General features: G+C 37.8%; 114 protein-coding genes (2 of these 114 running past the window's edge). 62 read left to right on the forward strand and 52 right to left on the reverse strand.

The features are described 5' to 3' along the window. Positions 1-20 carry the final stretch of a peptidylprolyl isomerase gene (locus tag CGC63_RS00920; protein WP_009247536.1) on the forward strand. The gene continues 1,090 nt to the left of window position 1, outside the view, so only the last 20 of its 1,110 coding nucleotides appear in the window; its start codon lies beyond the left edge, outside the window; it ends in the stop codon at positions 18-20. Between the two features lie 156 nt (positions 21-176). Here CGC63_RS00920 and CGC63_RS00925 read toward each other — a convergent pair whose 3' ends face one another. Further along, positions 177-1,538, reverse strand: coding sequence for an MATE family efflux transporter (locus CGC63_RS00925; protein ID WP_004223888.1), 1,362 nt, complete (start codon positions 1,536-1,538; stop codon positions 177-179). Positions 1,539-1,633: 95 nt separating this feature from the next. On the opposite strand from CGC63_RS00925, the gene CGC63_RS00930 reads away from it, so the two are divergent. After that, on the forward strand, positions 1,634-2,863 hold the full coding sequence (locus tag CGC63_RS00930; RefSeq protein ID WP_004223884.1) for an endonuclease Q family protein: 1,230 nt from the start codon (positions 1,634-1,636) through the stop codon (positions 2,861-2,863). A gap of 1 nt (position 2,864) precedes the next feature. Next, complete coding sequence (locus tag CGC63_RS00935; protein ID WP_004223881.1) at positions 2,865-3,596, forward strand: hypothetical protein; 732 nt, start codon at positions 2,865-2,867, stop codon at positions 3,594-3,596. Between the two features lie 66 nt (positions 3,597-3,662). Here the strand turns inward: CGC63_RS00935 and CGC63_RS00940 are convergent, their stop codons facing one another. Beyond that, positions 3,663-3,905 carry a TIGR03905 family TSCPD domain-containing protein gene (locus CGC63_RS00940; protein WP_004223878.1) on the reverse strand — a complete coding sequence of 81 codons (243 nt, stop codon included), beginning with the start codon at positions 3,903-3,905 and terminating at the stop codon, positions 3,663-3,665. Between the two features lie 155 nt (positions 3,906-4,060). Here CGC63_RS00940 and CGC63_RS00945 point away from each other — a divergent pair, with 155 nt between their 5' ends. The 5 genes from CGC63_RS00945 (at position 4,061) to guaA (ending at position 9,874) form a co-directional block, all read left to right on the forward strand. After that, positions 4,061-4,753 (forward strand): 5'-methylthioadenosine/adenosylhomocysteine nucleosidase, encoded by a 693-nt coding sequence (locus CGC63_RS00945; protein ID WP_039925366.1) that lies wholly within the window; start codon positions 4,061-4,063, stop codon positions 4,751-4,753. A gap of 148 nt (positions 4,754-4,901) precedes the next feature. After that, complete coding sequence (locus CGC63_RS00950) at positions 4,902-5,621, forward strand: hypothetical protein (protein WP_009247533.1); 720 nt, start codon at positions 4,902-4,904, stop codon at positions 5,619-5,621. Between the two features lie 151 nt (positions 5,622-5,772). After that, positions 5,773-6,645, forward strand: coding sequence for a cation diffusion facilitator family transporter (locus tag CGC63_RS00955; RefSeq protein ID WP_004223866.1), 873 nt, complete (start codon positions 5,773-5,775; stop codon positions 6,643-6,645). A 13-nt stretch (positions 6,646-6,658) separates the two neighbouring features. Then, positions 6,659-8,236, forward strand: coding sequence for an IS1096 element passenger TnpR family protein (locus tag CGC63_RS00960; protein WP_004223863.1), 1,578 nt, complete (start codon positions 6,659-6,661; stop codon positions 8,234-8,236). 93 nt (positions 8,237-8,329) lie between these two features. After that, positions 8,330-9,874, forward strand: a complete 1,545-nt coding sequence (guaA, locus tag CGC63_RS00965; protein ID WP_040351286.1) for a glutamine-hydrolyzing GMP synthase — start codon at positions 8,330-8,332, stop codon at positions 9,872-9,874. A gap of 77 nt (positions 9,875-9,951) precedes the next feature. Here the strand turns inward: guaA and CGC63_RS00970 are convergent, their stop codons facing one another. Both CGC63_RS00970 and CGC63_RS00975 read right to left on the reverse strand, forming a co-directional pair. Further along, entirely contained in the window at positions 9,952-11,133 is a 1,182-nt protein-coding gene (locus CGC63_RS00970; protein WP_004223860.1) for a site-specific integrase, read from the reverse strand. 35 nt (positions 11,134-11,168) lie between these two features. Further along, positions 11,169-11,366: a DUF3173 domain-containing protein gene (locus CGC63_RS00975; protein WP_005342226.1), complete on the reverse strand. Its 198-nt coding sequence runs from the start codon at positions 11,364-11,366 to the stop codon at positions 11,169-11,171. Between the two features lie 801 nt (positions 11,367-12,167). On the opposite strand from CGC63_RS00975, the gene CGC63_RS00980 reads away from it, so the two are divergent. From CGC63_RS00980 to CGC63_RS01025, 10 genes are all read left to right on the forward strand, one after another. Beyond that, positions 12,168-13,310 (forward strand): hypothetical protein, encoded by a 1,143-nt coding sequence (locus CGC63_RS00980; protein WP_005342227.1) that lies wholly within the window; start codon positions 12,168-12,170, stop codon positions 13,308-13,310. A 12-nt stretch (positions 13,311-13,322) separates the two neighbouring features. Next, complete coding sequence (locus tag CGC63_RS00985; protein ID WP_004223854.1) at positions 13,323-14,360, forward strand: YqaJ viral recombinase family nuclease; 1,038 nt, start codon at positions 13,323-13,325, stop codon at positions 14,358-14,360. Next, positions 14,360-14,761 (forward strand): DUF7768 domain-containing protein, encoded by a 402-nt coding sequence (locus CGC63_RS00990; protein ID WP_004223852.1) that lies wholly within the window; start codon positions 14,360-14,362, stop codon positions 14,759-14,761. Before CGC63_RS00985 ends, CGC63_RS00990 begins: the two co-directional genes overlap by 1 nt. Continuing rightward, a complete protein-coding gene (gene recD2 / locus CGC63_RS00995; protein WP_004223849.1) occupies positions 14,739-16,982 on the forward strand; it encodes an SF1B family DNA helicase RecD2 in 2,244 nt (747 codons plus the stop codon). Before CGC63_RS00990 ends, recD2 begins: the two co-directional genes overlap by 23 nt. An 89-nt stretch (positions 16,983-17,071) precedes the next feature. Then, positions 17,072-18,004 (forward strand): hypothetical protein, encoded by a 933-nt coding sequence (locus tag CGC63_RS01000; RefSeq protein ID WP_172620975.1) that lies wholly within the window; start codon positions 17,072-17,074, stop codon positions 18,002-18,004. 75 nt (positions 18,005-18,079) lie between these two features. Then, positions 18,080-19,261, forward strand: coding sequence for a CHC2 zinc finger domain-containing protein (locus tag CGC63_RS01005; RefSeq protein WP_330368584.1), 1,182 nt, complete (start codon positions 18,080-18,082; stop codon positions 19,259-19,261). Between the two features lie 46 nt (positions 19,262-19,307). Beyond that, positions 19,308-20,096 carry a class B sortase gene (srtB, locus tag CGC63_RS01010; RefSeq protein ID WP_233447356.1) on the forward strand — a complete coding sequence of 263 codons (789 nt, stop codon included), beginning with the start codon at positions 19,308-19,310 and terminating at the stop codon, positions 20,094-20,096. A 3-nt stretch (positions 20,097-20,099) separates the two neighbouring features. Continuing rightward, on the forward strand, positions 20,100-20,516 hold the full coding sequence (locus tag CGC63_RS01015) for a hypothetical protein (RefSeq protein ID WP_004223840.1): 417 nt from the start codon (positions 20,100-20,102) through the stop codon (positions 20,514-20,516). A gap of 189 nt (positions 20,517-20,705) precedes the next feature. Then, positions 20,706-21,626, forward strand: a complete 921-nt coding sequence (locus CGC63_RS01020; RefSeq protein WP_233447355.1) for a ParM/StbA family protein — start codon at positions 20,706-20,708, stop codon at positions 21,624-21,626. Positions 21,627-21,641: 15 nt separating this feature from the next. Then, positions 21,642-22,007 carry a stage III sporulation protein AF gene (locus tag CGC63_RS01025; protein ID WP_227219350.1) on the forward strand — a complete coding sequence of 122 codons (366 nt, stop codon included), beginning with the start codon at positions 21,642-21,644 and terminating at the stop codon, positions 22,005-22,007. 143 nt (positions 22,008-22,150) lie between these two features. On the opposite strand, the gene CGC63_RS01030 is transcribed toward CGC63_RS01025, so the two are convergent. After that, positions 22,151-22,501, reverse strand: coding sequence for a helix-turn-helix domain-containing protein (locus CGC63_RS01030; protein ID WP_004223831.1), 351 nt, complete (start codon positions 22,499-22,501; stop codon positions 22,151-22,153). A 395-nt stretch (positions 22,502-22,896) separates the two neighbouring features. Here CGC63_RS01030 and CGC63_RS01040 point away from each other — a divergent pair, with 395 nt between their 5' ends. The 20 genes from CGC63_RS01040 to CGC63_RS01130 all read left to right on the forward strand — a co-directional run bounded on the left by CGC63_RS01040 (position 22,897) and on the right by CGC63_RS01130 (position 39,826). Further along, a complete protein-coding gene (locus CGC63_RS01040; RefSeq protein WP_004223827.1) occupies positions 22,897-23,343 on the forward strand; it encodes a sigma-70 RNA polymerase sigma factor region 4 domain-containing protein in 447 nt (148 codons plus the stop codon). Next, positions 23,340-23,528 carry a helix-turn-helix domain-containing protein gene (locus CGC63_RS01045; RefSeq protein WP_004223825.1) on the forward strand — a complete coding sequence of 63 codons (189 nt, stop codon included), beginning with the start codon at positions 23,340-23,342 and terminating at the stop codon, positions 23,526-23,528. Before CGC63_RS01040 ends, CGC63_RS01045 begins: the two co-directional genes overlap by 4 nt. A 186-nt stretch (positions 23,529-23,714) precedes the next feature. Further along, positions 23,715-23,897 (forward strand): hypothetical protein, encoded by a 183-nt coding sequence (locus tag CGC63_RS01050; RefSeq protein WP_004223822.1) that lies wholly within the window; start codon positions 23,715-23,717, stop codon positions 23,895-23,897. A 1-nt stretch (position 23,898) separates the two neighbouring features. Next, positions 23,899-24,627 (forward strand): LytR/AlgR family response regulator transcription factor, encoded by a 729-nt coding sequence (locus CGC63_RS01055; RefSeq protein ID WP_004223821.1) that lies wholly within the window; start codon positions 23,899-23,901, stop codon positions 24,625-24,627. A gap of 112 nt (positions 24,628-24,739) precedes the next feature. Then, positions 24,740-24,895: a hypothetical protein gene (locus CGC63_RS01060; RefSeq protein ID WP_004223818.1), complete on the forward strand. Its 156-nt coding sequence runs from the start codon at positions 24,740-24,742 to the stop codon at positions 24,893-24,895. Between the two features lie 66 nt (positions 24,896-24,961). Then, complete coding sequence (locus CGC63_RS01065; protein WP_004223812.1) at positions 24,962-26,020, forward strand: radical SAM protein; 1,059 nt, start codon at positions 24,962-24,964, stop codon at positions 26,018-26,020. A 40-nt stretch (positions 26,021-26,060) separates the two neighbouring features. Continuing rightward, positions 26,061-26,489 (forward strand): helix-turn-helix domain-containing protein, encoded by a 429-nt coding sequence (locus CGC63_RS01070; protein WP_242970503.1) that lies wholly within the window; start codon positions 26,061-26,063, stop codon positions 26,487-26,489. Continuing rightward, the gene (locus CGC63_RS01075; RefSeq protein ID WP_004223809.1) at positions 26,461-27,177 is read left to right on the forward strand and encodes a LytR/AlgR family response regulator transcription factor; all 717 of its coding nucleotides are present in this window, start codon (positions 26,461-26,463) and stop codon (positions 27,175-27,177) included. The genes CGC63_RS01070 and CGC63_RS01075 overlap by 29 nt, the downstream gene beginning before the upstream one ends. 1 nt (position 27,178) lies before the next feature. Beyond that, on the forward strand, positions 27,179-28,519 hold the full coding sequence (locus CGC63_RS01080; protein WP_052530473.1) for a sensor histidine kinase: 1,341 nt from the start codon (positions 27,179-27,181) through the stop codon (positions 28,517-28,519). Between the two features lie 138 nt (positions 28,520-28,657). Further along, positions 28,658-29,503, forward strand: coding sequence for a zinc dependent phospholipase C family protein (locus CGC63_RS01085; RefSeq protein WP_227218293.1), 846 nt, complete (start codon positions 28,658-28,660; stop codon positions 29,501-29,503). Between the two features lie 146 nt (positions 29,504-29,649). After that, complete coding sequence (locus tag CGC63_RS01090) at positions 29,650-30,813, forward strand: radical SAM/SPASM domain-containing protein (protein WP_004223800.1); 1,164 nt, start codon at positions 29,650-29,652, stop codon at positions 30,811-30,813. Next, positions 30,803-32,485 (forward strand): ABC transporter ATP-binding protein, encoded by a 1,683-nt coding sequence (locus CGC63_RS01095; protein WP_004223797.1) that lies wholly within the window; start codon positions 30,803-30,805, stop codon positions 32,483-32,485. Before CGC63_RS01090 ends, CGC63_RS01095 begins: the two co-directional genes overlap by 11 nt. 8 nt (positions 32,486-32,493) lie before the next feature. Next, entirely contained in the window at positions 32,494-33,483 is a 990-nt protein-coding gene (locus CGC63_RS01100) for a S8 family serine peptidase (RefSeq protein ID WP_235812408.1), read from the forward strand. Between the two features lie 11 nt (positions 33,484-33,494). Continuing rightward, a complete protein-coding gene (locus CGC63_RS01105; protein ID WP_081445610.1) occupies positions 33,495-34,601 on the forward strand; it encodes a radical SAM/SPASM domain-containing protein in 1,107 nt (368 codons plus the stop codon). Further along, positions 34,591-35,850: a radical SAM/SPASM domain-containing protein gene (locus CGC63_RS01110; RefSeq protein ID WP_233447353.1), complete on the forward strand. Its 1,260-nt coding sequence runs from the start codon at positions 34,591-34,593 to the stop codon at positions 35,848-35,850. The genes CGC63_RS01105 and CGC63_RS01110 overlap by 11 nt, the downstream gene beginning before the upstream one ends. Before the next feature lie 113 nt (positions 35,851-35,963). Beyond that, on the forward strand, positions 35,964-36,089 hold the full coding sequence (locus tag CGC63_RS15790; RefSeq protein ID WP_004223787.1) for a hypothetical protein: 126 nt from the start codon (positions 35,964-35,966) through the stop codon (positions 36,087-36,089). A gap of 108 nt (positions 36,090-36,197) precedes the next feature. Beyond that, the gene (locus tag CGC63_RS01115; RefSeq protein ID WP_004223784.1) at positions 36,198-37,505 is read left to right on the forward strand and encodes a Cys-every-fifth radical SAM/SPASM peptide maturase CefB; all 1,308 of its coding nucleotides are present in this window, start codon (positions 36,198-36,200) and stop codon (positions 37,503-37,505) included. 17 nt (positions 37,506-37,522) lie between these two features. Next, complete coding sequence (locus CGC63_RS01120; protein WP_004223781.1) at positions 37,523-37,780, forward strand: hypothetical protein; 258 nt, start codon at positions 37,523-37,525, stop codon at positions 37,778-37,780. A gap of 22 nt (positions 37,781-37,802) precedes the next feature. Further along, positions 37,803-39,449 (forward strand): ABC transporter ATP-binding protein, encoded by a 1,647-nt coding sequence (locus CGC63_RS01125; protein ID WP_004223778.1) that lies wholly within the window; start codon positions 37,803-37,805, stop codon positions 39,447-39,449. Between the two features lie 116 nt (positions 39,450-39,565). Continuing rightward, positions 39,566-39,826, forward strand: a complete 261-nt coding sequence (locus CGC63_RS01130; protein ID WP_004223774.1) for a Cys-every-fifth RiPP peptide CefA — start codon at positions 39,566-39,568, stop codon at positions 39,824-39,826. 101 nt (positions 39,827-39,927) lie between these two features. On the opposite strand, the gene CGC63_RS01135 is transcribed toward CGC63_RS01130, so the two are convergent. The 6 genes from CGC63_RS01135 to ligA all read right to left on the reverse strand — a co-directional run bounded on the left by CGC63_RS01135 (position 39,928) and on the right by ligA (position 45,356). Then, complete coding sequence (locus CGC63_RS01135; protein ID WP_004223772.1) at positions 39,928-41,235, reverse strand: ATP-binding protein; 1,308 nt, start codon at positions 41,233-41,235, stop codon at positions 39,928-39,930. A gap of 86 nt (positions 41,236-41,321) precedes the next feature. Next, a complete protein-coding gene (locus CGC63_RS01140; protein WP_004223769.1) occupies positions 41,322-41,783 on the reverse strand; it encodes a riboflavin biosynthesis intermediates N-glycosidase in 462 nt (153 codons plus the stop codon). Between the two features lie 76 nt (positions 41,784-41,859). After that, on the reverse strand, positions 41,860-42,105 hold the full coding sequence (locus tag CGC63_RS01145; protein ID WP_004223767.1) for a hypothetical protein: 246 nt from the start codon (positions 42,103-42,105) through the stop codon (positions 41,860-41,862). 3 nt (positions 42,106-42,108) lie between these two features. Beyond that, positions 42,109-42,795: a DUF3990 domain-containing protein gene (locus tag CGC63_RS01150; RefSeq protein ID WP_015526830.1), complete on the reverse strand. Its 687-nt coding sequence runs from the start codon at positions 42,793-42,795 to the stop codon at positions 42,109-42,111. A gap of 118 nt (positions 42,796-42,913) precedes the next feature. After that, the gene (locus CGC63_RS01155; protein ID WP_004223763.1) at positions 42,914-43,330 is read right to left on the reverse strand and encodes a hypothetical protein; all 417 of its coding nucleotides are present in this window, start codon (positions 43,328-43,330) and stop codon (positions 42,914-42,916) included. 10 nt (positions 43,331-43,340) lie between these two features. After that, positions 43,341-45,356 (reverse strand): NAD-dependent DNA ligase LigA, encoded by a 2,016-nt coding sequence (ligA, locus tag CGC63_RS01160; RefSeq protein WP_004223761.1) that lies wholly within the window; start codon positions 45,354-45,356, stop codon positions 43,341-43,343. Between the two features lie 411 nt (positions 45,357-45,767). Here ligA and CGC63_RS01170 point away from each other — a divergent pair, with 411 nt between their 5' ends. The 3 genes from CGC63_RS01170 to CGC63_RS01180 are packed head-to-tail and all read left to right on the forward strand — an operon-like array spanning position 45,768 to position 47,995. Further along, positions 45,768-47,036, forward strand: a complete 1,269-nt coding sequence (locus CGC63_RS01170; protein ID WP_004223756.1) for a Y-family DNA polymerase — start codon at positions 45,768-45,770, stop codon at positions 47,034-47,036. 19 nt (positions 47,037-47,055) lie between these two features. Next, a complete protein-coding gene (locus CGC63_RS01175) occupies positions 47,056-47,364 on the forward strand; it encodes a hypothetical protein (protein WP_004223751.1) in 309 nt (102 codons plus the stop codon). A gap of 43 nt (positions 47,365-47,407) precedes the next feature. Beyond that, entirely contained in the window at positions 47,408-47,995 is a 588-nt protein-coding gene (locus CGC63_RS01180; RefSeq protein ID WP_039959616.1) for an SOS response-associated peptidase, read from the forward strand. Between the two features lie 49 nt (positions 47,996-48,044). Here the strand turns inward: CGC63_RS01180 and CGC63_RS01185 are convergent, their stop codons facing one another. From CGC63_RS01185 to mgtA (CGC63_RS01260), 16 genes are all read right to left on the reverse strand, one after another. Then, the gene (locus tag CGC63_RS01185; protein WP_004223745.1) at positions 48,045-48,605 is read right to left on the reverse strand and encodes a hypothetical protein; all 561 of its coding nucleotides are present in this window, start codon (positions 48,603-48,605) and stop codon (positions 48,045-48,047) included. Beyond that, complete coding sequence (locus CGC63_RS01190; protein WP_004223743.1) at positions 48,602-48,844, reverse strand: hypothetical protein; 243 nt, start codon at positions 48,842-48,844, stop codon at positions 48,602-48,604. Before CGC63_RS01190 ends, CGC63_RS01185 begins: the two co-directional genes overlap by 4 nt. A 55-nt stretch (positions 48,845-48,899) precedes the next feature. Continuing rightward, the gene (locus CGC63_RS01195) at positions 48,900-49,955 is read right to left on the reverse strand and encodes a TRM11 family methyltransferase (RefSeq protein ID WP_004223742.1); all 1,056 of its coding nucleotides are present in this window, start codon (positions 49,953-49,955) and stop codon (positions 48,900-48,902) included. Position 49,956: 1 nt separating this feature from the next. After that, positions 49,957-50,505, reverse strand: a complete 549-nt coding sequence (locus CGC63_RS01200; RefSeq protein WP_004223741.1) for an AbrB/MazE/SpoVT family DNA-binding domain-containing protein — start codon at positions 50,503-50,505, stop codon at positions 49,957-49,959. 62 nt (positions 50,506-50,567) lie between these two features. Next, entirely contained in the window at positions 50,568-51,311 is a 744-nt protein-coding gene (locus CGC63_RS01205) for a hypothetical protein (protein ID WP_004223740.1), read from the reverse strand. Positions 51,312-51,328: 17 nt separating this feature from the next. Continuing rightward, positions 51,329-53,458, reverse strand: a complete 2,130-nt coding sequence (locus CGC63_RS01210) for a vWA domain-containing protein (protein WP_004223739.1) — start codon at positions 53,456-53,458, stop codon at positions 51,329-51,331. Beyond that, on the reverse strand, positions 53,455-53,832 hold the full coding sequence (locus tag CGC63_RS01215) for a helix-turn-helix domain-containing protein (protein WP_233447351.1): 378 nt from the start codon (positions 53,830-53,832) through the stop codon (positions 53,455-53,457). Before CGC63_RS01215 ends, CGC63_RS01210 begins: the two co-directional genes overlap by 4 nt. After that, positions 53,720-55,537, reverse strand: a complete 1,818-nt coding sequence (locus tag CGC63_RS01220) for an AAA family ATPase (RefSeq protein WP_004223737.1) — start codon at positions 55,535-55,537, stop codon at positions 53,720-53,722. Before CGC63_RS01220 ends, CGC63_RS01215 begins: the two co-directional genes overlap by 113 nt. 11 nt (positions 55,538-55,548) lie before the next feature. Further along, positions 55,549-56,334, reverse strand: coding sequence for a hypothetical protein (locus CGC63_RS01225; RefSeq protein ID WP_004223736.1), 786 nt, complete (start codon positions 56,332-56,334; stop codon positions 55,549-55,551). 99 nt (positions 56,335-56,433) lie between these two features. Next, positions 56,434-57,078, reverse strand: a complete 645-nt coding sequence (locus tag CGC63_RS01230) for a single-stranded DNA-binding protein (protein ID WP_004223735.1) — start codon at positions 57,076-57,078, stop codon at positions 56,434-56,436. Between the two features lie 294 nt (positions 57,079-57,372). Next, positions 57,373-57,552: a hypothetical protein gene (locus CGC63_RS01235; protein ID WP_004223734.1), complete on the reverse strand. Its 180-nt coding sequence runs from the start codon at positions 57,550-57,552 to the stop codon at positions 57,373-57,375. Positions 57,553-57,564: 12 nt separating this feature from the next. Continuing rightward, on the reverse strand, positions 57,565-60,330 hold the full coding sequence (gene mgtA / locus CGC63_RS01240) for a magnesium-translocating P-type ATPase (protein ID WP_004223732.1): 2,766 nt from the start codon (positions 60,328-60,330) through the stop codon (positions 57,565-57,567). Between the two features lie 165 nt (positions 60,331-60,495). Continuing rightward, on the reverse strand, positions 60,496-60,807 hold the full coding sequence (locus CGC63_RS01245; protein ID WP_004223729.1) for a DUF3784 domain-containing protein: 312 nt from the start codon (positions 60,805-60,807) through the stop codon (positions 60,496-60,498). Between the two features lie 15 nt (positions 60,808-60,822). After that, entirely contained in the window at positions 60,823-61,062 is a 240-nt protein-coding gene (locus CGC63_RS01250) for a conjugal transfer protein (protein ID WP_237963416.1), read from the reverse strand. 166 nt (positions 61,063-61,228) lie between these two features. Next, entirely contained in the window at positions 61,229-61,732 is a 504-nt protein-coding gene (locus tag CGC63_RS01255) for a winged helix-turn-helix domain-containing protein (protein WP_004223723.1), read from the reverse strand. Positions 61,733-61,746: 14 nt separating this feature from the next. Next, on the reverse strand, positions 61,747-64,410 hold the full coding sequence (gene mgtA, locus CGC63_RS01260; RefSeq protein ID WP_004223720.1) for a magnesium-translocating P-type ATPase: 2,664 nt from the start codon (positions 64,408-64,410) through the stop codon (positions 61,747-61,749). 182 nt (positions 64,411-64,592) lie between these two features. Between mgtA (CGC63_RS01260) and CGC63_RS01265 the strand changes: the two genes are divergently transcribed. Next, positions 64,593-64,832, forward strand: a complete 240-nt coding sequence (locus tag CGC63_RS01265; RefSeq protein WP_004223710.1) for a hypothetical protein — start codon at positions 64,593-64,595, stop codon at positions 64,830-64,832. Positions 64,833-65,205: 373 nt separating this feature from the next. Here the strand turns inward: CGC63_RS01265 and CGC63_RS01275 are convergent, their stop codons facing one another. Then, a complete protein-coding gene (locus CGC63_RS01275; protein ID WP_040351284.1) occupies positions 65,206-65,880 on the reverse strand; it encodes a response regulator transcription factor in 675 nt (224 codons plus the stop codon). Between the two features lie 221 nt (positions 65,881-66,101). Here CGC63_RS01275 and CGC63_RS01280 point away from each other — a divergent pair, with 221 nt between their 5' ends. The 5 genes from CGC63_RS01280 to CGC63_RS01300 all read left to right on the forward strand — a co-directional run bounded on the left by CGC63_RS01280 (position 66,102) and on the right by CGC63_RS01300 (position 71,874). Continuing rightward, the gene (locus tag CGC63_RS01280; RefSeq protein ID WP_004223706.1) at positions 66,102-67,031 is read left to right on the forward strand and encodes an ABC transporter ATP-binding protein; all 930 of its coding nucleotides are present in this window, start codon (positions 66,102-66,104) and stop codon (positions 67,029-67,031) included. Beyond that, a complete protein-coding gene (locus CGC63_RS01285; protein WP_004223704.1) occupies positions 67,018-67,827 on the forward strand; it encodes an ABC transporter permease in 810 nt (269 codons plus the stop codon). Before CGC63_RS01280 ends, CGC63_RS01285 begins: the two co-directional genes overlap by 14 nt. A gap of 280 nt (positions 67,828-68,107) precedes the next feature. Further along, positions 68,108-69,358, forward strand: a complete 1,251-nt coding sequence (locus CGC63_RS01290; RefSeq protein ID WP_004223703.1) for a radical SAM/SPASM domain-containing protein — start codon at positions 68,108-68,110, stop codon at positions 69,356-69,358. Positions 69,359-69,377: 19 nt separating this feature from the next. Next, positions 69,378-70,979 carry an ATP-binding cassette domain-containing protein gene (locus tag CGC63_RS01295; RefSeq protein ID WP_004223701.1) on the forward strand — a complete coding sequence of 534 codons (1,602 nt, stop codon included), beginning with the start codon at positions 69,378-69,380 and terminating at the stop codon, positions 70,977-70,979. 13 nt (positions 70,980-70,992) lie between these two features. Then, entirely contained in the window at positions 70,993-71,874 is an 882-nt protein-coding gene (locus CGC63_RS01300) for a sensor histidine kinase (protein ID WP_154965435.1), read from the forward strand. 277 nt (positions 71,875-72,151) lie between these two features. Here the strand turns inward: CGC63_RS01300 and CGC63_RS01305 are convergent, their stop codons facing one another. The 12 genes from CGC63_RS01305 to CGC63_RS01365 form a co-directional block, all read right to left on the reverse strand. Next, the gene (locus CGC63_RS01305; protein WP_040351283.1) at positions 72,152-72,595 is read right to left on the reverse strand and encodes a hypothetical protein; all 444 of its coding nucleotides are present in this window, start codon (positions 72,593-72,595) and stop codon (positions 72,152-72,154) included. A 13-nt stretch (positions 72,596-72,608) separates the two neighbouring features. Next, the gene (locus CGC63_RS01310; protein WP_004223695.1) at positions 72,609-73,295 is read right to left on the reverse strand and encodes a hypothetical protein; all 687 of its coding nucleotides are present in this window, start codon (positions 73,293-73,295) and stop codon (positions 72,609-72,611) included. 13 nt (positions 73,296-73,308) lie between these two features. After that, complete coding sequence (locus CGC63_RS01315; RefSeq protein ID WP_004223694.1) at positions 73,309-73,878, reverse strand: sigma-70 family RNA polymerase sigma factor; 570 nt, start codon at positions 73,876-73,878, stop codon at positions 73,309-73,311. A gap of 14 nt (positions 73,879-73,892) precedes the next feature. Then, positions 73,893-74,303, reverse strand: a complete 411-nt coding sequence (locus CGC63_RS01320) for a zinc-finger-containing protein (protein WP_004223692.1) — start codon at positions 74,301-74,303, stop codon at positions 73,893-73,895. 446 nt (positions 74,304-74,749) lie between these two features. Then, positions 74,750-75,112 (reverse strand): hypothetical protein, encoded by a 363-nt coding sequence (locus tag CGC63_RS01330; protein WP_040351282.1) that lies wholly within the window; start codon positions 75,110-75,112, stop codon positions 74,750-74,752. Positions 75,113-75,172: 60 nt separating this feature from the next. Next, on the reverse strand, positions 75,173-79,156 hold the full coding sequence (locus tag CGC63_RS01335) for a VaFE repeat-containing surface-anchored protein (protein WP_004223687.1): 3,984 nt from the start codon (positions 79,154-79,156) through the stop codon (positions 75,173-75,175). A 54-nt stretch (positions 79,157-79,210) separates the two neighbouring features. Next, positions 79,211-82,393 (reverse strand): TraG/VirB4 family ATPase, encoded by a 3,183-nt coding sequence (locus tag CGC63_RS01340; protein WP_004842212.1) that lies wholly within the window; start codon positions 82,391-82,393, stop codon positions 79,211-79,213. Then, entirely contained in the window at positions 82,390-83,013 is a 624-nt protein-coding gene (locus CGC63_RS01345; protein ID WP_004223661.1) for a DUF5038 domain-containing protein, read from the reverse strand. Before CGC63_RS01345 ends, CGC63_RS01340 begins: the two co-directional genes overlap by 4 nt. A gap of 11 nt (positions 83,014-83,024) precedes the next feature. Continuing rightward, complete coding sequence (locus CGC63_RS01350; protein WP_004223658.1) at positions 83,025-84,848, reverse strand: lysozyme family protein; 1,824 nt, start codon at positions 84,846-84,848, stop codon at positions 83,025-83,027. Positions 84,849-84,850: 2 nt separating this feature from the next. Further along, complete coding sequence (locus CGC63_RS01355) at positions 84,851-85,774, reverse strand: hypothetical protein (RefSeq protein WP_040351281.1); 924 nt, start codon at positions 85,772-85,774, stop codon at positions 84,851-84,853. A 13-nt stretch (positions 85,775-85,787) separates the two neighbouring features. Further along, positions 85,788-86,498 (reverse strand): conjugal transfer protein TrbL family protein, encoded by a 711-nt coding sequence (locus CGC63_RS01360; protein WP_004223652.1) that lies wholly within the window; start codon positions 86,496-86,498, stop codon positions 85,788-85,790. Positions 86,499-86,522: 24 nt separating this feature from the next. Further along, positions 86,523-86,903 carry a hypothetical protein gene (locus tag CGC63_RS01365; RefSeq protein ID WP_005340361.1) on the reverse strand — a complete coding sequence of 127 codons (381 nt, stop codon included), beginning with the start codon at positions 86,901-86,903 and terminating at the stop codon, positions 86,523-86,525. A 668-nt stretch (positions 86,904-87,571) separates the two neighbouring features. Here CGC63_RS01365 and papB point away from each other — a divergent pair. The 5 genes from papB to CGC63_RS01390 are packed head-to-tail and all read left to right on the forward strand — an operon-like array spanning position 87,572 to position 94,445. Further along, positions 87,572-88,963, forward strand: a complete 1,392-nt coding sequence (papB, locus tag CGC63_RS01370) for a PapB family radical SAM/SPASM ranthipeptide maturase (RefSeq protein ID WP_004223636.1) — start codon at positions 87,572-87,574, stop codon at positions 88,961-88,963. Beyond that, entirely contained in the window at positions 88,947-89,960 is a 1,014-nt protein-coding gene (locus CGC63_RS01375; protein WP_004223634.1) for a S41 family peptidase, read from the forward strand. The genes papB and CGC63_RS01375 overlap by 17 nt, the downstream gene beginning before the upstream one ends. After that, the gene (locus CGC63_RS01380; RefSeq protein WP_004223632.1) at positions 89,957-91,720 is read left to right on the forward strand and encodes an ABC transporter ATP-binding protein; all 1,764 of its coding nucleotides are present in this window, start codon (positions 89,957-89,959) and stop codon (positions 91,718-91,720) included. Before CGC63_RS01375 ends, CGC63_RS01380 begins: the two co-directional genes overlap by 4 nt. Positions 91,721-91,738: 18 nt before the next feature. After that, on the forward strand, positions 91,739-92,485 hold the full coding sequence (locus CGC63_RS01385) for an ABC transporter ATP-binding protein (protein WP_004223630.1): 747 nt from the start codon (positions 91,739-91,741) through the stop codon (positions 92,483-92,485). A 19-nt stretch (positions 92,486-92,504) separates the two neighbouring features. Next, positions 92,505-94,445 carry an ABC transporter permease gene (locus CGC63_RS01390; protein ID WP_233447350.1) on the forward strand — a complete coding sequence of 647 codons (1,941 nt, stop codon included), beginning with the start codon at positions 92,505-92,507 and terminating at the stop codon, positions 94,443-94,445. Between the two features lie 138 nt (positions 94,446-94,583). Here CGC63_RS01390 and CGC63_RS01395 read toward each other — a convergent pair whose 3' ends face one another. The 5 genes from CGC63_RS01395 to CGC63_RS01415 form a co-directional block, all read right to left on the reverse strand. Then, complete coding sequence (locus CGC63_RS01395; protein WP_004223626.1) at positions 94,584-95,513, reverse strand: S1 RNA-binding domain protein; 930 nt, start codon at positions 95,511-95,513, stop codon at positions 94,584-94,586. Positions 95,514-95,538: 25 nt separating this feature from the next. Further along, positions 95,539-97,545, reverse strand: a complete 2,007-nt coding sequence (locus tag CGC63_RS01400) for a VirD4-like conjugal transfer protein, CD1115 family (protein ID WP_004223624.1) — start codon at positions 97,543-97,545, stop codon at positions 95,539-95,541. After that, positions 97,535-98,641 carry a hypothetical protein gene (locus CGC63_RS01405; RefSeq protein ID WP_004223623.1) on the reverse strand — a complete coding sequence of 369 codons (1,107 nt, stop codon included), beginning with the start codon at positions 98,639-98,641 and terminating at the stop codon, positions 97,535-97,537. The genes CGC63_RS01400 and CGC63_RS01405 overlap by 11 nt, the downstream gene beginning before the upstream one ends. 139 nt (positions 98,642-98,780) lie before the next feature. Next, positions 98,781-99,446 carry a DUF6100 family protein gene (locus CGC63_RS01410; protein WP_039959582.1) on the reverse strand — a complete coding sequence of 222 codons (666 nt, stop codon included), beginning with the start codon at positions 99,444-99,446 and terminating at the stop codon, positions 98,781-98,783. 7 nt (positions 99,447-99,453) lie between these two features. Continuing rightward, complete coding sequence (locus CGC63_RS01415) at positions 99,454-99,984, reverse strand: DUF5697 family protein (protein ID WP_004223618.1); 531 nt, start codon at positions 99,982-99,984, stop codon at positions 99,454-99,456. 398 nt (positions 99,985-100,382) lie between these two features. On the opposite strand from CGC63_RS01415, the gene CGC63_RS01420 reads away from it, so the two are divergent. From CGC63_RS01420 to CGC63_RS01435, 4 genes are all read left to right on the forward strand, one after another. Beyond that, positions 100,383-100,556: a plantaricin C family lantibiotic gene (locus CGC63_RS01420; protein WP_004223616.1), complete on the forward strand. Its 174-nt coding sequence runs from the start codon at positions 100,383-100,385 to the stop codon at positions 100,554-100,556. 54 nt (positions 100,557-100,610) lie between these two features. After that, complete coding sequence (locus tag CGC63_RS01425; protein ID WP_004223613.1) at positions 100,611-103,721, forward strand: type 2 lanthipeptide synthetase LanM family protein; 3,111 nt, start codon at positions 100,611-100,613, stop codon at positions 103,719-103,721. After that, on the forward strand, positions 103,702-104,235 hold the full coding sequence (locus tag CGC63_RS01430; RefSeq protein ID WP_004223609.1) for a hypothetical protein: 534 nt from the start codon (positions 103,702-103,704) through the stop codon (positions 104,233-104,235). The genes CGC63_RS01425 and CGC63_RS01430 overlap by 20 nt, the downstream gene beginning before the upstream one ends. Positions 104,236-104,683: 448 nt before the next feature. Further along, positions 104,684-105,454: a hypothetical protein gene (locus CGC63_RS01435; protein ID WP_004223606.1), complete on the forward strand. Its 771-nt coding sequence runs from the start codon at positions 104,684-104,686 to the stop codon at positions 105,452-105,454. Between the two features lie 161 nt (positions 105,455-105,615). Here CGC63_RS01435 and CGC63_RS01440 read toward each other — a convergent pair whose 3' ends face one another. The 6 genes from CGC63_RS01440 to CGC63_RS01465 all read right to left on the reverse strand — a co-directional run bounded on the left by CGC63_RS01440 (position 105,616) and on the right by CGC63_RS01465 (position 109,857). Next, positions 105,616-105,927 carry a hypothetical protein gene (locus tag CGC63_RS01440; RefSeq protein WP_004223602.1) on the reverse strand — a complete coding sequence of 104 codons (312 nt, stop codon included), beginning with the start codon at positions 105,925-105,927 and terminating at the stop codon, positions 105,616-105,618. Positions 105,928-105,931: 4 nt separating this feature from the next. Continuing rightward, positions 105,932-106,384: a hypothetical protein gene (locus CGC63_RS01445; protein ID WP_233447349.1), complete on the reverse strand. Its 453-nt coding sequence runs from the start codon at positions 106,382-106,384 to the stop codon at positions 105,932-105,934. A 197-nt stretch (positions 106,385-106,581) separates the two neighbouring features. Further along, on the reverse strand, positions 106,582-107,151 hold the full coding sequence (locus CGC63_RS01450; protein WP_004223597.1) for a hypothetical protein: 570 nt from the start codon (positions 107,149-107,151) through the stop codon (positions 106,582-106,584). Positions 107,152-107,328: 177 nt separating this feature from the next. Further along, on the reverse strand, positions 107,329-107,862 hold the full coding sequence (locus CGC63_RS01455) for a hypothetical protein (protein WP_004223594.1): 534 nt from the start codon (positions 107,860-107,862) through the stop codon (positions 107,329-107,331). Then, positions 107,862-109,079, reverse strand: a complete 1,218-nt coding sequence (locus tag CGC63_RS01460) for a MarR family transcriptional regulator (protein ID WP_004223591.1) — start codon at positions 109,077-109,079, stop codon at positions 107,862-107,864. The genes CGC63_RS01455 and CGC63_RS01460 overlap by 1 nt, the downstream gene beginning before the upstream one ends. 346 nt (positions 109,080-109,425) lie before the next feature. Next, on the reverse strand, positions 109,426-109,857 hold the full coding sequence (locus CGC63_RS01465; RefSeq protein WP_004223586.1) for a helix-turn-helix domain-containing protein: 432 nt from the start codon (positions 109,855-109,857) through the stop codon (positions 109,426-109,428). A 176-nt stretch (positions 109,858-110,033) separates the two neighbouring features. On the opposite strand from CGC63_RS01465, the gene CGC63_RS01470 reads away from it, so the two are divergent. The 6 genes from CGC63_RS01470 (at position 110,034) to CGC63_RS01495 (ending at position 114,630) form a co-directional block, all read left to right on the forward strand. Further along, positions 110,034-110,222 (forward strand): hypothetical protein, encoded by a 189-nt coding sequence (locus CGC63_RS01470; RefSeq protein WP_003019365.1) that lies wholly within the window; start codon positions 110,034-110,036, stop codon positions 110,220-110,222. A 14-nt stretch (positions 110,223-110,236) separates the two neighbouring features. Then, positions 110,237-111,322, forward strand: coding sequence for a site-specific integrase (locus CGC63_RS01475; RefSeq protein WP_089438657.1), 1,086 nt, complete (start codon positions 110,237-110,239; stop codon positions 111,320-111,322). Continuing rightward, a complete protein-coding gene (locus tag CGC63_RS01480) occupies positions 111,315-111,677 on the forward strand; it encodes a plasmid mobilization protein (RefSeq protein ID WP_003019358.1) in 363 nt (120 codons plus the stop codon). The genes CGC63_RS01475 and CGC63_RS01480 overlap by 8 nt, the downstream gene beginning before the upstream one ends. 133 nt (positions 111,678-111,810) lie before the next feature. After that, entirely contained in the window at positions 111,811-112,821 is a 1,011-nt protein-coding gene (locus tag CGC63_RS01485) for an AAA family ATPase (RefSeq protein WP_003019357.1), read from the forward strand. A gap of 72 nt (positions 112,822-112,893) precedes the next feature. After that, the gene (locus CGC63_RS01490; RefSeq protein ID WP_003019356.1) at positions 112,894-113,127 is read left to right on the forward strand and encodes a hypothetical protein; all 234 of its coding nucleotides are present in this window, start codon (positions 112,894-112,896) and stop codon (positions 113,125-113,127) included. Positions 113,128-113,385: 258 nt separating this feature from the next. Continuing rightward, complete coding sequence (locus CGC63_RS01495) at positions 113,386-114,630, forward strand: plasmid recombination protein (protein WP_083429833.1); 1,245 nt, start codon at positions 113,386-113,388, stop codon at positions 114,628-114,630. Between the two features lie 555 nt (positions 114,631-115,185). Here the strand turns inward: CGC63_RS01495 and CGC63_RS01500 are convergent. Then, positions 115,186-115,343 carry the 3' end of a helix-turn-helix domain-containing protein gene (locus CGC63_RS01500; RefSeq protein ID WP_052530472.1) on the reverse strand. 895 nt of this gene lie beyond the right edge of the window, so 158 of the gene's 1,053 nt are visible here — the last part of the coding sequence; the start codon falls outside the window, past its right edge — the gene reads right to left on this strand; the stop codon is at positions 115,186-115,188.

The following is a 115,343-nucleotide window of genomic DNA, read 5'->3' on the forward strand; positions in this document are numbered from 1 at the left end:
CGGAAGGTACACAGGAATAAAAAGAAGGAGTTGTCACTCTAAGTAATTATCCGGAATGTCGGTAAATTTTTAGCGAATTTGTCGAGCACGTTTTGAGATTATAAGCTCAAAGTGAGCGCAGACTGAGCGTAAAATATATCGACATTCTGAATATATACTTGAAGTGCAACTCCTTTTTAATTTATCCTCTGTTTCTCCAATCCATGTATCCAATCGGACTTTAAGAAGTAGATAAGGAAAGTAATAGAACTTAACGTCCATGTCAGTGGATAAGCCCAGAAGATAACGTGAATATCAGGGATAAAGTGTACCGCTGCAGTGATATAGCTTACGCGGATAATACACCAGCATATCAGCATGACGAACATAGGAACTGTGGATTTTCCCGCACCACGCAAAATTCCTGCCATACAGTGTGAGAAGGCAAGAAGAAAATAAAACAGGGCGTCAATACGTGCCTGGTCTGTTCCATAGGCAATAACCTGAGGGGTGTCGTTAAAAGCTGCCAGAAATTGGGGTGCAAAGAAGTAAATAACAACTCCAATCAATTCAGCTATGGAAAGAGAACAGATAACACCGAATACAGCCCCTTTTTTTGCTCTTTGATATTCCTTTGCACCTAGATTTTGGCTGATAAAGGTAGTTAGCGCCATGGCAAAGCAGGTGATAGGGAGAAACGCAAAGCCCTCTACTTTGGAATAGGAACCGCAGCCTGCCATTGCCATTTGTCCGAACTTGTTAATATTGGACTGAACAACTACATTTGCCAGTGAAATAATGGAGTTTTGCAGTCCTGCCGGCAGACCATTGGAAATAATCTGGCGGAGCATCAGCCAGTCCATACGAATACGGGACGGATGTATTTTGTATTCTTCCGGGCTTTTTAAAAGTTGAAGCAAGCATAAGAGCGCACTGATAAACTGAGAAACTACAGTAGCAAAAGCAGCAGCGCCTACACCCATGCCTAATCCTGCTACGAGAATTAAATCCAGCACAATGTTAATAATAGAAGATATAATTAAATAAATTAAAGGGTGCTTGCTGTCACCTACAGACTGAAGAATTCCCACAAGGAAGTTATACATAACAAAAGCCAGAGAACCGCAGAAATAAATGCGGAAATAGGTGACTGAGTTTGGCAGAACTTCAGCAGGAGTTCCCATCATCACCAAAATCTGAGGCGCTGCGGCCACACCCACAACAGTCAGTAAAATTCCTGACACAATACCGAGAGCTACGATGGTATGAATAGCTCTTTGCACTAAATCAAATTTCTTTGCACCGAAATATTTTGCAACGACAACACCTGCACCAATGGCAATACCATTGAAAAATCCAACCATAAGGAAAATCAGATTTCCGGACGAGCTTACGGCTGCCAGAGCGCTGCTTCCCAGATAATTTCCTACGATTAAGGAGTCAGCAGTATTGTAAAGCTGTTGAAATAAATTACCGAAAAACAGTGGGACAGCAAATGCGATGATTTTCTTCCAGATAGGACCGCTGGTCATAAGAGTTGCTGAAGAACGATTGTCCATAGTTGTAATGCCTCCGTTTTGATACTATAATTAGATAATCATACTATTAAGTATAAGGTCACTGTAAGGGAAAAGCAAGTATTGAGGAGAAAATTATGTTTATATCAGATTTGCATATACATTCTAAATTTTCCAGAGCAACCAGTAAAGACTGCGATTTGGAGCATCTGGAAATGTGGGCACGAAAAAAGGGAATACAGATTTTAGGCACAGGAGATTTCACCCATCCTGTATGGCAGGAGGAAATAAGAGAAAAGCTGGAGTCTGCCGAGGACGGTCTTTATCGGCTGAAAAAAGAATATCGGATTTCAGACGGATTTGTGCCGGATACCATAACACCTAGATTTGCAGTTACAGGGGAAATCAGCTCTATTTATAAAAAAGGCGGAAAGACAAGGCGAGTTCACAGCCTGCTGATACTTCCCAGTTTAGAGAAAGCACAGAAATTATCGGAAAAATTAGAAAAAATCGGAAATCTTCATTCTGACGGACGTCCGATTTTAGGGTTGCCCTGTAAGGACTTGCTGGAAATGCTCCTTGAGACCACGGAAAAAGGAATTTATGTACCGGCACATATCTGGACACCGCATTTTTCTATGATGGGAGCATTTTCTGCATTTTCATCTCCTGAAGAATGTTTTGAGGAATTAACACATTATATTCATGCCGTGGAGACAGGCTTGTCCTCTGACCCTGCCATGAATTGGAGAGTTCCTGCCATTGAAAAGATGCAGCTTATTTCCAATTCTGATGCACATTCTCCGTCAAAACTGGGAAGAGAAGCTAATTTAATGGAAATAGAAATGTCTTATAATGGTTTGGAAAAAGCCATTCAGACGGGAGAAGGGCTTTCGGGAACCATAGAATTTTATCCTGAGGAGGGAAAATACCACCTTGACGGACACAGAAAGTGTCAGGTTTGTCTTACGCCAAAACAGACAAAGGAGCAGGGAGGAATATGCCCTGTATGCGGGAAAAAGCTGACCGTAGGCGTACTGCACAGAATAGAAGAGCTGGCTGACAAGGAAGAAGGATATATAAAAGAAGGAGCAAAGCCTTTTGAAAAGCTGGTTCCGTTAATGGAAATTATTGCAGAAGACATGGGATATTCCACTGCTTCTAAAAAAGTTTTTGAGAAATATCAGCAGGCTCTGTTAAAGCTGGGTACAGAATTTGAGATTTTAAGAGAAATTCCTTTGGAGGATATTAAGAGGCAGATGGGAGAAACGATTGCAGAGGGGATTTCTCATATTCGAAAAGGTGAGGTACAGTGTATTTCCGGTTTTGACGGAGAATACGGAAAGATAAAGGTTATGGAACCTTGAGGTGAAGAGATTGAAAAAACGAAAATGGTCTAAAATTTTTCTTATCTTGTATGTAATATGTGTATTATCTTACACAGCAGCCAGAATTATTTTAAAGGAATACGGATATTTTTATTATGACTTTTTTGAAAAGGGTAAAATGCTGTTATTATTGATAGGCGCTGTTTATATTTGGTGCATTGGCGTAGGAAATCTGAAACGATATAAAATGCGATATCCTGGCAGGAGCATTACAGGAGGCTGTATTTTACTGGGAATATTTACCGTAGTATCCGTAGGATTTTTCGGAAATTATTTTGTCAGGACTATGTCAATGTGGGAAACTTCGGCATATCAGCCTGTCGAGGAACGGGAAGAAAAAGCGGAGGAAACGGAGGAAAGCAAGACGCAGGAGCAAAGGGGAGTTTATGAAACCGTCGAGGATGCGTATCAATATCTCTATGATGAGGTTCTTTCTCTCTCCTATTCCTCCAGCAGCTCTCAATATAATGCAAAAGGAAATTTCTATGCTGTTTTGGAAACCGGTATGGGTACTTATGAAGGACAGGAAAATGTTCCGTATACCATAGAGGTGGTTTACGATAGAATTTCGGACGACGGGGAGTCTTATATGTTTAATTTTTATAAGATATATGAAACAGCGGAGGGTGACATCACAGATTTCGGATTGCGTTATCTTGTGAATAAATATACGGGAAAGATTACGGCAGAAGAAGTATCGTGGGGAAATTAAAAAAAATGGAGCATTGCTTAAAGTGACCGCTCCATTTTTTATGTTTAATTTTATTAAGGAAAATGATTAAGCTCTGGCTTCTTCTAAAGCTTTTGCCAACTGGTCAGGGCAGGAGGTTCCTCTGCCGTTGCAGTCTGTTCCTTTTAATCTCTGGATAACATCATCCACTTTCATTCCCTGAACAAGGCTTGCAATTCCCTGTGTGTTTCCGTTGCAGCCACCGTTGAATTTTACGGATTTTACAACATCACCTTCAATTTCAAATTCAATAGAGCGTGAACATACGCCTTTTGTTTTATATACAGCCATCTTAAAATCCTCCTTTGTTTGTTTCTTCAGTGTGAATTATAGCATGACTGAAAAAAAACGTAAAGACAAAGAAACAACTGGCAACGAAGGAAAGATTATGTTAAAGTGAAAGGCAGAGAACAATATTTTACAGGAAAGGTGAATGGATTATGAATATGATTGGAATTATCGGCGCTATGGAAGAAGAAGTAGAGCTGTTAAAAGAAAAAATGACAGATACAGTAATTGTGGAAAAAGCAGGAATGAAGTTTGTAAAAGGAAACTTGAAAGGACAGACTGCTGTTGTGGTTCGTTCCGGTATTGGTAAGGTAAATGCCGGCATTTGTACACAGATTTTGGCAGATGAATTTCAGGTTGAAGCTGTAATTAACACAGGAATAGCAGGTTCTTTAAAGGCAGAAATCAATATCGGTGATATTGTGTTGTCCACAGATACCATGCAGCACGATGTAGATGCCAGAGAATTCGGATATCCTCTGGGACAGATACCTCGTATGGAAACACTGGCATTTGAGGCAGATGAGAATTTAAGAAAGCTGGCAAAGGAAGTGTGCGAAGAAGTTAATCCTGATATTCAGGTATTTGAAGGGCGTGTTGCCAGCGGTGACCAGTTTGTAGCAGACAAAGAAACAAAAGAAAGAATTATTGAAAATACACAGGCGTACTGTACGGAAATGGAAGGGGCTGCTATTGGACAGGCTGCATATTTAAACAAAATTCCGTATCTGGTAATTCGTGCTATTTCCGACAAAGCAGATGACAGCGCACATGTAGATTACCCTACCTTTGAAAGACAGGCAATCCGCCACACGGTAAACCTTGTCAGCCGTATGATGGAATGCTTGTAAAGAAGCTATTTGCATAAACTGTCATTTCAGGCGGGGATTTGTCGAGCGAATTTTGTTTCCAAAAATGATTAGGTGCTATATAATAGAGCTCATAGAGAAAAAGAGACGCAGGACAGAAATGTTCATGCGCCGAAAATGAGGAGGAGCTATGGAGTACCTGATTTTTTATTATGGGACATGCCTTATGGGGCTTTTCAGCATTGTAAGTATGCTGGCAATTTACACAAGTAACAAAAGAGTTTTGAAAGAGTCGAAAAACCCGACACAAGCAAAAGAGAAATGGACAGCAAATTTTATTTCAGAACATCAAAAGCTGTTAAAAGATAATATACAGATACATAACCCTGCAGTTTATGTAATGAAACGCATGAGAGGACGAAAGATAGGACCATGGAGTATGCACCAGATAAAAGGCATTTCCTGGATTACTTTGTGCCTCTCATTTTTATTTGCCGGAGCACAGTTTTTTTTATTGGGAGAGGGCAGAGATAAAGTTGTAAGACTTTTCCCGCTAAAGGCAGAGCTTCCTGCCATGAGCCTTACAGTCTTTACTACCATTGGACTGGGAATTGTACTTTTGGGGTTAAAAATATTGACGGGAACAGGATATCACGAGGAAGAAATTGAGACAAACCTGTTAGACTATGTGGAAAATCGCTGCAAAGAGCCTGTAAAGGCCGTTCCTCAAAAGAAAGCGGCAAAACCGGTTGAAAATCCGAAAAAAGATGAGGTTTTAAAAGAGCTTGAGCAGGGGATTTTAGAAACGGCTGCCACAGACAGTCGCTATGCGCATTTACTGGATAAGGAAGAAAAGGCCATTGTCAAGAATGTGGTAAAGGAATTTTTTGCAGGAAGTCAGAAGAAATAAAAGAATAAGAGATAACAGAAAACCTTCTTTGGCGAAAGCTAGCCAGAGGAGGTTTTTGGATTTTTTAGAAAAAATATCATGAGAAGTACATGACAGAGAATGAAAAAAGTGCTAAGATGGAAAGAATAAAAATTTTGGAAGGAATGAGAATATGGAACAGGAAAAAAAGACAGCAATGCGGGTATCGGCAGTTACCATTGTGTGGAATGTTATCCTTTCTATTTTTAAATTGATAGCAGGTATTGTAGGACATTCGGGAGCAATGATTTCTGATGCGGTTCATTCTGCTTCTGATGTATTTAGCACCATTATTGTAATTTTAGGAATTAACATTGCCAGCAGACAATCCGATGACGACCATCAGTACGGGCATGACAGACTGGAATGTGTGGCGGCAATTTTATTGGCGGTTGTGCTGTTTGCTACAGGTATTGGCATTGGTATCGGAGGTATTAACAAGATTATTGAGGGTACGGCAGGAAAAGATGAAATCCCCGGAATGATTGCCCTGATTGCAGCGGTTGCTTCTATTGTGGTGAAGGAAGGAATGTTTTGGTATACCAGAAGCGCTGCCAAGAAAATAAATTCCGGCGCTTTGATGGCAGATGCGTGGCATCACCGCTCGGATGCCTTGTCTTCCGTTGGCGCTCTTATTGGTATCGGCGGCGCACGTCTGGGATTTCCGGTGTTAGACCCGATTGCCAGTGTGATTATCTGTGTGTTTATTGTGAAAGCAGCTTACGATATTTTTAAAGATGCCATTGATAAAATGGTGGATAAATCTTGTGATGAAGAAACAGAAGAAAAAATGCGCCGGTTAATTGAAGAACAGCAGGGAGTTTTAAAAGTGGATGTACTGCGCACCAGATTGTTTGGGGCAAAGATGTATGTAGATATTGAGATTGCGGCAGACGGAGATATTACCTTGAGAGAAGGACACGAAATAGCACAGGTTGTTCATGATAAAGTAGAGGAGGAATTTCCTCTGGTGAAACACTGCATGGTACATGTAAATCCATTATAAAAGGGGGAAATAAATGAAAGCATATCAGTTAAAAGTACAGATTAAAAATTCACATCCGCCTATTTGGCGAAGAGTTATAGTGCCTTCCGGTATTACTTTTCAGTATTTATCAGAAATATTGAATGTGACTATGGGATGGATTGGGTATCATTTACACAGTTTTGAGTTTTTTCATTCAGGTATTTCGGTTGAAATGAAGTCAGACGAACTGAATTTTTTTGATGCTATGGATAATAAAAGTCTGGATGAACAAGAAACTGTGATAGATACTTTTTTAGAGAAGGAAAATACCTTTACTTATATATACGATTTTGGAGATTTCTGGGAACATAAGGTTACTGTGGAAAAGGTCTTATATGATTATGAATATTCTTATGCTCAAGTCTTAAAATATAAGGGTGAAACACCTTATGAGGATTGTGGAGGTATATATGGTTATTATGAAATGCAGGATATTTTAAGTAACCCAAAACATCCTCAATACAAACAGACAAAAGAATGGGTAGAAGAGCAGATTATTCAGAAGTATGATTTAGAGAGCATCAATGAAGTGTTAAGTGAGTTAAAAGGGATGAATTTTGATGCAACTTTAAAAGAAATTTTAACAGAATACTCAAAACCAGAGTTGGTGGAAATTGCAAAAATACATCACTTATCCGGTTATTCAAAATATAAGAAATCGGATTTAGTGGAATTTTTAATAAAAGAGCTGTTGAGTAAAGAGGTTATGTGCAGGTATTTCAGATTTTTAAATGAAGATGAAATCCAGTTTTTAGAAGGAGATGAGAGAACACGTAAGGTTTTTCTCCAGGATACGAGATATGTGTACTTATTAGAAGGAGGTTATGCAGGAGTCTATGCAGACTGGGAAGATAGTGTATTTTGCTTGCCGGAGGAAGTAAAAGCTGCTTATAGAGAAAACTGTACAGAGGAGTGGAAGAAAGAACTTCGGGAAGAGGAAAGGTTTTTGATGTATTTTAACGTGGCAGCAGAGCTTTATGGAAATTGTCCTGTAGAAAATGTAGTAGAATTATATAAGAGAGATACAGGAATAGAAAAAGACGAATTTTCTGTGTTGGCTTTTCTAAAAGATGTTCCGAAAAACAAAAAATGTTTTGTGCTGCAGGGTAACCAAATCGTATTATCATTATATAAAGAAAAAAATGAATACAACAGACTTCTCAGAGAACAGCAGGGAGAGGATTTTTATATTCCATCCCAGGAAGAAATTGAATGTTTAGGGAAGAAAGGCTATCTGCCATTTGGAAAGAATATGGAGCAGTTAAAAGCTTTCTTTATAAAGGAAGGAAAAGAAGAAAAGGAAGATGCAGAGCTTTTGTGCCGAACTATTCAGTTTATTATTCGAATTGGTGGAACAATGGAAGAAATTTTGGATATGTTAGAGAATGCTTTTTTGGAATATGATAAGGTTATGGAAGATAATAGATTAAGAGGAAAATTATTCTTTAAAATAGAAAATGTATGGAAAGAAACGAATACAGTTGTCATGCGAGGAAATGCAGAAAAGTCTGAGACATCTGCGCAGACAGCAAATGATAAGATTATTTTATTTCCTGGGAAAAAATATTAGAGAAATTTTTCTTGTAAATCATCAAAGTCTATTTTATAATAGAAACCATTCTTGATAAAATATTTCAGAGCTAGAGTGTTAGGAGGAAAAAGCGTGAAAAACGAAGTAGTCATCGTTCTTGATTTCGGTGGACAGTACAATCAGTTAATCGCAAGACGCGTGCGAGAATGTAATGTTTACTGTGAAATTTATTCTTATAAAACAGATATTGAGAAAATTAAAGCAATGCAGCCTAAGGGTATTATTTTTACAGGTGGACCAAACAGCGTTTATCTGCAGGATTCTCCTACTTATACAAAGGAAATATTCGAGCTGGGTATTCCGGTTTTAGGAATTTGCTATGGTTCTCAGCTTATGATGCACCTTCTGGGAGGAAAAGTTGAGAAAGCGCCAGTGAGAGAATATGGTAAAATTGAAGTAACCGTTAATCAGAATTCTAAACTTTTCGAAAATGTGTCAGAGAAGACCATTTGCTGGATGAGTCATAACGACTATATTTCCCAGATTGCTCCGGGATTTGAAATCAGCGCTCATACAGCAGACTGCCCGGTTGCAGCTGTTGAAAACAAAGGAAAGAATTTATATGCAACACAGTTCCATCCGGAAGTACTTCATACACAGGAAGGAAAGCAGATGCTTTCTAACTTTGTTTATAATGTATGTCAGTGTTCTGGTGACTGGAAGATGGATTCTTTTGTAGAGGAGTCTATTCAGGCAATTCGTAAGAAGGTAGGAAATGGTAAAGTTCTTTGCGCTCTTTCCGGTGGTGTGGATTCTTCTGTGGCAGCAGTTATGCTTTCAAAAGCAGTAGGAAATCAGCTGACTTGCGTATTTGTAGACCATGGTCTTCTTCGTAAAGATGAAGGCGATGAGGTAGAAGCTGTATTTGGGCCAAATGGCCAATACGATTTGAACTTTATTCGTGTAAATGCACAGGAACGTTTTTATGCAAAATTAAAAGGCGTGGAAGAACCGGAAGAGAAACGTAAAATTATCGGTGAAGAATTTATTCGTGTATTTGAAGAGGAAGCAAAGAAAATCGGAGCTGTTGATTTCTTAGTGCAGGGAACGATTTATCCTGATGTGGTAGAAAGTGGCGTTGGCGGTGAGTCTACAGTTATTAAATCACATCATAATGTAGGTGGTTTGCCAGATTACGTTGACTTTAAGGAAATTATTGAGCCACTGCGTGATTTGTTTAAGGACGAAGTGCGTAAAGCAGGTCTGGAGCTGGGTATTCCGGAATATCTTGTGTTCAGACAGCCATTCCCAGGACCGGGACTTGGTATTCGTATCATCGGCGAAGTTACTGCTGAGAAAGTAAAAATGGTTCAGGAAGCAGATGCGATTTGGCGTGAGGAAATCAAAAAAGCCGGATTGGATAAGGAAATCGGACAGTCTTTTGCAGGCCTTACCAATATGCGTTCTGTGGGTGTTATGGGTGATGAGAGAACTTATGACTACGCAGTGGCATTAAGAGCGGTAACAACTACGGACTTTATGACTGCGGAGAGCGCAGAAATTCCGTGGGAGGTTATCGGAAAGACAACAAGCAGGATTGTGAATGAGGTGAAACACGTAAATCGTGTTATGTACGATTGTACGGGAAAACCGCCTGCGACGATAGAGTTTGAGTAGTACGCGGTAGGCTAAAAAGCCTTTATTTACGGGCTTTGTCGGCATCGATGACTCTGGATTGCATTATTATTGCATTTTTATATTTTCCTGTGATACGACGCAGTAAACTGGTTATGTGTATAATCAGCGATGCTTTCGGTAGCAGGAGTGAAGTTAATAACTCCGCCTAACAGTTTGGCAACCTCAAAGTTGCTGTTAGGATATAGATGTCCATAGGTCCCTAAAGTTGTCTGGATTTTTTCGTGTCCCAGACGGTCTTTGACGATCAATGGATTCACCCCCATGCTGATTAAAAGTGCTACATGTGAATGTCTTAATGCATGGATTTTAATGCGGTGAACACCGGCAAGCCCTGCCAGCTTTTCCAGGGCTCTTGGCAGGGTATGCTTGCTGGTGGGAATCCCACTATAGCTCAGTACAAAATTACAGTCTTTCAGAACTTTCTTCTGCACTTCCCTCCAATCTTTCAGTTCCCTTATGGTATCTTCATCAAGCACAACGGTCCTGATGCTGGCAGATGTTTTGGGATCTACAAATTTGTATTCATTCATAGATTTGTAATATAACGTTTTTGTCACGCTGAGTAATCCGCTTTCAAAATCGATGTCATCCCACTGTAATGCAGCAGCCTCTCCAATTCGTAATCCTGTTGTGAACAGGAGCCAGAAACAGATAAACAAATAATGTTCGTAGTAATCTCCTTTGTATAAAAGAGAAATTACTTTCTGGAATTCTTCCAATGTCCAAAAATCCACTTTTACTTTCTTATATTTAATATTGCCGACCATACGTGCGGGATTTTTCTTGGCAAGGCCGAGGATGATTGCACGGTCAAATGCCAGAGAAAGCATACCTTGTATAATTCGTACATAATTAGGACTGTAGTCTTTTGCCAGTTTTAGCTGCCAGGTTTGTACATGAATCGGTTCTATTTCGTTTACCTTTTTCCGATAAAAAAATTTAAAGTGTTTTTCGATGGTATTTAAACGGTTTCTATAGGTACTCTCTTTGACTTGTGTTTTATACCATGGAAGATAAATTTCTTCAATAAATTGTTTAAATGAGGGTTGCTTCTTTTCCATTGCCAGTTCATCTTCAGCAGCGATGATGAGTTTGGAATATTCTGCACGGGCCTCTTTTTTTGTAGAGAAACCACTTCGATATTTCTGAATCTGCTTTCCAGTTACAGAATCATAGCCCAGATTTGCTCTGAAATAGTAAGTTCCATTGTTTGCCCTTTTAATTGGATCCTTTGCCATAAAAATTCCTCCTTTGCATAAACACACAAGAAGTACTATTGGTTTTGTTCGTCTGGCAATTTAATCCCCAGAATTTCTTCAACGGCTTCTTTGGGTACCCTGTCTAATTTTCTTGACTGGTAATAAGTATGTCCACGTTCAATCATAAGAATTTTGGCCTGTCTTATAATGTCTGAAGAGAAAGATGGACCATACCCCAGTGCAATCAGATCTTTTTTTGTAACAGTAATCATATACCTCCCTTCTATGAACAGGGTAATCATAATACCTGTTCATTATTATAACAAATTTTGAGTAATTGTGTAGGCAGAATGACTTCTTGCTGAAAAATAAAAGTATCTTATCAGGAAACCGTTTCCTATGCCTTGTTTCAGGCACGTAGAAGGCGTTACTATGTAAACATCAAGCAGCAGGTGTGCAATTATGCGACACTATCTACAACACCTATATACATTTCCAGATAAGGTATGAAGTTATCAAGGTACAAAGGCGTAAGACTTAGTTTTGTCTTAGCAATTTCATTAAGTAATTAACTGAGATTTTTTCAGATTGAACAGATTATGTACTTTTTATTAAAAATTTTTCTATAAACTTGAAAAAAGAGAGGTGGGATACGTGATATTTCAATATTTTAATTGAAGTCATATATGCAAAGCATAGTATTTAAGAACATACAATATATTGTGCATGAAGATTGACATATACTATATCATGTGCTACTATACTGCTATAGTTAATTTTATGCGTACCCATAGGGGGAGTTTTGGATTTGTATAAATCCGAAGACTCAAGGAGAGCAGTAAGGCTGCTTATTCCGCATAAGTTGTTTATGATTGTATAAAGTGTCACTATCTGTCCTTATGGGGCAATAGCGGCACTTTTGTTTTTTCGGTAATATTATCAGGGATATGAGAATGGATAGCGGAGGAATACTTCTCTTTTCATTCTTTTTTTATGCCCAAATGAAAGGCAGGATTGCCACAATCAGCTTTGGCTGTTTATGGATAAATAAATTTAAGAAAGGTGGTACACACATGAAAGAAACAAAGATTTATGCAGATGAGTTTTGCACTACATTTGCAAGCACAACGGAGATGCTGGAATTTCTGGCTGAGAGGGCAAAGCAGTCCAAGTGGATTCGAAAGCCTACCAGGATGCTAAAACTGGTTCCATTGGAAAAGGAGGCAGAAACCATTGAAGAAGCCTGTGAAAAAGAACTGGAAGGAATAGTAGAGGATACAGAAAAGAATACCCAGTTGGTATTAAAAGTGAACAAGGATTTTTATCCGGTTCGTGACTGTGCTATTCATACAATTCTGAAAAGAGCCGGCATTAATGGAACAGGATTAAAGAAACTGGAGAAAGCTACTTATGCAAAGGTAGTAAACTACTGTCTTCAGGTAGCGAAAGGAGATGCCTTAATCAAGGTGGCAGATGGAAAAGTATCTGCAGTACATGGCGGTGATGATCATGATTACTGTGTACTGGATATGCAGACAATCTTCAATATGACAAGTGATTATCTGAAAGCACATTTTAAGGGAAGTACTTATCTGGAGGGATCTGGAAGTTTTGACCATTCCATTGTGTCCGCTATGTGGACTTTAGGAGGAAATCAGGAACTTTTGGATACTTATCACCAGGCTTTGGAGGATCATGGAATTGAGGATAAGAGCCTTGCTCCTGCACTGCGCCTGACTACTTCTGATGTAGCAGTAAGTGGTGTGAATCTGTATCCCATGATGCTCTCACAAACCAGTAACCGTGTCATTAACCTGGGCAGTCCTATCAAACTGTCACATGATAGAGGGGCGACCTTACAGGATTTCCGGAATAATCTGGACAAAATTTTTTCCCGTTATCAGGAAGCAGTTAAAGGAATTGTTGGTTTGATGGATATAGATATCCAAAACCCTGTAAACTGTCTGCATCTGATTATGAAGGAACTCAAAATCAATCAGAAAATTCGAAATGAAGTAGTAGATCTTTTTGTGGGACAATATGGGGAAGAACCATGCACAGCTCATGATCTTTATTTTGCCATGCACGAAGCTGCTTTCTTTGCTGCTTGTGAAGGATTTTCTGCACCACGGATTTTAAAATTGGAAGAAGATATTGCAAAAACACTGGCCTTTGACTGGAAAGGGTTTGATGTATATGGAACGATTAAATTATAAGGAGGAAATGAGATGAATACAGCATTAAATTATCAGCCGGAAGTTCTTGTTGATACAGCAGATTTGAGCCGAGAAGATTGGTTGGATTACCGGCGTCTTGGTATTGGTGGAAGCGATGCAGCGGCAATCATGGGCTTATCCCCATTTGCGACAATCAGGGATTTGTATTTCGATAAAATTGGTGTTACGCCAGTAATCGAAGAAGAGGAAGAAAACTGGGTAGCGAAAGAAGTGGGACACCGCCTGGAAGATTTGGTTGCCATGATTTTTGCCAAGAAGACTGGACTTGAAGTTTTCCCTGTACGAAAAATGTTCCGGCATCCGCTATATCCGTTTATGTTAGCGGATGTGGATTACTTTATCCGTTTTCCAGATGGCAGCATTGGGATTTTGGAATGTAAAACCTGTAATTACAATGCAAAAGACAAATGGGCAGATGATGGGATTCCTGAAAACTATGTTTTGCAGGTTCGTCATTATCTTGCAGTCATGAATATGAATAAGGCATATATTGCTTGCCTTTATGGAAACAATGAAAATGAATTTGTTTACCGGTGTCTGGAACGAGATAGAATGGAGGAAGAAGAACTCATTGACCAGGAGAAATACTTCTGGGAGGAATATGTGGAGAAGAAAATAGAACCACCGTATTCCGGAAAGCCAGATCTCATTTTGGCTAGTATCCGGAAATATAATGGTTACGCAGACAAATCAATTCCTGAAATCAGCATATCTAGCTTGGAATCACGCAGTCTTGAAAAATATCTCAAATTATCTGAAGAAAAATCCCAATTGGAAAAGAGAAAAAAGGAGATTGAAGCGGAACAACGTGCATTGAGTGTACCGTTTGTCGAGCTTCTTGGACAAGGGTGTAAGGCAGTGATCGAGGATGGGAGTTTCCGTTACCGGATTACTTATAATCCTACGATACGCACCCAGATTGGAAAAGAAAATATGGAGAAGCTGAAAAATCAGCATCCGGATATCTACGAAGAATACACAAGCACTACAGAAAGCAGGATTTTCCGGATTAAAAAGGAGGTTGCATAATGTTACAAGGAAAAAAGGCATATATCTGTTCTCCGCTGTCTGCCCGGAATCCAGAGGGAGTGCAGCATAATATGGAATTGGCAAAATACTATCTCATGCAGATGAAACGGCTGTATCATTGCCGTACTTTTGCTTCACATGCTCATCTTCCGTTAATGTTGGATGACCGTATCCCAGAAGAGCGTGAGACTGCAATGCAGATTGGAGCTTTGATGCTGGATTTATGTGAAGTATTAATTATTTGTGGCTCCTGCATTAGCGAAGGAATGAGAAGAGAGATTCAGACAGCATTCGAGAAAGGAAAGGACGTTTATTGGTATGATTCCAAGATGAAACCAGGCGAATTGATGAAAGTAGAGAACTGGAGGAGTATAGACGATGAGGTGCAAATATATACGTAAGATTTTTCAAAATGAGGAAAACGGATATACGGTTGCATTATTTTCCACGCTGGATCATGAGGTTCCTCTTTCTGCCAGAGATAAATTTTGGGCAGACAAAAAAATCATTGCGTTTACTGCAAAAGGATATGACCTGCCTCTTACGGATGAAATCGAAATAGAAATGGAAGGCGAGTGGGAGACAAATTCCCATGGAACACAATACAAGGTAGAAACTTTTTTGGAAGTTGTACCTAGAACAAGGGAAGGTATCTTAGGATACCTTTCTTGTGGTTCTTTAAAGGGAATTGGTCCCAAAACGGCAGAACGGATTGTCGATCGTTTTGGTCTGGATACCTTGGAGGTAATGGAAAAGTATCCACAGGAATTATTAAAGATTCAGGGGATATCTCAGAAAAAACTGGACCGTATTGTGGATTCTTTTGGAAAAAACAAAGTATTCCGGGAATTGATGACTTTTTTATCACCGTTTCATGTTACGCCTAAAAAAGCAAATATGATTCTTCAGAAGTTTCGGGATCAATCCGTAGAAATCATTCGGAAGCAGCCTTATATACTCTGCTCAGTCAAAGGGTTTGGTTTTCTCACTGTGGATGCCATTGCAAGGCAGTGCTGTGCTGCAACAAATGATCCTATGCGTATTTCCGGATGCGTCAGCTATGTGTTGCGGGAAGCCATGAAGCAGAACGGACATTTATATCTGGAGCAGGAAATTCTGGTGAAAGATGCATTGAAGGTTCTGAATAAAGAACCGGATCTTCAGCCGGTGACGGAAACAGAGATTTTAAAAGTGTTATATCGTCTGGTCATGCAGGACAGTATCGTAGTAGAAGAGAATAGGGTTTACATTACCAAACAGCATCAGGAAGAAGAGGATACAGCCTCTATGATTGCAAGAAAATTGCACGAGCAAATTCCAGCTCTTACGATTGAAAAGGAACTGGAGGAAGCACAGGAGGATTTAAACATAACATTATCCGAACAGCAGAAAGAAGCAGTGCGTATGGTTTTTGCAAACCCGATCTGCATTATTACTGGAGGACCTGGAACCGGCAAAACAACGGTTTTGAAGGTCATTTTGTATATCTATCAGAAAAAATGTGGGAATGAAGTCAAACTGATGGCACCGACTGGACGTGCTGCAAGGAGAATGGCAGAGAGTACTGGAAATGGAGATGCAACTACTATGCACATGGCACTGGGGCTTTTTGGTGACGGTGATTATGAAGCACTTACGGATAAACTATCCGCAGATTTTATTAATGCGGATGAGGTATCTATGGTAGATATGCACCTTGCCTATGAATTTTTTTACAAGATAAAGGCAGGGGCAAGGGTGCTTTTGGTCGGGGATGTCCATCAGCTTCCTTCAGTAGGAGCTGGGGATGTGTTCCGGCAGCTTATCTTGTGCGGGAAAATACCGGTTACTGTTTTAAATCTGGTATATCGCCAGGGGAAGGACAGCAACATCCCCATAAATGCTCAACTTATCAATGAAGGAAAGACAAACCTGCAATGGGGGGATGATTTCCAGATGGTCGAATGTTCAGGAGCAGATGCGGCGGCACAAATTGTTAAAAATATCTATCTCAAGGAAATTCAGATGTATGGTATGGAGCAAGTACAGATACTCTCTCCATATAAAGTGAGAAGTGCAGCCGGTGTCTTGGAACTGAACCGCAGTCTGCAGGACGAGGTAAATCCCCCTGTATCCGGAAAAAGGGAGCTTCATCTTGGCGGTGAGATATTTCGGGAAGGTGACAGAATCCTTCAAAACAAGAATACAGAATTTGCCAGTAACGGAGATTTGGGTACATTGGTACAGATTGCTGAAGATGAGGACAATAACCCTCTGGTTCAAATCGTATTTACAGATGGCCGCAGGGTGAAGTATGAGGCAGAGCAGGTGGAAATGATTGAACATGCAAACGCCGTAACCATACACAAAAGCCAAGGAAGCGAGTGCCAGGTGGTCATCATTCCGTGGTTAAAAGCTTTTTATCCCATGCTGAAGCGGAACATCTTTTATACGGGAATCACCAGGGCAAAACAGCGTGTTTATATTGTTGGGGAATGGAAAGCCGTTTGTCAGGCAATCCACACAGATGATACGGGAACCAGAAAGACGATGCTGGCAGTAAAAATACAACAGTATTGTGAAAGGTATCAGAGACAGGAAAACAGACGGATTCCTGCAACAATTTACAACAGGGCTGTGTAAAAAAATAGCAAAATAGTTCAATGTTGGGAATTGGCAGGTTATTACTTTATGAAGGGATGTCCTGCCGGTTCCAAAGAAAGGAGCAGGCAATGAGCGAATTATTATATAACAAGTCAAAAGCAGTAGAAGAACTGAATAAAGTGGAAGGATTTTATCCTCTGGAACTTGCCAGAGTTATTTCTAATGAAGGGCAGGAGGAACAACGGTATCTGGATGTGAAATATCGGAAGCTGTGGTTCCGTCTGGTAAATCCTACAGGCAAGATTATCAGCCGGATTGTTCACTTTACCGAAAATATGGCAGTCGTAGAAGCCAGAATTTATCTGGATAAGTGTGATCAGGAAGATAATTATATTGCCAATTCCTTTTCACAGAAGTTTCGTACAGCAGATACACAGTTTGGGGATAAATTTCTTGAAATGGCAGAAACAGCGGCAATTGGGCGAGCTTTGGCAGATGCGGGGTATGGTCTGCAATTTGCTGATGTAGGGGAAGGAAATGATCCAATGCAGGTAGATGCAGGAATTCCTGTAAATCAGGGAACACAGATGCAGACTGCGATGCCAGCACAAACCCCTGCACCAGGAATGCAGCAGACTCCCAATCAGTCAGCAGGAACCATGCCATCATTTCCGCTTCAAGCAACTCCGGGGCAGCAGATGATGGAACAGTTTTATCAAGAAGCACAAGCCAATGGAAATACGATTGGCGGGGGAACGGGTACAGGACAGATGACAAATCCGGTAATGATTCCGGCAACTGGATCTGTACCAGTTATGCAGCAGATGCCTTCTAAGCCGCAATTTCTGGATCCCAATATGCCAGTGGAAGAACTGGTGAAAAGGATGAGTTATGAGCAGGCAATACAAGTAGCCGTAACAGGACAGGGAAAATTTAGTGGAAAAACCATGGGACAGGTTGCAATAGAAAGTCCTTCCAGCTTGCAATGGTTCGCAGAACAGTATCATGGACAGAACCATTTCATACCGGCGGCAGCCAGAGTAATTCTTGCAAAGGCATAGCAAATAGCCGGCTTAACATTCTTTCCACAGCCAAAAAAGGCTGTGGAAGAAAGGAGGAACCATAGAGTGTATGATATGTCAGGCTTTAGCTACGATATCACAGATGTCGTGCATTTACTGCAACTTAGAGTACGGCATAAAAATTCTTCGTCAATGGATGTGAATTGTCCATTTTGTGGAGAAACAAAAGGGAAAATGAATGTTAATCTTCAGAAAAATGTGTTCCGGTGTAATCGGTGTGATGCTTCAGGTGGAATGCTAGAATTATACGGAAGACTGCATGGTGTTTCCAGTGCAGAGGCAAACCGACAGATCCGGGAAGCTCTGGGAAAGGGGGAATACCGGACGGATTATCAGGTAGTTCATAAAGAAGAGCCTGTAGAAATTTTCAATGCCGAGTTAGCGGATGCAGATGTCATTGACCGAACATATCAAGAAATGTTGTCGTTATTGACCTTAAATGATAAACATCAGGAAGATCTTAAAAAAAGAGGGCTGACGAAAGAACAGATCGAGATACAGAGGTATCGTAGTGTACCGTTGTTTGGAATTAAAAATATGGTACAAAAACTGTTGGAATCCGGACAGACGGTAAAAGGTGTGCCAGGATTTTATGAAGATCAAGATGGGAAATGGACAATTAATTTTACTTCTAAAAATTCTGGGATTTTGATACCGATTCGATCCGTGGAAGGAAAAATACAAGGATTTCAGATACGGTTGGATCAGGTAATGGAGGGACGGAAGTATATCTGGCTTTCCAGTGTGAAATTCCAAAATGGAGTATCATCAGGGAGTCCGGTACATGTCATAGGAAGTCTGGACGCAGAACAGATCTATTTAACAGAAGGTGCATTAAAAGGTACGATAGCCCACTATTTATCTGGAGATACGTTCATTTGCGTTGCAGGTGTCAATCAGTACAGAAATTTAAAGCCAGTTTTGGAAACACTGAAAAGCAGGCATCTGCAGCACCTATATGAAGCTTATGATATGGATAAAAAAATGAAGGTATATTGTGATGGGGATTCTGAGAAATGTGATGCCTGTCAACGTAAACTAGCCACTTTTTATTGTCCGCATAAGATGCAGAAACGGCAGATTCTACAGAACGCTTGTAGAAAGGTGTATGAAATCTGTAGTGGATTGTCTATTTCCATGAGCCGTATGGTTTGGGACATGGATTCTTATGGTGAGTGGAATGGGCAGATCAAAGGAATTGATGATTATTACTATGTATTGAAAAATACGGGGTAAATATGGACCGGGCAAGTTGTCCGGTCTTATGGAAGAGGAGGATTCGATGAAACGAAAGAAAATTTACGGTATATTTATGCTTGTAGCCATTGCTGTTTTTTTATTTGCAGGAGGAAGGATATTGCAAATTTATTTGAATTATCAGGAAAGTCAAAAAGTCTATGAGCAGATGGAAGGGTTTACACAAAAGATAGAGGATCAAAACCTGTCACCAGAAGCGGTTCCAGGGGAAACACCAGAGGAGGTCGCAGAGCAGGGATTCCTACAGGTGGATTTTAACAAGCTGGAAGAAATCAATCCAGATGTCATTGCATGGATTGAGATTCCTGGTTTGGAAATTAGTTATCCGGTAGTCCAGGGGAGGGATAATGACTATTATCTACATCACCTGATTACGGGAGAAAATCATAAAAGTGGCAGTATTTTTATGGACTTTCACAACCAGGAGGATTTATCAGACAGAAATTCCATTATCTATGGGCATAATATGAAGGATGGGAGCATGTTTGGAACCCTAGATCAGTATCAGTCACAGGCACTTTATCGAAACTATCCCTATTTTTATATGTATGTGACAGGATATATTTATGAGTATCAGATTTTTTCCTGTTATGCAGCACCGACGGATCATCCAGCATATACTTATGATTTTCCTACTTCTGAGGACTATGAAGTTTTTCTGGAAACACTACAAAGAAGTGCTGAGTATAACACAGGGATGACAGTTACCAAGGAGGATCAGGTAGTGACCTTATCAACTTGTGTAAATACCCGAAAGGATTATCGCTATTTAGTACATGGAAAACTGAAACAGAAAATAAAAATGGAGGAATAACAGATGTTAGATTTTGAATATGCAAAGGCATTGGTAGAGGTTGTGCTAGATACAACTTGCAGCGAAAAAGAAAGAGAAGTACGGCTGGAGTGTTTAACCCCAATATTTGGCAGAGCAAATGCTTATTTAAAGAAAGGCTTCTTACCCAATGTGGTAGAGGCTTTTTTTGTGCGAAAAATGGAAGGTTTGCCACTGGTATCGACAAAGCAGGATATGCAGGATTTTTTGAAAGTCAGTACACCCCATTATTTCGGCGGGAAATTTACAGTTAGTAATATTCCGTATTATTCAGAGGAAGAAGAACTGCTACTTTGGTCAGAAACATCACTTCGTGGTCCATTGATTACAGCCGGATACGAACGCTATATGGAACTGTTTAAAAAGATTTTGCCTCAAAAGGCAGAACAGATTAATTTTTAAAAAGAGAAATAATTCAAATGAGGACTGGAAATGTATAGTAGGTAAAGATGAATGTTAAAAATCATTGTATAGGAAGAATGCATCTGTCTGTGGCAAAATTCCGCAGACAGAATTTTTTTGAAAAAAAGTTGCTTTGTACGGAAGTTCTGCGTACAAGAGAAGTATAAAGAAAAAAGGAGAGATGATTTTATGATAAAAAAAGTTCGGATTGCGGTAGACCATGGTAATAGAAATATGAAAACCTGTTCCCAGGTATTTACGACAGGGCTTACCATTCAGGATAAAAAGCCTGCCAGAGGGGAAAAGTTCCTGTTCTATGAGGGAAAGTATTATGTGCTGAGTGAAAATAGGATTCCTTATCAAAGAGATAAAACGCAGGATGATCGTTTTTTTATCCTTACTCTATTTGCAATCGTAAAAGAGCTGGAGGAAAACCCTCAAATTCAGCCAGAGGATGTCATTCAAGTGGATCTTCCGATTGGGCTGCCACCCAAGCATTATGCAGAACTTTGTGAACGGTATGAATCATATTTTAAAAGGCAAGGGAAAATCTATGATATCAATTACTGTGGTAGTACATATCATATCACTATTGGAGAGGTAATGGCATTTCCACAGGACTATGCGGCTATGATGACTATGATTGAAAAGCTACAGCAGATTCCCAAAGTAGTAGGAATTGATATAGGAGGATTTACTACAGACTATCTTCTGATGCGGAAAGGTAATCCGGATATGGAAGCCTGTGATTCCATGGAAAAAGGCGTGATTACCATGTATAACAAGATTATTTCCGGGATTAACAGTGAATATGATATTTTGTTAGAGGAAAGTGATATTGACAGTATCCTTCAGGGAAACACAGAGTTTTATGAAGAGGCTGTAGTCCGTATGACAGAAGGCATGGTGCAAGATTTTGTAAAGGATCTGCTGAACAGTATTCGAGAAAGAGGCATAGATACCAAAGCAGCATATACGGTATTTATTGGAGGCGGGGCAAAGCTATTGAGCCATTTCCTAGAACAATCAGACCGTCTGGGGAAATATACCTTTATTGAGGATATTTCTGCCAATGCCAAAGGATATGACAGACTGTTTCAGATTATGTAGAGGAGTGTGATTAATGTGGAGAAAAAGAATCCTTATAAATTCACACTTGGGTTTGATAAAACGAAACCAACTCATGTACGTGCAGTAGAGATTTTAAACGCCGTAAGGGATAAAGCCGACTTAATTGCATCAGCAGTGGTAACTCATATAGATGGCGGCAGAACAGAAGAAGGGGCTGTATTGAACCAAGAAGCTTTGCAGATTATGATGTTGGAATTGGTAAAGCAAGAAGTGGAAAAAGCAATGCAGAACTATTCTTCAAAACAGGAGAATGTTCAAGTGGAAGAAGAAATAGAGAAACAGAAGGTATCTGAATTTGTCCTTGCACCTGAAGTTGCCAAAAGCGTTAGAGATGCAATGAGTGCATTTAGAAATAGATAGAAAAGAAAAAAGAAGCATCGGATTTTGAGTGCTTCTTTTTTGTTGCACATTTATGCCAATTCACAGGAACCCCACAGATTTCGCACAGGTTTCTCACAGATTTCATCCGTATAATCAAAAGTCAGATATTGTCAGAAAAAGGCTTAATTGAGTGGATCCTTTTCTTTCAATGCAGAAAGAAGCCCACGCAAGGTGCGTAGGGCAATTTGCCGCTCATCTTCAGAGCAGTTTTGCAGTTCTTTCATAATCTGATAGGTAGTAGTGTCCGGTTCCTTTCGTTCATCCTGAACAGCTGCATCAATTGAAATATTCAGAAATTGAGCGATTGGGATTAAAGTTGCAAGTTCCGGATTGCCATTACAGGTTTCAATATCAGAAATGGTCCGGGTGGACACACCGGCTTGTTCTGCAAGTCTTGATTGTGACAGACCACGCCTTTCTCTTTCACTTCTTACCATATAGCCTAATTTTTTCTTGACAGTATCCATCAGCATCCGCATCACCTCACTTATTGTTTTATTTTATCGTAGATTGATAGTAAGAGAAACGCATTATAGTGCATGAAGATACGCAATATAATGTGAATTGCGGGGCAGGAGAACCTACAAAGGAGGAGCATCTATGCTGCAAGGAAAGACAAGGCACTTGTGTAATGATTCGTCAAAAAAATCTTGCTTTTGCAGGGGTGCCAAAAGGGTTATTTATATGCAGTATATGCGTTAATATATGAAGTCATCGTGCAGGATGATGCATGGGATAAGAAAGATGTCGAGCCAGAAGAAATGTGGTTCGGCGTTTTCTTTTACCAAAATAAAAATATCCTTCATAGATGCAGATCTCCACCTCTGAAGTTTGGAAACTTATTGATTTCAAATTTCGGAGGTAGAAAATGAAAGAAGAACAAAAATATCACGGATCTAAGACAAGAAATTATTTTACTGCGTACTTGTTGGCATCTATAAGAGGAAAAAGACTTCGGTATCTGGAAAAGCAGCAGAAAATATTATTTGCAGAGGAAAATCTGGAAGATAAAGAATTTACAGATACGGATATTTCGCCAGAGGAAAGGCTGGAATTGGAGCAGAAAGAGCGACTGCTCATGGAAGAAGCACAGGGGATTTATCCAGAATGGAATGGGATGACGGACATAAACCTTATGGAAGCCATGTTTTCTTTGCATGAGGAAGAACGAAAGCTTATCTATCAGCATGTATTTGAGGAACGTACATTTAAAGAAATGAGCATCTTGAATCAGATGCCGGAAGAACGGTGTAAAGGTGCATATTATTGGGCTATCCGGAAAATACGCAAGAGAATGGGAGGAAAGAAATCATGAATTTTAAAGAATTGTTATACCGGGCAAGGCAAGGGAATCAAGAGGCCATACTGGAAATATTTGAAATGTACCGGCCACTTTTAATTAAAAATGCTTTGGTAGAAGGGATTTTTGATGAAGATCTGTATCAGGAATTAACAGCAGAATTGCTGAAGTGCATACGGTATTTTAGAGATGTAGAATAGTATTATAGTAGTATAGGAAGAGGCGTGACTGGTAAGGTACGCCTCTTCCGTATATCATAGAGAGCTGAACGATAATAAAAGAATGTTGTGATTACCAAGTAGGCAATAAAAAAGGCAATCTATACAAGAAAACTAGACTAGTATCAATGAGGACATTTATTATAAAAAGATAAGGAGGATGTATTCATGGGAAGGGAACAGAATAAAAAGGGTTTAGATGAAATAAACAGAAATCATGATGAGAAACAAAATATAACGGAGAAAGAATGGGCATTATTAGAAAAATATAGAAATCTTTGTGAGGAAAATAAATTAACAATAGATATTTTGATTCAACGATTATTGACACATCAGAAAGGCAGGGAATAGGTTGATTAAAGTAGGATTGTGTGATGACATTACAGACTATAACAAAAAAATGGAGAACTATATAATACGTTATGGTAATGAAAACCATATAAAGGTTAAAATTACTGCATACGGAAGTGGTTCACAATTGTTATTAAACTTTCAAAAGAGAAAGTTTGACATAATTTTTTTGGATGTTTCTATGCCGGAATTAGATGGGTTTGAAACAGCAGAACGAATTAGAAGTATAGATGAAAATGTTGTAATAGTATTTTGTACATCCTTTTACACAATATCAAATGCAGGGAAAGGTTTTGAAGTGGATGCAGAGGATTTCTTATCAAAGCCATTATTATATAAAAAGGTAGAACACCTTTTAAATAAAGTATATAAAAAGAAATTGTTGTGTGCAGAGGAAAAATTATTTTTGAAGTGCCAAGATGGATTGATTACGCTACAGCTTTCAGATATAATCTACATACAGGTAAGGAACAAACTATTGATTCTGCATACGAATAAGGGAGAAATACAAAGTAGCCAAAGGATGAGGGAACTGGAGGAAAGATTAAGCCGAAAATTATTCTTCAGATGTCATAACAGCTACATAGTAAATTTTGATTATGTAGAAGGTTTAAAGAATGATAGTGTACTCGTTAAGGATAAGAATCAACAGTTAAAAGAGATTCCGGTGAGTCAATATAAAAAAGAAGAATTTATGAAAGAATTAGCTATTTATGTAGGAAATAGATAGATTGAATATTTTATGCAAAAAAAAAGTCGATTTAGACATGGAATGTTGATATATAGGAAAAAGCAGAGTATAGTTTGGACATACTTACTGATATTGAAAGGAGAGAAAGGATATGCAGGAAATTAAAACAACAGAGGAATATCAAAAAGAAGTGGAGATAACAGAAGAAGAAATAGAAAGTTATTCCGGCTGTTCAGAAAGAACACAGAGATGTTTAACTGATTGTCCCTGGCCGTTCCCAGGATCTTATATTAATGCAGCAAGCTAAATTAGAGAACCGCATACCTATCTGAAAAATGGATAGGCTGTGCGGTTACTTTTTTGGAGGAAAGAGATGTATACGATTACTTTAGAGGTAAATCAAATTTGTAATTTACGATGCGACTATTGCTATCTTGGAGAGAAAACAAATCAGATAATGCCCGAAGAAATTGCCTGTAAAGGGCTAGAAATAGCTTTTCTAAATGTAGAAAAGCATAAGGATAAAAGATTGTGGGTTGATTTTGTAGGAGGAGAAGCGTTAATTAGTTTTGCACTTTTACAGAAATTGGTCGAATATATTGAAGAGGAGGCTGCGAAACGAACAATTGCGGTTTCTTATTCTATTACCACGAATGGTACAATTATGAATAATGAAGTTTTGGAATGGTTAGTAAATAATAGAGTTCATTTAAAATTGAGCATAGATGGAACAATGGAAACTCATGACAGAAATCGCAAAACAAAACATGGTATAGGAAGTTATAGGAATATAATGCAGAACATAAGTTACTTTAGAGAGTACGAAGAGAGAACAAAACAATATATTCAGGTCGCTCATGTAGTTACTCAGAATAATTACTGGGAAGCTTTTAAGTCTGTTAAACATCTAGTAGAAGATTTACATTTTAGTATCGTAGATTCTTCTATAGATGTTACACATAGGTGGACTGTTGAGCAATTAGATAAATTGGGGCAGGAATGGGAAAATATTTTATGTTATTATATAAAGAAAAAAGAGAACGGACAAGCATTTTTGTGGGCACCAATATTGGATTTAAAAAAATATGGAGAAGAATACGTGAATTCCGGATTCTGTGGAGTGGGGTTAATCCAAATATATGTGAAAACAGATGGTGGGATTTATGGATGTGCAGCTAATTTAGAGTCTAGTGGGTGTTTAGGAGATGTGGAGAAAGGTTTCTCCGTAAGAAAAATAAAAGAATATCGGGAATTAGCAAACCAAAGTAATGCTTGTTTAAAGTGTAATATACATGCCAAATGTCAGAGCTGTAAATGTATTATGAACAATCTATCATACAGTAATCAGATAAATGGATATAATCCAGATATGTGCTATTTTGAAAAGAAAAAAATAACTTTATGGAATAAGTATGATAAAAAAATAGGATAAAATAAACTTGATAAATTAGTAAAAATGCGTTATTTTTATTATGAGACATCATAAATACTTGATATGTTGGTATTTGATTAAAATGATAGTAAAAGTGGTGATGAAAATGAACATAATTAGGAAGAAACGTAAGGAATTAGGAATTTCTCAAAGCGAATTAAGCGAAAAATTGGGAACCAGTCAGCAAACAATCAGTAGGATTGAGAAGGCGGGGATTGAAAACATACCTTGTAATCTTTTGATAAAATTGGCAGATATATTCCATGTTCCTATTGACATTCTTATTTATGAAGAACAGAATAATTTGTTTAGTTCACAGGGAGAAGAATTGTGGGAAATATATAAGCAACTCGATGAGGCAAATAAGACCACTTTGCTAACGCTTGGCAGAAGATTAAGTGAAGCACAAGTAGAAAATATGTTTAAAAGACAAATGGGTGATGAAAGTGATAAAAATAGCGATATGTGATGACGAAAAATGTTTTATAGATACAATAGAAAAAATGTTAAAAGTTTATGAAAAGAAAAATGAGCAGGATTTTATAATAAAAAAATATACTAAGCCATTGCAGTTAATGGAATCTTTAAAAGAAGAATTCCAGATTTTCTTTTTAGATATAGAAATGCCAGCTATGGATGGTATGGAATTAGTGGATATTATAAGAAAGCATGATGAAAAGTCAATTGTTCTTTTTGTGTCTTCGCATAATGAATTCCTGGGAGCTGGTTATAAGTATGACGTGCAAAATTTTATTACGAAGCCGATTACACAAGTCCAAATAAATTGTGAAATGAACCGGGCACTACGAAAACTGAATACATATGAACAGAGATATATTGCAGTAAAAAATGAAAAAGGTTATTTTAAACTATTTCTTTCAGATATCGAATATATTGAAACAATAAATCGGAAAGTACTGTTTCATTTAAGAAGTGGAAAGAAAGAAGCAGGATATTTTAAGATGAAAGATTTGGAAGAACGATTAGAACAGTTCTTCTTTGTTCGTTGCCATAACGGAATTATTGTCAATGTAGATTGCATAGAATCATTACATGATCTCACTGTAACACTTTATTCTGGAAACAAAATATATATTACACGTTCCAGAAAACAGAACCTTATGAAGAAAATGGCGGAACGGGGAGGAGCTGTTTAAGGTGCACGGACAAGTTATATTAAAAAACATATTTTCTGTACTCAATATTTTATTAATATTATATCTCATGCTCGGTGAAAGAAAAAGTAGAAGGTATAATGCTGTAAGGAGTAAGTATTCGTTAATTTTTTGCGTTGTGAGTTTAGTGCTTTTTAGAATGATGGCGAATGGAGCAGAACTACATATTGTATATAATTATGTAAGCATTATCATTATAGTTATGATTATAGGACATTTTCTATTCCAGTATAGTATAAAATATTGTTTATTACTTGGGAGCGTTTTCTTATCAGTTATACTTTTAGGTCAACTGATTAGTTGCATTTTTTTCTATAGATATAGCAGTGATGGAATATTAGCAGATCTGTCTGAAAAATATCAAATCCATATGATTTTGATTGCTGAAATAGTAATTATTATTGGAAATTTAGTAATAAAAAAGATTGTAAATAAAATCCCATTATTACTTTCTGGACTGAACGTTGTTACAATTATTATTCCGTTGTTTATCAATATAGTAGTAATGGCAATATGTGCGGATCAGTTATATAACGACAAAAGGATGATTGTTGACAATGTATGGTCAATAATAACTATTATAGCTGTGTGTATTGTGGTGTTTATGGGGACTGTTTGTAATATTGTTGTTCTTGAAAATTATTTGAATGTTAAAAAGATTGAGAATGAAAAGAACTTGCAGATTAGCGAGATGAGCTTACAATACGATTATTATATGAAACAATCCAATGATATGGAAAACATTAGAAAGATTTCTCATGATATTAAAAATCATTTGGAGGCATTAAGAGGGAATGTGGATTATCAACAGAAGCAAGAATACATAGATGGAATTGAAAGTAAGTTGGACATTTATCAAAGCTATTATAAAACAGGTAATGCATTTCTTGATAACCTATTACATGCAAAAAGACTGGAAGCTCTTGAAAAAAAGATTGAGTTTAAAGTATTTGCAGACTTTACACCATTTAAGCGAGTTAAAAATGAAGATCTATGTGTGATTGTCTCAAATACAATCGACAATGCACTACGAGAATGCCAACTCATGAAAGCGGATAATCCGAAAATAGAATGTTTAGTACAGCTAAAGGCTAGAAAAATAAAAGGATTTCTATCTATTATATGTGAAAACAGTTTGAGAGAAAGCCAGGCAGAAGCTTTACGTGGAAATTTGGTAATGGAAACATCAAAGGAAGATAAAAAAAATCATGGATTTGGAGTGAAGAATATTAAGCGTGTTGTGAGAGAATATGGGGGAGAGGTATCATTTAATGTGGTGGATGATATGTTTTCAGTATCGATTCTTATTCCTATCGAAGTATAGAATAATAAGTGGTATTTACGAAAGTAAGTATCACTTTTTTATATCCAAATACGGTAAAAAAAACGCAATTTAGTCAAATATTGTTTTCTTTTTTACATTAAGATGTAAGATAAAGAAAAAAGAAGAGGAGGCATGGGTATGCGAAAAAAAATGAAACTATTTATTGCCATGGTATCAGTGGGGGCTTTATTGGGAACGATGCCAGTTATGGCAGCGGAACAGCCAGAACTTCCAACAAAAGTGCAGGATATTGCGAATGGTTCTGATGAACTTTACGGGGAAGGAGTTCCGATTGAGCATGGTACAAATCCAGATGAAAGATTTTCGTCTGGTGGTGTAGATCATACACATCAGTATATTGTTGCAAACACACTTAAAATTCTGAGCAATGATAAGGGAAATAGTGCATTCAATGGTGAGCTTAACTCATCTATTCTTATGGAGGCAACCGACTGGCCGGATAAACTTGGAAATGAAACAGATGCAGGAACTTTTGCAGGACACTTTTATGATCCTGATACTGGAAAAAACTGGCTTGGTCAAAAATCTCCGACAGCTAGGACAAGAGCAGAGTCATATTTTCAGGCAGCAGTCAATGCGTATCGTGCAGGGGATGTACAATTGGCTATGTCAAACTTAGGAAAAGGCACCCATTATGTATCGGACTTAAACGAACCGCATCATGCATCGAACTTGACAGCAGTAAACAGCAATCATTCCGCTTTTGAAAAATATGTTGATAAAAACCGTAAATCTTACACAATAGCAGGAAATTCGTTTGGTTCCTCCGTATATACAACTGCATTAAATACATCAACAGGAGATTTGATGTATTCAGCAGCAAAATATGCGAAAGGGCTTGCGGCGGAGGCTCAAAAGGAAAGTTCCTATGATAGTGCAGGTAGAAAATCTGTACAGCATGCTATACAGACAGTAACACAATATATGTATAAATTTGGTAAGGAAGTTGGAATTTATAAATAATGTTAAAAAGATCTTGGTATTGAGAAATCAAATGCCAGGATCTTTTTAGAGTAAGCACTGAAATATATAAAATAAGCAAATTATATGGATAAATGCGAAAAGTTGGTTACAATTATTTTTAAAATACAAGCAAAGGAGAAATATTAATGTTTAGTTTTACGCTTTATATAACGACAGATTGTAACTTAAAATGCCAATATTGCTATGAGGACTATCATAACCACTATCAGTTGAATGAAAAAACACTTGTGGATTCTTTGGAGTTTATTATGAATTATGGGGATAGAGGGAAAGTTTTGATTGATTTTTTAGGCGGTGAGCCTTTGCTGAAGAAAAACTTAATTTACCAAGCAGTATCCTATATCAAAAATAATTATCCGGAAAGGGAAGTAAAGTATTATATTACTACCAATTGTTCCCTAATGGATGATCAGTTCATTGCATTTATGAAAGAATATCATTTTACAGTACGCCTCAGCTTTGATGGGAATAAAGAAACCCATGATTTAAACAGAATTGCAAAAGATGGAGTTTCTTGCTATGGCAAAATTTTTGAGAATATCATGAAGGTAAAGGATAGTGGATTGAATTTTTCTGTAAGAATGACAGTCACAGAAAATACCATTCCGTTTATGTTCGAAAATATCCGTTACTTGCATGAGCATAATCTGGATAACATCTGTATGATTATGGATGTATATTTAAAAATATCTGATGAGCTGAAGGTAAAATTTGAAAAGCAGGTGGGACAAATTTTGCAGTACTATTTGAATGAGGCTGCAGCGGGCAGAGTTTTTACCATTGATCAATTTGATGGAAAAATGTTTAATATGCTGTGTGATTTTGGGAACTGCTTTGGCATGTGCGATGCTGGAATTGGAAACTTTAAGGTATTTCCGAATGGTCAGATATACCCATGCGGATTTCTTACAAGTAATGAAAAATATTGTATAGGAAATATCAAGGAAGGTATCGACATAAGAAGGGCAAAATTAATAGCAATATCTAATTTTGATAAAAACGATCCGAAATGTAAGGGATGCACAATCCGAGATTTTTGTCATGGTATGAAATGTGGGTATATGAATTTTGTCAATACAGGGAAGATTAATGTACCATCGGATGCAGAGTGCATCTTTGAACATATCTTTTATAAGGCAATGGTACAAATTCTTGAATATTATTTACAGCAGCCGATTGAAATAGTTAGAGAAAAATTAGGCATGTATATAGACTATATCCAGGAGGAAAATTTAAAATTCAGTGAGTTTGGTGAGAAGATTGCCCAGAGGTTAAGCAATGAAAAGTAAAAAAAAACGCCCATATCTTGGATTTTTAAAAGAGTATGCTTTTAAGAAAAAGCTACTACCTTATTACATTTTAACGATAGCGATAATTGTGTTAACAGCTGGGGTTTCTTTGGTGCGTCCAGAGCTGCAGGGAAAAGTGATAGATGATTTGGGAAATCCGCATGGTACCAGTTTATCTGCATTTATGCTTCTTCTGGCGGTGTTCCTGGGAATGTTACTTCTAAACTACCTTATGAATTATGTACAGCGTTATGTTGTGGCTGTCATATCGGAAGAGATAGCAGCAGATATGCGACAAAAGGTAGAAGATAAATTATCAACAGTAAGCGTAAATTTTTTTGAGAAGATAAAGCTAAGTGACATTTTGCTAAAAGTGGATAAAGATGTTTCAGCAGTGAAACAATGTGGAATCACAAGCATTATTACACTGATTTCTAACATTGTTATCCTGGTAGTGGTTCCTCCGTATATGTTTTCTATCCATAAGGGAATTGCCGTATCTAATATTATCTTACTTGTCAGCGTTCCTTTTATCAGCAGAATACTAGGAAAATTGATACAGGAAACCAGTAGTCAAGTTCTGGAAGGATACAATAGTATCACCAGTGTGCTGACAAATACCTATGATAATTGGTTTATTACAAGACTCTTTCAATGTGGGCAATATGTGCATGATAGGTACTTTGAGAAAAACCAGAAATATAAAAAAGAGACGAATCGCCAGAATTTATTGTACATATTGAATACATCTACGATACTTGTAATTCAGTTTATTGGAACAGTCATAATTTGGGTAGTAGGTGCACAAGAAGTATTTAAAGGGAATATGACCATAGGTACCATTATGGCATTGATGAATTACCAGACAATTATTATGAATCCTATTATTGGAATTGCACAATTTGCTAACGAGTACCATACAGCCGTAGTTTCCTTAAAGGATATCAATGGTCTGCTTCAGTATCCGGATCAGAAACAAGGAGACAGAAAGAAAATAACAACAGTTAACAACATTTCCTTAGAAGCGATGAGTTTTTCTTATCCAGAGTCAAATAAGAAGGTATTTGACCGCCTCAATTTGAATTTTGAAAAAGGCACTCTTTACGGTGTTCATGGGAAAAGTGGACAGGGTAAAAGCACTTTGTTCAAAATTATAACAGGTGTGTATCAGCCGACAGAGGGAAAAGTAGTTGTAAATAACACAGATTTACAGGAATTAGATATTAACAGCTATTGGGAAAATACAGGATATGTTATGCAGCGTACACAGTTCTTCAATGATACAGTAAGACGGAACATGGGATTACTACATACTGTTTCGGAGGAAGAAATGGATATGGTGGCAAAGTGCTTGGATTTGTATGATGAAATGCATACTTTAGAAATGGTATGGGATACCGAGATAAAGATAGATCCATGCAATTTCTCAGAGGGACAAATGCGACGTTTGGATATTATGAGGAATATTTTGAAAAATTCACAAATTCTGATTTTTGACGAAGCGACAGCAAATATTGATGAAAAGCGAAGAGGGCGTTTTTATCAATTATTGCATGAATTATCAAGGGAGAAAATTATTATTTTTTCTACGCATAATCTGGAAGAATTGCGAGAAGCGGATATTATCGTGGATTTGGAAAAGATGCATATAAGGCAGGTGAGTGAAAAGTGAGGATAGGTGTGTTGGATTCCAATGGATCTTTTGATAATCCTTTTTTTCTGGATAAGAAAATTGTAAAAATAGACTGCAAGTGGAATGGTCAGGAATACAGTAAAGATACCTTTGGATTTACCCATGCGGAATATGTCTGTTCTTTTATTTTAAAGGAAAACCCGGAAGCGGAAATTGTTCTGGTACCCATTGTGAGGAAGAACAAAAAGAGTACGGTTCTGGATATGATAGAAGGTATTGAATTACTGATAGAGGAACAGGTAGATATAATTAATATGAGTATGGGAGATGAGTACAAGTATCACAAAGAAATCGAGGAAGTGTGTAGGGCAGCTATAGAAAAGGGGATTTTGATTGTGGCTGCATATTCCAATCAGAAAGCAGAAGCAACCTATCCAGCTTCATTCCCCTTTGTAATGGGAGTAAGATGCCTGGATATGGAAAAACCGGTACAAGTGCTTCAATATGATGAAAAGAAAAATGATGTAATTTTTTCTTGTGGGCTTTTCTTTTTATATCACTTAGGAATACCGGTTCTACATCCAGGAAATAGCCTTGCCTGTGCTGTGGTAACAGGCTATTTGAGTAACTATGAGAAACAGTATCAACAGGCAATTTTACAGTTTACTCTCAACACTTTGAATCACTATTATCCATATCAAACATTGAAGCAGAAACAATGTTATTTTCTAACGAACCGTATAGAAGAACCTTTAGAGCAGCGTTTCATACGGGAAGTTACGAGAACAGAGAGATGTGATACTTTTGAAAGTGGAATGGAAAAATTGAGAAATAAAAAAACAGCAGAGCAGTATCCGGTGCTATTTATTGATCACAACAATTATCAGGAAATATGTGAGTATAAAGAGAGAATCAGGATATATGCCATGGAACATCCGAAGACAGAAATTGTTTTGCGATATCCCTTATTTAATATGGTGGAAAGATTGGATTTCCAGAAGAAAACAAATAGAAATTTGAACCAATTTACAGTTTAGGAGGCAGGAAAATGTATACATTGTCATTAGAGATTATAAATAAGTGCAATTTGAATTGTACTTACTGCTACCTGGGCGAGAAGAAAAATACATACATGAGTTTAGAAACGGCTCAAAAGGTAATCGATATTGCTGTGCATGAAGCAAATAAGCAGCATGATCGGACACTTATGGTTTACTTTATTGGAGGGGAACCTCTTATGGCATTTAATCTGATAAAAGATGCTGTAGATTATACGAAGAAAAAATGCCAGGAAACAAACTTAATATGCAAGTTCAGTACTACGATAAATGGAACGTTAGTTACAGATGAGATAATTGATTTTTTTGTGGAAAATACATTTGAGGTGAAGGTGAGTTTAGATGGTCCTGAGTATGTTCAGAATTTGAACAGGAGAGACTATGCAGGAAATGGAAGTTTTGAAAAAATCATGAAGAATCTTCCGTTATTGAGAAAATATGAGCAGGAAACAGGAAATCAGATTTCGGTAGCCAGTGTTGTGACAAGTAATAACTATCAATATTATGCAGAAAGTTTCCAGTTTTTGATTGATTTAGGAATTAAAAAATTAGAATCAGGAATTGATTATTATTGCTCCTGGAGTGATGAGCAGATACAGGGATTACGAGAGCAGATAGAGAAAGTATTTGGCTTATATAAAGCATATATACAAAAAAATCAAGAAGTAATCTTCTGGAATCTCTGGGAACAATATCTGAAATCATTCCTGATTCCATGTCCATTTTATGCATGTAAGGCGGGTTTGACAACTTGCTATGTAACAACGGATGGTGGGATTTATACTTGTGCGGAACTTCCAGAATTTAAAATCGGTTCTGTAGAAGTCGGGTTGGATGTTCCGAGGATTCGAGAGATTATTTACCTAGAGGATCAAGAGGATACAATGTGTAAAGAATGTCAATATATTAGACATTGTAAAACAAGAGGCTGTCAGGTGGCAAATTATGAAATTCACCAAAATGTATATCAACCTATAAAAGTGAATTGTGAAGTGACGAAGTGGATGTATCATCTGATTCAAACAAACTTAACTGAAAAACAGCTTGAAAAGCTGAAACAAGAATATGAAAGGAGATATTTACGTCATGGAAAGTAAGATGAATGAGTTTATTAAGATAACTGAGGGAGAAAAAGTGGCTTTAATTGATCCGGTAGGAAAAGTCTGCCTGGGGGTAAGTAAAAGATTTGCAGACAATTTAGATAAACCAGAGTTTCAGGAAAAGTTATTCCCTGTATGGAAGCAGCAAACTGAATTTATAAAGGAAATAGAAAATAATCATGAGAAAATCAATACGGTATATTTGATGGTAACCAGGAAATGTAATATGAATTGTGATTTTTGTGCGATCAGTGCAAACGACAAGCTTCGTCCAGAAAAAGAATTTAAGCTGGAGGATATACAGAATAAGGTGATTCCGTTCTTTCAGAAAAATAAACCACATAAAATGATTCTTACAGGTGGAGAGCCACTGATTAAAGATCAAATTGTGGAAATTGCAAAAGCATTAAGAAATGGTTTGACTTGCCCCATAACACTGCAGAGCAATGGTCTTGCAATCACCAGAGAATTAACAGAACAACTCAAAGGATATATAGACGAAATTGATTTCAGTACCATGCACATGTTTGGAACGCCTGAAAAGGAGCAGCAGCTAATTAATCATATCGAGATGTGTCAGCAAGCTGGAATAAAGGTGGTTCTTAGCTTTATTTATGAGAAAACTAATGAAGTGGATTTGTATCGATTGATTGATATAGCTGTTAAATATGACATTAATGTTCTTTTTAATATTGTTTCATCCGTGGGTAGGGCGAAAGAAAACTCTAAAATTTTATCAGATATGGAACATCTTGATATGAACCTGAAGATAGCAAAATATATATTGAAACAGGGATACGAGAATAAAAAAATAGGAGAAGCCTTTTACCAAAGGATTCAGGTAAGAAATTCTTGTGGGGGTTATGGAAAAGTTATGGCAATTTTCCCGGAAGGCGATATTTATATGTGTCAGTGTATGGAAAAGAATCAGGTTCGAATGGGCAATATACTTACAGATAGTTCTGAAAAGATTTTGAAAACTCAAGACTGTTTGCTGAAGGAAGATGAAATAAAGCAGTTATTTTGTGTGGACTATAAAGAAATATGTAAGGAATGCGATTATCGTTATATATGTGGTGGGAAATGTATGGCTTCGGAAGGAGAATATGACCGTAAATGTATTTTTGCAAAAGCAATGTTTAAATATGTGCTATTTTATTACAAACAGCAGGATAAAAATAGAGAAAAACTTGAAAATTATGTTCAATATCTTGAAAAAATAAAGAAATGTATGGGAGAAAGATAGTGAATCCATGTAGGAAGAAAAAAATGCAAAATAGACATAAGTTGTAGTCGTTAAATTAGAAAAGGGATATATTTAAAATTGTTTTACATACGGAAAATTAAGGAGGTAATAGTATGAATGAAAAGTTGGAACTGACAGAGGAAGAAGTTAATGTGTACAGTGATGATTGCGGAAAAATACAGGTAGATTGTTTAAATGATTGTATTGATGGAAGTGCATGGCTAAGTATCGAATCTTAATAGAGATTTACGATGACATGATGATTAAGGAGATACGGTTTAGGTAACAAGTAACTTTAAAGTTAAAAAATACTATAATTTTATGTAGGCAACAAGGAGGAAGTGTACATGAAATTTTCTAAATTTAATCTGATAATCAAAGAAGGGAATAAAAGAGTTTTATTTAATACGCTTTCAGGAGAGTGTTTTAAAATATCTACAGGTGTTGAAGAAATAATTGATAATAATCTACCAGATCAACTTAATAAAGAATTATATGATGATTTTTTGAAAAAAGGAATTATTGTGGATGATCAGGTTGAAGAAAATAGATATTTTAGCTACATTCAAAACCAAACAAGATTCAATAATAGTGTATTATCGGCAACAGTACTGCTAACTTGGGCATGTAATTTAGCTTGTATATATTGCTATGAGGGGGCAGGATGTAGAACAACAAGAATGAATAAAGCAACCGCAGATAGATTTATAGGGTTTATGATAAACCAAGCAAAAGCAAGAAATTCAAAAAGTATGTATATTAATCTGTTTGGAGGAGAGCCATTACTTAATATAGAATGTGGATTTTATATTTTAGATGCATTAAAGAAATTCTGTGCAGAAAAAAATATAGAGTTTGCATCAGGGATAATAACGAATGGAACTTTATTAACAGCAGAGATAGTAAGCCAATTAATAAATTATAATTGTCAGCAGATACAAATAACTCTTGATGGTATGCCTGATACGCATAATGCAAGAAGAAAATATAAGGATGGAAAAGGTTCATTTGAACAGATTATTTCGGCTTTAGAATTGCTAAACAATAAATGTGCCGATATACATACGGTTATAAGAATCAATGTGGATAAGAATAATTTGGATGAAGTGAGTACACTTTTGGAATATCTTGGAATTAATGGAAAAGGTCTAACAAATTGCAATGTTGACTTTGGAATCGTTAGAGGTTCTACGCAAGCATGTTCTGCATATTCAGGGAATTGTTTAAGTGAAAGTATTGTAGGAGAGGTATTGAGTAAATTATGGAGTAAGGCTGAAATGGAAGGGTTTACTTTATATACAAAACCATTTCATAGATGGATTTATTGTGGATTATATGCTGATAGTCAGTTTACTGTCACTCCCAATGGTGAATTATATAAATGTTGGGAACATGCAGGGGATGAGCAACATTTGATGGGGAATATTAATGAGAACGGTAATATTGATAACATAAAATATTCATTTTATGATTGGATGTCTCATAACCCATTAGAGAATGAAGAATGTAAAGAATGTGTATATTTACCAGCTTGTGGTGGTGGATGTGGGGTGGTTAGTTATAACGAAACTAATAGTTACCACTCGAAAGGGTGCTTTAAAGTAAAAGGCGTACTTGAAAAGCAGGTGTTACGGTATTTTAAGGGGAAAATATAAAACTGGGGGTAATATATATGGAAGCTTGCACTAAAGGAACAGTAATTTCAACTAATAGATTATGGTGGTTGAAAATTAATAAAAAACCTATTCGAACACATTTATTAGATGGAGCTAATTTTCCAACGGTTATTACTGTGCAATATAGTGTTTCTGGTGTTAATTATAAAAAAAGAAAATTTATTGGAGTAGGTACTAGTTGCCCAAAAGAGGGGGAAGAACTATCAGTATTCTATCTTATGGATAATCCTAAAAAAGCAAGAATAAAATTGTGATTAGTAATCTGAGGGAGAAGTTATGGCAAGCATTTTTAAAATGTGTGGAAAGTATCTGATAAAAAATAAGTATAGCGTGATTTGTTATGGGGTGCTGTGTCTTACAAGTAGTATGTTTTCTATGATTTCTCCCTATATAAGCGGCAATTTTATTGATTATCTGATAGTAGCGGATAATATCAGTAAAATTTATAGATATTGCTTTGCCTTTTTCGGGCTTTTTGTTTTTAATCAGTTGATAGGGTATATTGTTAATAGAGTGTATATAAAGATGCAAACTCAAATGGGCTATGACTTGAACAGTGATGTGATACGCCACATACAACATTTGCCAGTTTCATTTTTAAAAAAGCAGAATATGGCTTATTTAAACCAAAGAGTCAACAATGATTCTAATCAGGTTATTACATTTTGCATCAATATTGTACAAGGGATATTAATAAATAGTTTAAAACTTTTACTGTCCATTTTTGTATTGGTTCAATTTAGTTGCAATATTACATTGCTATTTATAGCCATAATATGTGCTTATGCATTATCGTATAAGATATTAAAGAAAATCCTTTTTAAAGCACAATTTATTTTGACAGAAGCACAAGCAAATTATTTTTCAAAATTATTCGAGCAATTTGATAATATTCTCTTTGTAAAAATGCAGGCTATATATGAAGCTTTTTTAAGTCGGTTAAAGAAAGAGTTTCAAAATATTTTGAAAGTAAGTCTTCAATATCAAAAGATTTCGTATCTATTTTCAAGTTTAGATTCTTTGATAATGTCTTTAGCTCAAATAGGAATTTTTATAATGGGTGGGGCATTAGTTATTAGGGGTAAACTTAGTGTAGGTCAATTAACAATTATGCTGAGTTACTTTGGTATAATGATGGAAGCTTCGAGATATTTTTTTTCATTAACAAAGACAATACAGGACAATAAAGTGGCATATACAAGATTAAAGCAGATATTAGATTTAGAAAGTGATGAAAACGCTGGGGTAGAGTTAAAGGATATTAGCCAAATAAGATTAAAGAATATAATGTTCTGTTATGATAAGAAATGTATATTCCGTGATATTAGTTTAGAATTTAAAAAAGGGAAAATATATTCCATCATCGGAAAAAATGGAATAGGGAAAAGCACTTTGGTAGATTTGATTATAGGGTTCTATAATAGAGAATATGCAGGTGAGATATGTTATGATGCTTTATCTTTAGATCAAATTGATATTTATAAAACAAGAAAAATGTGTTTTGGAATATGTGAACAGGAACCGGTGTTATTAGCGGATACGGTAAGATATAATGTATCAATGGATAGTGAAGACAGCATAGATTTAAAGCGATTGTTTTATATAGCAAAAAAGATAAATTTGTATTCATTCATAGAAAGTCTGCCAAAGAAATTAGAGACCATTATTGGAGAAAAAAATTCAAATTTGTCTGGAGGAGAAAAACAAAAACTTTCTATATTAAGGGTATTATATAAAAATCCACCGGTAATTATTTTAGATGAGCCGACATCTGCATTAGATGAAGAGAGCATAAGATGTTTACAAGTCTACTTAAATCAAATAAAAAGAGATAAAATAATTATTTTAATATCGCATAATTCAGATTTTATATCTATATCAGACGAAATCGTAGATTTGGATAAATTAGATATGGACGTATAGTATAAGTTATGAAAGTTAAAACGGTATATTAAAGGTTGGCATATGTTATTACATATTGTGACTAATATATTATTTACATAACGAAGAGCATACTTATTCAAGAAAGGAGAAATGCTATGGGTAGCGAATACATAGGAAATGGATATGGTCAGTCTAGAGCTGGCGGATGTGTTGGAGGCGTTGGATGTTTAGCTGATGTAGGGTGTGGTGGAAATGCCTGCGGAGCAGCAGTATGTGGAGCTAATGTTTGTGGAGTAGATGGTTGCGGAGCAGCAGCATGTGGAATTAATGCTTGCCCACTTAATGGATGCGTGGGCGATGCATGTGCAGCAAACCTTACTCCGTTGCCAGGACCGTTTTCAAATAATGATAACTAATAAATAGAAAATAATGATATATTAGTAAAAAAGTATGCGATTCGTACTGAGCCTTGAAAGGGTGCAATTCTACAGCAACCTTTCAAGGCTTAATTTTTTTATCACTGCAAAAAGATTTTAGAAACCTCGATGTTGAAATGAGAGCACGCAGGAAAAACTACAACATTATTTAGAAGAGTCAAAAATCCTATACCTTTTCCAGCTTTCACTTCTATCAAATATCGGGTGGAAGAAGATAGGCTTTGTGCCACAAAGTCAATTTCTCCGCCACGGTAGGTAGCAAAAGCAGGGGTTTCAAAGGAAATTTCCTGTGGAAAATCCTGGCGTTTCTTCAGATTGATATAGACATAATTTTCATTTAATGTGCCTGCAAGTACACGGGAATCGGTACCGGTACGTGTCAGATAATAGTTTGCCAGTCCCATATCCATGAAGTAGCAGCGGCTTGCGGACTTAAAATCCAGAATATCCATTTCTGTTATTTTGGCACAGAATCCGATGATTCCGGAAAAGTACAGCCAGCTAATGGCACGGTTGCAGGTAGCCTTTGAAATATTGCTGGAGTAGTCTTTGGTTACCAGTTTTTGCAATTCTTCGCTGATGCTGTCTTCTGAAAATCCTTTCTTTTCACGGTTTAAAATACGGCAGATGGAAAAGAAAATATGGGTAAACACTTTGGTATCCAAAATATCCGTAAAATAGCGAATGGATTCATTGGTAAAGGTATCAATGATTTTTACAAGTTCGCCTTGTGCTTTTACGATGCTTTGGTTCTCCAAATAGTTTTCTACTACTTTGGGATAGCCACCAATTTGGCAGTACAGCTCATAGGTTTCTTTTAAGTGATCATAGACCTCGGCTTTAGATGAATGGAGAGGTATTTTTTTATAATCGTCATATAGGCTTTGGTCATAGGCCATCAAAAATTCTTCAAAAGAAAGTGTGTAGATAGTAAGCTTTGTGACATCACCGCTGGAATAACGGAATTCTGGATCATAAATCCGTCCAAGGTAGCTTCCTGTGATGATGAAATGGGCTTTAAAGTGACGTGTAAACTCCCGGATACGGTTATAAATTTCGGAAGACTCCTGGATTTCGTCAATAATGATGACGGTATCTTCAGAATCAATAAAGTCCGGTTCATATAACTGGAAGGCATCGTGGAGAGGATGCTCCCGCCGTTTTGTTCCAGGTGTCCAGTCGGTTGCCTGTTTATAACATTCCATAAACTGTTTGCCGCTTAATTCAAACAGGTTAATATAAATTTTGTGTTTGTAGTTTTCGTCAGCGAATTTCTGTATCAGGTAGGTTTTTCCAACCTGACGGGCTCCACCGACTTCCAGGGTACTATGACCTCCTTCATTTTTCCAATCCAGAAGACGGTCATAGACAAAACGCTTCAGATACATAAGCACAAATCCTTTCTTTAAAATCTATCTTTCATTATAGCAAAATATTTGCAGTTCATACAGTGCAAAATTGGATAAATTATGTTTTAACATTCAAATTGAAGCTTTGCACGTATATCCATAAGAATTTTGCCCAGATGATTTTCGCCATGACCATTTACAGAACCCCAAAAATAATCTCCCCAGTTGTTTCCTTCAACAAGGTGACAATTCCCAGTAGCAAGTAATGCTTTACATAGGGTAGGATTCTGCATGAATTTGCACATACAAATTTCATACATGTACATAAGCTTTACACTTTCCCAGTCTGAACGGAGCTGCACTTCTCTTCCCAGTTTTTTTGCATCTTTTGGATTCCTTAATTTGGTAAATTGAAGCTGTTCTTTAGGGGAAATGGTCTTTTGTGCCTGGAAAGCAGCCTCATTATTTGCATACCAGTAGCCCCGGTAATATATCCGGGAAGGATAGAAGTTACTAAGAAAAGCGTATGCTCCATGAAAGTGGTCAATTGTTTGCTGGTAATGATTCGAATAGGTATTAATATACATGTAATCCCTTCTTTCTTATACAAAAAAGGAACCGCTTATGGTAAGCAGTTCCTTCTTAAACATATTTTTTTGTTTGTTATTTGTTTATTTGTGCTTCTTCTTGTTCTTCGTAATAGCGGTCTGCAATATAGCCGGCAGATTCCGCCCAAAGAGTATTTTCTGTATTTTGTAGGGCCTTGTAAGTTTTTGAATGATAAAATTTGCCCATGGCATCCGGAAAGGAAAGATTACTCTTTTCCATAATAATATCGATAACATCCCGGATTTGAATATACAGATTCATTGAAATATCTTTTCCGTTAAAAAAATATTTACCTTCCATGTTTTACACATCCTTTCGAGATTCCAATACCAGATGTTCAAGAGCAAGTGGGGTGTGAAAGGAAACCTGATTATTAACCTTATTATACCGAAGCCTTGTAACCGCTTCATCCACGCTCAAGATACCGGACAAATAAAGTTGTACAGTTTCCATGGTATTATCATCCGCAACAGGCCCAATTACAACATCATAGTGATGCTGGATATCGCCGACAGTACGGTTGAGTTTGACAAACTCCAACCATTCCTTGTCCAAGGTGGCAAAATGTTTGATTTTTAGTTCCTCGGATTGCTGGAAGATATACCGATACACATATTTGCCGCCAGTATGAGTACGCAAGTACAGGCGGTTCGCCCATTCATTTGCCTGCTGTTCGAGAACTGTGCAATAAAATCCACGACCAAAATCACGACGGTTATGTGATTTGTTCAAATCGATTTTATCAAATGCAATATTGGAGCCATGGAAAAGAACAAGCGTGGGCGTATCTTCTTCTATAATATCTTCTACGTATTGAAAAGTATCATGAATATCTAATTGGTGCAACGTTTCGTGTTGTACCAGTATTTTTTCAAATACTTGATGTTTGTAGAAAATATTAAAGGCATCGTCTTCTGATATTTGGTGCTTTTTAGCATAATATTCCAGTGCTTCAATTGATAGCATCTCTATATCTGATTGAATACTCATATACGTTATCCCTCCATTTGCTTTCATTATATCAAAAAAGAAGGTGCTTTCCAACGGTAAAATAATTATAAATGTAAAGTTGCAAAAGATGTTTGAAATGGGGCGTCACCCCATTTCACTATCCCCAAACTTCGCCCATGATTTCCACAAGAAAATCATCTAATGGAAAATCGGGAGGAAGTAATTCACCAAACGTTTCTTGAATTTCTTGGATAACTTCCGTATAAGAAGAATACGCCTGTGAAAATAAGTGGGAAGAATTTTTAAGTTCAATGATATAAAATTCTTCTCCTGGATTTAAGTCCAGTTCTTCCTGATCTTTGATCCTCCATACCGTCATAGACTCAGCAGTGCCATAACGACAGCCATCAAGTTTCTCACAAAGATATTCCTGAAAGGCTAAGAGTGATTCTGGATCAGAGAACTCTTTGTATAAATCAGGAAAAACTTCCTCTGTATATCGAAGGATAAGATTAGCAGCCTCTTCTGTAATAAGAAATCCATAGATATGAAAAACGGATGTAATGATACTCATAGATTTCTCCTTACGCAATCATTTCAAGAAACTCATCTTCAGATAAAATCTTAATGCCGAGAGACTGGGCTTTTGCTAATTTACTGCCGGCTTTTTCCCCACAAATTAGATAATCTGTCTTTTTTGTGACAGAACTGCCGGCTTTTGCTCCAAGCTCTAAAATCTTCGAGTTGATTTCATCCCTTGTAAAATGAGCAAGTTTTCCTGTTGCAACGATAGTACATCCTGTAAATACATTTTCTTTCATCATAGTATTCATTTCCTTTCTTTCTTCAAATATAAGTTCTTTTTGGAGTTCGTGCCAGAGAATTAAATTGTTTTCATCAGAAAACCAGTCATGGATATTCTGATTCAGAGTATCACCAAAGTCATCTAACTGGGTGAAATCATAGTCACCAGAGGCAGCGTCAAAAAATTCCTGTAGACTGCCGTGGAATACTGTATCCAAAATCCTGCTTTTGGTTCGTCCGACCATAGGAATGTCCATGGAAACCAGGAATCGAACAAAGGTAGTATTCCGGCTGGAAGTAATGGAATTCCATAATCTTTCAAAGGATTTTTTACCGAAACCTTCCAACTGTAAGATTTCTTCCTGATGTTCATTTAGATGGTAAATATCCGGAAATGTCTGGAGATAACCCAAAGTCAGGAATTTTTCCAAGGTAGTTTCGGAGAGTCCCTCGATGTTCATTGCTTTTTTTCCAACGAAATGTGTAAAGCGTTTTCGGATCTGGCTATCACAGTTGGGATTGTCACAATGCACCGTTTCAATGAGACGCCCATCATTTCCTTTTCTTTGATAGATACGAGTCTGAGAACCACAGCATGGACATACAGGAGGAACTGCATCTACGTAATGACCACGTTCCAGATTTTCTTCAATATGAGGAATGATCATATTACGTTTTGATACAGAAATTCTACAACCTGGCACCAATTCTAATTCTTTGATAAAGGTCAGATTGTGAAGGGTTGCTCTGGAAACAGAGCATCCGTCAATTTCCACAGGGTCAAAAACTCCCACAGGTGCAATTTCTCCGAAACGGGTGGGTGTCCATTCTATATTGCGAAGAGTGGTTTCGTAAGTTTCGTCTTCAAACTTAAAAGCCAGTCCATCTTTATAATGATGTCCGGTACGCCCGCAGTTTTTGGAATAGTCCAGACTGTCGAAAATCATTACAATTCCGTCAATAGGCAGATGTTTTTTGCCTGCCAGATCAGTCAGCCTTTCAATATACTGATTTACAAGTTCCGAGGTTAAGGGATGGTTTGCAGCAATATAAGGACAAGGCTGAAAACCATAGTCAAACAGGCTGGAAATTTTCATAGCTCTGCTGTCTGGAAAGAGAAATGGAGAGTCCAGACCTTCCAGAACATTAAAAGGCATAAAGTGCAGACAGCGTCCTGCACAATTTGCCGGATCAAGACTTCGCACAGAGCCAGAAGCCAGATTTCGCCCATTTTTGTAAGGTTCTCCTTTTCCATCTCGGAGAGTTTCTTTTAAACGCTCAAAGTCATGGGTTGGGATGAAGGATTCTCCAACAATCACTAGCCGGCCTTTATATGGAATTGAAAGAGGGACATCAACGTATGCAGGGATGTTATGGGTGATAAGTTCCCCAATTTCTCCGTCGCCACGCGTAGAAGCCTCTACAAGTGTTCCATTTTCGTAGACCAATTTAGTCGTTAATCCGTCCAACTTCAGCATAAACAGAACCGGCTGCTTACCGGCAAAGCTTATCAAGTCCTGTACCTGCTTTGTCTTATCTAAAGAGAGCAAAGGGACTGGATGCTTTACTTTGGGAAGTTCACTGATGGGAGTATAGCCTACGGTTTGTGTCGGTGAATTGGATAAGATAAAGCCTGTCTGCTTTTCTAATTCCACTAATTCATCGAAGATTCGGTCATATTCCGCATCACTGATATTCGGACTGTTCTCATTATAATAAGCGTTACGCTGTAAATTCAGATAGTCCACCAGTTGTTTGATTTTTTCCACGTTTGATAATTCATTGGGATGGTTCATTTTATTCTTGTCTCCTTTTCTATGGTATAGTTGTAATTCTTATTTGTTCCGGTTTTTCTTCCTCCTTTCTTTGCGTTTAGGCATAAAAAAAGAGAATGACACGGATGTTCATTCTCTAATGCGTGCAGTTTCCTGCAAAATAAAAAAAGCCAGAAGTCCCTGCTGGTAGCGTGGTATACTTCTGACACTTTTACAAACCTAAACTGCGTGCGTATATCCTTTCCGGATGACACAAATAATAATTACATAGTAAGTGTAACACTATATGTAGTATGTGTCAATATAAAAACACTATATATCGTTTAGTCTGAGAGGAGAATTACTATATATAGAGGAAGCATGGATATGGAAAATATTATCTCTTGATTTCAGAACGTATGTTCTGTATAATGAGATGTAAAGGAGGGGAACGTGAGTTTGGGAAAAGTGATTTTTCATATAGATGTAAATTCTGCCTTTTTGTCCTGGGAAGCGGTATATCGGCTGCATCATTTGGGATGGAAAGGCGATTTAAGAGAACAGGTGTCGGCGGTAGGAGGGGATATGGCGATGCGTCATGGAATCATTTTGGCAAAATCCATTCCAGCAAAGAAATATCGGATACAGACAGGTGAATCAATCTTGGAAGCAAAACAGAAATGTCCCAATCTTATTTTAGTGCCTCCAAATTATGGATTGTATGAGAGGTGTTCCAAAGCTTTTATGGGAATTTTGCAAGAGTATTCTCCCGTAGTGGAACAATACTCGATAGATGAGGCGTTTGTAGATATGACTGGAACGGAATTGCTTTGGGGGACGCCAGTGGAAGTAGCGGAGAAGATGCGGAGACAGATTAAGGAACGGCTTGGATTTACAGTGAATATCGGTATTTCAGAGAATAAACTGTTAGCTAAGATGGCAAGTGATTTTCAGAAGCCAGACAGAGTGCACACATTATGGAAGTCTGAGATACGGAATAAGATGTGGCCATTACCGGTAAGCGACTTGTTTTTTGTAGGACGGGCAACAACAAAGACACTTTTCAAGTTGGGAATCCGAACAATAGGAGATTTGGCAAAGAGCGATCCTGGCTACTTAAAACAACAGTTAAAGAAACATGGGGAAGTAATCTGGGGATTTGCAAATGGGATTGATGTATCTGCAGTCCAGTCTGCCCCACCTGCCAATAAGGGATATGGTAATTCCACAACGATTCCTTTTGATGTGACAGATGCATCTACAGCAAAATTGGTGCTGTTGGCTTTGGCAGAGACAGTAGGAAGCAGACTTCGTGGAGCAGGAGCTAGGGCAGAAGTGATTGCAGTAGGGATCAAGAACTATGATCTCAGTTATGCCAGTCACCAGATGACGCTTCAGAATGCAACCAATATTACGAAAGAGATTCATCAGTGTGCCTGCCAGTTATTTGACCAGCTCTGGGATGGGACACCCATCCGGCATCTGGGAATCCATACCAGCCGCATCAAGGATCAGGTGAATATGAGGCAATTGGATCTATTTGATACGAATGATTATGAGAAGCTGGAAAAAATGGATGAAACGATAGATCAGATTAGAAAACGGTATGGGAATGATTCGGTAATACGTGCAGCTTTTTTAGGTGGGTGTATTGATCACATGAGTGGTGGCATTTCACGGGAAAAACGTTCTGTGGACTATGAGAAATTAAAGACAGAATAGCGGGAAGGGGGAAGAAACGGTGGCATTTGGAATCGGAATAAATACAGAGCATACAGAGCAGGAGCCTTTATCCGGAACCTATCATGAGGTGGCAGTCCAGTGCTGGTTCACAGCTACCGGAAAATCTTTGCCATTGATGTTGAAGGTAAAAGGGGAGGATGAAGAGATTATCCAGATCAATCATATCCAGGTTCTGACTGTAGAAAAACAGTGGTATGCGGGGATTGTGAACTGGAAGTATAGATGTCAGGCGGTACTTTTGGGAAAACAAATCAATTTTGTGCTCCTCTTTTGTCCGGAGGATTGTGCATGGAAACTGGTTGTATAAGATACCCAGGATGAAGTAAAATATGAATGAAGGAGGACAGAAAATGTGCGGAAGATATTATGTGGATGATGAAACTTCACAGGAGATTGAGAAGATTGTAAAGAAACTGGACCAGCGTTTAAAGATAGAGCATGGGCAGGACATCCATCCGTCTGAATCTGCAGTTGTACTTACAAAGGAGTGTAGGGAAGTGGCTGCAAGGCAGATGCAGTGGGGCTTTCCGGGATTCCAGGGAAAGGGACTGCTTATCAATGCAAGGGCAGAGGCGATACTAGACAAGAAGACCTTTCGAGAAAGTGTGCTACATCGAAGATGTGTGATTCCCGCCCGTCACTTTTACGAATGGAGTAAAAACAAAGATAAATATACTTTTCAAAGTCCAAAGCAGGATGCCACATTATTTATGGCAGGGTGTTATCAAATCTATAATGGCCAAAATCGTTTTGTTATTCTGACTACACAGGCAAATGCTTCCGTAGCACCGGTGCATGAACGGATGCCATTGCTTTTGGAACGACAAGAACTGGAAGATTGGATTATGGAGGATGCAGCGGTAGAAATTATTCTTGCTAAGAAGCCCATACCGTTGAATCGGACAGCAGAATATGAACAACTGAAATTATTTTCGTAAAAAGGGAAACCCACAAAAGTTTCCCTTCTTGACATAATAATTTTTGAATTTAGAATCCATTGTTTATTTGTTCTGTTGTTGCAGGCATAGGAGAACTGGATTTTACATAGAGTAATAGTTTCCCGTTCAGATCCAAATCCTGTTTACTCCATTGCCCATTCTCATAAACCATTTGGGTAATGGTATTGTAGATAATTGGCGTATCCTCTATACGTTCCATATCAACCACAAGGCAATCCTGAAGGGCAATATATGGATATAGAGCATCTTCAATATATGTCCTTAATTTTAATGCCTGCCTGTGCAGTAGTTCCACATCATACAGTTTTGATAAGGTATAGCTCATTTCTTTGAGCATCCCGGATGTTGTAATGGTCTGTTGGATAACAGAAATCTGCTGTTCCAGAGATACATCTGGATTTATCATAAGCTTTGATAATGTAATTTCTTTTACAAAAGCTGTCGCTGTATCACCAATTTGCTTTTTTAGGGTTTCATAAGGAACCCGATACTGTGTCCGTAAAATTTCAAGTGGAACGTATTCCCGGTTTTTCTTTAAAGTGGAGAGCAATTCACAAAGGCTGCTTCCTAGTTCATATATGTTATTCAAGCACACATCACTTCCGATACGGTTTCTGGTATAAGAACCAGATGGTAAATGGTATTTTCTGTTTCAAAAATGACACTGTCCTTAGATACTTCCAAAATCGTTAGGATAGGAGATGTCAGAATAGAGAAACCATTGACCCCAGAAATAATAGCACGTTCCCCAACACGTAGCGGAGAATGAAACCATCCAGAGAGTGTTGTTATTTGTTTATCTTTTACATGGTGCTTTCGATTTGTCATAGTGTTCACACTCCTTTTGTATCGCCATAGAGAATCTGTTTTTCATGGCTCGTTTTTATGTAACAGGGTAACTCAAACGAAAATATCCTTTCGATACAGGGATATATTCGTCTGGGTGTTCATATAAGGTGGCACGGATACGTTCCTGATAATGCGGATTCTTTTTCGCTTTTGGGTGTTCCTTTAATAAAGCGTACAGGTCTTTTAAAGCCCCTCTTCCTCCAATACTCTCCATTGTCATCCGGATTAGATGATGCCAAGTTAGTGCAAGAATATCTGTATTTTGTACAGAAAACACACCTTCTTGCCGGATGCTGAAGGGGATAATGAAAGAATCTGCTTTTTTCAGCAACAGAGCATATTCTGTCACAATGGGAATGAAAGGCTTTTTGTACGTCCGATTGTCAGAAACACAATTAAACTGGCCCTTTACCAGAAAGGATTCAAAATCACCCATCCGCATTAAATCATGCTGCATACTATAGAACTTACCATGGAGCCGCATATCGCCTACCAGTATGGCAAGCCTGCCACCTTTCCGAAGTGCCAGGAAAAATTTCCGGATGCAGTGATTTAATTTTTCTAGAAAATCCGAATAGTTTTCACAGCGGGATAGGTCGTCCGGGTGAGGGTTTCCCCAGATATTTCCGGAATACTGGATCATATTATGGTAAGGTGGATGGAAAAAGATGAGATCAGCGGAATCCTCCACTTCATCTTTTAGAGCATTCCAGTTACCTTTTCCATAAGCAGGTGCCGGATTTAGATCATAGAGCAGGGAACGTACCTGATAACGGTCAGCAGCCGCCTTTGAAGTTCCGGAGCCACTCATAGGATCTAAGAGGGTAAAGGTGCTGGTATCTTTTCCGTAATATCGCATATCGTCCAGGCAATAGCGTAGAAGCGCTGCAACCACTTCGGGGGAGCAGTTACCACGCCACTGGCTGTTACCGCCTTCTCCCCGTTCTGGGTATGCCATGAAAGAAGTCAGTTCCTTTCCTACACGTTTTCGCAATCCTTCCGTTCCAAGCATGTCAGCGACAGTACGCCATTGGGGACCAAATTCAGCTTCCAATAGTTGTGCTGCCCGTTGCAGCAGTAAGTCATTCATTTTATGTCACCTTCCTTTCATAATTTTGTTGGATGTAGCGGGAAATCGCCGCTGCAGTCATTTTGGCACAGCCTAAATCCATTTCGCTGAAAGGCTGTTGATTTTTTGCACATAGTAAAAGTCCCAGGGCTTCCCCCAATTCGTCTTTTTTAGAAATAGGGAAAAAGGCTGATATGGGATATTTTCCTGTCATAGTAGGGTATATGCGTTCCTTTTCAGAGAATAATTTCATCTTTCCCTGTTGCAGAAGCCTTTGAATACTTTCTGTTACAGGCATATTAAGTGCTGTATGATAATTCTTGGAAGCAATGATTTTGGAATGATTACATAACAGAATCCGGCAAGGGACATTGCTATGTAAAATATCCAGAAAACTGTCTAACCGGATATCCATAGGGATATGGGAGTCGCATTTACGAAGACAGATGTTGCGTGTGTCAGCTTCCAACATCAATACATCGCCTGTATGAAGCTGTAGGGCTTTTCTTACTTTGGCAGGAATAATGATCCGCCCTTGTTGGTCAATATTTAGTGTTGTAGCATAATCCATAGAGATCCCCTTTCCTTTATAAAAAGAAGCAGTCTTTTCGGCTGCTTCTTTGTTGAAATTCTTTAAGCGACATACATACCATTCAGATATTGCTCTTGTGGCTGTCCCTGCATATAGGAAGTCATTTCATCTGGCTGTGGCTGTATATTTTGTGCCATTCTTGCTTCCTGTTGCTTTTTAAGCTGTTGTTTGCCGTTTTGAATCAGGAAGGATGCAACATAGGCTTCCCAATTTACGATATAGGAATCAGCACGTTTTAACAGCATATAAAAATCCATATCTGTCAATTGTATAAAAGCACTTTTTTCAGAGATAAAACTTTGAGCCTGCATATAAGTGCCGCCGTTATGATTCTTTTTCTTGATACCTTTTCCGTTATTAATTTGAATTCTCCATGGACTGGTCAGTATTTCCTGCTGGTTGTTATATACGTGGCGGGAAATAAAAAACTGTTGTGCAGTAGAATAGCCATTGCCATCCGGCACACCAAATATTTTACTTTGTGACCATTCAAATTCAGGAAAGCCAGCGGTAACTCTGGACAGCAGAAATTGAATTTGTTCGGGTGCCAGATGAAAACGGGTGATAATATTTTTATCACCGGTACCACTAGAGTAATCCTGTATGGAGATTCCAATAAGGGAGTGAACTTTATGACCATTTTCTTCAAATTCTCCTTTTGCATGAAGCTGTGCATAGCTGTTATAACTTGTGTAGCGGAGGCGGTCATACAGTGCAATTAATTTTTTACTGGTCTGTACTTTGCATATCTGATCTGTAATTGAGTTTTGATAATTTTCACTCATGTATGTTTTCCTTCTTTCTATTTCAAATATTGTTTTACAAGCTGTGTCATATTTTTGGGTAAATCTTCTAATTTGGTAATATCTAAAAAACCATCCTGATAAATTCTGCGGATGTTTTCTTTGTCATCACCAATTGCTGCAGCAAAGATCACAATGCCACGTTTACGATATTCATTCTTGATACCACGAAGATCTGCTTCTGCTTCCGTACCACTGTACCCACAATCTGCGGGCTGTCCGTCAGAGATTATGATGAGGAGTTTTTGTGATTCCGGACGCTTTGCCAGGTGTTCCGCAACATAACGAAGTGCAGCTCCATCCCGGTTGCCATTACGGGCAGACATATCCATCAGCCGGTAACGGTCAGAGGCATCCAGAGAATCAAATTCAGCATAGGAATACAAAGCAACACCCTTGGAATCTGTAGAATGCCCATAAATGGTAATAGGAATTCCCAGGCTCGTACAGAAATCATACAGCACGATTGCAGTTTTCCGGGCATGGGTAATACGATCTCCCCAGCCCATAGAACCACTTTCATCAACCAAAAGTCCCACGGAAAGTTTTTGTTCTTCATCCGGAAGCCTGGTTCTGGTAAAGATACCGCCGTCCTTTCGGTGTAAAGCCCGCATATCCAGCCTTTTACCAAATAACAGGTTTTTTTGTTTCCCGCCTTCTGCCTCTTCTTTTAATAAAGGAAGAATGGAACTTTGCAGCCTTTTGGAGGTCCGCAAAAGAGGGGAAGCAACTGTTTGATAAGATTTGATAAAAAAGTCGGAAACGGGATTGATGCGGTGGATTGTTACATGGATGCCTGCATGGGCATTTCCGTAATGTATTTCATCCGCCGATTTTTGCAAGTCTTCTGTTAATTCCTGTTCATAATCATTTTGGGCTTTTTCCGTAGCAACATCATTTAGGATGCGTGCAAGATCATTCGCTGCATTTTCATAACCGGAACCGGCATACTGTGATGCGTATGTGATTCCTGGATTATTTCCATCTAATATTGCTATAGTTTTAGCAAATTCAATTCTACCCCCTTCTTCCTGCAGTACTTTTTCTGCCTGGTTAATCGCATCTTGCCTGTAATTTGGATCAAGACCAGATAAGTCACAGGTTATAGGAGTTTTTGATTTTTCTGTAGGACCTGGAATGTTTTTGGGGATTCCTCCGTTTTTACCAGTTGGAAGAGGAGATCCGCTACCTGATTCTTTCCGCAGCAGATCGTCCAGAGCATCGCCAACTTGGGTACTATCCTGCTTTTTTAAAGACTCTCTGGTTTGCTCTACCATAGGCTGAATATAGTTCCAGCAAAGTACTAAAAGATAGTTGGAAGCACGGAAGCGTTCTTTCCCCTGTGTGGCAATTAAGGCATCGTCAATATAATCCATGCAGTCTGAGAGTGTGTCCGTGTATTCTCCGGAATAATTCGTGCGGTTATTTAGATTACCAGTCCGGCAATAGGACAAAATTAAATTACTCATGATGGAAAACGGCTGATAGCCACAATCAATTTGTTCCTGTATAGAAGGAATCAATTCAGACATCCGCAGATTATTGATCTGTATTCCCTGCTTAAAAGTTCCGGGATATTCTTCACACATCCGGGCTTCAATGTAGATGTCCTCCAGTATATTATTAAACTGTGCAGCACAGCGGGATAGCGTCAGACACGTTGCGTTATCTTTTTCTTCCATGGCATCTAAGATGTCCTGCAGATTTGCCTTGTATCCAGAAGGAAGATTGTCTGGTGCTTCTGGATAGAAGGAACCATTTTCCATATTGGTCAGATAAAGCTGTAGTGATGCAAAATCAGAGTAACGCAGATGTCCGATTTCATGTCCGGTCAATCCTGTCAGGCTTTGTGAACGTAGAAATCGGGAAGGAAAGCTTTGGGTTATCGGGTTTGCAGCGTTACAGTGAATTCTATAATTATCTGTATAAGCGATGTCTGCATTTTCAGAACTGTCCCATTCCATAAGTACCTGAAGTCCATAGCGAGAACGGCCAGTAGCCGCTTTCGCCAGAGATGTTTGGTATTTTTGGAAAGCCGATGAAAGAAAGAGTTCTTCATCAGTGATTTTTGACTCCGTATCCCGGATCATTCTTTTTAAAGCTTTTTGAGTGTTATTCAATTTCTTCACCCTTCTTTCTTTTTCATATTTTGGGTTAGGAGATCTTCCATTGTACAGCCGTAATACTGGGCTAACCGAAAGACGGCGTAAGCAGATGGAAGCGTATGCCCATTTTCATAGTTCATAATTGTTTTTTCCGGTAGATGTAGAAGTCTTGCTACGGCTTTCTGAGAGAGTTTCGTCTGCTTGGATTTTCTTAAATAAACGAGATTTTCTGCCAGAGTTTTGCGTAGTTCGGCTTCGGTATAAAAGGTGTTCCTCAATAGTGTGTTATGATGCAAGAACTGTATCCAAGCAAGAACCTTCAATTTCGATACGGCTTTCAGAATCGGCAGTGACGGAAGATAAAATGGTATAATGAGCAGCTTCCTGTATATCGCCACATACCATAAAAGACTGAACCCAGGCAATTAATTCCCGGACTCCACAGCAGCCATCTGTTATCAGGTTATCCTGACAATACTGTGCGATGGAACGTACAATCTGTGTCATGGTACGTACTGATTTTTTATCGGAACATCCGGTAATAGCAAGAACACGCTCTACCATGGTCTCTTCATCCGGTTCATCCATATCTATGACCATATTCATCCTTGAAATGACAGACTGGTTCATGGGACGACAGCCGGCATAGTCATGATTAGTTGTGACTACAATGGTAGTATCCGGATGCCGATGGATGACTTCCCCGTTTGGCAGAAATACACTGTTACAACGGTCCAACAGGGAATTAAGCCCTACCAGTACACCAGGATTGGCAATCACCGTAGGCTCCTGTATTTCTACCAGATAGCCGTTTCGGATGGCTTCAACCAGTGGTGTATCCACATAGCGGAACTGTTGGCTGCTGGAGGTAGCAGCTTGTTTCTGTTTCATTTCCTCAGATATATGATGGATCAATTCTTCATAAACTGTATTTTCTGATACTTTTTCATCATAAGTACCCGTTAATTTTTCATAGGCAGTAGCCGGATCTAGGGTAATGTCTTGAAAAGAGGGCAGTTCCCCTACCAAAGAAAGCTGTTTTTCATCTACATCAGGTAAAATCTGTCCAAGAAGGTCAAAAATTTCTGTATTTGCCGAGCAGGTGATGCATCGGTAAGGAAGGTGAAGTCCTGCAGCAATGGCTTTGGCACCTTCGGTCTTTCCCGTTCCAGCAGGCCCACGGAGCATAAAATTCCGCATAGGCTGCTTGCTGTCAGTTGTTAATTTAGCATGTTCGCATATTCTTTGGATTTCTTTTGGGATTACATACCAATCTTCGAGAATAGGAACGGTTGATTCTTCTTGGGGAGTTAATGTCCGAGAATTGGACAGGATGTATTTATCGACAAAATCTTCTTTGGGAATTGAAACGGCGGAAGCAGTATAGTGATGTCCACCTTTTAATACCTGAAAGGTACCCTGGATAATTTCCGTTGGTGCATAAACACCTTTTTGGATATTCAGTGGTGTAAGTCTTTGGAGCACGCCATTTGCAGGAGTGTCAACTTTGATGTTCCCGATAGGAAGGGAATCACCATAACGGATCCTGCGGTACACGTTATCACAAAGAACCGCAGCCGTTTCTGCAGCTTTGGGCAGGTCAGGAAAACCGTCATCACGGTGTTGCTTTAATTCCTGATATTTTTCATTGAATTCGTCATCAGAAAGAAACGTAGGCATTAAAGCAAAATAAAGAGCACTTCCGGAATCATCATCTTTTTTAAACTGATATGGCTCTGGTTTACTGTCCAGATCCAAAGGTTTTTCATACTTTCCAGCTATAAATTTCCCAGTCATACGGTTGTAGACCACTACATGCAACAACTCAGTACGGCTTGGATATTCTGCGATTGTAAAATTGTTTGCCTGGCTTCCAATGGCTCCGAGTTCTTCCTCTGTTTTTCCAGCAGGTGGATTTTCCAAATCCATATAAGTAAAAACTGCCTGCAAAGTAGCAGAATGCAGAGTGGCTTGCTTTCTTGGCTGAATGCAGTATTTGGAAGAAATGCCCTTAAAAATAGCATCACGTCCGGAATAACAATCAAAAGGTTTTGGCAGTGGCCGTTCAAAAGCCCATTTTGGAAAAAAATTCACATTTGGCATAAGATTTCCTCCTATTCTTTCACCCAGGATAATTCGAGGGCCTGGTCCTTTTCTTTTGCGGTCAATTCATCTTTTTGGAAGATGGAAATGAGAACATCCCAATAGTTTCGTGGCGGGAAATAATCAAAACAATCCTTGATTTCCGCTGTATCACCATTTTGGATGTAAATTTGCCCGTTTTCATTAATATAGAGTTTATGGTGTCCTTTCGCATGGAGCTGCCCGATAAGGTTCTCCAGCTTTTTCTTGCCAATTAAGGAATACCAGGATTCCGGATCAGCAAAAGGAACATCGTCCTCATCGGTAACTGTGACAGTCTTTTTGAGGCTGGCAATGGTCAGCATTTGAAGTTCCAGATATCCGTATTGGTTCATACGTGCTTCCGCAAAGTTGTAGTCCTCCGTATGAAAGGTTCTCAGACGTATGGGATTTCCGCAAAGAAGCTGATTCATGGATGGCGGCTTCTGGAATTCCCATGTTGCATTTGGAAATGCAGCCTGTAGTTTGTCGGTAATCTGATAGCTGATTTGTCTCCAAAGCAATTCTTCTGTTTCGGAAACTGGCTCAGATGATTTCAAAGAAGACCAAGGGCTTGTTTTGCCCTGGTTCTTGAGTAGGTTTAGAGTCAGTTTATGGATTTTGGGAAGAAGTGTGGAAAGAAATAGCAGCAGGATGCCAAGGATTCCGATACTTGCGACTGCATTACGATTTCCATTTCCTGGTATGAATATAGTTGCAATTAACAAAATTATTGTGAGCATACTTAGAACTTTAAGAAATTTCTTTTGTGTATTCACTTCATTTCCTCCATGGTTGTTTCAATAGAAAAAGGAATTGCAGCAGACCAGTAGATACTGGAAAGTCGCAATTCCTTCATTTTAGGGATCTTTGATAATTTACGGGAATGGAAGCTGCTGTGGTGGTGTATTTTCCGGAATATTGGTAAATCCATCACCAGATACATTGCCAGCCGTAAATCCCTGTGGTGCATAAGCCGATCCCCCTGCCGGAGCATAAGACATCTGTTGTGCGGCCTGTGGCATCATATTGTTATTGGCTGGCATTGCGCCAGTAGGCACGGTACCGGAAGGATTCATTCCCATTGCCGGGTTTCCATTATAAGTAGCACCGTTTGCTGGTACTGGTGGAACATTCGGATTTCCGACCATTGGATTCCCCGGTACAGGTGTTGCTGCATTGGTATCATTACGATTCGCAGGTAAGAACTGCCAGTCCTTTACCATAATTTGCGGCGTGATAGCTGCTTGACCTGCATTATTGCCTTTCTGGTGAATATACGGATGGAGTTCTAAATCTCCGTAGACCATGAGACACGTTGATTTTTTGACACCGGCTTTTATCAGTCGATCTGCAAGAAACTTGTTGCAGTAACACTGATAGAAGATGGGTTCTTCCTTTCCGTTTTGACCTCTCTGGTTGGTAGCAAGCCCCAGACTGATGTATTCAGTTCCGGAGTTCTTTGCTTGTTGCATAACCGGATCGGCAGTTACCCTTCCTGTTACAATGATAATAGATGACATAAAAATTCTCCTTTCTGCCCTTTGGGCGATAAAATAGTGATAAATAAAAAAAGTGCCATTATAGCACCGTATAAAACGGCATTATAATGACACGATTTTCCAACTTAAACTGCATGTGTACTGGAGATAGTATCCAGACACCCTATAAAGGGATAACACAAAACTTAAATACAATATTATAGTAACACAAGATATAGCGAAGGTCAATAATAAAAATACAGTATGTTGTGTTGCGCTGAAAGAAAATACATGAGGGGAGACTCCACGAAAATTTGTGTATCTCCCCTGCTTCTTTTATGCGTCTTTTTTATTAGGACAGTTTTTGGTGTCTGTTTTCGGCTTCATAGACCAAAATAGGACGTTCATAAGAATTACAATTAGTAATACAGCAGCTAAAGCCACCCAGAATCCTATGTTCAGACCAAGCCATTCCGTAGTTCCAAAAAGTGTCATCCAAAGTTCTTTCCAGTTCATTGTTGCACCTCCTTAAAGCAATTCGCCAAAATGACGGACATAAGCCTTTTTCAAGCTTGTTGCCAAAGCCATATACAATAAGATACACGGAAGCAGATATGCAAAGTATGCTGCTGGCAGTGCCACAAACCCAAGGAGCTTTCCAAATATCGTAAATGGTATGACGGTTAGAATCGTAATCCCTGTCATTGTAAGCAATGTCACAGGAGCAGATGCCCGGCTCTGGATAAATGGGAGCTTCGGTGTACGGATCATGTGGATCACTAATGTCTGGCTCCACATAGATTCTACAAACCAGCCAGCCTGGAACATTCCGATATACTGTGTCTGCATAGCCGTCAGCTCTGCTCCACTAAAATGAGCCGGCAGGTCATTGAACAGGATACCCTTGGATACAAAGAACGGGCAGAATACAAAGTACATGAAAATGTAAGTGGTAAAGTCAAAGATGGAGCTGGTTGGTCCGATCCAGATCATAAAACTGCCTACACTGGAGGCATCCCATTTCCGTGGTTTGGCAATAAATTCTTCATCTACATTGTCCCATGGGATTGCCGTACAGGACAGGTCGTAGATCAGGTTCAGGAAAATCAAATGTACACTTTCCATTGGCAGGAATGGCAAAAGAGCCGATGCAGCCAGTACGGAAAACATATTTCCAAAATTGGAAGAAGCCGTCATTTTGATGTATTTGATCATATTGGCATAGGTTTTCCGACCTTCAATGATGCCCTGCTCCAAAACCATCAGATCTTTTTCTAAAAGAATGATGTCTGCCGATTCTTTCGCCACGTCTACCGCTGTATCTACGGAGATTCCGATGTCCGCAGATTTCATGGCAGCAGCATCATTGATTCCATCACCCATAAATCCAACGGTATGACCATTCTCACGAAGAACAGAAACAATACGGGCTTTCTGCTCCGGTGTCAGTTTCGCAAATACATCGGTGGTTTCTGCCGCCCTGGCAAGTTCCGCATCATTCATGTGTTCCAGATCAGAACCCAGGAGCATATTGCGGACCTTCAGCCCGACCTGTTTACAGATGGTCCGGGTTACTTTTTCATTATCGCCTGTAAGGATTTTGGTAAGAACCCCATGGTTTTTCAATGCCTGGATAGCATCGGCAGTAGATTCTTTCGGTGGATCTAAAAATGCCAGATAACCAATCAGCACCATATCGCATTCATCTTTGACACCAAAAGCTCCCACTGGAGATGGGTTGCTCTTTTGGGCGATAGCCAAAACACGAAAGCCTTTTTCATTTAATCCATCTACAGTTTTCAAAATCCGGCTGCGCACTTCATCACGCAGAGGTTGTACATGCCCGTCACATTCTGCAAAGCTACAGATTGAAAGCATCTCTTCCACAGCACCTTTTGTTACCATCTGTGTCTTTCCGTTTTTATCCTGTACCACAGTGGATAAACGGCGGCGTTTAAAGTCAAAGGGAATCTCATCCACCTTGACGTAGGTTTCTGACAGGTCAATCAGACGCTTATCTGCCGCCTCCATCTCCTCTGTTTTATGGATAATAGCCAGATCCATGAGATTTTTATATCCTGTCTGAAAGTAACTGTTCAGATAGGCATGACGAAGGACTCTGGTATCATCTTCTCCATTTACATTTAGATGATATTCCAATACCACCTTGTCCTGTGTCAGTGTCCCTGTCTTGTCTGTGCAGAGGATATCCATAGCACCAAAATTCTGAATGGAATTGAGGTTTTTTACAATGGTTTGCTTTTTACTCATGGAAACAGCGCCTTTTGCAAGGCAGGTGGTTACAATCATCGGAAGCATTTCCGGTGTGAGTCCTACTGCAATGGAAATCCCAAACAGGAACGCCTCCAGCCAATCCCCCTTTGTAATGCCATTCACAAAGAATACCAGCGGAACCATAACCAGCATAAAACGGATCAGTACCCATGACACAGCATTGACACCTTTCGTAAAACTGGTTTCCACAGCTTCTCCGGCAACAGCAGCGGCCATAGAGCCAAATAGCGTATGATCACCGACACAGATAACGACAGCCGTTGCACTTCCGGAGATTACATTGCTGCCCATAAATGCAATATTGGTGTAATCCGTTACACTGTCCTTATGTGGGCTTACATGAGGGAGCTTTTCAACCGGCTCACTTTCTCCGGTAAGGCTTGCCTGGCTGACAAATAGATCTTTTGCATCCAGGATACGGACATCTGCCGGAATCATGTCCCCAGCAGATAAATGGACAATATCACCTACCACCAGGTCATCCATGGGTATCTCTGTTTTTTCCTGTCCTATGCGGGTGACGGTACAGGTGGTTGTGATCATTGCAAGCAGCTTTTCCGCCGCATTTCCGCTGCGGGATTCCTGCACAAAGCGAAGGGTACCGGAAATAAATACCATAGTTAAAATGATAACGACTGTCAAAAAATCAAAGTCCTCTGGTACGCTTCCAAAGAGTGAAAAATACGGGAAAATCATATCCGTAATCGTGGAAACAAAAGCAAGGCAAAATAAAATAGCAGTAAAAGGGTTGATAAATGCACCCGCCACACGTTTTGCTAGGGATTTCTTTTTTTCGTGGGTGACTTTGTTCGTACCGTATTTGGAACGGTTTACGGATACGGTATCTGCTTCTAACCCCCTAAGTGTGGTATGAAAGATTTTTAAAACCGCTTTTACCGGGTTGGTTGCTGCAGATTGGATGCGACGGTTCTGTTCGTCACGGATGACTGCCTTTTCTACAGTCTGGCGAACAGCCATACGATTTTCTTTTTTGTTCATTGGTCTTACCTCCTTGAATTTTTGTAGGGGCAAGGAAGATTCTATGAGGGACACGGAATCTGTGGACACTCATACAATATTCTCTGCCTTCGTGGACTGCCTTCAGAGTCCATGTCTTTCACCTCACAATCTTTAAAAGCTATCTATGTAAAACCGCAATGGGAATTACGGTCTGCGGTATCGGTTGCTTTTTTCGATATACCAGACATCTAAGCCGGCAAGTATCATCCATGCAATCATCGCATATACAAACCAGTGGCTTGAAAATAAGGGCAAAAATCCTTTTACCAGAAAGATGACACCGTTTAAGGTAATGATTCCTCCGATATTGCGGCAAAGAGGGATAATTCGGAGTTTATCCTTCTCTTTTTGCGGCATATTTTTCCATAGGGAAAGATGAAGGTAGCCTTTTCCAAAGGCAAACCAAAGACCGGCAAAGGTAAATAGGAATCCAAAAAAAATGCAGGTAAAGTCCATTGTCTGATCCTCCTTTTAGTGATAGAAGCGGTTGCTTCGTTTTGTCAGTTTCAAAAGTTTGGTGATAAGTACAATCATAGTGGTAGCAAGAATAACCCAGACCATAGCGCTTACCTGATACCAAAACTGAAAGATAATCATTCTATATCCAGAGAAATGCCAGCCCAGATAACCGCATAGGATTGTAAATATGGGGTAGGGAGCAAAAAGGATTGCCCCTTTCAAATCTTTTCGTTTTCTCTTCAATTGCAACACCTCCCAATTGGCATGAATCATTACCTTATTTCTGGATACGTTTCTTTGACCACGAAAAGTATATAAAAAACAGCCGGGGAATCCTATGGCTAAAGTCTTGCGATTTTCATGCGATTTGGCAAGAAAATAGACGGGCTGAAACTAAAATGGTCTCAGTCCGCCTTTCTCATAATTCATCATTAAATTTGTAACCAATCCCCCAGATCGTTAAAATGTATGTGGGAGAATCCGGGGCAGGTTCAATCTTTTTTCGCAGTTTCCGGATAAAAGCCATGATGTTACTGTTATCCAGAAGATAATCCTCCTCCCATACTGCACGATAAATCTGTTCTTTTGTAAATACTTCTCCACGATTCTTAGCAAGAAAATATAAAATATCGAATTCCTTTGGTGTCAGGCTGATTTCAGAACCTTTCATCAGGACTTTCCGGCTCCTTGGATGAATTTCCAGATCACCGATCAGAAGTTCATCCGAGTGTACACCAATAGCCACCTCTGTATCTTCTAAGGCTCCTAATAACAGCGAGGATACTTCTCCGCTTATCATGTCCTGAATACCGGAAATCAGCTCTTTTGTATAAGCACTTTCCGGCGGTTCCCTTAATAATTTTTCCAAGAGCCAGATTTCAAGGGCATGATCCATGGGAATATAACTGATATTCTTTTTCATCATGAGCGCCTCCTTTAAATCAACTCTTGATATTTGTTCTTATAAAAATATTTGGTTACGGAACTTAGCAGCATATAGAAAAATGCCACAAGCAGCAAAAAGGCAAAATACCAAAGCGGTAATTTTGTCAGTCCAAACAGTGATGCCCCGCTGGTAAACGTAAGGGCTGTAAAAGCAAGAATCCCTACCAGAGTGATGGAGACGACCGGTGCAGATGCCCTGCTTTGGAGAAATGGGATTTTGGCAGTACGAAGGAAATGCAGGATCAAAACCTGTGTCCACATGGACTCCAAAAACCAGCCTGTCTGGAATAAAGCAGCGTACTGAAGTTTCAGGGAAGGATCGGTAAGCTGCAGGTAAGTTGTCCCTCCGCATAGTGCAGGACATAGGAAATAATACAAAAAGAGGAAAGTCACAATATCAAACAGGGAACTGATCGGTCCGAAAGAAAGCATAAACTGTTTCAGTGTCTTGCCGGACCAGTCTCTTGGGGACAGTATTTCTTCCTCATCTACATTGTCCCAGGGAAGTACGATACACAGTGTATCATATAACAGATTCAGAAGCAGGATCTGGATGGAGGTCATAGGAAGAAACGGTAAAAATGCACTGGCACAAATGATGGAAAAAATATTTCCAAAGTTGGAACTTGCAGTGATTTTAATATACTTCAGCATATTGGTAAAAGTCTTTCGCCCTTCCAGGACACCCTGCTCCAATACATTTAAGTCTTTTTGCAGCAGTACAACATCAGCGGCATCTTTGGCAGCGTCCACTGCTGTATCTACAGAAATTCCCACATTTGCCTCATTTAGTGCCGGGATGTCGTTGACCCCATCCCCAAGAAATCCAACGGTATGACCATTCTCTTTGAGTGCAGAAACCAGACGCACTTTCTGACCGGGAGTAAGCTCTGCAAAAACATGGGTTTCTTCTACCAACTTTTTTAGTTCACAGTCTGTCATTTCATCCAGTTGGGTGCCGGTCAGGATATGTTCCGCAGAGATTCCAACCCGGCGGCAGACGGATAGCGCAATGGCTGCCTGGTCCCCGGTCAGGATCTTCGGGATTACTTTTAATCTCTTCAGTGCTGTTACGGATTCGCTTGCCGTCTGTTTTGGGGCATCAAAGAAAGACAGATAACCAACCAAAGTCATATCCTTTTCGTCGTCAGGTGTGATTTCCCTTCGTGTTCCCACATGTTTCCGAGCCACAGCAATAACCTTCATCCCATCCTGCAACATTTCCCCTACCACAGAAAATACGCTTTGTCTGGCATCTTTCTCCATGGGAAGTCGTGTTCCCCGATATTCTACATGACTGCATCGGGAAAGGATGTGTGCAATATCCCCTTTCATAATCAGATGACTGTTTCCGGTACTGTCCTGCACAAGGGTACTGACAAACTTACGGGTATAGTCAAAGGGAATTTCATCTTCCTTCTGATATTCTGTTAGAAGCTTGGCATAATGGATTTCCCTGCCTGGCATGGATTTACAGGCAAGAATGGCATTGTCAATGGGATTACGGACGCCGGAATGATAGGAGCTGTTCAGATAAGCCAGATCCAGGACCTCAGTATTTTCATTGCCCAGGATATCCATATAATATTCCAGCAGGATACTTTCATTGGTCAGTGTTCCTGTTTTATCCATACAAAGCACATCCATGCTTCCAAAGCTCTGCATGGCGTTCAGATCTTTGATGATGGTCTGTTTTTTACCCATAGCAAGGCTTCCTTTTGCAAGGCAGGCAGTGATGACCATGGGGAGCATTTCAGGCATCAGCCCTACCGCTACAGACAGTGCGAATGCAAAGGATTCCAGCCACTTTCCACCTGTGATTCCCAATATAAGAAATACAATGGGAACCAGAACTGCCATAAACCGGATCATGACCCAGGCAATGGAATTAGCTCCTTTTTGAAAAGCATTTTTATCTTCAGAATCCGGTTTGGTAAATCCTCCGTACAGCGTATCCGTTCCTACGGCCAGCACAATGCCTTCCCCTTTTCCGCTGATAACTGTGGTCGCCATAAACGCAAGATTTTCCAATTGTGTTATGGGTTCCTGCTCTTTGTAACAAAGTGTACGGCAGCTCTTTTCCAAAATGGCGCTTTCTCCAGTGATAGCGGCCTGGGAAATGAATAAATCGGTTACCTTTGTCAGCCGGATGTCCGCTGGAACACGATCACCAGCAGAAAACAGAACCAGATCTCCTACCACTAATTCTTCACCGGGGATTTCTCTTAGTTCTCCATTTCGTCTTACGGTAACCTTTTCGTGAATTAAACGGTCAAGCTGTGCAGCGGTGCTTTTCGCCCGCAGCTCCTGAATTAAACGGATGATACCGCTGATTACAATCATGGAAAAAATGATAAGGGCAGTAGTAGCGTTCCGTGTAAAATTAGAGGCCATAAAAACATCCGTAACGAGAGAAACAATACCTAAAATAAATAGAATCACATGAAATGGATTAATAAACGCTCGCCGCAATCGCTGGATGGTAGTATCCGTTTTACGTTCCTGAAAACTGTTTTTACCATATCTTTCCCGCATTGCATCCACCTGTTCTTTGGATAGCCCAAGGGCAGATGTACCAAGATCCCGGCAGATTTCTGGCGGCTTACAGTAAGCGTATTTTTTGATACGGCTGTCAAATAGTGTTGCTTTCGACAAAAATAGGTTCCTCCTTTCGTAGTATGAGTAAGAACATTTTAACATAGAGTTGTGAAAATAACAGATTTATATTCTTGCTTTTTTCTTGCGATTCGCTTAGAAGGATTTATTCTAAACGCTACGACCTTTTCAGAATAGGTAAAATGTGGTAGAATGAGGAAAAATTATTAGGAGGATGCATTATGGCAAGACGAAAAAAACTGGAAAACACATCTTTGGAAGAGCAACTGGAGTATGTGGAACAGGAGATTCGTACAAAAGAGTCCGATTTAAAGGAACTGTGTCATAGAGCAAAAGAGATTCGAAAAAAGATAGAAGAGAAGCAGAAAGATGAGCTGTTTAAGGCTTTGGTAGCATCTGGGAAAACCATTGATGAGGTTATGAGATTTATAAAGGCAACAGGAGAAGATAAAATCGAATAAAATAAATGAAAGATGCCGTTGAGGGGAGTGAATCTGCAACGGTGTTTTTTATGGTCAGCTGAAATACAGATGATTTTCATAGATCACAATCACCGTTACCTTGGAAAGGAATATGTAGTGGTTCGAAGTTGTGTCTTTGCATTTGTAATTCGCAGATTTAATATATACTGCGTGGAAGTTAAGCCATTGTAGTGTCTAAAACTACGGATAACTCAGATGGTGCTTAGACGTATGTGATAGTTAATGAAGTGTTTGTGCCTGAAAAAATTGTTGAGGGTATACCTAGTTGTTTGAAAGTATGAAAAAAGTGAATAGGGTAAAAAATACCGTTACAGATTAATCTTTGTAATGGTATTTTTTGTGTGAATTTATTCTAACGGTGTAATTTATAACCTATTCCCCATACAGTATCGATATAAGGGGCTTGGTTTCCTATATGCTCTAGCTTTTTTCTTAGTTTGCTTATATGGACATTGAGAGTATTATCATCTGAAATATAATCTTTTCCCCAAATAAGTTGATATAAAGATTCCTTTGTAAAAGTCTGTTTTGGATGTTTGATTAGTAGCTGTAAGAGGTTATATTCGGTAGTAGTCAGAGAAAGCTCTGTGTTATTTACAAGTACTTTGTGATCATCCACATTTATGCGAATATCTTTAAAGGAATATTCCGTTTGGGGACTTTCGCTGCAACGGCGCAAAACACTTTCTATTCGTGCGAGAACTTCTTCATGATAAAAAGGTTTAGTTATATAATCATCTGCACCGGATCGGAGAAGGTTTATACGAATCTCAGGCTGATTTTTGGCAGATATAACAATAACTGGAATAGAATTGTTGTGTTTTTTTAGGTGAAATAGTATTTTTTCACCAGGCAAATCGGGAAGCATCAAATCTAATAACATTAAATCATATTTTTTAGAGGAAAGAGCTTCAATTGCTTCTATCCCATTGTGATATGCTGAAACATTGTAATGGTTTCTTTTTAATAATTCTGTAAGAATAAAGCAAATTTCTTTATCATCTTCTACTAATAATATATTAATCATAATAAACTCCTTTGGTAATAGGTATGGTAAAAATACTAACATGATTTGTAATTTCATACAAGTTACTGTTTTAAATAATTTGAAGGTTTCATAGGCGAGTGGGAAAATATAAAGATAAATTTATAATTTTATGGAAATTTAAGAACTGATTTAAGAGAAATGTTAGAATTAGACATTATCATTATCGTTATAGGATTTAAGAAACGAGGGAAGTGATTAGAATGAAAGAACCCGAAAAAATATTGGAAGCAAAAGATATTTGTAAAGCATACGGAAAAAATATGGTACTTAATCAGGTAAATCTTACGATAAAAGCAGGCGAGATATATGGACTGGTTGGAGAAAATGGTGCAGGAAAAAGTAGCCTGATGAAAGTTATTACAGGACTAACAAAGCCGACTTCAGGTGAGATAAGTTTATTTGGTAAAAAAAATCTTGAAGATGAAAGAAATAAGATAGGATGTTTAATTGAAAATCCAGCTTTGTATATGGACATGACAGCACGCCAAAATTTGGAGATCCAGCGTACTCAACGGGGAATTCCAGGAAAAAGTAGTATTGATGAAGTTCTGGAAATAATGGATTTAAAGGACGCTGGAAATAAAAGAGTGAAGGCTTTTTCTTTAGGGATGAAACAGCGATTAGGAATTGCAATTGCATTGCTTGGTCGCCCACAGTTGCTAATTTTAGATGAACCAATAAATGGCTTAGATCCAACCAAAATTATTTATGTGCGAGAAGTCTTAAAGAATATGAATGAAGAAGATGGTACAACGATACTTATATCCAGTCATATTTTGCCAGAGTTACATCAACTTGCAACTGTATATGGATTTATACATCATGGAAAAATGTTACAACAGATCACAGATAAAGAATTAGATGAGAAATGTCGTCGTCATGTTCATATCGAAGTAGACAATGTGGAAAAGGCTAGTTGTATTTTAGATGAGAGGTATCCAGAAAGTCAAATAAAAGTTTATTTAAGAAATGTGATTAAGGTATTTGGTTATAATAAAAATATTTCTGATATAACAAAAGAATTAGTATATGGAGGAGTTGGTGTAGAAAAAATAGGATATGAAGGAGAAGACTTAGAAGAGTATTACACAAATCTATTATCGGAGGTGAAATCGAATGAGACAGCTTAAAGCAGAGTACTATAAAATGAAATATTCGCGAGCCTCGAAGTGGGTTTTAGTATTTATGGCATTTATTTTTTTTATACCGTTCGTTGTGGGAAATGATACATTGTTTATGACTTTTGGTGATTATAGAAATATAGATAGCATTGGTTGGATTTGCTACATAGACGACATGAATAATGTAAAAGCTGCAGAAATCGCAAGATTTGCATTATCAATTAATTTTTTTTCTTGGATTGGATTAATTGTCTATATTACGACAATGGTATCTGCAGAATTTCATCAAGGAACAATAAGAGCTTCTGTCGTATATGGGATAAATCGAACCAAATTATTTTTAAGTAAATTACTGGTGATAAATGTTTACTTTTTTATTCTCTATTATATTGTGGAAACTGCATTAGGCTTAGGATTAGCATGGAAGTATGGTTTTCATTATAAAGGTGAGGAATTTTTGATTTTTATCGGAATGGTTACCTTAAATATGATAGCTATGATTGGAATGGAAGCTGTGGCGGTTTTGATTACGGTTTTAGTAAAGAATACAGGAATTGTGGCAGCTTTATCATGTGTATATTTCTTTGCAGGTGCGATTACTTATCCTATGGTATATGAGAATTTTCAAAATCAATCAGTGCTTCTTAAAGCATTTTGTGTTATGAACCCGACCACTTATATGTATAATATTTGTGGATATCGGATGACAAATGGGATTGTTGTTGGAACTATTATGTATGGTATGGGTGCGTGCCTGGTGGGGATAGTTTTAATGCATTTTGCATTGAAACGTCAAGAACTTTAATTTGTGTTTCAAGTAGCTCTTACTACTTTGAAATAAATAAATATTTTACAGGAGGATATTGCAATGAAGTGGATTAACAAAGCATCAGAGGACAAAAGTACAAGAATCTGCTGGGTTTACAATGATAAAGGTTGTGGATCTAAAAAGGCTACATGTGTAATTCGTTACTAAAGATATTTGTAGTCAGTAAAGGAAAATGTGCTCAGCAATATGCTGGGCACATTTTCCTTATTGCAAAGAACACTGTGAAAACAAGAGATTAAGAAAAGAGGATATAATAATGAAATTATCAAGATACAATATAGAGAAAAAAGAAGATAAAAGTTGTTTGATTTATAATACGGTCACATCTGCAATACTGGAATTAGATACTGATTATGAAAAAACATATTATGAAATGAAAGAAGGGAAAAAATGTTCAAAGCCTGATTTAGAGTCAGCATTATTAGAGGGTGGTATGCTAGTTGAAGATGATAAAGATGAATTTGCAGAATTGCTTATAAGAAATAAAATAGAAAGGTTTGCGGATTCAAATCTTACATTAACTATTGCCCCAACTATGGCATGTAATTTTTGTTGTCCCTATTGCTATGAAAAAGGGAGAGAATATATTACTATGTCTGAGGCTGTTCAGGATCAATTAACATCGCAGCTCAAAGAAAAATATCAGCATATACATGAATTAACGGTATCTTGGTATGGAGGGGAGCCATTATTGGCAATTGAAACTATTGAAAAATTAACCAAAAAGATAAAGTCTGTTTTGCCACTTGGTTGCAAATATAATGCTGATATGGTCACAAATGGTTATAAATTGACTAGAAGAGTAGCTGAAAAATTAAAAGACATGGACATCCACTATATTCAAGTTACTTTAGATGGTTCAAAACAAGCCCATGATAGTAGAAGGATTCTCCATAATCATCAGCCTACCTTTGAATATATATTGGACAATATAAGAGAATGTGCGGATATTTTGAATATTTCGATAAGAATTAATGTTGACAAGACAAATATAAACGAAGCAACAGAAATATTTGATTGGCTAGAAAGATATGGTTTAAAAGGTAGAGTTGGCTATTATTTAGCACCAGTAGATGATATTAATGGAGTATGTAATAATCATATATGTATGGAACGACCACAGTACGCAAAAGAAGAGATTGCGTTTTATAAAGAAGGGATTAAGAGAGGCTTTATGTACCAAGGTGTTAAGCCGAGCAATTATGGTGTATGTGGAGCAATTAGCTTAAATTCATTTGTGATAGGTCCAGATGGAGCGTTGTATAAATGTTGGAATGATATTGGATATAGTGAACGAAGTATCGGTAATTTGGAAAAAGGAATCAAACTTACAAATAAATTTGTAGAATGGCTTTCCTATGATGTTGTAAAGGATCAAGAATGTAAAGATTGTTCATTTTTTCCAGTATGTTATGGTGGGTGTGCTGCTTATAAAAATAAGATTTGTTCTTCAGTAAAATGGAATGCAGAAGAGATGTTGGAGCTGATGAAAGAAATGGCTCAATGAAATAGCAGGGAGAATTGGAATGATAAAATTTTGCAGTAAATATGTTTTTCAATATAAAATAGAATATGGGATATATTTTTTGTTGGGTATTATACTGTGCGGGTTAAATACATTTATACCGGCTGCTATGGGACAATTTATTAATATGTTTAATGTGGAAACAACATATTCAGCAATGTTAAAATTCATATTTTTATTACTGTTATTGTATGTTGCTAAGGAAATTGTCTGCTATGTCAATAAAATACTTTATATAAGGATACAGACTAATGCAGCATTTTCATTAAATTTCGAAATTGTAAATCATTTAAAAAAAATTTCGCCACTCGTAATTGGCAGAACTGATTTATCGTACTTATCTCAAAGAATAAACAATGATGCGAATGATGTACTTATTTTTTTCATCAGCTCCTTGACTGAATTGATATTTTCAGTTTTTTCAGCGGGTATAATCTTATTTATGATTTGGAAAATGGATTCGATTGCTTTTATAGTTACAATGTTTTTATTAGCACTTTATTTTTTTATATATATTGGCTTCAAAAAGCGTATTTATAATTGCAGTTATGGAATGAAAGAGGAGAAATCCAATTTCTTCTCCAGACTGCAGGAACAATTAGAAAAAATAGAGTTTATAAAAATACACAGTATGGATTCATTTTTTTCAAATAGGTTAGTAGCATCATATCAAAAATTATATCGATCTATATTTAAACAACAAGCGACTATCCAGGCATTTGCAAATCTTGAAGGGATTGTAGGGGCAATATCTGTATGCATTTTACTTTGGATTGGAGGAAAAAAGATACTTACTGGAGATATGCAAATAGGATATTTCTATATGATTTCAGTATATTTTAATATGATTTTGGAATATGGAAAAGAAATAGTGGCATACGGTCAAGAATACCAAGAGGCTTATGTATCCTTTGAACGTATAAAATCTATTTTAGAAATTAAGGAACAGTCTAAGGGGTGTATAAGACTTAATGAAATCAAACAAATTAGAATTCAGGATTTGAATTTTGCATATGACCAGAAAGAAACCATAAAAAGTTTTTCTACAAACTTAAAAAAGGGGAAAGTTTATGGATTGAAAGGAGAAAACGGATGTGGGAAAAGTACACTTATTAAAATTTTAATGGGTATGTATGTAGATGAATATCAAGGGAATATAATATGGAACGATACAGAAATGAGAAATTTAGATATGGATTATATAAGAGAACATGTAATCAGTGTAACAGAACAGGAGCCGACTTTAATAGCAGATACAATATATAATAATATTGCTTTATATCGAAAGCTTGATGTAAAATGTATACAGAGAGCCGTTGATTGCTTTGGTGATAGTATTTTGAAAAGAGATAATTGGGATTTGCAAATTAATGAAAAGTCAAGTAATATTTCCGGTGGAGAAAAGCAAAAAATTGCAATTATTCGCCAAGTAGTGCAAGACGGTCAGGTAATGATTTTTGATGAGCCTACCTCAGCTATGGATGAGAGTGGAAAAAAACAATTTTTACAGTTGATTGATCAAATTAAAAATCATAAAATAATTATCATTGTTTCACATGATAATGCAATCTTGAATACATGTGATGAGATTCTAATATTATAAGGAGATATGAAGTTTGCTAGTTGTCTTTTTAATAACAGGAGTGTTTATATTATTAGGCATATTATACATTTTTCATCTGAAGAAGGAAATTAGAAGAATTATAGAATGGATAGAACATAATGAGTATATCTACTCGGTCAATGTATTTGATAAAGATATTGAGAACCTTGCACTTAGTATCAACAAGCGAATTAAAGAAGATGAACGAAAAGAACATCAGCTAAAAAAACAGGATAAAAATTTTAAAAAGATGGTGGCAAATTTATCACACGATTTACGTACTCCATTAACTGTTATTATTGGTTACTTGCAGTTAATTAGATTAGAAAAAAATGTGAATGAACCTGTTAATAGCTATATAGAACATATTGAAAAAAAGGCGGATTATTTAAAAAAATTAGTAGACGATTTATATTTATTGTTTTGGAGTGAAGCAATAGAGAGCGAAGTTGATATGAAATCAATCAATATTACAGAGGTAGTCACTTCTTTGTTAAAGGAATATATTCAAAATTCAAAACGTGCTTCAGAACAATTAGATATTAGACTGCCACATGGAAACATTTGGATACTTGCTCAAGAGAAAATATTAACTAGAATTTTGTGTAATTTAATAGATAATGCTTTAAAGTATAGTACTGGTGATATAATGTTTTACATGTGGGGGGAATCCGAGTATTGTCATATACAAATAAGCAATCCTTCTGATTATATTAGTGATGAAGAATTAAAATCTATATTTGATTTGTTTTACACAAAAGATGAAGCAAGGACAAAAAGCAGTGGTATCGGATTGTATGCTACTAGAAAGCTAGTAATACAAATAAGTGGTGATATTCAAGTGAATTATGAAGCGGGAATTTTCACTGTCAGTATAAAGTTGCCCTTAATATGAAAAAATTGGTCACAGTAGAAAAATAAAAGATATTGTTACTGTATTTTGAAACCCTGAAAGTGGAAGCACTGTCCATTTTTTGAAGAGTCTTCTGGAATACAATAGATTATTATTCCCTGCGATTGCTGTTATGCTGTCATCCTTGAGACAGAATACGTGGTAGTTCGGAGTGGTTTTTGTCATTTCACTGGGACGGCAGAAGGAAAACTTATAAAGCATAATAGAAGTGGGTGTGTGAAAGTGGCATACCCACTTCTATTGTATTTAGAGAAGAAATCTAAGAGTTCTTCGGGGAAACATCTTCATTTAGGGATGATAATTCCTCATAAGCAAGTAAATCTGGAGTAACCTTTTCTTCACCCGAAAGGTTTGACACATTCCGGAAATATAGGCGATAATAATGTCCAGATAAAAGGCGGATATTTTTATCGAATGTAAAGTGATATTCTTTCTGGTCAGTGGACCGGAAAATAATTTTCTGTTTCTTGGTAAGTGGGCTGACTTCACGTTTTGTACAGGTTCCAGTTAATTCGGTATAGTCATGCATCTTGATGGTATGCAGCAGACTCACAATTCGTATGACAGTTCCGACACCGATGCAAAGACTCATAAGGAGAAATATCTGGTCGTCTGTTACAAATCCGTAAATACATCCAAATAGGACACAGAAAAAGCCGATTGCCCCATGGACAATCAGCTTATTAAGAAATGGTTTTGGCATAATTTGCTCCTTCCTATAATTTTTCAAATGCAATCTGTTTATTGAGGTACAAATTACTGATAGCTTCCAGTACAGGATAACCGGCATGGGTGAATTGGATATCCTGTGCCAGGGTACGGAATGTTGCATCCGAGGTTTCATAGAGCTGCGTCAAAAGTTGCTCTGTATTTTGTGGATGGATGCCCTGTTCTACACAGGTTACAAGCTCTGCCGTAGAAATCTGTACTTTTTTTGCTATTTGGAGTACCGTGTCCTCTATAGCAGTCCGTGCCGGCTTTTTTAGATAATGGATCAGTTCCTTTGTGTGCAGTTTTTTCTTCATGCAGAGATAGATGCAGGTAAAAAGCCGTACTGAAAAACTGTCCTGCAATGGGCTGATATAAAGTTCTCCTAAGAGGCGGTACAGGGCATCCACACCAGTTAAACCATCCCCTTTTACAACCAGTCCTCGAAGCAGCAGCCGATTCAGGTAGGGTTCAATGGGAATATTTTCCGAACGGTGATGTTTTTTCAAACGTTCCGAAAAGGCAGACTGCAATTCATGGATCTGTCGGATTTGAAATGCGAGGCTGCTCCACAGAAAGAATTCTTCTTCTGTCAGTCCGTATTCCTGCCGGTTATTGATAACTGTCGGTGTTTTATGTTCCTTTATGGAATCCTGGAATCGTAGGATTCCGACTGCAGTATAAAGTGTCAGCATAATCGTTCTCCCTTCAAGATAAAAGAGTATATAATTTGGTATCCTGCTGTAAGTATTTCCGGGCTTTGCTTTGCCATGCCCGGACATGATTCATTGGGACACCATAATGTTTGGAAATTTCTTGGTTGGTATATCCTTTTTGCTGCAGGAGCAGGGCATGTATTCCTTTTCTTAGTGTATTGCAGCTTCCCGCTTCTAAGGACTGCAGGTGCTTATAAATGGGTTCCTGGTTCATACATTGTTCCTGCCACAGTTCTGTTTTTTGGTCTACAAGCAGGGGTTCCATGTCAAATTCAGAAGATGCATACATGGAACAGGTGTATTTTCGTTCTTTTTGCAGTTTTCTCCAATAACTGTAAATGGCATTTCGTATGGCAACTCTGGCGTAAACTGCAAAGGGACGGGTGTTGTCATAGTTCATGGCGGCTTTGCATAAAGCTAAGTTTCCGGCTTGCAGAAGGTCTTGCTGCTCATCGTATGAGACATAAGCACAACGGGTAGTCAATTTTTTTACCATTTCAGGTACCAAATACAAGTACTCCTCTGTCAATCGGCGTTCATCATCTGTCATCGGGATGATCATACATATCCCCCCTTTCAACCAATGGCCCTGAGAGGGATATGGTTATTCTCCAGAATCTTCATGGATTCCAGAATTAGTTGATCACACATATAAGTGCTAAATTCTCCGATGTGTGCTTCCTTGGCAGTCAGACAGAATTTATCAGCAATCCAGCGATAAGCCTCCGATTTCGTAAAGATGTGGTTTAGCCATATCTGGTCAAACACCCGGTGTGCTTGGATCCTTTTTTGCCGAAGTTCTTTGTTTGCCAGTTTTCCTTTGGCATTGGTAGTGCCAGGATGAACTCCTACATAAGAATTACACTGTGGGAAGTGACTGCACACATAGAGTTTTCCATCTTTCGCTTTATTTCCATATACATAGGACGCATCCCTTAAAATTGCGATGCTGCCGCAGTACGGGCAGCGGATTTGTTTCTGTTTCATAAAGATTCACCTCGCTTACGTGTTTTATACGTATATTGTAAGAAAGCAGGTGATGAATTCCCATAGGATGGGCATAGAAACTACTCCCAGATTCGGACTAAATGGCACAAAATGGCAGAAAATCTAAGAATAGAACAGTGCCTTGATAAGCGGGAAGAAACCGCTGTCTGTAAAACGTGAGTAATTTACTGGTGTAAAGATGAACCCTTCACAGAAAATCCGGATAACATAAACAAAAATCAGAGCTATACATAGCCAATACAGATTTCTGGTGCGTCTGCTCCAGGGCTTTCTAGGACGAAACTTCAGGTACAGGATCAAAAGTGCAGGAATAAAAATAAAGTTCGTAAATATTGTATCGATTCCTTGAATCATAGCAGTGAAATTCAACATAAAATCGCCTCCTTTCTTATCCTGTACGCAGAAAGTGCCAAAAGTGCAACCTTTTACCAGTGATAATGGGATGATTCCTGATGCCGCAGTAAAGCAAAACAAGGACATGGCTTATCGGTCAATGCTTCTTTTGCAAAGTAGAGTCCATATAAGGACTGAAACTGTTCCAGTGTTATGGCGGACAGACATTCCGTTGGTTCCGGTATGCGGGAGAAGAGCATACGGGCATCTGCCATGGGCAGGACACAAGGACTGCCGTTTTCATCTGGATGATATAAGAAGTGTGGGCCATTACAATAACCTGGGGTTTTACAGGAAACGCAGCGAACATAAATACAGGAATGCCAATTTCCATCACAAATATCTAAAAAATGCCGGATGTGTTTGGCATCGGCATTACAACGGGATTGTTCCATATTCATCACCTTTATAACAGGCAGCCGTAATAAGCTGCCTGTGAGCATATCTATTGATAGTTACTTATCTTTTTTCCGCTTACGGATATATAAGATACCAAATCCGGCAGCAAAGAGGAGTGCGGCACCTGCCAGTAAAAGATAAGGAAGAATGGTTGTTTCATCTCCGGTCTTGACTGGTTTGGAAGGTTCAGGTGTGTCTTTTGGAACTTCCGTAAGTTTTATCGTCTGTCCTTTATCGTCCAGATCCTCATGGGAAGCAATTTCAAGTGCTGTTTCTCCTTCAAGGGAAAAAAGTTTTTCAAAAACGACTACATCATGTCCAGCCAATGTGCTTCCATCAAAAGTGAAGATGACTTCGACAGAACTATTGGAATCCTTTGGTGTAAATTCTGTTTCTGCCGTGACAGGTTTTCCATCAATCAAAACTTCCTTTTGGGTTGTTTTGTCCATCAGCGTGCCGACCAGTTTGTATGGAGTATCCGGAATCAGATTTTTGTAGGATACGGTGTCAATGATAGTTACTTCTTTCGTAGCAACGGCTTCCTGATCCCCATCCGCTTTGTCCTTCGCAGTAGTTCCAATTCCCGGGAAGTAGATAGACTGTTCATGGTCTTCTATATCGGCGTGAACAGCAATCTCTTTTTCCTGATACGTTAAAGACTCAAAGACAACAATTGTTTTGCCGGACAGGATGCTGCCATCAAATGTAAAGGTAAGTTCAATACTGCCAGAGGCATCTTCAGGAGTAAAGGTCGTAGTGGCAGTAATCGGTTTACCATCTGCCTGAAGAGGTTCTTTTGTCTCTTTGTCCATCAAGGTACCGGTAAGTGCATACTCCTTTCCTGGAATTAGGTTACTATATTTAACCGTATCAACAATAGTAATCTCTTTATCGGTTTTGGCAAAATGATCTCCGTCTGCTCTGTCTTTTGCAGTAGTAGCGATTTCTGGGAAGTAGATGGTCTGCCCATTATCTTCAAGATCTGCGTGTGTTGCAAATTCTTTGCCATCATAAGTAGCAGATTCAAAAACAACTACGGTTTTTCCGGCAAGGGAAGTCCCATCAAAAGAAAAAATCACATCTACCGTTCCAGAGGATTCTTTAGGAGTAAATGTGGTTTCGGCAGTAACCTCTTTCTTATCTATTTCGACAGGCTTTCCGGATTCTTTATCCATAAGGGTTCCAGTCATAACATATTCTTCGCCGGGCAGAAGATTTTTGTAAGCTACCGTATCTACAAGGGTAACTTCTTTATCTGCCTGGGAAAGATTCATATCTGTTTCCTTATCTTTTGCAGTGGTCCCGATTTCTGGGAAATAGATAGTCTGATCCTGATCTGTAATGTCCGCATGAACAGCCAGTTTTAAATCCTCCTGGTACAGTTCCTCAAATACTACGATTGTTTTGCCCTTCAGAGAAGAGGCATTGAACGTAAAGGTCACTTTTGCAGAACCAGAAGATTTTTTTGGTTTGAAGGTGGTTTCTGCTGTGACAGGTTTTCCATCTATTTCAATTGGCTTTCCGGATTCCTGATCCATCAGTGTGCCGATGAGCTTATAAGACTGTCCCTTCTTTAAGCCTTCGTATTCTACGGTATCAACTAGAGTGATTTTTTCTTCTGGTTTGGCAAAGTGGGAGTTGCTGTCTTTGTCAAGGGCAGTAGTTCCAATGGTAATCTGATCATCCGTTAAAGTTCCCATATCCACGACTACGTGATTTTTGTATACAGAGACCTCAATTTTTAAGAGGTTCATACCTTCATTGGAATCGCAGCGTTGTTCTTCCAAAATATAGGTATCATAAATCAGGGCTCCTTTGGCATCATCAGGTTTAGAAGAGCCAAACCAGATTCCGTCTTCAGAAGTTTCCCCACGATTGGTATTTGTAGTGTGCTTATTCCATTCTGAGGAAGTACTGGCATAGCCATTTTTGTCTGTTACAATGGTATGACTTTCTCCTGTAGTTTTGGAGGTAATGGAAAATGGGACATTTGCCAGCCGGTTTAAATCTCCGTCAGAGACCTTTACGAATTCTAAATCGCCACGGATTACCTGATTGGAAATCGCTGTTTCTTTTGCAGTTAAATCCAAAATTTTCCCATTTTCTGTGATAGGAAACTCCTGAGAGAGTTTTCCCTCGTTCAAATAACCTTCCGGTGCTTTTGTCTCATCAACCCGGTAATGTCCATAAGGGAGCGTATCTTTTTTGGTGGAAGCAAGCCCCTTTTCATCTGTCTTCAAAGTGAGAACTACTTGATCTTTTTCGTAAAGGGTTCCATCCACAAGAACAGGATTTGGACCAAGATTGGTGATTGTAAATTCTGCATCCTTTAAAGAAGCATTTCCCTGTGGTTTGGCTTCTCCTGTTTCCAGATCCCGTTTTTGGATTTTGACACCGCCACGGATAATCTGGTTAGAAACAGAAGTCTCTTCTGTTGTTAAATCTACGATTTCTCCATTTTGGGTGATGTCGAATTCAAGAGCCTTTGCACCATCGGTTAGGTATCCGGAAGGCGCTTTGGTTTCTTCAATCCGGTAATGTCCAAGGGGCAGGGCATCAGCGGCACTTGCAGCAATACCATGTACATCCGATTTGATCGTAAGCACTGCCTGACCATTTTCATAGAGCTTTCCACCTACCCATACCGGCTGTTTGTTCAGAGTGGTAATGGTAAATTCGGCATCTGCAAGCGATGCGGTTCCTTGTGCTTGTGTTCCCTGAGTTTCCAGATCCCGCTTCTGAATTTTGACGCCGCCTCGGAAGACCTGTTCTTCGACAGAAGAAGCGTTATAAATAGAGATAGTTTCTTCCGTACCGGTACTGGTGATTTGCTGCACGAAAACAGATTCGTTTGGAAGATAGCCGGCAGGGGCTTTGGTTTCCTGTACGGTTACTGTACCCAGTGGGAAGCAGACGGTCTTTCCATTACTGGCATAGAAAAATTCATCCCCGGATACCAAATAATCTTTTGTAAAATGGATTTCTCCAGAGGCATCTGTTTTCAATATCCAGGTGCGAACCGGTTTCTTACCATTTGCTCCGGGATCGGTAGCTGACTGCTCTGTATAGAATTTTATTGTAAATTCGGCATTGGCGAGAGAGCCGGTTCCCTGTGCTGAATTTTGCTGGGTGTCAGCATCCAGCTTTTTAAGGAGCAGTTTTACGGGATTATTTTGAGGAATATCCTTTACTTTTACGGTAGATGTTCCTTCTGCTTTTACCGTAACATTATGGGCGGAAGTATCTATAGCAAACCCTTCTGGGGCACTGATTTCTTTAACGGTGTAACTTCCTTCAGCCAGTTCTTTGGATTTTGCATATCCTTTTTTATCGGTAACAAGAGTTTCTACCAGTTCTTCCCCTTTGTAGATTCCGTATTTGGCTCCTTCTAAAGAGTAATTGCTATTTTTATCGGAAATATCGGTATTGGCAGAGGATTTCTGCAGTTCGATAAAGCCGTTTGGAACCTGATACCAGCTTCCTGCAAAAGTTTGGGAAGCATCGCCAGGAACGATAAAAGCACGGAAGGATTCTGGTGGGGCAGGAAGCCCTTCAATGGCGTTGGCAACTTCCAATGCTTTGTCAATATAATTTTGAGGTGCACCATGAAAGGCGCCGGAGTCCCCATTATTTCCTGCATGGATATAGGAAACGACCAGATGACCAATGACATAAGAATTGTCATCGGACCATCCTTGGAAATATTGATCTTTTATTACCTTTTCATAACCATATCCACCGTTTAAGTAGTAAAGAGCTTTTCTGAGTGGGGAATTTTTTCCCAAAAGGTTATAAGGATACTTTCCGGAAGCCGGTGTTTTCTTTAATGGTTCTACGCAATAAGCCGTGTTATTGCCATCAAAGCTCATGCGGGAAGTATAATAGTCCCCGTATGGAATTTTGGCTCCTGCCTTATAATCAATGGTTCCATCTGCAGCATAAGCGGTATGGGCATTGAAAAAGAGTGTGCTAAGAAACATCGTGACACAAAGAAAAAGGGCGGTTAGCCGGATATGAGGTTGTTTTGCTGGTTTTAACATAAATCTCCTCCTTTGTTAAAAAGAAAAGCAGCCATATTCGGGCTGCAGGTAACATTAACCGACTTTTTTATCCTGGCGTTTCAAGATTTCCAGGAGTTCCTGTCGGTCTGTGGTAATCAATTCTTTTTCCAGGTTGGAAGCTTTAAATTCCACAGTGATATTATTGTTGTTTGTTGAAATCAGTCCGTTTCCACGTTGGAAATGGGTGATATTCATAACTTCGGTTTCGGAAAGACGAAGAATGGTTTTTACACGTTGTGCCTCTTCATCTTCCATGTTAAGAATAATTTTGGTTTTACAGTTATTGATAATGCCTTTTCCATATTTTCCGTCATCAAGAGCAAAAAAGTCATTGAGGTCCTGGGTTGCAAAAATACCGGCACCAGAGTATGCCCGGATGATCTTGGCAATCTCCAAAACGAATTCAGCGGCCAGGCGGTTACTGGAGGCACCGATGAGTTGCCATACTTCATCTACGAAAATGGCTTTTTCTTCGGTACGATTTTCTTTGGCTTTATCCCATACATAGTCCAGAGCAACAAACATCCCTACCGTTAAGAGATCACTGGAGCCAGTCAGCTCTGAAATGTCCAAAACGGTATATTTATTGGTCAGATCTACATTGGTCTGCTGGTTAAAAGAGGAAGCAGAGCCATGGACAAGACGGTTCAGGATGTGAGCCAGTCGTTTGGTATCTTCAGTTTCCATCAAAACATCATATACATCTCCAAGAATTGGCATCGCTTTATAATGATCCGGGTGTTTGGGATCAATGAGGGATTCATTCTTATGGGTAATTCCCTTTCTTGCATAGGTTTTAATCAGTGCTTCGTCCAAAAGCTGTTTTTCCTCATGGTTCATATCTGGAATGAGCAGAGAAAAGAAAACATGTAGACGTTGAATCTTACTGGCTAAGGCAGATGCGTCTAAAGTTGGACCGTCCAGCAGCTCATTGACAGAGTTATCTACTTTTCGGATTTCCATGACATTGATGCAGTTTTGGCTGGCAGGAGAAATCTGGATAAAGGTTCCCCCTACATTGCGGGCAGCCCGATAAAACTCATGACCTTTTAACGGTGCGATGATAAATACCTGGATTCCTTTACGTCGCATACGAAGTGCCATAGTCTGCATGGTAAAGGTTTTTCCAGATCCGGAAGTGCCAAGAATCGCAATATTGGAGTTTTTATATTGTTTGGAGTCAAAAATATCAGCAATCACTAAAGAGTTGTTATGCTTATTTACTCCAAACAGGATACCGTTGTCATCGCAAATGCTGTAGCTGACGAAAGGATAGCAACTGGCAGCTCCGGTGGTTAAGACATTTCGTTTTGAGAGTTCATAGAGCTTCTTATCCAGGTTTACAAGAGGAAGGGAAGATAAAAATCCCTGTTCTTGCAGGAAGTAACAAGACCGCAGATCCATATCCTGTGAGATGAGAAGTTTTTTCATCTCCTGAATCCGCCATTGCAGTTCTTCCAGATCACCTGCCGTAATCGTAATCAAAAGATTCATGTAATAGAAATCTTCATTATTAGCAAGTCCCTGTTTGAGGAAATAGCCGGAACGGATGGCAGAATCCAGATCATCAAAATCCGCATTGGTATCAGAGGCATCTTTGATCTTTGAACGGTTGATCCGGATTTGCTGTCCAAGACGTTGCTGGATCTTATCTTTGGGCTGTTTATGCAGAAAAAAGTCAATGTCAATTCCTTCGCCAGCATTGATAAGCAGGGATAGCCAGCCTGGCATTACTTTTGCTTTGTAACCATCGCACGGCACCAGCAGGTAAGAATGGTAGATGCCATTTACCAGCACATAGTTGCTGTGCTTAAAGTCCAAAGACTCTGGTGCAATGAATTCATTGATATGGATGTTATCCACTTCCTGCTCACGGCCAGATTCCATATAGCGGGTAAGTACCTGGTTAATCCGTTTTGGCAAAGGTGTTTCGGTACATTTGGTACGGTTCAGTAAAGTGTAGAGTACATCGGTTGTAAACTCATCTTCATTGTCATGAACCAGCACATCGTTGCCGCATTGATATAGAAAGGTTTTTGCGGTCTGTGCAGCAGTTTCCAAAGCTGCCAGGATTTCCTTTTCCTCCACCTTTCGATTCACATTGAAAGGTTCGTATTCAAAGATTAGGAAAAAACGTCTGGAAACCGCTTCTCTGGAACTTAACTGCCGGACAAATTGGATATAGTCTTTTTGTAACTGCCGGCAGTTAGGATCTGATTCCCGTTCCATTTCCAAACGGGACTGTTCCAGATGTTTGTTGATATCCGCTTTTTTGGAGATCATCTTAATCTGCAGTTTCACAGGACTGATTTTTAGGTAGGAGATGAAGCTGAAGATGATCCCTTGTTGTTCCCTAGCACTGCGTAAGAGGAAATTGATTGGTTCAATCTCCAGGATTTTTACATAACGATGGTCTGTCGTGTAGATAACGCCATTGGCAATTTTATCAATAGGAAGATAATCTTCTAAGGTGATTTCTTTTCGTTTTTTCTTTTTGCTTTTCCCGGAAGCAGCAGATGACTGGTTGGAAGCTTTATTCGCAGTTCTTTCTTTTTTTCGCTCCTCCAAAAGTTGCTGCTTTATCTGCTGTTTTTCAAGTTTTGCCTGCCTTTTCGCACTTTTACGTGCAGCGTTTTGTTCTTTTTTTAATTGTCGGGACTCAAATTTAAGAATCCGGATGTCTTCACGAGCCTGTTTGCGTATTCCACGTTTTGTAGAAGTATCAAACTGCCGGCGTTCTTTTTTTTTAACAGCAGGGGATTCTTTTGTCTTCTCTTCAGAAGACATCTGAGAGCAGTTCTCTTCAGAAGAAGCTTCTGCAGGTTGCTTTGGATGACGTTTTCGTTTTCTGGTTTTGGGTTCTTTGTTGCGGGGTTTTTTAATCCGGTACTTTTTTTTCGGTTCCGGATGCACATCCATACGGTAAATAACCCGGCGGTTTTTCAGAAAACGCAAAGCGTTCATTAAAAATGCAGTAATGCTTTCCCCACCGATTCCAATTAAAGAAATCATAGCAGCAGGCAGAGCAGTCATACAGAGAATAATAATCCTGACAGTCAGTGTCAGAGGCAGATTGATAACAGGAATGGTGATCAGGATTGCCAGGACACCGCCTTCGATGGCATTACGGATTTTAAACATTCCGCCCATAAAGGTCCCTTTTTCTATAAAATTGCGTGGGATGAAGACAGGATGTTGTTCTTCAGTATTGTTCATGGCTGCACCTCCTTTGGTTCTTCCATGGAAGGAGCTTCCGGAACTTCTGTGACAGGGGCAGCTTTTTCCGAATTCACGGAGGTATCGTCATAACCGCCTTCTTGCAACTGTTCAACTTCCTCTGTTGTGATGGAAGGAAGTTTGTCATCTGTCGGACGTTCATAGATGATTTCTTTTCCAGAATCAGGGGTACGTTCCTCACCGAAAAAGAATCTTCCAGTAGAGGAAGTGTAGTACACAGGAAGAACAGACTTATCCGGAAACTGGAACGAAAAATTAATATCAGAAGCATTGGGATAGGTAGTATCATCAGCAAGGAAACGGATGGAAGTTAGAGACATCTGTTTTACGTTTTTAAGATAGGAGGTCAGTTCTTCCTGAAAAAGTTTCACCTGTTCCTTGGAGAAAAAGTCTTCCAAAGCTTCAAAATCCTGAAAGCTTATGGATTCGTTATTTTCTGTTTGTTCTGTCTCGGCATTTTCACTGTCATCGTGCTGAGTATTTTCTGTTTCGGATTTTTTGTTTCCTTTTTGGGATTTCCAGATGGAGGGAAAGACAAATCCGATGATAATTAAAAAGGCCATCATAAAGATAGCCAGAATTGCTTTTTTTCTGTTCATAAGTGTCTCCTTTATTTTTTAGCGAAGATCCAATAGGCATTTGCGGTTGCATGCACTTCCGTCATCATATCGAATTCACGGTTGATGTAGTTTTTGGAGGAACTGTCATTGGGATCATTGACTAATACTTTACCTCCAGCCGTTACACCACGAAGGACAATAAAATGTCCGCCACTGGTAAAAAGCCCAGCTCTTTGGGAACTGATGACCGGATGACCTTCAGATAAAGCCTGAAGTACCTGGTTGGGATCACTGGTCTGTGTGACAGCCCCACACCCAAAATGATCGGACGCTGCCTGGAAATAAGACCAGTAAGTGCCGACTCCTGGTTTGTAATAGGAATTTCCGCACCAGGATATTGCATCAATAGGTGTAATGGTAGTGCCTGTAAGATAACTGGCAATCATAGCAAAGCTTGTCGGACCGCATCCGCTGCTGGCGATGGAACCACCGCCATAGGGGATATTTCCATAGTCTGTCTGGAGATAGTGTGGAATTTGCATGCCGTTTGCGGGATAGCTGCCGCCACTGGCAGTAATTTGGTAATACCGAAGGACATGCTCCACATATTCTTTATCACCATACCGGTCATAAGGCCAGCTTGGTCTTGCACACATCATATCAGAGTAGGCAATCGCATTTTCTTTGGTATATCCACCGTCACGCTCCATTGCCCAGTCAATGTATGCAGAACCGTAGTTGTAACCCTGAAGAGCCAGTTTAATCCGGTCTAAGTCCGTAGGTCCGGTACAGCCGGCTTTGTCGAGGGCATATTTTAATTCCTGAATACCACATTCAATGGAGTATTCAGGATCTGTAATCCCATTTGGCACATGGGGATAGCGGGTATTAAATCCACCTTCCGCTGCTTGCATAACATCCAGCCCTCGTCCGCCAGATTCCTGCATCATGACTGCCAGAATTAAATCCACATAATCACTCATACCATATTTCGCAGCGGCTCTTTCTACAGCAGGGCGGTAGGACAATACCTCATCACTAAGATTGATAGCAGCTACTATGCCGGAAGAAGCAGTTCCAAAGAAAGCAGTCAGATTTTCTGCATAGTTTTTGGCAAGTTCTTTCTGCTTGTCTGTAAGATGGAATACATGGTCTGCAAAATAGGAATCCCCAGCATAAACAACGGTATAGGTGTGTTTCGTAAAAGTAACCGTCTGTGTTTGTGCCTGTCCCTGTTCTGTGCCGGCTTCTCCTTCTGCACCGCCATCAACGGTAACTTCCATGGTAACTGTTTCGGTTGCTACATCATAAGAAAAAAGTCCTTCTTTGTTTTCACGGATGAGTTTCTTTAATTGGTTTAGGTTGATGTTTTTATAGTCATCCTGGCTGGCACAAAATTGTGAAATCAGCAGATTGGCATTGACGGAGATGCTGTATGTATAGGGATCATTGATGGATGCAGTATCTCCTTGTGGAAGACGGGAAATTGCTGCATGGATCTCTGCCAGAATGTCTTCATGGCTTTCTTCTAACACTTCAACGATGGCATCACGGGAAGCACGGATGTTTTCACTGATCATAGAGTTGCTGTTTAGCACATCGCTTTGTTCGGTCAGACTTCCAAAGATCAGACCAGGGAGCATCACAATAAATAAAACCGGAAGCAGCAGTATGGCGAGAATAACAAGGAGAATTTTAGCGAACTGATTCCGGTTGGCTATGACTGCGCCAATCGCTGCTGAAAAAGGCCCGCCAAGGGCTGCACCATATCCTGCTTTGGAGAAAGTGGCTGCTGTTTTTAAGGACTTTAGATGAGAAATGGTACTGGAGCCTACATCCATTGCTTCGTCAAGTCCAGAGCGTTCTGTATCCATCACTAAATCCGATCCTTTCTTGGAGGAGTAGGGGGAAGCTTTTGGACAATGGATTCGTTGTAGGCTATCTTTCCATCGCCAGCATCATAAGGAATTTTGGATACCGTATTTTCAGCATACTGTTTGTACCAGGTAGCTCCGTCTACAGATTGAACAGTTTCATAGGTTCCCTGGGTAGGAGCCGTATATTGATCGGCATGGTACATAGCAAATTCCCGGCTGTCCCCATTGGAACCGGACTCAACTCCTGTTATCCTGCCGCCGCCAATCTCAACATTGGTATAGGAATGATCCGTTTTATCTTCATTTTGAATTCCCATGTAGGATTGAAATGCAGAAACAGCTCCATCACCTTTGATCGAGCCAACTTGACCATAGTTTCCTTGAGCAATATTGCTGATAACGTTATTGGCAAAATCTCCGCCCTTTTCAAGGGAAGACTGATAGAGTGCATTTCCGATACTTGGTCCTTCGGTATATCCGGTGGCTGCATTTACCGCAGAACGCTCTGTCTGCCTTCCAACGGCTCCGGCTAATCCTCCGGAAAGGAAAGAACTTTGTACTGCAGCACTTCCGGGAGAGGAAGAATGGGAACTACTATGGCTTCCACCTCCATGCCCTCGAAAGGAACTTGCAAGACCTCTTCCGGCGATTAAAAGTTCAGCCATCATATTTCCACCAGTATTTCCAACATTGACCCCCAGACTTGCCATAAAGCTGTCAATCTTTTGAGAAACCTTCAAAAAAGCAATGGCACACAGAAACCAGATAAAGACATTACCGGTGACCGTTTCTTTTCCCTGTGCATCCACAGCTTGCTGTACCTCTGCTTCTGTAAGTTCAGCGGCAAAGACCGGCATGGAAGTTACAAGAATCAGACAAGAAATCAATAGCAGGCTGCAGAGCAGTGTTTTCTTATATTTCATAATCTCCTCCTTCCTAGAGTGATAAAGGGTTTGCAAGGAATGTTCCGACCATGGAAGTAAACAGCCGCAAACACCAGGCGTTCATTAAAAGCAAAAAGAACTGTCCGCCGAGCATACGGCACCAGCTCTTAAAAACATTTCCGGTAGCTTGGGAAGCACCCGTGGAAAACGCAACAGGTGCGGTGTAGACCAGAACTCCAAGTAGTATGTAACGTTCCGCAGCTTCAAAAAGCAGCTTGATGTAATTCCAGGCAAGGATCAGTACCAGTATGAGGGCAACAATGGCAACAGCACCGTTGGCACATACCCCCAGGATTACTGTGATCACAGAATTGAATTTGGCAAATTCCAGCGGTGGAAGATCTTCAGTCAGAATCCAGCTATACGGGGTTCCTGCAATATTCAATAGAAGATCCACGATGTCCTTGGCATAGAATGTCAGGAAAAGGAACATAAAAGTCCGCAGTGATAATTTGATTGGATCTTCAGCGTCAATCCCTGTCCCCATAAAATAATTCTTAAAAAGCTGCCAAACCCAGTTTAAAAGGATGAGTCCGATAGCCAGTGCCAGAAAAATCTGGTACATTGTTTCCGCTGCTGGAAAATACCGGAGAAAAGTATCCATGGAACATCCCAGTGCACCCAGAACAGAAGTAGTAATCAAATCCAGAATGTTCATGACCTGTTCGGCAATCCATTCTACAATTCCGTCAAGTATTCCCATGACAGAGCCACCTCCTTATCTGCATTATCCATTCCACTGACCGCCGGCAAAGAACGGAGTGATGTAAGCCATGATAAATCCCAGACCATTGAGAATCGCCCATGTAATGATGATTCGTTTGAGCCATGCCCTGGATTCATCCACGGTTTTTCCGGATTTGGAAAAATTCATCAAAAGCAAAGCAACCGATGCAGTTACAACAGCCGCAATGGTGGAAATCAGGATAATCTGGTTATATACGTCTTTCATGATTTCTGAAGCTTTGTCCCAGATGGTAGCAGCCATAACTGGTTGTACATTACAGGCAATCAGAGTGAAGACAAGGAAGGCAGTATAGAGATATTTTCCATAGTTCCGATGATGTTTCATGCCCGGTGGGGCTTCTTTGTGTACATGGTTTTTCAAGTAAATGAACCTCCTTCATAAAAAGAGGGCAAAGTGAGATCTTTCACTTTGCCCTGGCTTATAGTTTTCCTGCCTCATAAAAGCTTCAGTCCGGTCAATACGGAGGAACGCTTATTCCATATTTAGTTGTGATACTCCTTTCCATGCACTAAAAAACGCAGCTTGCACCAGAGAAGAGGCATTCCCTGGAAAGCTGCGTTTTCGCTACATATAATTTTGACAGTATCATTCTAACATGGGTAGATTTCCCTGTAAATCGCAGAAGTGTGCCAATATGTGTCATCAGTCAGAAATAAACGGGACACGATTATACCAATTAGTCAAAAAAAAGGGCATTTTATACAATAAATAAAGACAAGAAATTAATTGGATTATATGATATATGCAACATCTTCGAAGAATGTTAAAAATCAGAAAGGAGGATACGGTATGAAGGCTATAAATAATGCTGCCAAAAATAAAGAAACTTTAACATGTGCATGCAACAATTGCGATCCAAAAGACGTTTGCTACTTATGTGATGTTAGAGACCATTGTCAAACATGTGATTCTGAGTGGTGTAGTCCGTTTGTTGGCGATAAAGATTGATTTGGTGTAAGAAAGAAGAGGTCTTACATTCTTCGGAGGTAAGACCTCCTCTTTAATAATATTAAAAAGAGGAAAAAAGAATGAGTATAAAAAATATTATTGAGGCATTTCCTTATAAAATTGTAGAAGTAAAAGGGAAGAAATATGTTTTTGTAGGATATAACTCTGCTATTTTTGAACTGGACGAAGTTGACAAATTTATCTTGGATAATTTACCAGAAAGCCTTGAGAATATTTATCAAAAGGCTAGGATAGCGTTTAATAATATTACTATTGAAGCACTAGAAAATAGAATTATAGAGATGTCAAAGAACTTTATAATTAAGAATAATGATGCAGAAGAAAAAGTTGAAGAAATGAAAAAGACATATTCATGGTCGGGAAATCCAGATACAGTGATACTGATGTTATGCCAAGAATGTAATTTAAGGTGTAAATACTGTTATGCCGGGGATGGAGAATATTCTAATCCAGGAATTATGAAATACGAAATTGGTAAAAAAGCAATTGATTTTATAGCAGAATTCTGTGGGGAGAAAGAGCAATTTAACATAATTTTTTTTGGTGGAGAACCATTAATGGATTTTCGTAAATTAAAAAAACTTGTTGAATACGCAGAGTACGTAGCAAAAAATAAGGGTAAAACTGTAGGATTTGCAATTACTACCAATGGAACATTACTTACAGAAGAAATAGAACACTTTTTGATAGAAAAGCGATTTAATATTACTCTGAGTTTGGATGGAGGTGAAGAGGTTAATGATGCAAACCGCTTTTATGCTAATGGAAAAGGAGCATATAATAGCACCGTTTCAAAAACTGAGAATTTAAGAAAGAAGATTGCTGTAGGAGTGAGAGGAACAGTTACTCATATTGATATGGATTTGCTACAACGATGGAAAGACTTAAAAGAATTGCACGTGAAAAATATAAATTTTTCTCCGTCTGTGAATATGATGGATGATCAAGATTATGAAAAAATGATAACAAGTTTTTTTGAATCTATTGATGTGTATTGTCAAGCAATTCGGGAAAAGAAATACAATGAAATAAAAACCATGGGGTATGTAGGGAAGATATTTGATAAATTGAAGAATGGCGGTGTCAGGCTAAAGAATTGTGGTGCAGGAAATAACATGATTGCTGTTGATAAAGATGGAAATCTGTTTCCTTGTCATAGATTATTACCCTATATTCATTATAAAATGGGAGATATTTTTACAGGATTAGATAAAGAAAAATGTGGTGAACTTGAACAAGAAATGATGATAGCAAATTATCCAAAATGTCAAAAATGCTGGTTACAAAGTTTTTGTTGTGGTGGATGCATACAAGAAAATCTTGTGATGGAAGATAATGCAAATCAACCATATTACAATTACTGTAAATATATGGAAGAAGTGACAGAATACGCATTGAAAAAATATTTACAGTTAGTTGCAGAGGGAATTATAAATGTATCACAAAACTGAAGAGTTTTTAAAAGTATTGGATCAATTTGTTGGTAGTTATATTCAGCATTCCCAGAATCCTAAAAGAGCAATGCATCTAATGAACCGTTTTTTTAAAATTGAGGATATATATTTTCACATGGAACTAAAAAAACAGCAGAACGATATGATGCGGTGTGTTGAAGAGAGTGCAATAAAATGGAGCATACATAATCATACAACTGTGTATATCAATCAATTACAGTTAGAAGCACAACATTTTCAAAAATCCATAGTGGATTTATTGAAAAATATGGAAGTTAGCAATGTAAAAGTAGCTGTTTTAGATTTGAGAAATAATTGCGGTGGTAAGTTAGAAAATGCATTGCTTTTTTTAGGAGCATTTGATTCCAAACATAATGTCAATATTATTATGGATGATAAATCAAAAGAAAAGATTTTACTAAACACTGTACAAAAACAACAAATAAATTTAGATATATTAAAATGGATTATATTGGTTAACAGAAATACTATATCAGCAGCAGAGCTAATTGCGTTAGCACTCAAAGAGGAAAAAAAGGCCTTGCTTATAGGAGAGAAGACATACGGGAAATCAGAAATACAAAAAAATATGGTTATGGAAAATATAATAGTTAAATTTACTGTCGGGAAATTTTTTGTTAAAAATATCGATATATCTAATAGAGGTATACAGCCGGATATAGAAATTTCAAATGTTGGTTTAGACTTATATAACCAGTATAAAAAAATAAAAAGTGGAATAGCACAATATACAGAATATGTTATTTTTGTACAAACTGTATTGAAAAAATTGGGTATGTATGATGGAAAAATTACTGGTATATACGATATAGAAACGATAAATAGAGTAAAAGAATATAGAAGAATAAAAGAGATTAAAGAAACAGATTTTATTACGGATACTTTGCTAGAGGCATTATATTTTGATTTAGAACAGGTAACAGATCACCAAATGGCAAAAGTAGAGGAAATCGTTATGGGATGTGAAAAATGAGAGGATTTATATATTTTTTTAAGTTTTCTTGGAGTGCAAATAAGAAATATATTTTTTCTGTAGTGTTAAAAACCATATTGAATAGTTTGATTGGTTTGTCAATTTTGATATTACCTCAATATCTCATTGATTCAATAATAACAAGAGAATTAAGAAATATTATATTCTGGACTATTTTGGTTGTTTTGACAAATTTTTTAGGGAATATAATTATGGAATACTTCAATGCTGAAGTATATATACAAAAAAATATTGTATATAATAAGTTTCAATTATGGTTTGCAGGAAAACAGGCAGATGCCAGATATGAATATATAGAAAGAGATGAGGTAAAAACTTTATACGAGCAAGGATGTAAATATATCTATGGTTTCCAAGGTAGCCAGGGTTTTGGGGTGGCTTTTGAAACATTTTTTGAGCTCTGGGGATATATTTTTATAGCAGTCAGTGTTGCGATAATGATTGCCTATATAAATATATTTTTAGTGATGCTAATAGTAGTTATAGTTTTAATAGTTAGTTGTATAAGAAACAAGGTAAATAAATTGGTGTATCAGACTAATATGGAAAAAGTTCCATTTGAAAGGAAAGAGAATTATTTTAAACTATTATTTTCTGATTATAGATACGGAAAAGAAATTAGACTGAATAATTTAAAAGAATTTTTTCTTAGAAAATATGATGAAAATTTGGCACAAACTAATTATTACTATGCTAAAAATATTAGAAGATATAAAGGAATGACATTTATAAATTTGTTATTAAATTGTATACAAGACATTGCAGTGTATGCAGTATTAATATATCGTGTATTAACTGCGGCCATTACAATAGGAAATTTTACAATGTATTTGAATGCTATTAATAAGTTATCTTCAAATTTAGTTTTGATAACAAGGTCAATATTAAAGATTAAAGAGTTTTCTCTGTATTATGATTCATTTGAAAAATATTTGAATATTATAGAAGAGAATAGTGAAAGTATAACGCTTACTAAAAGTGAAAAAAAAGATGAAAAATGTATTGAGTTTCAAAATGTATACTTTAAATATGCAGATAATCAAGAATATGTATTAAAAAATATAAATTTGAAATTTGAAATTGGTAAACATATAGCGATTGTTGGTAATAATGGTTCTGGAAAATCGACATTAATAAAATTGCTATTAAGATTATATAAACCCACGTCGGGAAGAATTCTTTTAAATGGAGAAGACATACAAAATATAAATAAGGAAGAGTATTTAAAAAGACTCGCCGTTGTATTTCAAGATTATAAGCTATTTCCATTATCTCTTAAAGAAAATATAGTATTCGGAGAAAAATGGGAAAAAGAGGATTTAGACGAGATGTTAAAAAATTGTGAGCTAGATGAATTCTTAGGCAAATGTGAACAGGGATTGGAAACACCATTATCACGTGAGTTTGATGAAAAAGGAATTGAGCCATCGGGTGGAGAAGGGCAAAAGATATGTTTAGTTCGTGCATTGTGTAAAGGTGCAGACATTTTAATACTTGATGAACCTACGGCAGCACTTGATCCGCGTGCAGAATTTGAAATTTTTAAATTGTTTAAGGAGGCAATTAAAAATAAGACGGCTATTCTTATTTCTCATAGATTAGGGATGGCGAAATTGTGTGACAAAATTATTGTTCTTTGGAAGGGGGAAATTGTAGAAGAGGGGACACATGAAACTTTGATGGACCAAAAAAATATCTATTATGAGTTATATATTAAACAGGCACTATGGTATAAATAAAAAGTTAGGAGCAGGGATATGAATACAATTTTAGAAGTGAAAAATTTAAAAAAGACATATAATAATTGTGGAAATGAAACAGAAGTTTTACATAATATAAGTTTTAGAGTGGATGAGGGTGAATTTGTTTGTATTATGGGGGCATCTGGATCAGGAAAAACTACTCTTTTAAATTGCATATCGACAATTGATAGTATTACATCGGGAGAGGTATATTTGGATAACAAAAATATGAGGAATCTAAAATCAAAAGATTTATCAGCTTTTCGAAGAAAAAAAATAGGATTTATTTTTCAAGATTATAATTTGATTGATACGTTGACTATTTTTGAGAATATTGCCTTGGCTTTAAGTATTAATGGAGTGAAAGAAAAAGAAATAAAAGAAAGAGTTATAAGTATATCTAAAAAATTACAGATTGATAGTGTTTTGCAAAAATATCCGTATGAAATTTCTGGAGGACAAAAACAAAGATGTGCATGTGCTAGAGCAATTGTCAATGAACCTGTATTAATATTAGCTGATGAACCAACAGGAGCTTTAGATAGTATATCATCTAAAAAACTTATGGAATTATTAAGTTATATGAATTCTGACTTGAATGAAACTATAATAATGGTTACACATGATCCAGTATGTGCTAGTTATGCTAAGCGGGTAATCTTTTTAAAAGATGGAAGTATATATCAAGAATTAAGAGATGACAAAAAACCTTTACAATATAATGCTATTATTCAAACCATAGAAAGACTGGAAGAAAGGTAGAGGAAAAATGTATTTTAATTTGGCAAAGAAAAATATTATTCGTGATTGGAAAAATTATTTGATTTATTTTGTAACGGTTACATTAGTCATTATGTTGATGTATTCGTTTTTAACATTATCTTTTTCGAAAGATATTATTGTGATGTCTGAAAATATGGAAATGTTAAGTTTGGGTATAAGTATATTATCAATATTCGTAGCCTTAATAGGTGGATTTATGATAAAACACGCAATTAATTTAGTACTGTTACGGAGAAAAAAAGAAATTGCATTGTATTTTCTTATGGGAATGGAGGAAAATACTATTATTAGAATTTTTTTGTGCGAAAATTTTTTAATGGGTAGTGGAGCTTTTATTTTAGGATGTATATTGGGAGTGGGGCTATCTATTATTTTGAAAAACTTGGCTTTAGGTATATTTGGTTTTCCAATCATGTATTCTATAGAAATATCCGCAAAAGCTATTTTTTTAACTACAATTTTATTTTTTGGAATGTTTTATTTTGGCCTTAGAAGTTCAATTGTTAATATAAAAAAGAGCAGTATATATACACTGCTATATGATGAAATAAGAAACGAAAATATAAAAATTAAGAAAGGGAAAATGCTTGGTCGTTTACTTCTAATTGTTCTTTTTGAAGTAGGAGGTCTTTTTTGCATAAAAAGGGTATTTAGTATCCAAACAAATTTTGCGATTGTTCTTTTGATTATAGGTGTTTTGTTATTGTTAAGTGGGATTTTCTATTTTTATAAATTATTTCCGGAAATATATTCCTATATTATGAAAAAGAGAACAAGATGGTTGCTTAAAAAAACGAATTTATTTCTTTACGGACAAATTTCTTCTAAATGTAAAGCTGCTGGAAAAATAATGGCAGTTACATCAATGTTATTGTCAGTGGCATTAGTTACGTTATTTTCGGGATTAGTTATGGGTGAAGGATATAAAGTAAATTTGAAATCAGAATATCCATTTGATGTAGCAGTTGCCATAGATAGTAAAGTTCAATCTTTTGACGAAGTAGTAAAATATGTTAGTAATAGGGAGAAAGTAAAGGAGTCTTTTGAATACAATTTATATGAATATCCGGATATCTCTAATAAGATTGATATACTAGGAATATCCGATTACAATAAATTACGAGAAATATTGGGACTAAAGAAGGTTAATCTTGAGCAGGGGCAGTATATCGTACATTGTGATACATGGAAATATATTGATACTATAAGAAATAATATAAAACAAGCTCCTGTAGTAGATATAGGGGGAAAGAAATTAGAAGGAAGTTGTAATAGAATATATGATGAACCTATGGAGCAATATAGAATGACAGGGACTAATGGTTATGCATTAGTAGTTCCAGACATTATTTTAAACAACTTAGAAACACATAAATCAAGGCTAGTCATAGATATTATTGGCGAGGGAAATGAATCACTTAAAAGTGAGTTAAACCGTTTTATAAGAAATGAATGGAATCCACAAATAGATATAGTAGGAAATGAAAGAATTACTATGAGTTTATCAGTGCAAGCATGGGGAATAAAAAATTCATTAACAGGATTTACAACATTTGCTTTTATAGGTTTGTATTTGAGTGTCATTTTTATTATTTTTTCTGCGACATTACTTGCATTTGAACAATTGGAAAGAGGTAAAAATAGTAGTAAATATTATAAAATATTACAAATGCTAGGAGTAGATAATACAAATTGTAAAAGGCTGGTATTCAAAGAACTTGCAATATTCTTTGGAATTCCAATGTGTTTACCGCTGATTTTATTTGTAATAGTAGCATTAGGTGCAAATCAGATGTTTGGAGAATATATTTTAAAGATAGGAGTTATTCCAAGATATATATTGGTAACATTAGGAATTTTTGCTCTTGTCTATAGTCTTTATTTTTATCTGACATATATACTTTTTTCCAGAAATATAGTAGATAATACTAATCCTTGATTTAGGAAGTATAATTCGAGAGGATTTCAAAATGCCTGGATGATTGTAATTTGGTTTATATAGAGAGAACATAGTACTCTTAAAATTTTATATAGAGAGTACTATGTTCTTAATTCTTTTTTAGAGGAGACTATCTATTTATAAATTCTGTTTAATAATCCGAGTGATAATTCCCACTGCAACATTCCGATCTTCGTCAATATGTGTCACAACAAAGGACACCTTATCTTTCTTCCCAACGGTGCGGCTGTCGTAGCAACTGTGAGCAATGGCGTTGACACCCAATTCTAACCGGACAAAAACAGTTCCTTTGTGGATGTCTTCCACCGTGCCGGCATATTTTCCCTGTACCCGACAATTTTTCAGGTTTTCTTTGCTGGTGTTGCCTTCCACGCTTTTTACATCTGCATGGATGGAGAGCGTTTCCGGGGAATCTCCCTGGATAGTTAAGATCCGGACCAGAATATGTTCCCCTACCTGGAATCGTTCCCTGGCATCACCCAGCCAGTCAAAAGACAGATCTCTTGCAAGGATGGAAGTTTCTACACCAAAGATTTCTGCCCGGACTACTTTTTCAGCAACGGCAATGACTCTGGCCTGCACAATACGGTCTTCGTGGATTTTAGTCTGTCCGGAAGAGTCCTGATCAAAATAGAAAATCTGACGTTTCTTCAGCATAGCATCTTTCCGGCTGGCAACGATGCTTCTGGATTTGGTATCCAGTCCTTTGATTACAAAGTCGATTTCACAACCAAGCATATTGTTAAGGACTTTGTTCTGTCTAAGAGAGAGATCTCCGTAATCATGAGTTTCATCCTGGATCAGATTGATCATCATTTCCGAGATAGGGATGACTGCCCGATAATCTTTATAGTAAATAATTGCTATTAAGCTGCCGGCTTCGGTCTTTTCAATACCGCCCAGAATGCCGGTGAGAATTTTCCGGGTACGATAGGCATTTTGGATGTCATGCCAGATTAAATCCGCTTTTGATTGAGCAGTTTCTAATACAGTATCGGAATCAAGAGTTAAAATAGGGGTGTTCAGGTTCATTGTTTCGTTTGCCATAAATATGATCTCCTTTCAAATTGTGTTATGACATGATGGAATCTTTATCTAAAGGAACCATGCCAGAGTCGGGGGAATCTTCTATAAAATTTTCCTGAAGTAAATCCTCCATAAAATCATCGGGAGTAGGTTCCTGATAAACGGGTTCGGATGTAAAATGTGGTTTCTGTTTTGCTATTGACGCAGAAGATGAACGACGTTTCCTTTTGGCTGATCCGAATGAGGGCTGTGGTCGATAATCTGTTTCTTCCAAGGACCCATTTTTGCGCCATTCAGGTATGTGTTCCGATGCTTTTCTTGGTGTCAACTTTTTGGCATCTGGATGCAGGGTATAATCGTACTTTTCTACTTTTAGGACTTTTTGCCCACGTAGGATAACCAAAGCAGTATCAAGCGGGAGCCGCAAGATTTCATCTGGTGTTAAGAGTTTCCGCTTGCCGATAGATTTTGTCTGCCGGTATTCTGGTGTATAGTCGGATACCCGCCAGCTATTGAGCTGCTTGGCTTCGCTGCTTACCCCTACGGTTACATCGCCGCTGCGGTTACTGATAAAGGTAGCAGTAACTTCATCTGTGCAGCCCAAAAAGAGCTGGGTGTCACAGTTGCCGATAATTTCCTGCCATTGGTTATAAGGATAGCGGTTCTGCATCTGGGGTAAATTCTGAAAGATGCAGGAAATGCTGAGATTCCGGCTTCGGATTACACTGATCTTCTTATTCAATTCCAGGATAGCTCCGGTGTTAGCAAGCTCATCAGCCAGTATATGTACAGCAACAGGAAGTTTTCCTTCTTCTCCATATTTATCTGCATAACGGACCAGTTTGATGAAGATGAAGGTCATAAACAGGGAAGATAAAAAATCGAAGGTGCTGTCCTGGTCTGAGGTAATGCAAAAGTAAGCACATTTCTGTTTCCCTGGAAGTGTCAGATCAATCTCATCATAAGAGGTAATCTGCCGAATGAGTTTATTCTGAAATACCTGAAGTCTGGCACCCAATCCGATAATAACTCCGCTTCGCACGGTATCACTGGCTTGTTTGTAGATGCAGTAAGGAACTTTTGCTGGATGGGACACTGGGAGCAGATCAAAAAGACTGTTCAGCTCCTTTTCGGAACTCATAGTCAGCAGCTTATAAACCTGTCCAATATTTCTGGCTTCCGGCGGAAAGCCCTGATCCACATAGAGAACCAGGGCTTTTAGCAGGTTCATCTCCGCATTATCCCAGAAATGATCTCCTTTTCCGGAACCTGTATTCTGGATAATGACATCTGCAAATACTTGAGCCATCGTTTCCTGTCCATTGATTTCACCCAGACAATTCCAACTATCGGAGTTTTCCGGATTGACCAGATTAAATGCTTTTACTACATAGCCCTCGTTTTCCAGATAAGCAGACATGCTTTCATAGAGTTCGCTTTTGGGATCGGTAATGATTAAACTTTCCCCGGAAGCGTTGTTGCCTTCCTGTCCTCTGGCGACACACTGGAAAATCATATTCCTGGCAAATGCCCTGGATTTCATGGAACCACTGGCACCATAAACGGCAATATTTTTATTCATTCGTGTCTTATATGGAAGACATACAGCTTTGCCATTTAATTTTCCTAAAATGGTTCCTTTATTTTTCTTTACATCTCCGGTCAGTTCCAAAACTTTCATCATTTCATCTGGAGTCATGAATCCGGATGTACCGTAGGTTCCTTTTGTAGAGTAATTTAAGTTCCGGTCATGGTCACTAATCTCCCCGTTTCTGTCATATCCCATACGCATAAGTAAAAAAGTAAGAAGCCCAAAGAGAACCAGGCAAAGAAAAATCCCATACAAATTGTATGGGAAATCGGTAAGGGCAGTATGAAAGCAGACCAATGGGTGTAAAGAAGCTGCTTGCGGATAGGTTCCGTTGCCGGCAAAGTTTCCAGCAGAAGTCCATTCCTGATAGTTTTTAATAAATTGTGCTGCGTATCCTCCGGCATACAGAGTGCAGACGCTTATGGGAAGCAAAAACAGGAACTTCCACCATTTACGGTTCATTGAAAAACCTCCTTTTAAACTTTTGAAAATCAATGCTGGAGAAATGTATATCTGCAGTTAGGTATTTTTTCAGGCAGGGAAGCTGAAAGTCAAAGCAAATCAGGTTCCCGGATAGCCCATATACATTTAATCCAGTATTGAAGCGGTTGATACGCTGCATGTCAAAATCATACGCAAGCAAAATAGGGTTTTCCTGGCTGTCTATTCCATCATGTTCAATTGGCAGATCCTCACGCTGGGGAAAACAGTCGGACAGTAGTAACTGATTAAGCTGCATCATACGCTGGGGTTGTACCAATAAACGGAGCAGGTATTCTCCGTAGCTGTTATTGGGCAGGAAATAGAAGTGTTCATACGCAGTATCCAGCATGAACAGTGTTTTTTTGTATCCCCCGGTACTGGTAAGGAGACGGAAAGCCATATCCATATCACTGCCGGTCATGATGGCATAAACGGTAGGCGGGCCATGGTAAGGAAGTCCTTGAAGATAGTGCTGCAAAAAAGCATTGAGTCGGACTTCCGTTTTGTATTCCCATTTTAGAAGTGTATTTCCGGTATTATAAACAGCATAGACACAGTGAGGAGCCATCAGGATTCCCATACTACGGGAATTTTTGATTTTAGTAGTGGATGCTCCAAGATTTTTTATTTCCCTAGAAGAGTAAAACAGAGGTAGGCTTCGCATAGGAAACGTAGCCGCTTCGCCGGATTCAGAAAAAAGCAGGGGCTTTTCATCTGGAAAGAATGGGATTCCAGCATGGGAAAGCGTCAAATAGGTTTCTGCTTTTTGATGAAGTCGCAGCCGTCTTGGTAATTCGCTACGTATGAGGTTGGTTTCTGCATTTCCGGTTAAATAGTTTTGAAAACGACAGGAATTTTGCGAAAGCAGCAGTTCTTTTGCCCGTTTGGTAAGGCGATAACCTCGTAGGCCATCTTTATAGTGTGTTCTTATAAGCTTACTCTGCTTTAAATCTGTAACCACCTTCTCTGCATAGGAATCACTCTCAATCAATCTGTTAAGCTGTCCGGAAGGGAATTCCCCACATAGTCCAACCATTTCCAAAAGCTGATATTTTATAGAATCGGTTTTTATCAAATAAGCATCACCTCAGTTCGATTTTTACCTATGACAGCCTATACTTGGGTAAAGTAAGGGCGGTATTAAGCATAAAAAATGCAAAGAATATGGCTTCTTTGCAGAAAAATTACCTATATCGGAAAAAGAAAGAAAAATATCAGGAAATTTCCGATATGGTTTTGATAGACGATTTTCTATTTTTCAGCCAGCCAGGAAAGATTTCCGGTTCCATTACAAAGATAACGGTGTGATCGTAATTCCCCAGTTCTGTAGTGTGATAGGAGTCGCAAAAGAGTCCCGTATCATCAACCAGAACATAGGAAGCGATAGTATCTAAAATCTGTTTAAACTCCAAATTATCGTAATCACGTATTCGCTGTAAAGAAAGGTTCTGGTCATAAATTTGACTGAAACAGACAACACATCTCTTATATAATGGAATGTAGTGTTCGGTTACATAAGTCTGCAAGGCAAGGTTTAATGGCTCATGTAGAAAAGCGGTGTTGGTTCGCAATTTACGTTTGGGCAGTAGCCCTGGCATGGTAATGGAAAGAACACTATTTGAAAAAAAAATTTTGATTCCCTGCACAGCAGCGGCTTGTTTCAGATAGTCTGCCTTTCTAGTATCAGTTGTGGTATATACCAGATTTCTGAGCTGACAGGCGATCCTTTCAGAGCGTAGGGCAGCACTGATACTCAGCTCTTCGTATTTATCTGCATACGCTTGAATATCTGTTGTTTTCAATGCAAAAATAGTGTTGTGAAGTTTCTGGACTTCATCATCAATGCTCTGTAAACGGTTAAAAACAGTTTTGGTGTTCATACATACCTCATTTCTTTGCATAATAGCTGACAGATCCGGTAGTAGAATCCACAAGGCAGAAGGCAATTACACCTTTAATGTGAAGTTTTGCAGCCTGTTCTTCTTTTTCCAATACAACCAGACGTTTCGCATCGTTCTTTGGCTGGCTTTCCATAACATGGTTGATAAGATATTCCTGTTCCTGGGGAACATAGAGGACTTCATACCACTCATCTTTAGAGAAAAAGTTCAGTTTTATCGGAAATTCACCGTCAGTATGGTATACAATGGCTTTTTTGAAGTCCAAAAGCACCCAGAAAGAGGCAATCATGCCATAATCAGGGGTGTTTGCAGACTCTTGACTGTCGCAGAGAATACCATTTTCTTTATCATGGACAATTCGTTTTTGTTTTACCAGACTGGTAATCAGAGATTTGATAGAATCTCTGTTTTTGGGAAAGAGCCTCAAAACCTGTTCATACTGCAGTGTGTGGTAAGTTGTGATGAACCGGAGCAGTTGAGCCCCTTCCCCTTGATAGATTTCATTTCTTGTTTTCATGGTTATTTCCCTTCATATTATAATAGGAAGTTCTACCTACGCTGTACGTACAGAATACGTTCTATTTTAGGGGAAGTACACTGTACGTACTGTGTAAGTATTGGCTGCTGTCAGCGAAAGGTTTACAGGTACAAAAAAAGCACCGATTAAGGTGCTGGAAAAAATAGGAATACTATAAGCAATACCTATTGTAACATGGGTAAAATTACCCTTCAATCGCAGAAGTGTGCCAAGTTGAGACATACTTAGGAAAAAATAAGGAATGTAGAAAACCAATTAGGAAGAAAAAATGTCAATTTATACAAAAAATAAAGACTAATTTTTGAGAAGGACTATAATGAAATCAAGATACTTAGGTATCGAAAGACCCTAGTTCTAAAGAAAGGATGGTAGATATTATGAGAAAATTTGACAGAACAAATATGAAATATAACAATCCGGCTGGAAATCTTTTGACAGAATTAGAAGCAGCAGATTTGACAAGTAACAAAGTTGACAGTTTAGGTTCATCAGGTGTGGTTTGCACAATTTCTGTTGAATGCGGAAGTATTTTTACACTCGCTTGTTGCTAACTAATTAAAGTTGATTTTAGAACTAGGGTCAAAATTTATAGGAAGGAAAATATAATGAAAAAATCTAGTTATTTATCTGAACGTGTATATAATGTTAACCCGTCTGAAATAAATATGGAATCTTTGGAGTATTGGAAAAAAATACTGAAGGAGGAAGGTTTACAGTATGTAAAGAAAAACCACCTTGAGTATTTTTTTGGTTTTCTAAACAATTGTTCCTTTAGCAGTCATGAGAAGTGTCAGCACCAGAATTTTGTGGAAATGTCCTCAAAAAGAGAGACGTGTAGGCATGAGTGTGATGAAATGATTTTTGGAGCGTTTTATGATCCTTTTGTGCAAGTAGCTAATAAACAGCTTAGGGAAACGGTAACTCAAAAAAGATATATTAAAGAATCAATTTTAGTTGATTTTCAAAAATCCTTATTTAATTTACTTAATAATCTCTGTATAAGAACTTTGATTTATGAAATGTATATATGTGGTCAAGAAGGATTGTTAGAGGGAAATGAATTTGAACAATACCAGTATTACATTGACCATTTTCTAAAAGATAAACAATATTTGAATGATTTTTTTTCACTTTACCCAGTATTGGAAAGAAGGATAAATGAAATCATACAAAATACAATAGATATTTACAAAGAAGTAATAGAACGAATTGATACAGACGCAAATGAAATAATGAGAGAATTTAATATTGTTGAAAGCGCTTTTATTGTAGAGCATCTATCGACAGATTTTTCTGATTCTCATAAAAACGGCAGAAGAGTATTTTGTGTGGAATTTGTATCGGGAGAAAAGATTTTGTATAAACCACGATGTTTGCAAAACGAGATTAAGCTACAAGAAATAACCAATTATTTCTATAAAATATGTAATTTGGGAAGTTATGAGTACTGTATTCTTGATAAAGGAAAATATGGCTGGTGTGAGATTGTAACACAAAAAGATTGTGAGTCCACAGAAGAACTTTCAAGATATTATCAAAGAATAGGAGTTATCTTGTTTATAAACTATCTTTTAGAAGGGGGAGATATTCATTTTGAAAATCTCATTGCATGTAATGAATATCCGGTAATTATTGACGCAGAGACATTTATAGGAAATATAGAAGGTGATAATGGAAAAAGTGCAACAGAGAAAGTCTCTAATCTTTTAAGAAAATCGGTGTTATATTCTGGAATACTGCCTTTTTATTCTTGGAATAATGCTGGAGATGCAGGAATTAATATGAGTGCTATTAGTGGAGAAGAGGGACAAAAATTTCCGATAAAAATTCCATTTATTATTAATCCGAAATCTGTAAATATGAGAGTTGTCTATGATTATCCAGTATCGAAAAGAAATCATAATTTAGCAATGCTGAAAGGAAAGTTTATCCAACCTTCTGAATTTGCGGATAAAATTATCCAAGGGTTTAAGAGTGCATACTTGGGAGCAATGGAACATACAGAAACGCTATTGAAAATCATACAACAATATAGTGAGTTAGAGGTAAGGTATTTGATTAGAAATACACAGCAGTATGTAATTGTGTTGAGTAGTTCATATCATCCTGAATTATTGATGGATGGAGGTGCACGAAATTTATTTTTCTATTCTCTGATAAACGGAAATTTACAAAATGAAAATAGTAAATTACTTATTGAACATGAGATTGAAGATCTACTAAGCGGTGATATACCATATTTTTATTTTCGTGGGAATAAAAAAAGCATTTATACTTGGGATGGTAGAGAAGTAAAGAATTTCTTTAGTAAGACTGCTTTGCAGCAAATTGAGGAAAATATACAGTACTTGTCCTATAAAAATTTGGAACAGCAGATTCAATATATAAAAATTACTTTTAATATGGAGAATGCAGGAACAAGGAAAATAAAGAATGAAAGGTTAAAACCGGCTCTTTCTAATAATATATTCAAAACGGCAGAAGAATTGGCAAAAGAGTTGCTATGTAAAATAGGAACAAATGCGATTTATAGTGAAGATGGGACAGATGTTAACTGGATTGGTGTAAAGTTATTTGGAATAAAAGAAAATCAGTGGATGATCCAGGCACTACCGAATACATTATATGATGGCACGGTTGGGATTAATTTGGTATTTCATTTGTACGAAAGGATATATCAAGATAAGAAATATCATGAAATTTGTGATGTGTTAGATAATCGTATATTGCGGTATATAGATACTATAAGTGACGGAAAAAAGAGTATTGCAGAATTTAACACAGGAGTTTTTTGTGGTGAGGGTTCGATTCTATATGCATTAAATATTTTATATGAAATATATGATGATTCTAAGTATAAGTTATATTTTGACAAATGGCTAAGCTGCATGGAAACAATTATCTCAGAAGATTGTCTGTTCGATTTGATTTCGGGGAATTCCGGGATAGTATTGGTTCTAATTAATATGTATAAAAAAACAGGAACGCCTACTTATCTACAAAAAGCTATACAAATAGCAGAACAATTAATTGAGGATATGGTTACTGATAAAGGGAAAGTCGGTTGGAAATCAGAGGTGGTTCCTGAAGTATTGGCAGGTTTTGCACATGGAAACAGTGGCTTTATAGAAATGTTTTCAAGATTATATGAGGTATATCCACAGGCGAAATATTTGAGAGTACTTTCTAGGTTAGTAGAATATGAAAATTCTTTATACTCAGAAAAGAATAATAATTGGACAGATTTAAGAAAATTTCCAGAGGAAGATCAGAATAGAGATCAGCCAATAGCGTGGTGTCATGGAGCAGCGGGTATCCTGCTATCCAGATTAACCTTATACAATGCCATAAAAAATTCAGGGGAAACTGCATTGTTTCAGCAAGTTATTAAAGACATAAGCCTTGCTAAAAATAAATTAATTGAAGATGGGTTACATGCAGGTTTTTGCCTATGCCATGGAAACATGGGAAATTTGTTGATTTTAAAAAGATATGCAGAAATTTTTGATGATAAGCAGGTAAGAAGTATTTGTGATTCTCGATTTGAACAGATTCTGGAATTTCTTAATGATCAAAATGTATTACCAACAGAATTATACAATCCAGGTTTTATGACTGGTTTGTCAGGAATTGCATATGCTTTATTAAAATATACGATGCCAGAATTGCCATTGATTATAGGAGTTGAGGGAATAGATGATAGAAATAAAGATTAGTAAAAATGACAAAGAAGATAAGTTGTTCCGCATAAATTCGAAAGACATAGTTGGGTTTTATAATTGTAATATTAAACAAGAGCGCAAGATAACAGACATTATAAAATGTTATGGAAAAACAAAAAGAATAAGAGAGATTGAACTGAAAAACGTGAAGCCGGAGGATAATGTTACAGTATTTCAATATATATATAGAAATGTAGGTTCAATTATAAACAAAGATTATGTGATTGAAGGGTTTTTAAGATTAGGGGAGTTGTTCGATTGTAAAGATGAAGTGGTTAGAGGATTGGATAGAAGTAAGAGATACTGTTTAGAAATATTAGTGGCGTTTCTTCAAGAAGCAGACATTATTATTTTGCATGAAATGTTTGAAAATGTTTGGAATCATACTATAGAGGAAGTTTTAATTGAATTTTCGTTAAGAGGGGCAGTAGTTGTGTTTTCGGAACATAGAGAAGAATCATTAATGAAATTGCCAATGCACAGTTACAATCTAAATGAAATATGTTAGAGGAGAGAATAAATGAGAAAACTTTAATTTTTATTTATCTCAAGCGTAAAATAAATGAGAATAGTAGTCAAACCAGAGTTCCGGTATTCGAAAATCATATTTTGTGCTTGACCATTAATACATTTCTATGTAGATATTTGTCGGGGCCTTGCCATATCTACAGTGCGTAGCAGCATTTACTAATATCCTCGTAGAAATAAAAATTTAGGGTACACAAATTATATCTAAAATGTGATTTCCACATTATCGGACAGGCGATGAAAAGTCATTCGTCTCTGTATTTTGACGTAGCAATGCCCATTAAGTTATAGAGTAGAAAAGATTTGGAGAAAGAAGTGTATTTTCTATTTTGATTTTTATTGAAAGTAGAAATTATATTTTATAAATACTCCAGTTGAAGCAAAAAGGATACAGATTGTATTAAGTAAACGTGACAAAGGAGAAATGTATGAAGGTTGCTTTTATAATATCTTATGCTGTTACTATTATACTTGCAATAGGTTTTATTTATTGTGTTTATATGAAAAACTACTGGATTTTTAAATTTGTGGATAAAATCAAAAGTCCAGTACAGCAACTCGTTTATGTATTACTTATGTTCGTATCTTCGTATGTATATGTTTATTTATCACTACAAATAAGGTGTAGATTTAGCGCTGTAATATGTTCAATACTATTACTTATATTAATCTGGGTTATGGATTACTTTTTTTCTTTCAGTTTTAAAGATAACGATTTATATATAGGTAATAAAAAAAGGTATATTTTTATGGCGTATGTAGGAGCTTGCATATCAGGCTTTTTTATTGCATATCGAGATCATTTGGCATTGGCTTTAGAAATTTCAAATATAACAATTAGTGTTTTGATAGGAGCTTATGTACCTTTTACGTTATTATTAGATGATGCTACAAATGGAAAAGTAGAATTGCAAAAGGTAAAACAAGGATGGAAGAATAAGTATAATGAAATATTTCACGAACATCGGTTCAAATCAATTCTTTCTGATGTTTTTGTAGCCATGGTATATGGCGTTTTATTGGGAGTAGCATTATCTTCTTCGACAAATATAATTAAGGATATTACTTCTGGTATGGGAATGGGGGTTATTACTGTGATTATTGCTTGTGTAGGTTTGTTTGAAGTAAAAAAGAAGTTAAGGAGTAGGAAGAAAGAATTAAGAAATATTGAAGAACAAGAAAAAAATGATTCGAAATAGAATGAGGAAAGGTAAGTTGGTAGGTAAAAAAGTTTTACAGGAAATCCCCAATCTGTATGAAATAATACAAAAGCTGTTTTAACGAGTAGGTATTGACGACACGCTCAATTATTAGAAAATGATAGGTGAAGTGTTAATCACCTATCACTTTCAACTCATTATTAAGCCGATACTAATACATGGGATTTACCAATAATAAATCTAGAATCAATGTCAGCTAATGCTTCGGAAACACGTCTTATTCCTAAAAGTTCACGACCCGGGCAAAGTTTGTTTTTACACCAAAGATCTAGTTCAATTGTATTATTCATAGACTTCGATAGTTTTATGCCTTTAAGTTTCTTTGGATTTGTAACCGTTCGACTGTTAAAGTCTTGCTTAATTTTATTAAAGTATTTTGCGTAATTTGCAATATGGATAGATGGATTGGCAGGTGTAGCAATCAATTTATAGTGGTAGTGGTAAGTACCCATAATGTTAATCCTCCTGTAAAATCTTCAAGATTCTTCTTATTTTAGCCATAGAAGTTTCATCAGTATTTTTTAGTAATTCTAAAAAATGGATGCCTGCAGAAAAACGTTCATTCATTGTCAATTCTGTTTCATTAGTATATGTCTGCATAGGAATTACGGTGTATGTTAGTAATTTTTTTGCAACAAGCAATTTTGAATATTTTTCTTTATAGTGTTTCATAAGATATGCACTAACTCCTCTAAGATGATATCCTAGTTGAAAGTTCGAAGCTATTTCATCGGGAATCATAACATGCATGATTACTTGCTCTCCAACAGTCTGAACATCCTTAATTTGAACGCCATGTTTGCTGTAGAGTCTAAGAGATGCGTTATATACAGCTTCTCTTATTTCTTTGAAATTTTGATAGGCCGTACTTTGGGGTGATGCTAAATTAATTTGTAATATTTGGTTCATTTGTACTCCTTTCTGGTTTGAGAAAAGTAAAATGGTGAATGTAAAAAATATATTCCGGAACATAAATATCATAGTACGCTTGCGGATGAATGTCAATATATACCGGGATATAAAAAAAATATTCTGGAATATTAAAGCGAAAGTATAAAAACAAAAGGATACTCAATTGGTATCCTTTTCAATTACTTTTTGTTTTATCAAGCTTTTTTTAGTTTGAATACTTCTTTCTCAAGAGTTGATATTTTTTCTTTCATTTCTTCAAATTCTTTCTGATTCTTTTTGGTTTGCGGATCATAAGTAGAGAAAGAATCAGGTATGAGACAAGCCGCAAAGATGAATAGAAATGATGTATAATACTGTATGAATTTAATAAAATCAAAATTACAGGAGTTAAAGGTATTAGCTTCTATAAGCACAACACTAGCAGCAAACCATAAAATAGAAAAACAAAAATTTTTGGTTAAAAGATGTTTTCCTTTTTCCAAACTTGAAATAGCTGCTGTAGTTGGAATACAGATAATAAATGCAATCATCTGTAATATAAAAATAAATATATAGCCAGTAGGATATGTAAATAGGGGAGTAACAAGTAACATAATGAGCATAAATAAGGATGTAAATCTTGCGGGTTTCCATTGCCATAAAAATTTAATCATAGTTATTAACGGTTCGACTACATTTTTTATTGTCATAAGTCTTTTTTGTTCAATCCTTTCTAAGTTTAATTTGTTCATAGTTAGTAATGCAGATGGGATTATTTCTTTCATTTTACAAACAGTTGTTTTCTCACAAATTATAACAAATGTATATAGTTATAGCAATGAAAAATATTTTTTGATTTGAATTGTGTTTTAGGGAGAGAATTGTATGGAAATTTTCTAGTGCTGGGAATTTTCACATAGGTACACATTTGTTTATGAGTGCTTATGTGAAAATATAAAAATTCAATTCGGGAAAAACTTATTCAAAGTTTCCAGTGTCCCTTTTGCAGAAAATCCCCATAGTATGCTGCTAAGAGCGCTAATAGCAGCCTGCCTTTTCCGGTAATAAGTTCGGTAGGAAATGCTGGGAACGTGCTTTTCGAGTTCTTCCAGGATTTCCTCTGTGTTTTTCAGTTCATGTGGAGAGAGAAAGGCATAATATAAAATCCAGTAATATTCTTCTCCATGTTTGTGATTTCTCCGGAGTAAATCCACGGAAGAAAGAAGTAGCTTTATCATTTTGTTGCTGCGGGCAATGCTTTTTGCCCATTCTTCAATCTGGCTGTCTCCCAGATCTGCTCCTGCAGCATAGATAGAATCCAGGAATTCGTCTACGCTGGTGTTGTATTCCAGTTGGAACTGAATTTCTACTTGCCGGACAGCAACCATCAGACTGTAAGTAGAGTCCCGGTAGCACCGGAGTAGCTTATAGGTATCATGGTACAAAGGATTATTTTCCACTTCAGCGGAAACAGGATGGTAATTTTTCTTTGCCATTATACATCGCCTCCTCTCAATAAAGCTTCTGGAATTTCTGAAAAATCGGGAGAGGTATGTCGTAAGGGCGGAGTATGGGCAGGAACCTTGGGCACATTGCGAGTTTCAGGTTTTAATTTTAATTCAAATTGATAAGCAGCGTTTCCCCAGGGGCAGATAATACGTAGTGAATATAGATATATACTATCCTTGCAGGCTGATAATGGAGATAATATATACTTCGTTTTAGGGCATCTACAGCAAGAAATGCCTTGTATTTCCAGTATTTCAGCGACTTTGCGAACAATGGTTTTAATGTGTGATTCTGGAACGCAGGAGCCTTCCTGTGAAACGATGATTTGCTCGTCAGTAATAGATTCTGAAACGCATTCAGAATTGTTTTTGACAGGCAAGGTGTCTTCGGTTATATGTATTGGCAGTTGCATTTTCATGGCAATTTCCTCCTTATCAATCATGACATCGCTGATATTAAACATAACAGATAGATAATTACGCAGATATACCATGCTGCCATGTTTCCCGGAATAGGAAATCAGTGTGATCATGTCGGTATCTTCAAGTTTTTTTAGCAGACGGGATACAGAAGATTTCGACTGTTTCCAACGTCTTGCAAGTTCCTGATAGCTGAACAAGGGATTTCCAGTCTGATTGCGAAAATATACTACCGGACCGGCATCAGAGCCTTGTACAGATGAATCATTATAGACTGCATGAATCCAAAGATCCAAAAGAGCATCCATTTCCGAACATTTTCCTAGTCCGATTAGTTTATGTACATCTGCGATTGGAAAAAAGAAAAAACCGATGTCTTTTTTACACGGATAATTATAGGAAAGGGCAGTATTGTCTTTTGGCCAGTCTTTTATCTTGTATTGGATAATCTTATTTTTTTCGTGCAGTGAGTAGGTTAAAAGGTTTTGTTCAACCAGGGTATCCAGTATGGATATGACCTGGTGCTGGAATTTTTGGCGAAAGTGAGTCTGAAGTTCTTTAAGAGTGCAGATCCATTCACCAGGAACAACTTTGTAAGTAAGGTGTTCGATGTTCCGATAAGAAGAACTGTAATTTGCATAAGAACATAAAATGAGAAAATAAAAAAGACAGGAACCTCCGTTGGTACGGATGCTTCTGTCTTTCATAAGTGTCTGTATAAATTCCCGGTAAATTCGGCAGCGTGGAAAATCCACAATTTGTTTTAATTCTAATTGATAATCCATAATGATCTCCTTTCAAAATGAAAGGGGTAACCCAGTAAATACTAAGTTCCCCCAATCAGTGCTTTTCGCTTAGGTATTATGATGAAGTCAGCGAACATGCACCGTTAGACTTCATTGCATTTTTATTGCATTTTTATATTTCATTTTATCTTTTTAGTTTGTTTCACAGAGCCAGAAAACCCCGAAAAATCAATGATTTTGGTTTATATTGCTTACTGTCTGTCTGGAGTTTGAATAATATATTAGAGCCAAGAAATGCCTATTTTACGGGCTTTCTTGGCTCTTTCTATGTCCGTTGACAATCAAATGACAATACTTTTTTAATATTATTGTAAATAATTTCTTTTTATTTAGCTGGGAATTGACTTTTCCAGTCTAAATAATCTTTTTCTGTAATCTCTTCATTTCTGAATTTCTGGTACATATCAGCCCATGCTCCAATATTATCCAGCATATTTAAAGAATCATGTCCTTTGTCTTTAAACATGAGTTGTGGTACGCCGGATTCATCCCGGTAGGCGTGCAGACCATATTGATCCTCTAAAGCAAATAATGCGTGCATGACACTAACATAAGTATCAAAGTTTGGATCAGACATGGCGTATGGACTGATCTTTAATGAGTTTGCTATTTTTTCCAATTGTTCTGATGATGGAAAACGATTCCCAAGTTCATAATTTCTAATTGCCGATTCGCTCAAGCCGGACATGATTGCCAATTCTTTCTGTGTATATCCTTGATCGATCCGGAATTTTCTTATTTTCTCACCTACTGTCATAAGAAAACACTCCTTTGCTGATTGTTACTTAAAAGTATAGCATAAACAGTTCAAAAATGAAATATAAAAATAAACCGTTCATTTTTGAAATTATTCTATTGACAGTACGGAAATGAAATGTTATGATGCATATACACCGTTCGATAATGAACTGGAAAAAGAAAGGAGGGATACAGATGGCTAGTAAATTATTTATATCAGCAAAAGAAGTAGCGAAAGAATTAGAAGTATCTGATTCCTATGCGTATCGTTTGATCCGTCAGTTAAATGCGGAATTGGAACAAAAAGGTTTCGTTGTTGTCAAAGGAAAAATCAGCCGTAAATATTTTGAAGAACGAGTTTACGGTATGAACGAAATGAAATAGCAGGAGGTGATGTTTTGACAGTAATCAAAAACCAAAAGTCAAATACTTACGAGGTAAGAACCTATTATAAGGACTGGACTGGCGTAAGAAAGCAGAAGACGAAAAGGGGATTTAAACGCAAATGTGATGCCCAGGAATGGGAAAGAGCGTTTAAATTAAAGGAGAATTTGAGTCTGGATATGTATTTTGAAGATTTTGTAGATCTTTATCTGAATGATATCAAATCCAGAATCAAATATAATACCTGGCTGACGAAAAAGCATATTGTAGAAAAAAAGATTCTCCCATATTTTTCGAAAAAGAAGTTGCAGGAAATAAAACCTTCCGATATTCGACAGTGGCAGAACACCATGATGAACTATCGAAATAAACAAGGAGAAGGCTATTCACAGGTCTATCTAAAGACCATCCATAATCAGCTGAGTGCAATTTTGAATCATGCAGTTAATTTCTATGATTTGAAAAGCAATGCTGCACGCAAGGCAGGATCTATGGGAAAAGAAAGAACAAAAGAGATGCTTTTCTGGACAAAAGAAGAGTATATGAAGTTCATTGAAGCGGTGGCGGATAAGCCAATCTCCTTTTATGCATTTGAAATCTTATATTGGTGTGGAGTGCGTATGGGAGAGTTGTTAGCACTGACACCGGCAGATTTCGATTTTCAGGCTTGTACTATCCGGATCAATAAGTCTTATCAAAGATTAGAGGGGAAGGATATTATTACGGATCCTAAGACTGTGAAGAGTAATCGTATGATCACCATGCCGGAATTTTTAAGCGAAGAATTAGAAGCGTATATAGGAATGCTGTATGGTTTAAATGAAAATGACAGGATATTCCAAATTTCAAAAAGCTATCTTCATCATGAAATGGATCGTGGTGTGAAGTTGTCAGGAGTGAAGAGAATACGAATCCATGATTTACGACATTCTCACGTGTCATTGTTGATTAATATGGGATATTCTGCGGTGGCAATTGGAGAAAGGGTAGGGCATGAAAGTGTGGAAATCACATATCGATATGCGCATTTATTCCCGACAATCCAAACAGAAATGGCGGAAAATCTAAATCAGGAAAGAGAGGAATATCTGGATGAGTGAAAAAAATAGGGATAACAAGAATCGGTGGCGTAATGTGACCATAGCGTTTCGAATGTCTCCGGAAGAAAATAAAGAGCTAGATTTAAGAGTAAAGATTTGTGGATACCAGACGAGACAAGAATATATCATTGAAAGTGTTTTACATCAAAAAGTCACAGCAGTAGGAAATCCGTTGATGTTAGTACAGTTTAGAAAACAGCTTCGAGGGATTGAAGAGGAACTAAAAAGGTTAACTACATTAGAGGATGCCGATGAAGAGTTGTTTACACCTATTCGAACAATGTTGGAGATATTAAATGCATTTGCAGAAGAAAGAAACTATGAAAGAAGGAAAAAAGAAAAAGCCCAGAAATAATCTGAGCAAGTTCCCTGATCATCAGAATAACTGATATATCACCTTAACAACTTGAGTATATAACAAAATTGTTGTTGCAACAATTGTTAAATTCTGTTTGCCAGGGACTTGCCCGGTTGGGCAGGAGGTGGAAATGGAAGATAATTATAGAGAAGTAAAAAAGGCAGAACCATGCCTGAAATTGATCCACATGGATCAGGTTGAAGTGGAAGAAATCGAATGGCTCTTTTATCCCTTCATACCATATGGGAAGGTCACCATTATTCAGGGAGATCCTGGAGAGGGGAAGACTACTGTGGTGTTGCAGATCATAGCAAAATTAACAAAAGGAGAAGCAATATTAAGTGAGACAAGCGAAGGAAAATCTGAAGAGACAGGTGTAGAGCCAATCAATGTGATTTATCAAACAGCTGAAGATGGACTGGGCGATACGATCAAACCAAGATTGTTAGCGGCAGGGGCAGATTGTTCCAGAGTCTTGGTAATTGATGACCAGGATCAGCCATTAACAATGGTAGATGCAAGGCTGGAAGAAGCGATCATACAGACGAAAGCAAGACTTGTAGTATTAGATCCAATTCAAAGCTTTCTAGGGGCTGGTGTTGATATGCATAGGGCAAATGAGATTCGCCCATTGATGAAAAGAATCTCTGTATTAGCAGAAAAATATCAATGTGCCATTATTCTGATCGGTCATATGAATAAAAATAGTAATGGAAAATCATCCTATCGTGGATTGGGTTCTATTGACTTTCAAGCGGCAGCAAGAAGCGTGTTGATTGTTGGAAGAGTGAAAGATGAACCGGAAATCCGAGTGATCTGTCATGTAAAGAGTTCTCTTGCTCCGGAAGGAGATGCTATCGCCTTTCGATTAGACAAAGAAAAAGGATTTCATTGGATTGGAAAATATGACATCAGTGCAGAGGACTTATTGTCTGGTGATGGGCGAGGGCAAAAGATCCGAAGTGCGAAAGAATTTTTAAAAGAGATCTTAGCAAATGGATCAATGGAACAGGCAAAAATAGCGGAAGAAGCAGAAGAACGAGGAATTAAAAAGAAAACACTTTGGAATGCGAAGAAGGAATTACAGATTGATTCTGTGAAGATAGGAAATAAATGGTTCTGGATGTTACAAGAAGAGTAAAGGAAGATGGCAAGATTACCATATCTTAAAGAATAGGGAATCTTGCCACCTTGATTAAAAAGGAGTGAAGTGATGAAAAAAGTACAGATTGATTATGAACTGTTTCGAAAATTGATCTTTTATCATTTGGGTTCAGATGATCAGTATGAAGAAGATATTCGAAATGGCTTGGAAGAAAAATTGGATGCATTAGTCAGACATGAACTCTATACGAAGTATAAGACTGCTCCTTCTGAGGAAGAGCAGGAGAAAGCACGACAGGAATATTTAGATAAGCGTGGAGTGTCAGCCAGTTATCGATGGTGATGTTTGTTTTGGGAATATAGAACAGGAGCGTGGCACGCACCTGTATCATACCAAACAAGGAGAATTGCTGTAGGGTGTAGCCGATACAGTACTGGCTGATTTGAAAGCTCCCGGCAGGGCGCAAGGGTACTTTTGATGGACGTTAGGCTGTCGAAAGTGCTTTTGCGTTACTTTTGACAAAAGTAACAAAACATAATCGCCATATCTGGCGTTTTAAAATGAATGAAAGGAGATTTATTGAAGAGGACGATTAGTTTTATGACAGGAAAAGGCTCCCTGAACCATAATAGTAGAAAATTTCATGCAAAGAATACGGATCCGAACAGAACCCATTGGAACGTTGAATATTGTAATGAAGATATCAAAGACGTATATCATGAATTATTTGACGAAGCCTTGAAACGTTACAACGATAAACAGACTCGAAAAGATCGTAAGATAGATGATTACTATGAAAAGATACGTTCCGGGAAACAAGAAAAATTATTTCATGAGGTTATCCTTCAGATCGGTGATAAAGACAATATGGGATCAGAAACGATGGAGGGACAGCTTGCTGCAAAGATATTAGATGAATACATGAAAGGATTTCAAGAACGGAATCCTACGTTGCGAGTATTTGCTGCTCATCTGCATTTAGACGAAGCAACACCACACCTACATATTGATTTTATTCCCTATGTTACAGGAAGTAAGCGAGGACTTGATACAAGAGTATCTTTAAAACAAGCCTTATCGTCATTAGGATTTAAAGGTGGTTCCAGAAGTGAGACGGAGCTAAATCAATGGGTACAATCAGAAAAGGAAAAATTAGCCATGGTCATGAGGGAAAATGAGATAGAATGGGAGCAGAAAGGAACTCATGAACCACATCTTTCTGTGTTGGATTACAAGAAAAAGGTTCGAGAACAGGAAGTAGAAGAATTAACGGAACATAAGAATTTATTGGAACATGATTTGCATGATATCAGCGAATGTGTGGATGAGATCCAAAAGGAAAAAGAACAGGTAGAAAAAGAGAGAGATGCAGTAATTAAAAAGACAGAAGTGTTAGAAAAACGATTTTCTGCACTAAATTCAAAAGCTGGACTTGTTGACTCACATGCACGTGAGTATGGATATTATCCGGAAGAATGGCTGCCAGAAGCCGGAACTTTAGAGTCTGCAAAATCTTACAGGAAGAGAATATTTCCTTTGGTGAAAAAAGTTGCGAACATGATACAGGCATTGTATAGCAAATATTTAGAACTGAAAAGCAAAAATCAAAAGCTATCAGATCGAAACCTGGATCTTGAAAATCGTGTAGATCGGTTGCGAGAAGAAGTATCTGTTATAAAGAAAGAGAATGTAGCTTTGTTAAATGTGTCATATGATATGGATCGGGTTGTAGCTGTTTTGGGAAAAAATAAGGTCAAGGAAGCAATAGAAGTTGCAAAGCATTTGGAACAGGCAAATGCAAAACAAAACATCAAGAAGAAACGTATAGACAGAGATGGTAGATAGAGGGGAATGAGTTATTATAATGCTAAGTTAGAAAGAACCCAGTAAATACAAGGGTTTCGCTGACTTTTGTCCTACGAAAAAATGAGAAATACCATGATGATTTTGATGATGAGTATCGGTATCCGAGTCAAAATTGAGTGGTGAAATGGAGGTTTGCAATAATATAACTCACGGTACTTAGAATATAATATATTGATTGCCTATGTGATGTGGATTTCTTTCCCGCCCGGAAGAGTGATATGTCATGTAGCAATGATGTGAGTTGTTGTAGATGGATAAATGAATAGTTTGTTCTAGCTAACTATGCTTTCATTGTAGCGGATATAGAGAACTGTTATAATAGAAATATAAAGAAATAGGTAAATCGGAATTTCGTACATTTTTGAAATGCAATGCAGATGAGAAAGATCTGGATGAGCAGTTTGCAAAGGTATGAAACCAAGCCTGCCCTGATCGGATATACGGTGGAAGCCGAGTTTATCCGGCAAGCCATAACCGGGGCAGCCATACGTCCCATAGAGTAGTGTGATTTTCAATAATAAAACGATATAAGATTTATTTTTGATTACGAAACGAACTTGGCATCATTCCATAGTGATTTTTGAACTGTTTATAAAAATGGGTACGGTTTTTAAAGCCAAGCTGAAATGCAATCTCAGAAATCGAGAGATCCGTTTCTTTGAGCAGATCAATGGCCTTCGTTAAGCGATAGT

The organism is Blautia hansenii DSM 20583 (genome assembly GCF_002222595.2).
GTDB lineage: Bacteria > Bacillota > Clostridia > Lachnospirales > Lachnospiraceae > Blautia > Blautia hansenii.

What these genes read in the sequence shown, in the direction of transcription:
- CGC63_RS00940 (WP_004223878.1), bottom strand. Translation starts at nt 3,905, where the DNA reads ATGGCTGTATATAAAACAAAAGGCGTATGTTCACGCTCTATTGAATTT.
- CGC63_RS01480 (WP_003019358.1), top strand. Translation starts at nt 111,315, where the DNA reads ATGAGTGAAAAAAATAGGGATAACAAGAATCGGTGGCGTAATGTGACC.
- CGC63_RS01190 (WP_004223743.1), bottom strand. Translation starts at nt 48,844, where the DNA reads ATGACAAATCGAAAGCACCATGTAAAAGATAAACAAATAACAACACTC.
- CGC63_RS01050 (WP_004223822.1), top strand. Translation starts at nt 23,715, where the DNA reads ATGGGAAGGGAACAGAATAAAAAGGGTTTAGATGAAATAAACAGAAAT.
- CGC63_RS15790 (WP_004223787.1), top strand. Translation starts at nt 35,964, where the DNA reads ATGAATGAAAAGTTGGAACTGACAGAGGAAGAAGTTAATGTGTACAGT.
- CGC63_RS01340 (WP_004842212.1), bottom strand. Translation starts at nt 82,393, where the DNA reads ATGAACAATACTGAAGAACAACATCCTGTCTTCATCCCACGCAATTTT.
- CGC63_RS01085 (WP_227218293.1), top strand. Translation starts at nt 28,658, where the DNA reads ATGCGAAAAAAAATGAAACTATTTATTGCCATGGTATCAGTGGGGGCT.
- CGC63_RS01105 (WP_081445610.1), top strand. Translation starts at nt 33,495, where the DNA reads ATGTATACATTGTCATTAGAGATTATAAATAAGTGCAATTTGAATTGT.
- CGC63_RS01355 (WP_040351281.1), bottom strand. Translation starts at nt 85,774, where the DNA reads ATGAAATATAAGAAAACACTGCTCTGCAGCCTGCTATTGATTTCTTGT.
- CGC63_RS01305 (WP_040351283.1), bottom strand. Translation starts at nt 72,595, where the DNA reads ATGCCAAAACCATTTCTTAATAAGCTGATTGTCCATGGGGCAATCGGC.
- CGC63_RS01220 (WP_004223737.1), bottom strand. Translation starts at nt 55,537, where the DNA reads ATGCCAAATGTGAATTTTTTTCCAAAATGGGCTTTTGAACGGCCACTG.
- CGC63_RS01095 (WP_004223797.1), top strand. Translation starts at nt 30,803, where the DNA reads ATGAAAAGTAAAAAAAAACGCCCATATCTTGGATTTTTAAAAGAGTAT.
- CGC63_RS01155 (WP_004223763.1), bottom strand. Translation starts at nt 43,330, where the DNA reads ATGAGTATCATTACATCCGTTTTTCATATCTATGGATTTCTTATTACA.
- CGC63_RS01445 (WP_233447349.1), bottom strand. Translation starts at nt 106,384, where the DNA reads ATGAACCAAATATTACAAATTAATTTAGCATCACCCCAAAGTACGGCC.
- CGC63_RS01425 (WP_004223613.1), top strand. Translation starts at nt 100,611, where the DNA reads ATGAAAAAATCTAGTTATTTATCTGAACGTGTATATAATGTTAACCCG.
- CGC63_RS01395 (WP_004223626.1), bottom strand. Translation starts at nt 95,513, where the DNA reads ATGGCAAACGAAACAATGAACCTGAACACCCCTATTTTAACTCTTGAT.
- CGC63_RS01430 (WP_004223609.1), top strand. Translation starts at nt 103,702, where the DNA reads ATGATAGAAATAAAGATTAGTAAAAATGACAAAGAAGATAAGTTGTTC.
- CGC63_RS01230 (WP_004223735.1), bottom strand. Translation starts at nt 57,078, where the DNA reads ATGTCATCTATTATCATTGTAACAGGAAGGGTAACTGCCGATCCGGTT.
- CGC63_RS00930 (WP_004223884.1), top strand. Translation starts at nt 1,634, where the DNA reads ATGTTTATATCAGATTTGCATATACATTCTAAATTTTCCAGAGCAACC.
- CGC63_RS01460 (WP_004223591.1), bottom strand. Translation starts at nt 109,079, where the DNA reads ATGGATTATCAATTAGAATTAAAACAAATTGTGGATTTTCCACGCTGC.
- CGC63_RS01400 (WP_004223624.1), bottom strand. Translation starts at nt 97,545, where the DNA reads ATGAACCGTAAATGGTGGAAGTTCCTGTTTTTGCTTCCCATAAGCGTC.
- CGC63_RS01125 (WP_004223778.1), top strand. Translation starts at nt 37,803, where the DNA reads ATGGCAAGCATTTTTAAAATGTGTGGAAAGTATCTGATAAAAAATAAG.
- CGC63_RS01410 (WP_039959582.1), bottom strand. Translation starts at nt 99,446, where the DNA reads ATGAACACCAAAACTGTTTTTAACCGTTTACAGAGCATTGATGATGAA.
- CGC63_RS01040 (WP_004223827.1), top strand. Translation starts at nt 22,897, where the DNA reads ATGAAAGAAGAACAAAAATATCACGGATCTAAGACAAGAAATTATTTT.
- CGC63_RS01470 (WP_003019365.1), top strand. Translation starts at nt 110,034, where the DNA reads ATGGCTAGTAAATTATTTATATCAGCAAAAGAAGTAGCGAAAGAATTA.
- CGC63_RS01255 (WP_004223723.1), bottom strand. Translation starts at nt 61,732, where the DNA reads ATGAAAAAGAATATCAGTTATATTCCCATGGATCATGCCCTTGAAATC.
- CGC63_RS01075 (WP_004223809.1), top strand. Translation starts at nt 26,461, where the DNA reads ATGAAAGTGATAAAAATAGCGATATGTGATGACGAAAAATGTTTTATA.
- CGC63_RS00970 (WP_004223860.1), bottom strand. Translation starts at nt 11,133, where the DNA reads ATGGCAAAGGATCCAATTAAAAGGGCAAACAATGGAACTTACTATTTC.
- CGC63_RS01145 (WP_004223767.1), bottom strand. Translation starts at nt 42,105, where the DNA reads ATGGAAGGTAAATATTTTTTTAACGGAAAAGATATTTCAATGAATCTG.
- CGC63_RS01315 (WP_004223694.1), bottom strand. Translation starts at nt 73,878, where the DNA reads ATGATCATCCCGATGACAGATGATGAACGCCGATTGACAGAGGAGTAC.
- CGC63_RS01045 (WP_004223825.1), top strand. Translation starts at nt 23,340, where the DNA reads ATGAATTTTAAAGAATTGTTATACCGGGCAAGGCAAGGGAATCAAGAG.
- CGC63_RS01435 (WP_004223606.1), top strand. Translation starts at nt 104,684, where the DNA reads ATGAAGGTTGCTTTTATAATATCTTATGCTGTTACTATTATACTTGCA.
- CGC63_RS01200 (WP_004223741.1), bottom strand. Translation starts at nt 50,505, where the DNA reads ATGGATTATGCTACAACACTAAATATTGACCAACAAGGGCGGATCATT.
- CGC63_RS01140 (WP_004223769.1), bottom strand. Translation starts at nt 41,783, where the DNA reads ATGTATATTAATACCTATTCGAATCATTACCAGCAAACAATTGACCAC.
- CGC63_RS01265 (WP_004223710.1), top strand. Translation starts at nt 64,593, where the DNA reads ATGGCAAGACGAAAAAAACTGGAAAACACATCTTTGGAAGAGCAACTG.
- CGC63_RS01345 (WP_004223661.1), bottom strand. Translation starts at nt 83,013, where the DNA reads ATGAACAGAAAAAAAGCAATTCTGGCTATCTTTATGATGGCCTTTTTA.
- CGC63_RS01330 (WP_040351282.1), bottom strand. Translation starts at nt 75,112, where the DNA reads ATGGAACAATCCCGTTGTAATGCCGATGCCAAACACATCCGGCATTTT.
- CGC63_RS01135 (WP_004223772.1), bottom strand. Translation starts at nt 41,235, where the DNA reads ATGTATCTGAAGCGTTTTGTCTATGACCGTCTTCTGGATTGGAAAAAT.
- CGC63_RS01495 (WP_083429833.1), top strand. Translation starts at nt 113,386, where the DNA reads ATGACAGGAAAAGGCTCCCTGAACCATAATAGTAGAAAATTTCATGCA.
- CGC63_RS01360 (WP_004223652.1), bottom strand. Translation starts at nt 86,498, where the DNA reads ATGGGAATACTTGACGGAATTGTAGAATGGATTGCCGAACAGGTCATG.
- CGC63_RS01060 (WP_004223818.1), top strand. Translation starts at nt 24,740, where the DNA reads ATGCAGGAAATTAAAACAACAGAGGAATATCAAAAAGAAGTGGAGATA.
- recD2 (WP_004223849.1), top strand. Translation starts at nt 14,739, where the DNA reads ATGAGGTGCAAATATATACGTAAGATTTTTCAAAATGAGGAAAACGGA.
- CGC63_RS00985 (WP_004223854.1), top strand. Translation starts at nt 13,323, where the DNA reads ATGAATACAGCATTAAATTATCAGCCGGAAGTTCTTGTTGATACAGCA.
- CGC63_RS01320 (WP_004223692.1), bottom strand. Translation starts at nt 74,303, where the DNA reads ATGAAACAGAAACAAATCCGCTGCCCGTACTGCGGCAGCATCGCAATT.
- CGC63_RS00925 (WP_004223888.1), bottom strand. Translation starts at nt 1,538, where the DNA reads ATGGACAATCGTTCTTCAGCAACTCTTATGACCAGCGGTCCTATCTGG.
- CGC63_RS00955 (WP_004223866.1), top strand. Translation starts at nt 5,773, where the DNA reads ATGGAACAGGAAAAAAAGACAGCAATGCGGGTATCGGCAGTTACCATT.
- CGC63_RS01285 (WP_004223704.1), top strand. Translation starts at nt 67,018, where the DNA reads ATGAGACAGCTTAAAGCAGAGTACTATAAAATGAAATATTCGCGAGCC.
- CGC63_RS01295 (WP_004223701.1), top strand. Translation starts at nt 69,378, where the DNA reads ATGATAAAATTTTGCAGTAAATATGTTTTTCAATATAAAATAGAATAT.
- CGC63_RS01180 (WP_039959616.1), top strand. Translation starts at nt 47,408, where the DNA reads ATGTGCGGAAGATATTATGTGGATGATGAAACTTCACAGGAGATTGAG.
- CGC63_RS01015 (WP_004223840.1), top strand. Translation starts at nt 20,100, where the DNA reads ATGTTAGATTTTGAATATGCAAAGGCATTGGTAGAGGTTGTGCTAGAT.
- CGC63_RS01280 (WP_004223706.1), top strand. Translation starts at nt 66,102, where the DNA reads ATGAAAGAACCCGAAAAAATATTGGAAGCAAAAGATATTTGTAAAGCA.
- CGC63_RS01110 (WP_233447353.1), top strand. Translation starts at nt 34,591, where the DNA reads ATGGAAAGTAAGATGAATGAGTTTATTAAGATAACTGAGGGAGAAAAA.
- CGC63_RS01130 (WP_004223774.1), top strand. Translation starts at nt 39,566, where the DNA reads ATGGGTAGCGAATACATAGGAAATGGATATGGTCAGTCTAGAGCTGGC.
- CGC63_RS01235 (WP_004223734.1), bottom strand. Translation starts at nt 57,552, where the DNA reads ATGAACTGGAAAGAACTTTGGATGACACTTTTTGGAACTACGGAATGG.
- CGC63_RS01385 (WP_004223630.1), top strand. Translation starts at nt 91,739, where the DNA reads ATGAATACAATTTTAGAAGTGAAAAATTTAAAAAAGACATATAATAAT.
- CGC63_RS01120 (WP_004223781.1), top strand. Translation starts at nt 37,523, where the DNA reads ATGGAAGCTTGCACTAAAGGAACAGTAATTTCAACTAATAGATTATGG.
- CGC63_RS01020 (WP_233447355.1), top strand. Translation starts at nt 20,706, where the DNA reads ATGATAAAAAAAGTTCGGATTGCGGTAGACCATGGTAATAGAAATATG.
- CGC63_RS01090 (WP_004223800.1), top strand. Translation starts at nt 29,650, where the DNA reads ATGTTTAGTTTTACGCTTTATATAACGACAGATTGTAACTTAAAATGC.
- papB (WP_004223636.1), top strand. Translation starts at nt 87,572, where the DNA reads ATGAGTATAAAAAATATTATTGAGGCATTTCCTTATAAAATTGTAGAA.
- CGC63_RS01440 (WP_004223602.1), bottom strand. Translation starts at nt 105,927, where the DNA reads ATGGGTACTTACCACTACCACTATAAATTGATTGCTACACCTGCCAAT.
- CGC63_RS01065 (WP_004223812.1), top strand. Translation starts at nt 24,962, where the DNA reads ATGTATACGATTACTTTAGAGGTAAATCAAATTTGTAATTTACGATGC.
- CGC63_RS01195 (WP_004223742.1), bottom strand. Translation starts at nt 49,955, where the DNA reads ATGAATGACTTACTGCTGCAACGGGCAGCACAACTATTGGAAGCTGAA.
- CGC63_RS00950 (WP_009247533.1), top strand. Translation starts at nt 4,902, where the DNA reads ATGGAGTACCTGATTTTTTATTATGGGACATGCCTTATGGGGCTTTTC.
- CGC63_RS01070 (WP_242970503.1), top strand. Translation starts at nt 26,061, where the DNA reads ATGAGACATCATAAATACTTGATATGTTGGTATTTGATTAAAATGATA.
- CGC63_RS01030 (WP_004223831.1), bottom strand. Translation starts at nt 22,501, where the DNA reads ATGCTGATGGATACTGTCAAGAAAAAATTAGGCTATATGGTAAGAAGT.
- CGC63_RS00960 (WP_004223863.1), top strand. Translation starts at nt 6,659, where the DNA reads ATGAAAGCATATCAGTTAAAAGTACAGATTAAAAATTCACATCCGCCT.
- CGC63_RS01310 (WP_004223695.1), bottom strand. Translation starts at nt 73,295, where the DNA reads ATGCTGACACTTTATACTGCAGTCGGAATCCTACGATTCCAGGATTCC.
- CGC63_RS00945 (WP_039925366.1), top strand. Translation starts at nt 4,061, where the DNA reads ATGATTGGAATTATCGGCGCTATGGAAGAAGAAGTAGAGCTGTTAAAA.
- CGC63_RS00980 (WP_005342227.1), top strand. Translation starts at nt 12,168, where the DNA reads ATGAAAGAAACAAAGATTTATGCAGATGAGTTTTGCACTACATTTGCA.
- CGC63_RS01455 (WP_004223594.1), bottom strand. Translation starts at nt 107,862, where the DNA reads ATGGCAAAGAAAAATTACCATCCTGTTTCCGCTGAAGTGGAAAATAAT.
- CGC63_RS01115 (WP_004223784.1), top strand. Translation starts at nt 36,198, where the DNA reads ATGAAATTTTCTAAATTTAATCTGATAATCAAAGAAGGGAATAAAAGA.
- CGC63_RS01375 (WP_004223634.1), top strand. Translation starts at nt 88,947, where the DNA reads ATGTATCACAAAACTGAAGAGTTTTTAAAAGTATTGGATCAATTTGTT.
- CGC63_RS01275 (WP_040351284.1), bottom strand. Translation starts at nt 65,880, where the DNA reads ATGATTAATATATTATTAGTAGAAGATGATAAAGAAATTTGCTTTATT.
- srtB (WP_233447356.1), top strand. Translation starts at nt 19,308, where the DNA reads ATGAAACGAAAGAAAATTTACGGTATATTTATGCTTGTAGCCATTGCT.
- CGC63_RS01150 (WP_015526830.1), bottom strand. Translation starts at nt 42,795, where the DNA reads ATGAGTATTCAATCAGATATAGAGATGCTATCAATTGAAGCACTGGAA.
- CGC63_RS01205 (WP_004223740.1), bottom strand. Translation starts at nt 51,311, where the DNA reads ATGAGTGAAAATTATCAAAACTCAATTACAGATCAGATATGCAAAGTA.
- ligA (WP_004223761.1), bottom strand. Translation starts at nt 45,356, where the DNA reads ATGAACCATCCCAATGAATTATCAAACGTGGAAAAAATCAAACAACTG.
- CGC63_RS01465 (WP_004223586.1), bottom strand. Translation starts at nt 109,857, where the DNA reads ATGACAGTAGGTGAGAAAATAAGAAAATTCCGGATCGATCAAGGATAT.
- CGC63_RS01490 (WP_003019356.1), top strand. Translation starts at nt 112,894, where the DNA reads ATGAAAAAAGTACAGATTGATTATGAACTGTTTCGAAAATTGATCTTT.
- CGC63_RS01290 (WP_004223703.1), top strand. Translation starts at nt 68,108, where the DNA reads ATGAAATTATCAAGATACAATATAGAGAAAAAAGAAGATAAAAGTTGT.
- CGC63_RS01380 (WP_004223632.1), top strand. Translation starts at nt 89,957, where the DNA reads ATGAGAGGATTTATATATTTTTTTAAGTTTTCTTGGAGTGCAAATAAG.
- CGC63_RS00990 (WP_004223852.1), top strand. Translation starts at nt 14,360, where the DNA reads ATGTTACAAGGAAAAAAGGCATATATCTGTTCTCCGCTGTCTGCCCGG.
- CGC63_RS01245 (WP_004223729.1), bottom strand. Translation starts at nt 60,807, where the DNA reads ATGGACTTTACCTGCATTTTTTTTGGATTCCTATTTACCTTTGCCGGT.
- CGC63_RS01350 (WP_004223658.1), bottom strand. Translation starts at nt 84,848, where the DNA reads ATGGATACAGAACGCTCTGGACTTGACGAAGCAATGGATGTAGGCTCC.
- CGC63_RS01415 (WP_004223618.1), bottom strand. Translation starts at nt 99,984, where the DNA reads ATGAAAACAAGAAATGAAATCTATCAAGGGGAAGGGGCTCAACTGCTC.
- CGC63_RS01335 (WP_004223687.1), bottom strand. Translation starts at nt 79,156, where the DNA reads ATGTTAAAACCAGCAAAACAACCTCATATCCGGCTAACCGCCCTTTTT.
- CGC63_RS01000 (WP_172620975.1), top strand. Translation starts at nt 17,072, where the DNA reads ATGAGCGAATTATTATATAACAAGTCAAAAGCAGTAGAAGAACTGAAT.
- mgtA (WP_004223732.1), bottom strand. Translation starts at nt 60,330, where the DNA reads ATGAACAAAAAAGAAAATCGTATGGCTGTTCGCCAGACTGTAGAAAAG.
- CGC63_RS01450 (WP_004223597.1), bottom strand. Translation starts at nt 107,151, where the DNA reads ATGAAAGAAATAATCCCATCTGCATTACTAACTATGAACAAATTAAAC.
- CGC63_RS01420 (WP_004223616.1), top strand. Translation starts at nt 100,383, where the DNA reads ATGAGAAAATTTGACAGAACAAATATGAAATATAACAATCCGGCTGGA.
- CGC63_RS01005 (WP_330368584.1), top strand. Translation starts at nt 18,080, where the DNA reads ATGTCAGGCTTTAGCTACGATATCACAGATGTCGTGCATTTACTGCAA.
- CGC63_RS00975 (WP_005342226.1), bottom strand. Translation starts at nt 11,366, where the DNA reads ATGATTACTGTTACAAAAAAAGATCTGATTGCACTGGGGTATGGTCCA.
- CGC63_RS01485 (WP_003019357.1), top strand. Translation starts at nt 111,811, where the DNA reads ATGGAAGATAATTATAGAGAAGTAAAAAAGGCAGAACCATGCCTGAAA.